Origin of the sequence: Leptolyngbya sp. FACHB-261 (assembly GCF_014696065.1) — a bacterium.
Classification (GTDB): Bacteria; Cyanobacteriota; Cyanobacteriia; order FACHB-261; family FACHB-261; genus FACHB-261.
On record NZ_JACJPL010000026.1, the window covers coordinates 288,358 to 403,700 of the forward strand.

Here is a 115,343-nt window from a genome sequence, read left to right on the forward strand (position 1 = left end):
TCCTGAGCAGGCCAAACCCGATCTCTCCAAAATCACAGAGGTGGAGGTGAGTGAACTCGCTCAACGCCTGGAGCGCGACGACTACAAAAACGCATTTGAATGTCTCAACGACTGGCACTTGCTCAGGAGTTTGGCATTCCAGCGCCCAGAGCTAGTTGAGTCCTACATGTACTTGTTAGATTTAGAAGCCTTTGACGAGTGCTAATCCAGCTCTGTGCTGTCTTTGCCTCAGCAAGTGATGCCCAAGCGAGTGATGCCTAAGCGAGTTTTAGTAGCCCTGTGTGGAGGCATCGCCGCCTATAAGGTCTGCGAAGTGGTGTCCACACTTGCTAAGGCTGGCTTTGAGGTGCGCGCCCTCCTGACCAAAGCCGCCCAGCAATTTGTAACCCCTCTGACTTTGGCAACGCTGTCGCGCCATCCGGCTTACACGGACCAGGAGTTTTGGAGTGAGCGGCAGGGGCGTCCTTTGCACATTGAGTTGGGTGAGTGGGCCAATCTGATTGTGATTGCGCCCCTGAGTGCCAATACGCTAGCCAAACTTAGCTGGGGAGCTGCCGACAACCTGCTCACCAACACAGTTCTAGCCTCGTCAGCTCCCTTACTGCTGGCGCCAGCGATGAACACAACCATGTGGGAGCAGCCCCAGGTCCAGCGCAACTGGGCGTTGCTTCAGGGTGACGCCAGGATCCATAGCGTTGGTCCTGGCTCTGGGCGTCTTGCCTGTGACGCCGTCGGGGCTGGCCGGATGGCTGAGCCCGCCGCGATTCTGGCGGCAGTGGAGTCGCTGCTGTGGACCGGTGGACGACGCGATCTGGCGGGCCGTCGCGTGTTGATCAGTGCTGGTAGTACCCGTGAGCATCTGGATCCGGTCCGCTTCATTGGTAATCCTGCCTCAGGCCGCATGGGCTTTGCGCTGGCTCAGGCGGCCCGAGCCCGAGGGGCTCAAGTCAGTATTGTGCATGGACCTGCCAACCCAGACTTAATAGAAGTGGCCGAGCAAGCTGGGATCGAGTGCTGTGCGATTACCAGTGCAATTCAGATGCAGGCAGCCCTAAAGACTCGCTTTATCGATGCCGATCTCACGCTAATGGCAGCGGCGGTTGCCGACGTGCGCCCTGCCCACTGCGCCACCACAAAATTGCCCAAGCAAGAGTTACCCGACAGCCTTGGTCTAGAGCCTGTGGCAGACATCGTGGCTGACTTAGGCGCACACAAACGCCCAGACCAACTGCTGGTGGGCTTTGCGGCTCAGACAGGCGAAATCCTAGAGCCCGCCCGCGATAAGTTGCAGCGCAAAGGCCTAGATGCAATTGTCGCCAATGCTGTTGATCAGCCCGAGCGCGGTTTTGGCACCAGTACCAACGAAGCCATATTCCTAAACCGTCAGGGGCAACAGCAAACTACAGGGCTAGTCAGCAAGCTTGAACTGGCTCATCAGCTGTTCGATTTCCTGTTAAGGTCATGACGGTTTTCCGGATGCAGCAAATTGACGCTTCAGGTTGGAACTGGCATGTGATTGTGCAGTCGGTGCCATAGCTCAGCACTCAGAACCAAACTCTGCAATGACATTGGTACTAATGTCCTCGAATCCTGAGTTCAGTAGACTTCACAAAAATTTACGCCAACGGATTTCCCTGGCAGAGAGGCATCTCAGCTTGAAATAACCGATTTATTTAAGATGATTCCAATCTCAAAAGGTTATACTGAGTACAGATTCAGTTCGGTTTGCAGATTTGCCCAATTTTACAATTGCTCAATCTTTCTCCGAATCTAGTCCTGTAATTTAGATTGGAGAAATCCTGAATGAGTCTCTACGTTGGTAACCTTTCCTACGATGTTACGGAAGCAGATTTGACTGAAGTTTTTACTGAGTACGGGAAAGTCAAGCGAGTTCAGCTTCCGACTGACCGGGAGACCGGTCGCCTACGGGGCTTTGGTTTTGTAGAAATGGAAGACGAGGCTAATGAGGAGGCTGCCATTTCTGCTCTAGACGGAGCAGAGTGGATGGGGCGTAGCCTGAAAGTTAACAAAGCGAAGCCTCGCGAGTCTCGGGGTGGCGGCGGTGGCGGTGGCTACGGCGGAAACTTCTCCGGTGGTCGCCGTTACTAGGAATTAGCGGCATTTTTCAGCCGGTTTATCCTGATCAAAGGTAGGGTCTAGCTTAGAATTCCCTGCCTCCCTTAAGCGTTGGCAACCGAAGATAAGCTCGCTTCGGTTGCCATCACTGTTCACCCGAATTCAGGAGCAGACAGAATGACTCAAATCTCTGTAGGCGAAAATGAAGGAATTGAGTCGGCCCTGCGTCGATTTAAGCGAAAAGTCCTCAATGCAGGCATTTTTTCAGACATAAAGCGTCAGCGTCAATTTGAGACTCCTCTTGAAAAGCGCAAACGCAAAGCTATTGCCAGAAGACGTAAGCGGCGGATGCGCTAAGCGGAGCTCTTGGGTCAGCGATTAACTTAGCAATAGTAAGGATGTCAATGTCGAACGAAAAGCGGAAAGGCAGCAAAGAGGCCAAGAAAAGCAAAAAGGATCCAGAGATTAAGAAAGAAAAGAAGGATCCTAAAAGGCACGATTCTTTGTAACCCTAATAACCGCTTGGCAGGCTTAAGCAAATCTAATTGCTTGGCCTGCCAGTCGCCTTAGGCTCGATGCATCCCCTAGAGAGAAGACTGTACGCCGATCGCTCCTGATGTCGATTTAGTCTCTTATAGCACCTGGTAGAAATAAGCCTGATGAATAATAGCCATAGCAGATCCTTCGCGCCCACTTGGGGTGAAGAGCAAAAGTCGAAGGGAGCTACCTGGACAGCGACCGGAGGGCAGGGCAGTTATGCCTTCACTAGCTTAGATATAGGCACTCAATACATTATAAAGTCTAAAGGCCAGAAGAATGGTCGCAAGGTTGTGCTTTTAGACAGATGGACTTATGACGAAGAAAAGCATGGTGATACTCGATATGATCCCCAAGGTTTTTTTTATAACGGTGCTAGAGTTCGCTATCTAGATACTGGCAAAGTAGACAGAATTGAGTGGGCAAAACTTGCTCCATTACCAACAGAAGCTTAACCTTATTGGACCAAATCTCCAAGCAAAGTATACAAGGAGATTTGGCATTCTTAAGGTTTAGAGTTTTTAGCTATATCAATTAGGCAAGTTTTTCTGGCATTCCGCTGTTTAGCTTAACGAAGCTAAACAGGCGGATTTTAACTGTGAAGCTTTGCGTGTCCAAGCTTCGCTTAATAAAAGAGTATCTGCTACTCGTTGAAAGTCGAAGGGATGGGGTGGCTCTTGAGCCCAAGTAGTTGCATTGTCACTACTGTGAGTTTTAACAAAGCTGACTATCCAAGGGAGAAAATCAAGAATTTCTTCTGGAAGAACCGTCAATTCAAGATGCCAATCTCGATTCAAACCTTGACACTCTTTGCCCCAAGTTGCACGTGGCGCAATGCCAATGCCCCTGTTCACGCTGACCCGCAGTAGAAACGGACGTTCAGGGATTAATTCATCAGGCGCAGAATGGGCCTGAATACGCACATAATTCAATTGCTGCTTATCATCTAACCAGGTTGCAATATAAGAATCCCCCGTTTGAGAGTTGCCAGTCAAAGTCACCGGCGTCTTCATGGCGGTTGTAAAGAGATTGTAGAACTCGCGCCTGAGACCGACAACAGTCCGGATTGCTTCTGGGGTCACAGTCAATTTGCCTCTTAGATAAGACTCGCCAGAACTCGCGCAGCTCAGCGAACACCTCTAGAATAGCTTGTTTTTCGGGGTTTTCGGGTTCTTATCTCAGCGTTCATTAACCTAGCCCTTCTGTTTTAGGGCTTTACCAGCTGACAAAAATAACCTAATCGAGTAGGGTAACAACTCTCAACAAAAGCTCGGAATCATACATGCCAAGGACTTTGGAGCTTGCGAAAGAATTCGTATACTTACTAAATGCAACGGCCTCTCATAAACCAGCTATACTCAGATCAAGGCTCAAGTCTGTCAAAGACTTTCTCGATCTAAAACTGCTCCATTCCTTTCCGCTCTAGCTCCTGGCTCTTTAAATGGGATGCCAATTCTATCGGTATTATGATGGGGTCAGCAGTTACTTTTAGAAGCCCGATTTACTAAATTCAGTTGTTTGAGTTAGAGCGATAACTCAGGCGAACCTCTAAATCACTTAGTTTTCAGATAGGAGCAAAATCAATGATTTCTGATAACGTTCGCGTTAAGCCTGAGACCCGCAACCATCAAGGGTATTTCATCCTTGAAGCATCCTACATGCTGATGGATATTGACCAGAACGGTTGGGCTTTGATTTGTATCGATGAGTCTAGTTGCCAGTATGTTGATCCCGATGCTCTCCGCATGCCCAAAGGCTGGAAGGCAACGGCTGAGGCTGAAGTAGCTCAGGCGGCTGTCCAAGCCTAAGCAGGCTGCGGTCGTAGATTTAGGATTGAGTGCGCACTATGGGCAGATGCTTAGAGCCTGTAGACTGGCTAAAAAGCTTTGCTCATAGTGTCACACTTTATTCGGTTATTCTCTGCTAAGCAAATTATCTGTCTTGGCAGAGTTATCCTTTTAGATTGAGTGCTTAAGCTTGAGCATCTTGCTCTTTTTAAGTCTGGAATCTTAAAATACAATTACTAACTCGAAACATCCACTGAGGTTCATTGGGATTAGCTACCAGTGGAATTTGTGTACTGGGCTGACTGCTGCTGCCGTCGTAGTTGCCTGGCTTGAATATGATCTAAATGCACTTCTGGCGTCGCTTGAATGAGCTTGCGCGTGTAATCCTGGGCAGGTGCTTTAAAGATCGTTTCAGCAGGGCCGATTTCTTCAATTTTGCCCCGGTTCATCACCATAATGCGGTCGCTCATAAATTTCACTACGCTGAGATCGTGGGAAATGAACAGGTAAGTGAGCTGAAACTCGCTCTGCAATTCCTTGAGCAGATTTAAAACCTGAGCCTGGACAGAGACATCTAGGGCTGAGACAGATTCATCACAGATGATGAATTTGGGACTAACAGCCAAGGCTCGGGCAATACAGACGCGCTGGCGCTGACCACCCGATAGCTCATGGGGATAACGACGCATTAAGTCTGGGTTTAAACCCACACGCTCTAGCAAATAGGCGGCTCGTCCTCGGCGCTGGCGCTCCCCAGCTTCAATGGCATGGATGCGCATAGGCTCGATCACAGCATCGCCAATCGCCATGCGTGAATCTAGGGAACCAAATGGATCCTGAAAGATCATTTGTAGATGCCGTCGTAAAGCTCGAAGTGGCTGAGCCTTGAGTGTTGTTAGATTTTGATTATCGAAAATAACTTGGCCCCCGCTGGGTTCGATCAGCCGCAACAAAGCTCGCCCCAATGTAGTTTTGCCACACCCTGATTCCCCCACCAAACCCAAGGTTTCGCCTGGATGAATTTCGAAAGAAACACCATTGACGGCTGCGGTGTAACGAGCAGTTCGTCCCAGCCAAGCTCGGATTGGAAAGAAGACTTGCAGATTCTGCACGGACAAGAGAGGGGCTTGCTGCTGCAATCTGGTCAAGCGTTGATCCAGCTCAGTTTGGCTGACTACCGGTGGCGCTGCGACGCCAACCCTGGCTTGGAGCATGGGCTCGCCACTGGTTGAAGTAACCACTTCCATGAAATCGGCAACAGTGGGCAAGTAATCCAGACGTGGCTGCAGTTGGGGCCGGCAATTGAGAAGTCCAGTGGTGTAGGGATGCTGCGGCTTGGTAAAAATTTGCTCGGCAGAATCGTACTCGACCTGTTTGCCTTGATACATAACGGCAACCGAATCGGCAATCTGAGCAACTACTCCCAAGTCGTGAGTGATAAACAGAATAGACATACCGCGTCGCTCCTGCACCTCTTGGAGCAACTGCAAGATCGTGGCCTGCACGGTGACATCTAACGCTGTTGTCGGTTCATCCGCGATGAGCAAGGCTGGATTGCCACTCAGAGCCATTGCAATCATCACACGCTGAATTTGTCCCCCTGATAATTCATGGGGGTAACGGTTCATAATTGCCCTGGGATTGGGCAGCTTGACTTCTTCGAATAGAGCAACCGTTCGAGCCTGAGCTTCTCGGTACGATATAGTTTCGTGTAACTGAATCGCCTCAATCACTTGAGAACCACAGGTGTAAACCGGGTTCAAGGAAGTAAGTGGTTCCTGAAACACCATTGAGATCTGGCCGCCTCGATAAAGGCGCATTGCCTGATTGGAGAAGGCCAAAAGATTGACCGGCTCAGGTGAACTTGAACGGGCCGATCGAAATAGAATCTCGCCGGTAACACGAGCCGATTTAGGCAGCAGTCCTAGAAGAGCAAGAGCGGCAGTTGATTTGCCAGAGCCAGATTCACCGACAATGCCCAAGGTTTCGCCAAGTGCCAGACTAAATGACAAATCTTGAACGGCACGAACTGTCTCGGTTTCCGTTAAAAACTCAACGGACAAATGACGAACATCCAGAACAGAACCGCTCATGCTGCTGAGATATCTCGTTCAAAACTAATGGCTAGTTTAGCGGGGCTTGTCATTTTCGGGCGCTGCTTTAGTAACTTTTGAATTGCCACTCAAAAGGCTTCAGCTTGATTTTGCAAGACCTGCTTCAGCCTGCTCAGCAAACAGTTTTGTGAAAGGAAAAACTGTAGTCTTTAATACCATTTGCTGCTTCTACTCTGGCAAGATAGTGCCTACTGTGTTCGAAGTATCTATTGTGAAACGCGTGAACGTGAGGATAGGGCAGGGTCTTATCCCAACTCTTGCACTGGCTTTGGTTCTTGCTCTGCAAAGCTGTAATTCTTCCGCCTCCAACCCTCAACCGGCTACCCCTGCAAACGCGGAAAGTGCGAGTAACCAATGCACAAATGTGGGCGGCAGCATGGTCATGACCTGGAAGGACGATGTCTCTACCCTCGACCCAGCGATTGGCTACGACTGGCAAAACTGGTCAATGATCAAAAGCCTGTTTGGCCGTCTACTCGATTATGAGCCGGGAACGACCAAGCTCAGACCAGATTTGGCAGAGAGTTACACTATTTCTGAAGACGGGAAGATTTACACGTTCAAACTACGCTCTGATATCAAGTTTCACAATGGGCGTGCGATGACCGCTGAGGATGTGAAGTATTCCATCGAGCGGATGTTGGACCCCAAAACGAAAAGCCCAGGTCAGGGGTTCTATACAGATATCAAAGGTTTTAAAGAATTTGTCGATGGCAAAGCCAAGGAAGTCAGCGGCGTCAAAGTTGTTGACCCAAGCACAGTCAGCGTTGAACTGAGTCAGCCCAATGCTGCTTTTCTTCACTTGATGGCGATTAACTTCTCGGCAGTCGTCCCCAAAGAAGAAGTTGAGAAATACGGCGAAGATTTCGGTAAACATCCGGTTGGTACCGGCCCCTACAAACTGGCGAAGTGGGATTTAGGCAAACAACTTGTTTTCGAACGTAATGCCACTTACCATCTAGCCTGTGTACCCAAGCTCGATCAAATTACCTTTGAAATCGGCCAGGAACCCACCGTGGCGCTCTTGCGTTTAGAGCGAGGCGAAGTTGATGCTCTTGGTGATGGCCTACCGCCTTCACGCTTTGTCGATTTCACCAGTAATCCCAAGAACAAAGACCTGTTTGCCAATGATGTTCAGATGCAAACAGGTTATGTGGCGATTAACACTCAAATCAAACCGTTTGACAATGTGAAGGTGCGTCAAGCACTGAACATGGCGATCAACAAAGAGCGCGTCATTCAAATTATCAATGGTCGGGCTAAAGTAGCGACCCAAGTTCTACCACCGATCATGCCTGGTTACGACCCGGCTTACAAAGGCTACGAGTACAATCCTCAGAAAGCCAAAGCCCTACTAGCCGAAGCAGGCTTTGCCAATGGCTTCAGTACCCAGTTGTTCGCTAACAATACTGATCCCAATCCCCGGATTGCTCAGGCCATCCAACAGGATCTAGCCGCCGTTGGCATCAAAGCCGAGCTTAAAACCCAGGCGCAATCGACGGTCATTGCAGCCGGAGGAGAGAAGCAGGGTGCACCCCTAATTTGGTCGGGTGGCATGGCCTGGATCGCCGATTTTCCGGATCCATCCAATTTCTACTGGCCAATTTTATCCTGTACCTCTGTTGGTCCAGGCAGCTGGAATTGGGCCTGGTATTGCAACGAATCTTTGGATGCAATGGCCAAACAGGCAGATGCCATGGTCAAACCGGAACAGGCAGAAGCTCGCGCTGAAATGTATAAGCAGATTTTCACGAAAGTGATGGATGACGCTCCCTGGGTGCCTATTTTCAACGAACAGCGGTTTAACGTTCACTCGGCTAAATTAGCGGGTCCTGGCAACGTGTGGATCGACCCAGTGCGCACCCCATTTAATTACGACTACATCTATGCAGAAAACTAACCACACGATCCACGCAGGCCACCATCACTACGGTTGGGATCGCTCCTTGCCGCCGATCCTAACTGTGGCTCCTGGTGAGACCGTTGAGCTAGACATTCAAGATGCCTCCAGTGGCCAGCTCACCCCTGATTCAACTGTGGCGGATGTCCTAGCCTTCGACTTTAGCCGGACGAATCCAGTCACCGGACCCATATACATTGAAGGTGCGGAACCCGGCGATGCGGTCAAGTTGACGGTACAGCACTTTCAGCCCTCCGGCTGGGGCTGGACGGCGATTATTCCAGGCTTTGGTTTGCTCGCAGACCAGTTTCCTGAAGCCGCCCTTCATATTTGGCGCTATGACTCTCAAGCTTTGACCCCTGCGGCCTATGGACCGGGTGGACGAGTTCCACTTAAGCCTTTTGCAGGCACCATTGGTCTCGCCCTAGCGGAGCCTGGATTGCACAGTGTTGTGCCACCGCGCCGAGTCGGTGGTAACCTGGACATCCGCGATCTCGCTGTGGGGTCAATCCTGTATTTGCCAGTAGAAGTGGCAGGGGGGCTGCTCTCAATCGGTGACACTCACGCGGCTCAGGGCGATGGGGAAGTCTGTGGAACTGCGATCGAGAGTCCTATGGGTGCCGCATTCACCATTGATTTAGTGAAGGGGGCCAATCTCAAGTTCCCCCATTTTGAAACCAGCACACCCGTAACGAATCACTTAGATCGCAAGGGCTACTACGTCACCACCGGTATCAGTCCCGACTTGATGATCGGAGCCCGCGAGGCGGTCAGTGGCATGATCGATTGGTTAGGCAAAGCCCATCAAATGGATGCCGCTGAAGCTTACATGCTCTGTAGCGTTTGTGCGGATCTGCGCATCAGTGAAGTTGTGGATATGCCCAATTGGGTTGTGTCCTGTTATTTTCCAAAGGTTGTGTTTGAGTAGACTGCCAACATGACCTTTTGGCAACGATTCCAACGGGACAAATTAGCAGTGGCAGCGGCTCTGTTGGTTCTACTTTTCAGTCTGGTTGCCATTGCGGCTCCCCTGCTGGCACCTTACGATCCAACCGAGCAATTTTTTGATGGGTTGAGTTTACAGGGAGCGCCACTATCACCCAGCCCGAAGTATTGGCTGGGGACTGATCTCCTAGGGCGGGACTTGTTATCTCGCTTGATTTTCGGTTCACGCGCCTCCTTATTGATTGGCCTAATTGCGAACTCTATAGCCGTGCTACTAGGTACGCTACTAGGCACGCTGGCAGGTTTTTGGCGCGGGCCGATCGGCGGAGCCATTATGCGCTTCACTGACTTGATGATGGCCTTTCCGGCTCTGTTGTTAGCCATTGCTCTGGCAGCAATTTTGCGGCCTAGCCTGTGGATTGTGGCACTGGTGATTGCTTTGGTGAACTGGGTCCAAATCGCCCGTGTGATCTATACCCAGGTCACCTCGTTGGTTGAACAAGAGTACATCCAAGCGGCTCGTGGCTTAGGCACCAATTCATGGCAATTGCTGGCCTGGCACCTAGTGCCCCATCTAATCCCAACCATGCTGATTTGGGGCACATTGGGCATTTCTACAACGGTCTTACAAGAGGCAACACTCTCGTTTTTAGGGGTGGGGGTGCAGCCGCCTCTAGCGTCTTGGGGCGGCATCATCAACGAAAGCCAATCTTTTTTGCAAACCGCACCCTGGTTGGTGTTCTTTCCAGGATTTTCCATTGTGCTTTTGGCACTGGCTTTTAATGTTCTGGGTGATGGGGTTCGTGATGCGTTGGATCCGACTGAGCGAGGCCGTTAGATGAAGCAGTATTGGGAGTATTTGGCACAGCGATTATTGCAGGCAGTCTTTGTGCTGGTTGGCATTAGTTTGATCACATTTCTGCTCACCTTCCTCATTCCTGCCGACCCTGTTCGCATGATTGCTGGACGTAGTGCCACGGCAGAAACAGTAGAGTCAATCCGTCGACAATTGGGTCTAGATCAACCTCTACTGCTCCAGTACTGGCACTATTTGCTGCGCTTATTGCAGGGAGATCTAGGCCGTTCCTACATTCAACGCACCGAAGTGACTGAACTAGTGATGAGCCGTCTGCCAGCCACGTTGTTATTAATGGCTGGTGCGATTGTCTTCGAGTTGCTGATCGGTTTAAGCGCGGGCATTTATGCGGCCCTACGGCGAGACAGCGGCGTCGACCGCCTAGTCATGGTTGCCTCGTTTGTAGGTGTTTCTGCGCCTCAATTTGTAGTTGGTCTCATTTTGCTCTACCTGTTTGCCTATCAGTTAGGTTGGTTTCCTCTGGGTGGCTATGGTACTTGGAGACATCTAGTGCTGCCTGCCTTGACTCTGGGCCTAACCGGAGGCGGCTGGTACTCACGCATGATGCGCTCTTCATTGGTCAATGTCCTACGCCAGGGCTATATCCGTACAGCCTGGGCTAAAGGTGCATCGGAGCGGCGTGTGATCTTCAAACATGCCTTGCGCAATGCGATTCCCCCAATTGTTGCCATGATTGGCTTGGATGTCGGCGTATTTGCAGCCGGTGCGGTGGTAGTTGAGAGTGTGTTCGGCTGGCCAGGTCTGGGTCAACTGGCCTGGCAAGCGATTCAAGTGGTTGATATTCCGATTATTACAGGCGTGGTGGTTGTGGCGGCAGTAGGCATTCTGTTGGGGAATCTCATTGCCGATCTGGTAATGCCCTGGATTGATCCTCGCATTCAGTTGCGCTGAGGCTGCCTCTGTAGCAGCTCAATTGAACCGTATTACAATAAGATCCCGGCCTTGGGAGATCGCCATGTCTGATCCAACTTCTGCCCCCAGCACCTCAACCATCAAACCCCTGCAAACCCTGGTTGGAGTGAGCGTGACAGCTGGTATCTCCGTGGGACTTGGCTTCTTAGCTGCTTCAATTGCGCAGAAATTGGGCACCACTCCCCTGCCTCAAGGTAACGCCACTGCGGCCAATGTTGCTTCAGCCGTCCGCACCTTCCTGTTGGGCTTCTGCATCATGGGGTCAGTGATCTTCGGCGTAGTGGCCCTGGGCGTTCTGGCCTGGACGATACAGCAACTTCTATTACCCAAGACCAATTCCTGAACCTGATTATTTGGGGTCAGTTCGCAACCCGAGTGGTTTGTAAGCCTTTTGGCTCATAGACCCTGAGACTCAATCCTAACGATCAAGTTATTGAAGAGTTTAACGCCGGTAACGATACCGTTCGCTCTTATGTTAACTGGACTTTAGGGGCTAATGTCGAGAACTTAACCCTATTGGGAACTGGCTCGACCCAAGGCATTGGCAATAGATTGAACAACGTGATCGCTGGAAATGCTGGCGATAACATCCTCAATGGCGGCGGCGGCAACGACAAGATATTTGGGGGTGCTGGCAACGATGTTCTCAATGGCGGTTCTGGCATCGACACACTGTTGGGCGGGGCCGGTGACGATACCTACATTGTCGATAACTTTCGGGATCAAACCAACGAGAATATTAATGCTGGCATTGACACTGTTCGCGCTCCTATTCATTGGACATTAAGGTCTAATTCAGAAAATTTAACCCTGCTCGGCACCAATGCCATCGATGGCACAGGCAACGAACTGAATAATGTAATCATTGGCAACGCCGCCAATAACATTCTGTCTGGCGTTTGGGGTGATGATACTCTCATCGGTGGCGGCGGAATAGACAAACTGTATGGTGGCAGCGGCAATGACACCTACATTGTCGAGAATCCTAATGACCAAGCTATTGAGGTGATCGATTCTGGTATCGACACGGTTCAAGCTTTTGTCGGTTGGGTTTTGGGCGCCAGTCTAGAGAATTTAACCCTGCTGGGAACAGCCTCAATTAATGGCATTGGCAATGCCCTAAATAACACAATCATTGGCAATGCTGGCGACAACTTCTTAGATGGAGGTGGCAGTAGCGATAGCCTCAGTGGTGGGGTTGGCAACGATACCTACATTGTTGATGCCGATGATACAGTTACCGAGTTACCTGGAGCCGGTATTGACATCGTTCGCTCGACCGCCAGCTTGAGTCTAGGTGCCAATCTCGAAAACCTAATTTTGATTGGGCCTGGTAACTTAAGCGGCATCGGTAATGAGTTAAATAACGAGATTACCGGCAACGCTGGCGACAACTTCTTGGATGGCAGTGGCGGGAGTGACAGCCTCAATGGTGGTGCGGGTAATGACACTTACCTAGTAGATGGCAGCGACACCGTTACCGAATTGCCAGCCAGGCGAGGGGATTGATACGGTTCGCTCGACTGCTAGCTCTAGCCTGGGAGCCAATCTAGAAAATTTGATCCTGATTGGCCTTGGCAACCTCAATGGCAGCGGCAACAATCTGAATAATACGCTGGTGGGTACCTCTAGTAACAACCTGCTATTGGGGGGCGCTGGCGATGACTTCTTAAATGGTAAAGGTGGTAGGGATAGCTTTGATGGTGGGGCAGGCAATGACACTGTTACTTATGCAGAAGCAACCAGTGGCGTCATTGCCAATTTAGAGACAGGTATTACTCGTCAAAGGCTGCAAAACTCGCCTAGCAACCCGCTCAAAATTATGCCTTTGGGCGATTCCAACACCCGTGGCAAAGATGCCGATATTGCTGGCTATCGGGATGATTTATGGAACCTGCTCTTGGGCGATGGCTTCAGCCTTGATTTTGTCGGCTCCCAGTCCCGAGGTCCCGTTAACACTGACCCAGACCATGAGGGCCACGGGGGTTGGACGATTGGGGAAATTACAGGCTCTGTCAACGGTTGGTTGAATACCTATCAACCCAATGTTGCCCTGTTAATGATCGGCACCAATGACGTTTTGCAGGACCTCAATTTAGGTAATGCACCCAATCGTCTGAGCAATCTGATTGACCAAATTACCAACAGATTGCCAGGTGTTCAGCTCCTAGTCAGCTCGATTCCACCGATTGCACGCTCAGCCCAAGATCAACAACAGGTACAGGCTTTCAATGCCACAATTCCTGGCATTGTGCAGACCAAAGTTGACCAAAACAAAAAGGTAACTTTCGTTGACATCTTCCCATCGCTGAGTTCCAGTGATTTCTTGGAGGACGCAATTCACTTTAATGAAAATGGCTACAACAAGATCGCCAATACCTGGCACAATGTCATTCTCAATCTCGGTGAAGATCAAAATACGTTAACCAGCATTGAAAACGTGGTGGGCTCAGCCTTCAACGATATTCTGGTTGGCAATACAGGCGCGAATGTTCTAGAAGGGGGGCAAGGCCATGACATTCTCACAGGGAGCGGTGGCGCAGATAGCTACGTTCTTCGCGGACCCAATAGCGGCATTGACACAATCACAGACTTTAGTGCTAGTGACCAGTTGCGCATTTCTGCCTCTGGCTTTGGGGGCGGTCTGGTAGCAGGCATAGCGCTCAGTACCAGTGCCTCGGCAACCGGCGTCTTCGTCAGTGGCCCTTCTTTAAATCCCTTGGGGACTAGCGCCAATTTTCTGTACAACACCAGCACTGGCACCCTGAGCTTCGACCGTGATGGAGTTGGCTCGGAATCAGCCCTGGTGCTGGCCCTACTGAGTGGATCGCCTGCTCTGAGTGCTAGCTCGTTCTCGATCATCGCTTGAGAACATTGCTTGAACCACACTCTGTTGGTTAGCATCCCTGCCCTTAGCTCGCGCCAAATTTGCCCGTACTAAAATAAAAACTCGGTTGTACAGATCATCTGGTCTGAGCAGGGCAGCGCTTTTGTTCTCAACTAAGACCAGATGCAGAATATAAGCGCAAAGGTGTTATGGTTCAGTCTCCCAGTGCCCCCATCCTCGAGAACCTCAACCCAGAATGGGATCTTTCCAATCTGTACCGGGATCTAGAAGACCCCAAGCTCAATAGCGATCTAGAACAGTTGAAGGCGGAGGCTCTAGCCTTCCGCGAGCAATTTCGGGGTAAAGTAACCAATCTAGATGCCGCCCAGGTTGCTACCTGCTTAGCGCAATTAGAAGATCTCTCGACTCGTTCTGGGCTGCTCTATGCTTTTCCCAGCCTGATTTTCGCTGCTGACACCCGCAACACACTGGCGAAACAAGTGCAGGATCGGGTATTGGAAGCGCTCACAGAAGTTGAGAACCAACTCCTGTTTTTTGAACTCGAACTGCAAGACTTGCCCGAAGCGCAGTTTGCCCGTTTGCAAGCTGACCCAAGCCTCAAGAACTACCAGCACTATCTCAACCGCAGCGCGGTGTTTCGTCCGCACAAGCTCAGCGAAGAAGTCGAGCAGTCGCGCAATCAAGCGAATCTAACCGGGCGTCAAGCCTTCATTAAGCTGCGCGAAGTTCATCTCGGCCAGCAAGAATACGAGCCGGTAGAAACGCCCGAAGGCAAGTGCTCCACCGAAGCTGAGTTGGGAGCCCTGTCGTTCCAGCCCAATCGTGAGTTGCGCTATCAGGCATATCAATCGATCCGCAAGGTAATCAAAACTCACAACCCGCTCTACGGCTATATTCTCAACACGGTGAGCCAAGATCACCGCATCGAATCTCAACAGCGTGCCTACCCGTCTACACTGCACAAGCAATTGTTGGCTGACGAAGCACCAGAGGCTGTTTTCCGAGCTGTCATGGAAGGGACCCACGCTCGGCAAGATCTGTTCCGTCGTTATTACCAACTCAAGGGCAAAACTCTAGGTCAGCCAATCCGAACTTGCGACCTTTATGCGCCCTGGGCAACTGAGTCTGTAAAACCGATTGAATACGATTCAGGCGTCAACACGCTATTGGCGGCGTTGACTCAATTCAGTCCTGATTACGCTCGCCGCGCCGAAGAGTTTTTCATCCAAAACTGGGTGGATGCTAAGGTGCGTCCGGGCAAGCGAGGGGGAGCATTTTGCTGGCCAGTTTACGGCAAAAATAGCTTTTTGCTGTTGTCTTACACCAGTGATTACAACTCGCTGTTTACGCTGGCACATGAGATGGGACACGGTCTGCACTTCACTGAGATCGGCCAGCAACAAAGCTATTTCAACAGCAATCCGCCGATGGTTCTGGCAGAAATTGCTTCGACTTTCAACGAGCTGCTGCTGCTCGACTATTTGTTGAAAAAAGCCGAAGCCGAAGGGGATACAGCGCTCACTCGGACATTGCTCACCCGACAGCTCGAAGACCAGCTCAATTTGCTGTTCCGTCAGAGCACGATTAGCCGTTTGGAATTAGCGGTGCACGAACAAGCTCAGCAGGGCAGTTTTGACCACAGCTTTGTCAATGAGCAATGGCAATCTTTGTACACTGAGCTGTGTGGCGAAGCGGTCGAAGTGTTGCCCGAGCATCAATATGATTGGGCCAGAATTGGACACATCTACTTCAAACCCTTCTATTGTTGGCAATACACGGCCTCGAATATTGTCAGCCTCGCCTGCTATCAGCAGTATTTGCGCACTGGTCAAGACTTTATTTCAGGTTACCTGGGTCTGCTTGGTGCTGGTAGCGCAATGGATCAGGTGGAAGCACTCAAGCATTACGTTGATGTCGATATCACTGATGCTGCAACTGTCACCGATGCCATTGGCTATGTTGAGGGGCTGATCAATAAGTTAGAGACAGCGTTCAACATTTGAGGGCTGAGATTTAAGGGTTGAGGGACGGCAACTAATCTCCAGAAGTAGGGTTGAAGGGCTTAAATGCTATTTGAGGAGCCGGGTCAAACCGGCTCCACTTCGCCCTGTTGCAATCCAAAACAAGGCACGAACAGAATCGCGACCAATTGACAGCCAGGGACCCGGTGCTTGGTTGGAAGGAATGGTAACAGGCGTAAAGGTAATGCCTCGGCTACCCAAGATGAGGGTTGCAATCACTTTTGCTCGAGGCATGTGCTCTTCGGAGGTAATCAGGTACAAGTGCTGAATACGGCGACGTTCAAAATCATCCACTGAAAGCGTAAAGTTGCTGATGGTATCTACGGCGTACCAGTCGAAATGTACCCGCTTTTTGTCAATACCCGCCTGCCGAAAAATTTTGGGGCCTTCTGGATAGCGCCCGCCTGAAACCCAAATGTCTAGAGAGGGATGGTTTAAGCCAAATTGAGCGGCAAATTCCTCTCGCCCAGTGCCACCCCCCAGAACTAACACAGCTTCAGGTTTGGGAGCTTGATGGGCAGCAATGGCTAAGCGAATAGGAATAACACTAGCCAGAGCTAGTACAGCGCAACTAGTCACACCTAGCCAATGCCAACGTTTGCGGAAGCCTATAAGCTTAGGTACTAGCTTTAAGGCCTGAGGTTGGTGATGTTCGTTCATCCACTAGTCTCTGGCACTATAACTCTTCTGGAACGTAATGGCAGATCAACGGCATGGTAGAAGAGCATACCCACTAACAAGGCCAGAAATAGTAAAGTAAGCGAGTGATTGACTCCTAGTAAAATATGAGAGAGCAAGAAAGTTGGCAGGTGAAATAAGTAAACAGGGTAGGAGATATTGCCCAGATAGCCGAGAAAGTTCAGCAAAAAGCTTGGCAGTCGGATGGAAGAGGAAAAAATTAGAACTAGACAAGTTAGCCCATAAACGGCGACAACCACTATACCAGTTCGCTGTTGATTTAGAATCAACATGAGACAGCCGAACAACAATAGAACTCTAGCCGATAATGTGTGCCGTTCTCGAGAATAAAGGAAGCCCAGTAGCCAAACCCATAGGAATAAGCCGAACGGCAAGCCAAAGCGCAGATACGAGTAGTACGGCAATTCTGCGTGATACAGCCAGTGGTAGAAATAGGGAACTGCAACATATAGAGCTGCGGAGCAGCCAATCAGGCTAAGCAGAATTTTGCTTGGCAATTTAGAGAAGAGAGGGGTCAGGGCATAAGTTACTGGCAGAACCCCTAGAGGCCATAGAGGGGCATTGGAGGAAAAGGGACCAACAACAAACCCTTGCAAGAAGAAGAGATAGCCTAAGGTTGAGCCTAGATCAGCCTGAACTTTCAATTCACCATTGAGCAGGTGAATGGGCGAACCAAAAAGCGCAAAGGGTAACCCTGAAATGATGATTGCACAGAAATACAGAGGGTAGAGTCTAAGGAGGCGGCGTTTGTAGAACCCCTCAGGATTTTTTTTGATGGAATAGGCAGTCAAGTAGCCAGAGATCAAAATTACCCCGATAACATTGCCAAGAGGCGTGAGCTTCCGGGCCATGTAGAAAAAATCATGCCCCGGATCTACAATGAAAGGCTTTAGATGCTCACAGATAATGAAAAAAGCTAATAGGAAGCGCAGGCCAGTGATAACTTGCCAATTCATGGTTTCGCTCTAAAAGGCACTAGGCTGGCAGCACAACTCGTCTTGACCGCAAAGGGATATCAACAGCATGGTAGAACAGCATCGCGACCAAAATAGCGATGAATGCAAGTGTTTCTGGCGTCTTGATACCTAATCCTGCGTAGCAAAAAATTAAAGTTGGGACGTGAAATAGGTACAGTGGATATGAAATATTTCCCAGATAGTTCAAGCTGTTCAGCAAAAAACTAGGGAGCTTAATTTGGGAAGCAAAGATTAGAACTCCACTACTCAAGCCATAGGTAAAGATGCCCGCTTTACCAGTATGATTCTGATTCAGTAATAATAACAGGCAGCCCAGGCCAATCAGTGCGATTTTTAAAGCTGTGGCTTCGTTTTGACGAGCATACAAAAAGCCCAAAAGCCAAGCCCAAAGCAGCAAGCAAAAGGCTATGCCGTATTGCAAACTAGTGTAGAAGGGGAGGCGAGTGGTAGGAAACAGTGCATTATAGATAAAAGGAAAAGCAAGATAGAACGAAGCCGACAATCCAATCAAAAGAATGAGAACCTTACTGCTCAGTTTAATAAAGACTGGTGCCAGTAAGTAACATAAAACCTCAATGCTCAACGTCCATAGGACAGGATTGATTTGGATTGTACGTACCGCAAAACCCTGCAACAACAAGAAATTTCCAAAAGCAGTCCAAATCGTAGGTTGAACAAACTCCTGGCGAGGAACCTGAATTGTATCTCCCAAGATCCAAAAAGGGATGAGCGAAACAAGAACAGCGAAGAAATATAGAGGATAAATCCTTAAAACTCGGCGCTGGTAAAACTCTTTCGGCTGCTTGATCAGTGAATGAGCAATTGAATATCCAGAAATCAACAGAAAACCCAGAACAGCGGCCATCGCATTCAGTTTGCTAAATATAAACAGAGGATTGCCATCAGCACCAGGAATAAAGAATCTAGTGTGATCAGAAACGACAATCCAGGCCAAGAAGAAGCGCAGGCCTGCTAAAACTTTCCATTTCACAGTTTGGCCTCCTCGCAAAGCACTAGCCTGTTCTTCGGCAGTTGTAATAGGTTTTGATATTCACACAGCAGCGTCTCAACAACTTTTTCCCAGGAAAATTCTCTGAGTGCCCGTTGTTGGCTTGCTTGCGCCATACTGGCCCTTAAAGGCTCATCTGAGAGCAGGCGCAAAATTGCCACTGCCAACATTTCAGCATTGCTGCGCTCTACGAGAAGGCCTGTTTTCCCATCCTCAACGCTTTCGACAATACCGCCAGTCCGGGTGGCAATCACTGGTAATCCCGCGGCCATAGCCTCAAGCACAGCATTGGGAAAAGGGTCGTCAAAAATCGAAGGATGGATAAAAATGTCTGCATTTTGCAAATAATGATTTAGTTTCGAGTGAGGTACACCACCAGTGAAGGTAATCTTGTTAGCTACCTCGAGAGAGATCCGGCCTTTCAGATTGGCGAGATAGCTGCCAGGGTAGAAGTCTGCTAACTCTTTGACTTGAGGATTATCACTCAAATGAATTAATTCGCTGAGAGGTAAGATGGCCTCTTTGCCCACAATTTCAAGTTGGACTTCAGGGTATTGCTCGACAACCTTTTCAAAGGCGTCGAGTAGAACATGGACCCCCTTCTCTGGCGAAACTCGACCAGTAAATAGAAGCCGTTTGACATTGCCTGGGGCAGAACGCTGTCCATGATTAATACCCAGATAATCCTCAGCTGCAATACCGTTGTGTACCGTTTGGCAACGATCAGCAAGTTGAGGAAAACGGTTGCGGATACCTTCAGTTAGGTATTCACTGCAGCCAATAATTAAGTCCACCTGTTGAAGGCGGCGTTCGACCATGGCTCGGTCTAGCAAGGTTAACCAATCCATGCCCATGCGCAAAACAATTTTGATATTAGGATTGAGGGCTCGAATGACAGGAATAGCCTGAGAGAGATTGAGAATATGAACAACATCACATTGTTGCGCCTTAAGATCCTTGGCAACCTGCCAAATGTAGTTGGGATAGTAAAAGTCAGAGCCAAAGGGAGGCTTGGTTGGGTCATTGAAACCAGAGAGCTTTCGCCAGCCTTTGAGCGCTTTAAGTAGCCACTTATCAATGCCAACGGGCATTCCCTGATAATGCACACCCTCTTCGTTTACAACTCGCTTTTCAAAATCGCGACCAGCTGCGTAAACCAGAACCTCATGGGATTTGGCCAACCGTCGCGCAATCTCATGGGTGAGCATAGGCACTGAGATTGACCGAGTGATGGGAACATAAAAGATCGGTTGATGGACGAAGGCTATTTTCATGTTCCTTGAAGGGGCTCTAATACGTCAGTCCTAGTATTTCCAATGAAGCTGTCTATGTTCTTGTCAAAGTCTGGGTACTGCTGGTCGCGCTCAGAGATGACCTGGACCTCTAAAGGCCAATTAATGTTGAAGGCCGGATCATTCCAGCGGATGCCTCTAGCAGACTCAGCATGATAGAACTCCGAGATTTGGTAGAAAACTTCTGTGTCATCTTCTAGAGTTTGAAACCCGTGGGCGAAGCCTTCTGGAATGTAGAGCATTTTGTAGTTCTCAGCAGAAAGAACCACACTGTAGTGCTGCTTAAACGTGGGGGAACCTGGGCGCAAATCGATGATGACATCACAGATAGCGCCCTTGAGACAACGCACTAATTTAGTCTCCTCATAGGGAGAAATCTGATAGTGCATTCCTCGCAAAGTAGCCTGTCTTTGGTTGTGAGAGATGCTGCATTGGGCTAGCTGGATGTTGAGACCATGCACTGCAAATTCACGTTGACACCAGGTACGGGCAAAGAAACCTCGTTGATCCTGCAATTTCTCCAACTCAATCAGGAAGGCCCGCTTGAGGGAAGTTTCAGTAAAGATCACGGATAAACTTGTACTTCAGGAATTGGAACGACAAACTGCCCACCCCATTCTCGGATGTAAGACATCTGCGTCATAATCTCGTCCTTTAAATTCCAGGGCAGAATCAGGACATAGTCCGGCTTAGTTCGTTGGATCTCGTCAGGATGGCAAATGGGAATGTGGGTTCCTGGCAAGAATCGTCCCTGTTTATGAGGACTGCGATCTACGGTGTAGTCTACGAAATCAGTCCAAATGCCACAGTAATTCAGTAACGTGTTGCCTTTGCCAGGGGCTCCATAGCCTACCACTGATTTTCCAGCCTGTTTAGCTGTGATCAGGAAATCGAGTAATTTGCGTTTGGTTGCTCTAACTTGTTCACCAAAGACGAAATAGTGCTGAAGTTGGGTCAGATTGGCGGCTGCTTCTCTGGCTTTCAACTCGCTCACTCGTGGGCTAATGGGATAAGTGTCATTCTCCACATGACGAGCGTAAATCCGTAAAGAGCCACCGTGAGTTGGCAATTCCTCTACATCAAAAAGAGTCAGGCCATGATGCGCGAAAACTTTTTCGACCGTCGTGAACGAGAAATAGGAGAAATGCTCGTGGTAAATAGTGTCAAATTGGTTCTCCGCCATCAAGCGCATCAGATGGGGAAACTCCATGGTAATGACCCCTTGGGCCTTGAGGATAACCTTCATCCCCGCCACAAAGTCATTTAAGTTTGGCACATGAGCCAGCACATTATTGCCTAGCAATAGATCGGCTTGTTTGCCTTCAGCAACTAAGGCCTGCGCAGTTTCTTGACCAAAGAACTTGATAACAGTTGGAATGCCCTTACCAATCGCAACCTCAGCCACATTGGCGGCTGGCTCAACTCCAAGAACTGGGATTCCTTGCTCGACAAAATATTGAAGCAGGTAACCATCGTTACTTGCAAGTTCAATGACCTGACTCTGCGCATCTAAATGGAAGCGCTCAGTCATGGCTTGAGTGTAATTTTTGGCGTGGCGTAGCCAGGAATCAGAGTAGGAAGAGAAGTAGGAGTAGTCGCTAAAAATCTCTCCAGGGCTCACATACTCCAACAGTTGAACTAGCAAGCATTGATCGCACACAAAGACCTGCAAGGGATAGAACGGCTCCATCCCATTCAGTTGCTCAAACTTCAAAATGCTATTACAGGGCGGCGACATCCCCAGATCAACCATCGTGTGCTTTAGCGGCGTCTCACAGAAGCGGCAGCAACCCCGGGTAGTTACAGCTTGCGCTTCTTGCAGTTTTTCGGTTAGTGCGGTCATAGCTGACGTAGCTCCTCCAACGCAGGGTATTATCAATCCGGTTCGTGCTGATCAGCTGTTTGATGTGATCAATGCGCTTGTAGTACGGTCCCTCGAAGTCCTCAACCCGGAGGCTAACCTGCTGGTAGGCCTCGTATAACTGTTTTGCTCCCAAACGCGCATTCCATTGCGGTTGAAAGCTGGGCAAAACCCGTGAGATTTTGCTGAAATCTACTCGATAGCAGCGCTTGTCAGGTCCACCATCTTCGGCATATTCGATTTGGCAACCTGGCACTGTTTCACGCGCAATTTCAGCTAGATCTCGAATTTGGTAGTTTTCCTCACTGCTGCCGACGTTAAAAGCCTGATTGTGTACCAGTTCCTGCGAGGCCTGCAGCACTGCAACAAAGGCTCTGGTGATGTCCTCAATATGAACAATGGGTCGCCAGGGAGAGCCATCACTCTTGATATAGACACGTCCTGTAGTCGCAGCCCAAGCTACTAGATTGTTGAGTACCAGATCAAAGCGCAGGCGTGGCGATACTCCATAGGCAGTTGCATTGCGTAGGAAGGTGGGGCTGAAGCTATCGTCAGCCAGCTTCGCGACATCCTGCTCCACCAGCACTTTGGAATAACCGTAGGGAGTGACTGGATTGAACTCAGCCTCCTCTGTTACTTTATCTTCGCCTGCTGCTCCATAGGTGCTACAGGAAGACGAGAACAGAAAGCGTGGAACCCCCGCTGCTTTTGCCAGTTCAGCAAGACGAACTGAGGCTAGATGGTTAATCTCGTAAGTGAGTTTTGCATCCAAATTACCCAGAGGATCATTAGATAAACCGGCCAGGTGCAGAACTGCATCAAAACCTTCTAGATCTTCAACTTCAACATCTCGAAGATCTTTAGTGATTTGAGGGATCTCAGGAGCGGAGTTACCAAAGGTGCAAAGTTCAAACAGGTTACTATCTAGCCCAACAACCTCATATCCTGCTGCCAACAGCATAGGTACCATTGCTGTGCCGATGTAGCCCTGGTGTCCTGTTACCAATAGTCGCATTCTGTTCATCCTCCCAAATTTTCCATGGTGCTTTGTTGCTTTGCCACAGTGCTTCTAGGGCACGCTTGTCCCGTAGAGTATCCATGCACTGCCAGAAAGAAGTGTGTTGATAGGCCATTAGTTGACCATCTTCTGCAAGTCGCTCTAGGGGCTCTTTCTCCCAGGTTGTTTCATCGCCATCGATGTAGTTGAATACTTCTGGCTCTAGTACAAAGAAGCCGCCATTGATCCAACCCTCACGGGTTTGGGGTTTCTCAGAGAACTCCATCACCTGACCACTGCCCCGCACTTCTAAATAGCCAAAACGAGTGGGAGGATGAACGACGGTGAGAGTCGCTAATTTGCCATGGGAGCGATGGAAAGCTAATAACTCCTGCAAATTAACATCTGAAACCCCATCGCCGTAGGTCAGCATAAAGGTTTCGTTGCCTAGGTGAGGGGCGAGCCGTCTAATGCGTCCCCCAGTCATACTTTGAATGCCGGTGTCCACCAGCTCAATTTGCCAATCAGGGCGATAGCCACCGTGGGTTTTAATTTCCCCTGTTTGCAACTTAATGGTGAGATTACTATTCAGCGAACAATAATCGGCCATGTATTTCTTGATGACTTCGCCTTTGTAGCCCAAAGCCACAGCAAAGTCTTTGAGACCATAGTGGGCGTAGTGCCTCATGATATGCCAGAGAATTGGCTGGCCCCCGACTTCCACCATTGGCTTGGGCTTGACTTCAGTTTCCTCAGACAGGCGAGTGCCTAGCCCTCCGGCAAGTATGGCTACTTTCATACAGTGACTTTCCCAAAATAAGTGAATAATTGTCGCTACTGCCGCCCGAATGAAAGCCTTGGCAGCAGACTAATCGCACGGGATAAATCCCCAACCATACCGCCTAAACGGGTGAGAACTCCTGGCGAAATCAATAGGCGCTGCAAAACCTGCTTGTAGCAACGCATTTGCTCCAGAAAGTTAAGCTCAGTGCGCTGAATAGCTCGGCAATATTCGAAATAACGTCGCCATCTCGGCAGTACAATTTTGCCTTTGTTTTTAGGGTCAAACCAATTGGCTAGCGCTGTATCAGTCACATTTGCCCTCTGAGAGTTTTGCTTGTGAACTCGGCGCAAAAATAGATATTCAGGAACTTCAAAAAACTCGCCCCGTAGTGCTAGTTCCGCCAGTAGAACTCGATCTGCGTGAGGATAATTGCCCAGCAGCAGGGTTTCCTTGAGAGCGCTGGTACGAATTAAACCGAAGGCTTGAGTTGCATGATACCAACCGTAGGTTTCTAGGAGTTGATAGAACCGCTCATGGGGTTTGTCAGAGCGAATATTTAGGTTCTCGGTGTAAACCCCTTGATACTTGCCGTTCTCGTCAATCGTATGCGCTCTGGGATAACAAAGAACGACTGATGGCTCGCGCCTCAAAACCTCAACGCAGAGATCAAGATACTCTGGCGCACAAATGTCATCGTAAGCAACCCACTTGAAATATTCACCGCTTGACAACTCGAATGAGCGGTTAAAATTCCAGGCTGCGCCTAAATTTTGTTCACTACGATAATACTTAATTCGTTGATCTTTTTCGGTATATTCCCGACAGATCGCCTCAGTTGAATCCGTTGATGCATTGTCTGAAATAACTAGCTCAAAATCCTGAAATGTTTGAGCCAAGATCGCGTCTAAAGCTTCCCTGAGATAGCGCTCACCATTGTACACAGGCATGCCAAGGCTAACACAAGGTCTACCGCAACTCATTTGAATTCCTACCTCTTCTACTAAGGATGTAAATGCTGGAGATGGCCCAAATTCTTCTTAAAGCTGGCTGAAACTTGGTGCTGTTTTCAGTAGCTTAAAATCTCACCGAGGGCTGCTAGAGAATGCCAGAGAACTGATAGAAAGTTACTATCTATCGGCCTATTCCTATACCTAATGGTGCAAATAGGAGGCAAATCAAACTTCCCCAGCACAGCTTGTTGCAGGCTAAGAACTAAGGAGCCGAGAATGATGGCTCGTTTAGTATTGCGGGGATGAACACAGCTAGTCTGTGCAAATGACGAATTTCAACGTCAAAGCACCCTAGCGAGTAGTTGCAGGCTAGCCACAGAAATTTAGAAGAACTGAGGTATTGAGACTGAATGTTGAGCAGTCTCAGCATCGCTCGAAGGCGAAGATTTTAACCTAGAGAATAGCTTGACAAAAGGTGTTGAGATCCTGAACTTGCCTATCTCAGGCTGCTCAAACACAGCTGTTGATCTGGGGGGGCTGGGAGGTGTTGAGATCCATGAAACTACCGATCTCACGACCGCTGAACGCGGTTATCAATCTGAGTGTAACTGCTGTCGTAACTACTGGGGAAAACACTGAGGAAACCCTTAGAAGAATAGTGCCATACCTCTTTGGGCAGATGCCAGCACTTCATAGGAACTTGACGGAATTCAAATTCTTGCTCTTAACAATGTGAAGAACTAGCTAATGCAGCCGTAAGGTTGCACAGAAAACGCTGGATAGGGTATTCTGAGTGACCTTTACAATCCTTTACAAGAATCAGAGGTTGGCTACCAGGGATTGCTGCAACTCTAAACTGAGCAAACCAGGCGAGCGCTGTTCCGCGGCCAGCATGGCTTGAGCTGCCTTACGAGCCTCTCGGTGTAGGCCAGGGTGAGACAGTGCAAGCACCAGGTGACCGTCGTACTCCGGCAACCGATGCTTGCGTCGGTACATAATCTCTCGATGCCAGCGGCTCACAATGGCTTGGCAATACTCAAACACAAGCGCAGGTTCATCCCAGAGAGCGTTCAGGGCAGCAGTGACCAGAGGTCGATACTGCCGGTGCCAGTCGTTAAGGATCCGAAGCGCACGCTGACGCCGGAGGGGTGTATCAGTCGGAATCGCTAAAGCTGGAGCCCTGAGCACAAGCGGTAAATTCTTGTCCCAAACACTCAGCATTGCTATGGCTAACTCTTGCGCCTCCGCAGTTGTTCCAGCGATTTCTAGACAAACTACCAGCACTTGAGGGTCAGTTCGAGTCCAATCGCGGATTCGCTCTAGGGCAAACTCTTGTGCCGACTCACCCAATAACTTCAGACAACGACAGAGCACAGCTCGATCTTGCCGACTGCTAAGTAACTGTTTAGCCTCATCCTGAGCAGCTTCCCCCAGGAGATCTAAACAACGGCAGAGGACGACACTGTCCTGGCTGGAGCGCAGTAATTGTCTAGCTTCATCTCGGGCGTCGCCTAACAAATCCAGGCAGCAGCAGAGGACAAAGGGATGGGTGGCAGGATCTGCCAATAACTGTCTGGCACTATCCAGGGCGGTTTCACCCAGTAAATCCAGGCAACGACACAGGACAAAGGGATGGGTGGCAGGATCTGTTAATAGTTGCTTGGCCTCCAGTAAAGCTGTTTTCCCTAACAGATCTAGACAGCGGCAAAGGACATCGGGTCGCATTGCTGGGTCTGCTAGTAATTGTCTGGCTCGGTCTTGGGCAGTTTCACCCAGTAAATCTAGGCAACGACACAGGACAGTTGGATGGGTCGTCACATCTGCTAGCAATTGTCTGGCTCGGTCTTGGGCTGCTTCTCCCAGCAAATCTAGGCAACGGCAGAGCACGGCAGGGTGAATTGTTGTGTCTGCCAACCAAGTTTGGGCCAAGGCTTGAGCTTGCTGGTTGCCTAACCCTTGCAGTAAGGGCAGCAGAATATTGCGATCGCGGCAACCGGCTTGATAAAGCTGTGTTAGCAGCTCGACTTTCTGTTCAAGCTCTTCGTAGTTGTGTTGGACCCAGCTCCAGACTGCGCTCCAAAGCTGTGCATTGACAGGCGCAAGCGGTGCTGCTGCCCGTAACAGCTCTAGTCTCTGGGCTGGTGTCAGAGCCAGTCTTTCATTCACAATCAGCCTCAGATAAGCGCCATGACCATTGCTTGAGGCCAAAAGCTGCTGAATGTAAGCAATGGCTTGCGATTGGCTAATTAAATCGGGATGAGTGCGCACAAAGCCGCTCAGGGCGTGAGAACTCGAAAAACTGCTGCCACGCTTGATCATCAAGTCAAGCGTGGCTCTCCTCCAGGTATCGGTGCCAATCGGGCGTGGCCCTAAAAGACCTTGCTGCCCGGCTAAGATCAACCCTTCTGCTAGAGACTGATGCTGAAATCGGACGGCATCGTATTCCGGCTCAAAGCAAAGAAGTGGTGCCAAAAGTGACCAGGCTAGAGCACTCAGAGGTTCCTGCAGGGATCTTGAGGGACCGCTTAGGGCTGCGTGGTAGTCCGCCAATAACCGAAATGAGTGGTAGGAGATGTGCCGTCCCACCTCTCGAATGGCTGCTGCATCGCTGATTGCCTCAGCCAAGTCCGGCAGAATGGTCCGTATGCGCCTGACTCGGTCAGCCAAAATCTCTAAGAATGCTCTTTCTAGGTCTTGGGCTGTGAAGTCTTGGGCTGCTGGGTCTTGGGCTGCATTAGCTACGGGTCGTCCTGCGGCCAGCACCCACAGGAGGTGAACCAAGTTGGGGGCGACTAGAGGAGCTGTCGTTAAGGTTCGGGCCGCTCTTGCCCAAGTGGGAACCAGCTCAGCAGCTTTTTGCACAATAGCAACCCAGTCTGCTGAGGATTCTGCAGTAAACAGGCCTGAACTTGCGCTGACCTTCGCTTGCAAAGCAGGCGGTAACTGACGGCCAGCCACAACCAAGCCTAAGTCTGTTCGTCGGCGCAACCCTTGCTGCAAGCGACGAACGTCCTCGTTTTCAAGTTTTTGGATGTTATCCACCAGCAAGAATTGGGGGGCTTCGCCTTTGGTCAATTCAGCCAGCCCAAACCGTAGCAGTCGCTCTGGATCTTGCACCCACCACACCTTGTACCCCTGCTCGTAGAGGTCTAGGGCTAAGCGGCGCAGAGCTACAGTTTTACCGCTACCCGTTGGGCCGAGAATTGCTGCGGCTGGGCAGTTGTGATGACCGGCGTTGAGAACTTGGTGTAACAGCTCTGAACTGAAACTACGACGGATATCCCAGCCTCGAAAACACCCTAGCCAGCCAGCTTGATGTTGGGCGGCATAAAACTTTTCTGGCGTGATGCGTTGAGCTTCTGGATCTTCACCCCGCTTGGTGGCGGCTTCAAGGGCTTGGCGTTGGTAAGCTTCTTCACGCTGCCACAGGCTCTGTCCAACTGGATAGGCTCCTTCCGGCAAAAACTCCCGAAAAAACAAGAGCCCATCCAAGATCTCGCGTAAATGCCCAAAACCCTGTTCTTCGTGCTCAAGGTAGCTAATGATGTCAATGGCTCTTTGTTCCTGACTAACCGCCTGCCTACGGCGATACCAGACCTCAATGTTCAGCCGAAATAGAATTTCTTCAAATTGCCCTGGTGGGAGCTGGATCAGCTGAGCGTAGAGTTCTTCTCGAAAAGCCATTCCAACCTCGATATGAAGGATTTAATCTCTGCGAGCCAAACCATCGCCTGGCTAATAAGAACCGGGCACTTAACCAGCTAGATCCAGACGATCTGAAGTGATTCAGGAAAAGCAACCGACGAACTGACCAAAGTTTTGTCCCTTGCCTAAACCTTGGTCTCGTACACTTGCACCCAGCCCACCTGCCTCTGAGTGCTTCCCCCACGCGCACATATTATGGCTCACTGACATAGCGGTGTAAAGAAATCAATCTGTTCTGTAGGTGATACGAGTTTGGTTAGGCCGTGAGCATGGAGAACTGTTTGCGCTGCTGGCTTTGTCTCGTCTGAGAACAATTTCCTGATGCGTCAATAGTCAGCCCAGCCTGCTTGAGTGGTTAACGTCTACAGCTTGCGTCAATTCAATAGAGCAGAACCAATATTGAAAAGCTTCTCTTAAAATTTTTAAAGCTGTCATGCCTTGCTCTGCTTCTGGATTTGAGCAACCTTTAACTTTTGATAGAGCGGATTCTTCTGAGAGGCTGTTGCAAGTTCTCAAACTCTGCTTCTCCTCCTTCTAATTACTTGTCAATCAATTCATGATTAGCAAGGTAAAAAGCAATGTCGACGTAGACCCGTTCTAGTAAAATTAATGGAAAGTTTTGGGCGATGCTTTCAGGAGATTCACCGTTTAAAAAGCCATAGACAATTGAGTCAAGAGATACGCGAGTTCTTCCTATCCAACGTCCTTTATCTCGTTGCTCAACATATTGCTTTGTCAGGATTGGTGCTGTCATCAAACCAATAGCTGCTCTTTAATCAAATGCTCTTTAATCAACAGAGTAATACCAGCTCACTTTTGAGCTATCCATTCGACCCCTTCCAACCTCCCCTTGCCAAGGGGCGGAGCCGTAGGCGGTGGGGTTTTGGTGGGCTCTCAGTGAGAGAATTGGGATTACACAGACTTCCCTCTAGTCCGCCAAGTAGGGGCTTTGCTCAGAAAACTTGAGGGCTAGAGCATTTATTGGAGTTCTGCACGGCTCGTAACAGGTTAGGCGAGAGGCTATAAAGTGCGATAGTTGGCCCGCCACCTTCAGAGTGGACAGTGACTTTGCGAACCAAATCACGAGCTTCGAGGCTGAGTAATAAGGGGCGGAGTTCTGAGGTTTCCAGATGGCTGTCACGGTTGAGCAGGTTGAGGGGAACGCGGGACAAGGCACCATTGGGTTCGATGTAGTTAGCGATCACGAGCAGAATCAGCTTGAGCGGTGCAGCCAAATTGAGACTGCGGACAATGTGGTCCCAGAGAGCGAGTCGAAGCGTGGGGCTCATGAGTTTGAGAGTAGAAGGATCGTGTAAACTGCGGCATTCTGACTCTGGGACTGGTAAATCGGGCCGAGGCGGAGCGTTGATGGGGTCAACTAGTCCATTGATGGAGTGAATGGGTCCGTTGACGGAGTCTAGAGGTCGATTAACGGGGTCAGCGAGTCCGTTAACGGGGTGAATAAGTCGGTCGATGGAGTGAATGGGTCCGTTATCGGAGTGAAACGGTTGGTTAATGGAGTGAATGGGTCCATCAATGGACTGAATGGGTCCGTTAACGGGGTCATTTAGTCCGTTAATGGAGTCTTCGGGTCCATCAATGCGGTTTGGAAGGTGGATTTACGGATGGCATCTAGCAATGGGGCCCTGCATGCAGTCGATGGGCAAGGCATCAACGGGTGCCTTGGGTAACAGCGTTCTTAGCGTTGCGCAGTTGGGTATGTCGCTGTCGCCAAAGCTGCCGCCAATAGCTCAGCACGTCTTCGGGGTAGGCATAGCGCTGGATTTCGGTTTTGATCACCTCGCCAATCCAGTCGAGCAGATGCAGGTCGTTGCAGGCTTGAATGGTCAGGGCACAGGCGGCAAGCCACTGGTTGAATTTGCGATAGCTGAGGAACTGCCCGCCTCGGTCGGCACGATGGACAAACAGCACATGCAGCCAGTGTTCGATGCGGCAAATCAGCGATTCGGAAATGCCTAAGAAACGGGCAACTTGAGACAAGGGAATGCAAAGCTGCGGCTGCAACACCTGGGTGAGGTGCATGGGAAGGACTCCAAAAATTTGAGGGCAATAGAGCCTTTGACCCTATTCAGGGTCGAGAAAGGCAGGTGTTAAACTGCCCCCTAGCCGCCGGGTTGTTGCTTGCAACCCGACGGTTAGTTCCCCAGAGTTTGTATAAGACCCTGGGGGACGCCTAGGGGGCCAGTTACCTGTGTGGAAAGGCACCAGGGACTCCCTATTGGAGTCAAGTAGGCAGCGCAAAAAAGTTTCTTGTATCGCAACTAACCCAGTGAAGTAAGCACCAAGACTCAGCTTCAACCTAATTCCAACTCCACTGAATCTCTTTCTACCCAGTTAAAAAACGGCAGCCATGCTGGGACGAATATCTCAGCTCAGGATGAAACCTGAAACGAGATTTGTTTATCCGGTGATTAAGAGCCTCGCTTCCCGAAGCCTTTCACCTAAGCAAACAGTAGGGAATTTCTGGGCCTGCTCTCATCACACCCCATCTATTCGCTAGAGTTTAGTTTGACCTCAGCCAGGCTTGTGAAATTACACGGCCAGACGAGGGAGGAATGCCTCAACCTCGAAACTTATCAACACAAATGTACTGAATCTGAAAGTATGCGGAACGAGTCTACCTATTTAGCTGAATTGGTACATTATGCGGCAAGATTCTGCCTATCTATCTGATTTAGGGTGTTATACAGAAATCATCTGCCTAATCACCACTATAGGGGCGTTATATGGAAACTTTCAGTCCAATAATAGTTATGTGGCGAGGGCACGTTGCCGATCAGCGTCCATGACAACTGGGTCTACGCCCAAGCGGTCGATCACGATCGCCGTCGCATCGTGCTGTACACGGTCTACCCGCATGCGACGCCGTCGGAGTACACCGACGTGGTATTCGAGGGTGTCGTCACCCACCATTTCGAGCAGCAGAACGTCGGAGGCGGCGACCCCTATCCCTCGAACGTCCTATTCGACGTGGAGGAGTCGGACCCGACGTTCATCCTCGGGTCGTACTCGGACCTTCTCGCGCGGACGAAGAATTACGGCTGGCCGGTCCAGGCGTATGACGACTTGCAGGACCTCGTGAATCGCCTGACGGCGGGTGGCGCCAAATGCTTCGAAGTGCATGGCACCGTTGGGATTCATGGCTTTGTGTTCGCAATGTCTATGACGTTCCGCGAGCGGCCCGGCCGAGCGGAGGTCGCCGCATAACCAGCCGTTGCAGCAGACCGGGCGGGCGTCACGGTCCTCATCATTCGAAAGTACGTCGGTGCCCGCTCGGCCGCTGAACGTCGGTCCGTTGGGCTACTCAGACTACGGGTGGGAACATAATCTAGAGCTTGTCCGCTGTAATTTGAGAAGGTATTGCTGGTTTAACCGTGTAGGTTTCGTTGAGTTGCTCGTTCACGCCCCAAGCAATCAATTGCAACGAATCCATAAGTAGAACCACAGACAAATCCCAATTACTCAGTCCACCGTTGATTCAATCCACAAAATCACTTAATCAGGCAAAAGGGCACGCCACCATCTTGAGAACAAATCAGTCAAGGAGAATATAACGTCTCTTAAACCCTTGCTGACCAATGTGTCCAGAAGCGGGTGTATTGAATCTAAAAATATGCAGAAAGATCCTGCCTATTTGACTGAATCGGCATATTATGTGGAAAGTTTCTGCCTATCTACCTGATTTGGGGCGTTAGACAGAAAGTTTCTGCATAATCACCTGCACGGGGGTGTTATACACAAACGTTCCCTCTAATAATAGTTAGACCTCACTATCCGTACAAGGGAGAGCTCGTCTGTGATTTTTGCCGAGTTGGACTATTCGGGCCACTACGCAGATTTCCACCGCGAACTGGAGGTATTCTTGCCCCAGCACTTCTTGCAAGTGGAGTCTGGAATTCAGGCGGACTTCTGGTTTTGAATTCATGACGGCGCAGACAAGGTGGCAATCGATACGTTCACATCCATGAAGCACCAGGTGAAGTCGGCATCACCAGGGCAGCATGTGCAGAGTGTGATTGAAGCCTTGCGTGCCAAGTACAAAGTAAGGGTGTACAACTCACCGGAACTCGAGGGGCATGAAGATTAGTAGCCTGTTCAGCTCAACGTCGCCGGCCGACTTGGACGCCGGCGTCCTGAGGTGCCGGTCAACTCCGACGTTAGACAGACAAAACAACTCTATTTGAGGTGCTGCTTTCATTCATTTTTTCCTACCTCATAAAGCAGTTGAGTTAAGATTGTGGAAAAATTCTTGGCATCGTAATGACCAAGTTACCTAAACGTACTAAGTCTCAGAGGATTGGTGTAAGTGCTGCTGATCTCCTGAGTTCTGTTTTTGCCGAATTTTGCAACATTATCCCCATTCCTCAAGATAGAGATTTCGGCATTGACTTCATTTGTGAAATCATGCAGGGAGAACACCCAACTGGAAGGTTGTTTAACATTCAATGTAAAGGGAAAGAAGAAGCCAACGTAGAAGGGAACTCAATCACACTTCCCATCAAAGTAACAACTCTCAATCATTGGCTGCTTCAGCCAAATCCAACATTCTTGATTATTGTTGATTGTCAAAACAGCGTGTTTTATTGGTCTTTTCCTCAAGATTTCCTCAGTTCACTTAATAAGAACTGGCAAAAACAACAAACAGTTTCAATTCCAGTTCCTCTTGAAAACCATTTTGAGCAAGATGTAAACGCCTTACCTATCCAGTTAGTTTCAATAGTTAATTCACAGGCATCTGCTGCTCCTCAGAATGGTGATTACCTTGGAACATTGTCACTTGCTGATGCTGTAAATAGGGCTATCGATTATGGATTATATGTACTGAGGGCACCTTTCCAGCGTCCTTTTCAGTATATTGGAATGCCTATCGCAGATGCAGCAAGAGCAGTCAGCAGTAAACCCAATGAAGTGGGCAATATTATCATCGACTCTGAGCAAGCTCATATGCTTTTGGAAGCAGAAGGAATTTTATTAGTTATGTAGATGTTGAACTAAAAAAGACTGCTCCTTGGAGCCAGAGCCGCCCGTTTGATTCCGTGGCAATCTTGGGAGTATTTAGTATTAACCCATCCGAGTTAGAACTAGCCCGCAAACAGACACACTTTCATACCTACTACGACCACAAGAGAAAGTTAAAGATTGGTGTATCTTGTCAGTATGAGGGCGCACCGCTATCTGTAGGATTTAGCAGTAAGTATTACAGAGCGTGAAGTGAGTTTCAAGGTTGGGGGTTGGTGCTGTCTAACAATTGCGGTGCAACGGATTGAAGGAAGCCGCTTGTGCTGAGTTAAAGGGGATCGGCAACCGCTGACCGCAACCGTTGGGCAGGAACAGTTCGGGGTTAAACAGCGTCTCTGAAGAAGAGAGTGTCCTTACCGATCAATACACTCTAAGGAATGCTGTGATTATGCGACGACCAACTCAACGCCTTTCTATTATTAGTTTTGGGTTTCTTCTAATTTTTTCTGCTGCGAGTGCAGTATTTGTTCATTACGTTTCTCCTCTTAGAGATGCTAATTTTCAACCTAATAGCGCCAATGCTGGTTCATTGATACCTTGGTTACGGGAAGTACATGAAGACACTTGGTTGCATGGTGCTTCGGTGTTGGCAGGATTGCTTGCTATGAATCTGGTGCTTATTTTTCGGCAGTGGAGCCAAGCAGAAACTCCCCATTCTGCTTCCCGATCACAGAATGTACTGAGCAAGATTGCAGGCTTCTTATTTTTTGCGAGATGGATTGCTATCGGAAGCACCCTATTTAGCGCACTGTGGCTAGTGGTTGTTCAGCACTATGGCTCTCGCTCCTACGCTCCGAGCAGTTTAGAAACGCTTACAATAGCGGCTCTACTAGCAATCAATTTCACATTTATTTTCTGGCTGCGGAGCCAATTGGAAAGCCCCGGCAGACAAACCTCCTGGTATCAGGGAGTATCAAGAAAAATTGCACAAGTTCTCCTGTTAGCTTATTGGATTGGAATTGGAGCCACCTTATTTAGGGGGGTTCAGTTGTTATTTATTGGTCATTTGCTTGTGGAGTGGTTAGTAGATTAAAAACTCTCACCTACAATTGTCTAACAATTCGCTTGGAGCGGACTGACGAAAGATCTTGGTACATGGCGACGGTCGTTTGCAGCCGCTCAAGCAAACCGTTAGACTATAGATTGCGAGATTTGAGGATGAATGTTTTCGCTTGAGTTGCATATACATTAAGCGACTAACACTTAAAGAGTAATCAGAGATAATAGCCTATGATTTTTATGGCACAAATTGCTGTTTAAGGAGACAGAACTTGTGGAAGTAACGACAGCAAAAATTTTAGTTGATCTCTAATTTTATTTGCCTTTGTTGTGAAAGTATGAAAGTAGGTCAGGCTACTGCTGCAATGCCCCAAGAGAATCTACGGAACTTTGATACGAGTTCTCATTTTGCTCCCGAGTAGGGCTTGCCAAACGTCGAGCTTTGCCCTATTGTTTCTGTTCAGTCCAGTCTTGAAGCGCCGCCGAGGGCTGTTAGCACCAACCCCTGGCGACTGACCTCTAGGTTGGTTTACGCCAGCCCAAAGGCTACGACGGAGTTTAGCACTCCGTTGCGGTTAACCCCATGCAAAGCGGGTCAGGTGGGGGCCTAAGAGAGGGAGCGAAGGGGCAATCTTCACAGGTTGCCCCTCAAAACCTATTGAGGATTTTCCGCCATGACTCAATCGTCTACCCCCGTATTTAGCGACAGCGATCTGAACATTTTAAAGGTACTAATGCAACGCTATAGCCTCTCAGTCGTTGTCGCAGCCCTGAATCGAATCTGCTTCGGGCAAGCAGAACAAGCAGTGGCTCAACAACGGAACCGAGAGACCATTCGCGCGTGGCGCGAGGATGTCAGCATCTTGAACAAAACCGTAGTTCAACTTAATCATTAGGCCAGTTAAACCTATCCAGCTTGAGGGGAGCAAGAGCCTGGCTCCCCCTGATTTATTGAGTTTGACTGAGAGAGATTGAGGCATTGAGGGCTAGAGCTTCTGCGCCTTGACCAACTGGCTCGAAGTTTAGTAAAGAAAAATAAAAATATCTGATTAGCAACTTGCATTGGCTTGGCTGCAAACGGCCTTGCTTCGAATGTGCAAGGCAAAGTATCACGATAATTTAATACTTCCAGCAGCTTTTGGGGCACGACCAGAGGGTACTGAAAAAACAGTGGAATTCCTTGGAGGCTCCCCTGGAGCTTGTTAGCTAGTTGACTGGCAATTCTACCTTCGGGGGGTTGGTTATGAGGCTTACAACAGCTTGCCTAGTGACAGTAGCCATGTGGTTCTTGCTACTTCGCAGCCGGTAGCCCTACCGGGTTTTGCAACAGTTCCCTTTTCGACGCTGGAATGACCTACAAAGATATACCCCAACGACTGCTAGCTTACGGTGTTGCAGTCTTGGCTGTGGCAGTTGCCCTGCTGTTCATGCTGCTGCTAGATCCTTGGTTCAGCATGACCAGAACGCCGTTTCTGCTCTTCTTCGGCGCAGTCATGGTCAGTGCTTGGCATGGAGGGGTAGGGCCAGGTTTATTAGCCACTGCTTTGTCTGCGTTAGCCAGCAATTACTTTCTGCTGGCTTCAGGCTGGATGCCAGATGCCCACAACAGCGTGCATCTCATGCTATTTGGGGCACAAGGGGGACTGATCAGCTTTCTGTGTGAAGCGCTGCTCGCCTCAAACCGGCGGTCAAAGCAGAGCTTGCGCCGGTTGCGAGAGAGCGAGGGAAGATTCAATCGCTTGGTGGAGGCAAATATCGTTGGTGTGATTACAGCTGACACCTTGGGTGCCATCACCGAAGCCAACGACGCCTTCTTGCAGATGTTGGGCTACAGCCGCGAGGATCTATTAGCAGGACGCTTGCGTTGGGATAACATCACCCCACCCGAGCAACACCAGCAGGATCAGCAACTCAAAGCAGAGCTTTTGGCTTCTGGCTCTTCGCAGGTGGTTGAGAAAGAATACATCCACAAAGCAGGACATCGCGTTCCTGTGCTCCTAGGGGGTGCCCTGTTAGAAGATGGCCATCAACAAAACGCCATTTGCTTTGTTCTCGACCTAACCGAACGCAAGCGGCTGCAAGCAGAGCATGAGCAATTGCTACTGCGAGAGCAGAGCGCTCGGACCGAAGTAGAGGTGGCCCAACAGCAAGTCAGCAAGATCTTGGAAAGCATGACTGACGCCTTCATTGCCCTAGATCTCGACTGGCGAGTCACCTATGCCAACCGGGAGGCGGCTCGAATCAACAACAAACCGGCAGCGGACTTAATTGGACTAAACCAGTGGGAAGAGTGGCCCGCAACCCAGGCGTCACGCTTTGAAGAGGAGTATCGCCGAGCCTTAACCGAAGGCGTCAGTGTCCACTTCGAGGCGTTCTACGAACCCATGAACCTCTGGCTAGAGGTTCATGCCTATCCCTTTGAGAGCGGCCTCGGTATTTTCTTCCGCGATGTTAGTGAGCGCAAGCGCACCGAAGAGTTTTTGCGCGAAAGCGAGGAACGGAAGCGTCTGGCTCTTGCTGCTTCGCACATGGGGGAATGGGAATGGGATGCGGCGACCGACCAGCTCTGGTTCTCGGAGCGGGTGAATGCCATTTTCGATCTGTCACCGAATGAACCACTGACCTTTACCCGCTTTCTGGAGGTGGTGCACGAAGACGACCGCGAACGGGTACGTAGCGAAGTGGAGCGGGTGATCGCTGAAGACTTAGACTACGACGTTCAATACCGAACTGTTTGGCGTGATGGCAGCATTCACTGGGTAGCAGTGAAGGGACGGGCTTTCTACAATCAGCATCAGCAACCTATCTGCATGCTGGGCATCGCGCAGGACATCACCGAGCGCAAGTGGGTAGAAGCCAGCTACGCTCAGCTATTGGAGCGCGAGCAGGCGGCTCGGACGGAGGCTGAAGAAGCGAGAGAGCAAGTCTCCAATATTTTAGAAAGCATCACGGATGGCTTCATAGCCTTCGACCGCGACTGGCGCTTTACTTATCTGAACCATGAAGGTGCTAGAACCCTGAACCATTCGCCCGAAGAGTTGCTAGGCAAGAATCTCTGGCACGAGTTGCCAGAGCTAGCCAATACCAGCTTTGGCCAGCTGTACCAACGGGCTGTGGCCGAAGGCATACCGCTTGAACTGGAGGACTATTACCCACCCTTTGACGCCTGGTTTTCGGTTCGGGCTTACCCTTCGCAGTCTGGCCTAGCCCTCTACTTCCGCAACATCAACGAGCGCAAGCAAGTCCAGGAAGCGCTGCGCATCAGCTGGGAACGCCTCGACCTAGTGTTGCAGTCTTCTGCGCTGGGGCTGTGGTACTGCGATTTACCCTTCGACAAGCTGGTGTGGAATGACAAATGCAAGGCACACTTTGGCCTGAGTCCAGACGCCGAAGTCGATATCGATCTGTTCTATGAGCTCTTGCATCCCGAGGATCGCGAACCCACCAGGCAGGCAATTGAGCAATCGATTGAGCAGCACCAGGGTTATGACATCGACTATCGCACCGTTGCCCCCGATGGGCAGATGCGTTGGATTCGTGCTATTGGACGTACTTTCTACAATGCAGCAGGCAAGCCGATTCGCTTCGATGGCATCACCATCGACACGACCGAGCGCAAACAGAGCGAGGAGGCACTGCGCGAGAGCGAACAACATCTGAGACTGGCTCTCCAGACCGGCAGACTGGGATCGTGGCAGGTCGATTTTCCCTCAGGGAAGCTGACTGTCTCGGAGCAGTGCAAGGCAAATTTTGGCTTGCCTGCGGATGCTGAGATCTTGAACAACAGCCTGTTTTACGCGCTTCATCCAGAGGATCGGCCCCGCCTCCAAGCGGCGGTTCAGCAAGCGGTGAGACAGCAGACCGATTATGAGGGCGAGTATCGCAACCTCTGGCCCGATGGCAGTACCCACTGGATTCTGGTGCGAGGGCGGAGTTTGTACAACGCCAACGGGGTGCCTATGCGCATGCTAGGCGTGACCATGGACATCACCGCCCGTAAGCAGGCCGAACAAGAACGGGCACAACTGCTGGAGCGCGAGCAAGCAGCCCGAGCCGAAGCCGAGAAAGCCAACCGCGTCAAGGACGAGTTTCTGGCTACGCTTTCCCACGAACTGCGCACCCCGCTCAACGGCATTTTGGGCTGGTCACAGATGTTACGTCGAGGCACGTTGAATACCGCCACAACCGAGCGGGCATTGGAAACTATCGAGCGCAACGCCAGAGCCCAGGTGCAGCTGATTGATGACCTCTTGGATATCTCGCGCATCATTCGAGGCCAATTGCGCTTGGAGATGCAGCCTTGTGAACTGGTGCCTTTGATCAGCACCTCAATTGATGCCCTGCGTCCTGGTGCAGAGGCTAAAGGCATCCAGGTAGAGAGTCTGCTAGACCCGACCGTGGGTACTGTTGCCGGTGATGCCAACCGTCTGCAACAGGTGCTCTGGAATCTGCTGTCTAACGCGCTCAAGTTCACACCGGGCGGAGGACGGGTGCAAGTGACCCTAGTCCGTGTCGGCAGTCAAGCTGAGATCAGGGTCAGCGACACCGGCAAAGGGATCAATCCTGAGTTTCTGCCCTACGTTTTTGAGCGATTCCGGCAAGCTGACAGCTCCATTACCAGGGCACATGGCGGTCTAGGCTTGGGGCTCGCCATTGTGCGTCACCTCGTAGAGCTACATGGTGGCTCGGTGGCCGTTGAGAGTCCAGGCGAGGGACAGGGAGCGACCTTCAGTGTCAGGCTGCCTCTGCTGCTGGCGAAAGCTGCTATTGAGGTGCCAAGAGACGAAACCCCGCTCAGTTCTCGGCCCGTCAATAACAATTCCCCAGATCTAGAAGACCTAAAAATTCTGGTCGTGGACGACGAAGCCGACGCACGGGAACTGCTGATCGCGGTTTTACAGGCAGCCGGGGCTCAAGTCAAAGCGGTTAGCTCTGCCAGTGAAGCCCTAAGCGTTCTACCCAAGTTTCAACCCCATGTCTTGGTCAGCGATATTGGTATGCCAGATGAGGACGGCTACAGGCTCATCCAGCGCCTGAGAAGCCTGAGCGCAGAGCAAGGGGGCAAAATACCTGCGGTAGCCCTCACTGCCTATGCCAGAGAGCAAGACCGTAGACAGGCTCTGTCAGCCGGTTTTCAAACCCACTTGTCCAAGCCTATTGATCCAGCAGATCTAGTGGTGGTGGTTGCCAGTCTGGCTGGACGCAGGCGAATCGGTGAGCCTAGCAATTAGAGCCTAGCAACTAGTTCAACAACTCCAATTTGGCCTTCGATTTCTGCGCTACCAGCCCCATTTCTAGGCCACCAGACCGCTAGCTGAACTTCTTACGAGCCTGGTCATAGACTTCAATTGTGATCTGGGTTTGGCCTTGCTCGCGTGCCAGTTGCTCAATCTTGCGGCGAGCCGCTGGTCGTACAAAAAAAGGAATCTCCTTGAGTTTGGCTTCGGCTTCAGGAGTCCAAACTACGGCGTCTTGGGAATCACTCATTAGGGCTGCATAGTTCACGATCCGACTGCTGATCATAGCGGTTCCCAAGCGTTGCAAAAGTCGCAAAAGCAGGCTCTGCTTGCGCCCATCTGCTTCCTTGCTGGCCCTGATCTGGCCTCTAGCAGGTCAGTAGGAGCAGTAGAAGTAGATATCACACAAGCCCCACCCCCTGAAGGAGGCACGGTGGGCTCCCGTTAATTGACCCATTGATTAACCCGTTAATTAGATTGCTCGGTGCTGGCTGAACGCAGGTGCTGGATGCCATTGAGCGCGAATTTAACTAAAAAGCGTCGCTCCACCTGGTCAGCATTCTGCCAGCCTCGATACATCTCCTGCATACGGTCGTTGCTGCAGCGAAGCGTGATCTGCTCGGCCCAAGCTAAGAGATTATTCTCAGCATTAATCAAGAGATCTTCCTGCACTGGATCGCCCCAGCGCTGCTGCCATTCGCGCAGAGCTTGCAGATATGCTTGCTGTTCGAGCGAATAGTTCATGTCCTTGGCTCCAGGCTCAGCCGATAGATGCTGCACTCTAGGGTTGGCTGGTTAGATCCTAGTGCCCATTCGCTGGTTGGGAACGCTACCAAACGGCTTTAATGCAGGCTTAAAGCAACATGACAGCGATGACACAGCGGCGACACTGAGATAATACTGCGGGGCAATCGGGACCAAGAGGCCTTATACCATGCCGCTTGCAGAACCAAGTCGAGACTTATTCTGAGCAGGAGAATTGCTCCCGTAAGCGCTCTAAACCCGCCCGCAGTTGCTCCAGCTCTTCTAAACTGAGACGACCAAAGCGCTCTTTGAGATAGGCAACGTGCAGAGGAAAGACTTCTGCAAATACTCGTTCTCCCTCTGCGGTGAGCACAATCCGGAAGCAGCGACGGTTATCAGCAGGAACTTCGCGGCGGACCAGCCCCTTCTCTTCTAAGCGGTCGACAATGCCGGTCAGCGTCCCCTTAGTCACCAAGGTTCTCTCAGCCAGCTTGTTCATGGTCATACCCTCTGTATTGCCTAGGGTAGCAACCACGTCGAACTGGGGTGAGGTCAGCCCTAACTGACGGACGTGAGCAACAGTGCAATTAGCGAAAGCCTGATAGGTTCGGACCAACTCCCGCATAGTCGGGATGAACGGTTCTTCAGCTGCGGCTTGAGCTGCACTTTGGTCAATAATCTCTGAATCTTGTATGGTGTCTTCTACAGTTTTCATGACGGGTTCTCTAGGATTAGGACTCATACTTCATCATATTGATGCTTGGTAGAACTGATTCTGGAGATACAGTCTTAGTTCAAACCGAGCCTAAGTACGACCTCACACTATCTCAGCGGCTTGAAGGATACAGCTAGCTATAACCCACGAACCCCTGGCCTAAGCGGTGAATATCGAACTTCCCTTATGTTAGCATAAATACTGTTCGCGTCAAAACTGTCTGACTTTCTGATACCTAAGATGCTGCTGCCCCTCAGTAAAGCAGCCTAGACTTTGGGCAGGGCAGCCAGATGTGTCCTAACAGGCTATTAGTACGTTCCCCAGTACGTGATTGACTGGCTCATGCAATTCAGTCCCCTCATTCAAAGATACGAGGCAGACCTAGCTCGGCGCCAATTGCGCGGTGATCGCATCGGTCAGGCAATGGTCCTGTATCTGCTTGGGCAAGCCTATGCTGAGCAGCAGGCTTGGGACGAGGCAATCGAGTGCTACCGAACTAGCCAGCTCCTCTGTCAGAATTTGGGCGATCGTCAGGGAGAAGGGCTGGCCTTGCATAGCCTGGGAGTGGCTTATGCCAAGCAGGGTTGTTGGTCAGAGGCCGGTCAGAGCTTTGAAGATAGCCTAGCGATTCAGCGAGAATTAAAGGACCCTGACAGTGAATGGCTGAATCTGGTGAATCTGGGCAAAGTCTACCTACAGCAGGGTCTGCCCGCCAAGGCCATAAGCTGCTGGCAAGCGGCTCTCCTGCTTCTACCCCCGGATACCCTGGAGCATCAACAGGTCAGTCATTGGATTGCAGCGGTAGATAGCGGCAACAAATCCTAAATTTAGAGCCACGGGACAGATGGCTTTGGCCCAAGGCTGTGGCACTGGTAGAGATAGCGCGATAATTCCTGCCGCGGCCTGCCCCTATGCAAAACTCAGTCAGCCTCAAATTCAAAATACTGTCAACCCTAACCGTTGCCATCGGTGCCGGCATCACGGGCTGGAGCCTAACCAAAACTCTACGTCCTTCTGATCTTCAAGCGGCGCTCCAGGGCGAGCGGCCTGCCTTGGAAGCGGTGCTGGCCAATGGTGTGATTGGCACCACTTCGTTACTAGGGGGAACTGTTTTGACAGCGCTGGCCTTGGGCAGTCTACACGGTCTTACTCATCCACCAGAGTTGTATAAGCCTGAAGCCACCGTGCAGCCATTCGATTTGGGCATTACTGATCTCGAATGGGCTCAACTAGCGGGGACTAGTCAGGAAGCCTCTGATTTCTTCCTTTGCTTGCGCAGAAGAGGAATCCGTCCCGATCTAGCCTTGAGCTGGGCTTTGTCAGTCGCGACTGGAGAGGCTAGTCAAGACTAATTCAGAGGCTCATGCTCAGACCCATTCCCAGACTAATTGCGATCTCCAACCTTCACTGCTTCTGAATTAGCCACAAGTCTGGTTCCATAGATTAGCTGGACGTGCAGAATTTGAGGGGCCTACCATGAACCGAAGGTTGGGGTTGGTAATTGCGATTGCGCTGATGAGTGGCGGTTGCAGTACGGTCTGGGCCTCCCGCGCTCGGCCAACAGCAATCGAGGCGAGGATTTCTGCGCCAGCTGCTCCAGCCGCAAATCAGGTGCCACCTGAGGTCAGGCGGTTGCGAGCCAAGATTATTATTCCTGCTACTGACCCGCAAGCCCGTCTAAAAGCGATGGTCCCAGGTGTTCGCTCCGGTCGGGTTGATCCCTTCGCACCGATTCCCGGTCAGCCAATCCCTAGGCAGCAACCGGTCCAAGCCGTGGAAGCCACCCAAGTAGCAGCCGGTACAATCAGTAGCCTGCCACCGATTCCACCGCCCCCGCCACTGCTACCTGCGGCTCCATCGTCCCCAGCGCCGCTAGGTGCCCCAAGGGTGGGCGCGGTGGCAATTCCCAGAACAGCTGTGCCTGTTCCTCCCCCTATCCAGTCGCCGCTTCAGCCGCCGGTTCAAGCGCCAAGCCGTCTGTCTTCAGGCATCCTAGTGACGGGGATTATGCAATTGGCCTCCAATGAACTGTCCGCCCTGATCAAGGCCCCTCAGGAGGCAATGACTCAGGTGAAGCTAGGCGACCGGCTGTACGGTGGCAAAGTAACAGTCAAAGGCTTTGATCTCAGTGGTCCCGTGCCTATTGTGACCTTTGAGGAGGCGGGGGTTGTCGTGCGTCGTGGCGTCGGGCAACAAGCAGAGGGAGCTGCGCCAGCAACCGTGGCAGATCGCTAAGTAGATCTCCTTAAAATTGACTCTCAGTAATTGACTCTCAATAGGGTCGAAGCGTTCGGACGGTAGCTCTCAGCCTGTTGAGTTCTTGCCCAAAGGCTTCGACCCTGCTTCTGTTTTTTACGGCAATAATTAAGCAGATCGCCTGCTTTTCTTGCGCTCTTCTTACCAAACTCAAAGTCTAAAGAACGTTTCAAAATTGGCAGAACCATTGGTCGCTAAAGCTGTGAACCAATAGGGTCTCATTCAGTATTTAGAGACAAACGGGTGCATTCAAAATAGCAGCAACTTGCGCCGCACCCCTTCCATACAGACAGCAACACGGGAGTTGGTGCTGTTCTCGTCGATTAGGTCTACGTCCAGTTTTTCTTTGAGACGTTGTACATAATTCTGGGCCGTTTTTTTGCTGACATGCAGCCGGTCAGCAATGGCCTGATCAGTCAAGCAATCTTTGCACAGCAACACTAGCACTTCTAGTTCCCGCTCAGTGAGGCGAGTCATGCGCCGCAGTTCTTTGGGCACACGCAGCTCGCCGTTGAGCGCGCTACGAGCTCCTTCTAGAAAGAGCGTACGGCGCTCCATTTTGTTGACCGCAGCAAAACCGCCTGCATGGTTGCTAATACGTTCTACTAAGGGGGCAAGCAACAGGGGTTCGCTGGAGTACACCATCACGTTCAGGCTAGGGTACTGCTCGAAAATGCGCCTGAGCAGGTCAAGGCCAGGTTCGGCTGACTGCTCGCCACTCGTTTGGCCAAAGAGCAGATCGACCACGACTAGGTCAGCGGTTTCCAGCGTTAGCCAATCCAGGGCCTGTTCCGGTGTTTCGAGCTTGATGCAACGGGCCTGCGCTTCCAACCGTTGCAACCAATCACAGTTGTTTTGGGCAACCTCTGGGTGGTCTTCAACGACTAAAAAACGGGGTTGAGCAACGGTCATGGATGGAGTGAAACAGTAATTTTAGTTGAGTGGTGGCGAGTCTTGAGCCAGAGGCGACAGAGACGAATGCCCAACGGTCGTGCCATCAAGTTGGGGCTGACCAGTAGTAGTCGGGGGGGTTACCCGGTAATAAGTGAGCTTGGCATCTGGACCCAAAACCACCACATCCCCTGCTTGCAAGTCGCAGGAGCTAACCCTTTGGTTCCGCACCATCAAGCCATTGGCGCTGGGACGGCCCTCCAAGTCACCATCGATCAGCCGATAGCGATATTGGCCCCGCTCGGCTTCCGGCAGCCTCAACAGCAGAGCATGTTGGCGCGAGACAAACTGCGACCGCACTTGGATATCACTTGAGGGGTCGCGGCCCAAAGTGTACTTAGCCCTTTGGAGCAAAAATTCGCGGCTGCCTGCCGAATCTTCCACGATCAGGAGGTGCTTCTGCGGTGCAGCGTTGGCCATAGGAACCTTTAGGTCGAGGCGTCCAGCCGCAGGGTCCAGATCAGCTCCGTACGCATACCGCCTCCAGCTAGGGGTAAGCGGCGCCAGAAGCCATCCGGCAACTCAGCAGCTATGGTGTTCATCACCTTAGTACCATAGCCGCTTCGCGACGGTTTGCCGACCGCAACACTGCCGTCATTATCAATAGTCAGAGTGCAGCGGCTGCCTTTTTGCTGCAAACTCACGAGAACCTGGGTAGCGCTGCCATGCGGCGCCTGGGCATGGCGGATTACATTGGTGATGCTCTCACGGAAAAACCGGAAGATGTCTTCGCGGGCGTCGATCCAGGCGCTATCTGAGGGCGGCTCCCGGAGGGGCTGTAGTTCTTGAATGACCTGCAGGCTTAGCTCGCCTGAATCTACAAGCTTTTGCAGCTCTGCCTGAATGCCTCGATGTAGGCCCTCGCGCAGCTCCGGTGTAACGCCCAATTTGGTTGCCAAATTACGGGCGTTGTTCAGTTCGTTGCGGATGCCCCGACCGATGCGCTCCAACTTGTCCAGGATTGGATTCACCTCTAGGTTGGGGTGATCTAATTGCAAGGTTTCGACCAGATCCATCACCAGTTTGAGATCCTGGAGCTGCCGGTCATGGATATCAGTGGCAACTCGGTAGAGCAGTTTACGGGCTTGGTAGCGCACGGCTTCCCGCTCTGCTAATTGCAACCGTTCGAGTTCACGTTGCTGCGCCTGCATTTGCTGCCGTTGCTGCCAGAGCAGTAGACACAGCGCCACACTCAGGCCGGTGCCAATCCAGGCCAAGACGGGTAGCGCCATCGGCACGAACAGGCCTTGCCTAAAGGCGACTAGACCAAGGCCAAAGTAGCCGAGACCTAGGGCAGCGCTGAGCCAACTGCCGCGCCAGGGCTGCCAGCCGCCTTTGTCCCGGCTAGACATAACCAGCCCAGCCACTAGCAAGGCTCCTACCAGGGTGATCAAAGCTTGTAGGCTAGCGGGAACGGTTTGATAGGCTGAGTCAGTGAGCAGGGTCGCCAGCAGGTTTGCCTCCACCTCTAGCGCAGGCATCGCTGTTCCAAAGGGAGTCTGTAGAGGGAAGGCCTCTGGGTAGCCACCGCTAAAGCCAACCAGTACGATCTTGCCCTGCACTCGCTGCGTCAGCTCGGGCTGAGCGGGTCCCACACACTGATCACCCGGCACCGGCGGACAGATCGCTTCAATGGCAATGCTGGCAAAGCTGCCGGTTGGCCCCCAAAAGTTCAGGCGCACCCCAAGCGGCTCAGCTTTAAACGGCGTCTGTCCGAACTTGGCCTGCCCGAACTTAGCCTGTTTAAACTTAGTGAGAGCTAGAGCCGCCGCCGAGGCAAACGATTGTCGTTGGAGGTTGTCGTTGCGAATGAAGGTGCCAGTGACCTGGGTGGAGCGAACTGTGTTATCCCCATCCGGCGTCAGGGCGACAAATCCCTGCACTGCTTCCGGCGGCACTTGATACTGGGCTGCGGCGGTAAAAGGCAGAAAGTGGTTGTAAATGGGCAGTTCTGAGTCGGGCAAACTGTAGGTTCGACTCGCATAAGCGGCCAAAACCAGTTGGTCGCCATGAGTGCTAACCACCTGTCGCAGCGGCGTATCGAGGTCTTCGTTACCGACTGATTGCGGAAATACGAAGCCACTGGGCAGGTTTAGGACAACAACTTGAGCCCCAGCCCCCAGGAGGCGCTGTGTCAGGCGGGCGTAGCTAGCTCGGTCTGGAAAGAAATCAGGACCGGCCTGAGTCGCAGTGGCAACTTGAGCGGGGGAGGCTTGAACTGGGGCTTGAGACTGAACAGTCTTCTGGCCGTCAATACTAACCAGGACTAACTCGGTGGGGGGCGTTTGGGGACCGCGCAGGCGCATTAGGGCATCCTGGAGACCCAACTCCCAAAAGCGAACTGGGGTCAATGGCAGAAGCAGGCCAAACACCAGTCCCCAACCGAGGCCCAAGCCAAGCGCGACAGTCTGTTGCGGGGGACGGCGAACGAAGGCCAGGTAATCCATCCTGTCGGGCCTATTGGGGACGAAGACGATAGTAAATAATTTGGTTCCCCTGGTACAAAGTCACCCGCAATTCGTTGCCAGATTGCTCGAAGCGCCAAGTGCCAGAGCCAGTACGGACTGAGCCATTGAGGCCAGTGGCGCTGGCGGTCGCTGACTCGGGTTGAACTTGCCCCTCTAAGGGGGGGCCTGAGCGCGAACGAACCCGCTTGCCGTCAACTTCTAACCGCAACTCCACCGAACCACCCTGGCCAGAGCCACTGGTGATTTGGCCAGAACCGGCCCAGGTCTGTCCAGCTAGGGCAGGCAAACTCAGAACACAACTGATCAGAGCTGCCTGACTCATGATCGCGGCCCACTTTAAAGAAAATGCCATAGACGCTTCAACACACTCACCACACGGGGAACTGAAAGAAAGCCAAACCAATAGGACAAGCTAACAAGTCCAAATTTCAGCCTAGCCGAGAGGCTCTTCAGCAGGGGTACGCTAAAGCGCAAACTTTGGTGGGCAAACCAGAACGTGAGCTTGAGTCAAAGGGAGCCCCAACGGCATAGGCTCAGTGCCTATTCTGAGAACATGCAATCGAAACCGAGGCAATCACAAAGCTCAAACAAGCAGGAACAGCAGTTCACCTCAGCAATTTGCTTAAACCAATTCGCTCAGGTAATTCGCTTAAATCGCTTGCCCAAGCTGAGTAACCAGATTGCAGTTCGATTGAGACCCAAACTTCAACGGAGACTCTTCACGATGTCTATTCGCTCTTACGCTCGTCTTCTGACCCTAGCTGTAGCAACAACCGTGATCGGTCTATCTGCTGGCATTGCTCAGGCCGGTGACGTTGACGGCTCCAGCCAGAGCGCAACAGCCGTTCAGTCCTCGAATCAGTCCCAGTACACCGAGGGCTATGGCAATACCCAAACCGGTGTGAATGTTCAGAATGTTCTGCAACAACAACAGGGCGTGAACGTTGGCCGCAACCGGGGTCCTCGCGTGAACACCCAAAATTCCACCGCTGTTCAGCTCAATCAGCAAGCACAAGAAGCAATCGGCGAGGGTAATGTACAAACCAGCGTGAACCAGGCCACGGTCGTTCAGAATCAGCAGCAAATTCGCGCTAACCGTCGCGGTCACCGTCGCATCAACCACTAAGTTTGGTTGATTAAAAAGCCTGCTCGGAGGAAGGGCATTCGTCTCCCCTAGTCCCTTCCTCCCTTCCTAATGTTTGCTTCTTTCAGGTGAGGAAATCCTATGCAGCATGCTAGGTGGAAAACCGTTCTAAACAGCCTTTTGGGGGTGGGAGCCCTCAGTTTACTGGCGAATCCCAGTTGGGCTGGACAGATCAATGTTGCCCCGACCATTCAAACTCAAGTTGGTATTCAAAACGCCAACCAAGTTCAAGTCGGTGGCACCGCACCGCGGGGGGGCATTGACCAGCAGATGAACCAGGGACAATCGGCTCAGCCTGCTAGAGGCAGCGGCAACCGCGTTCAGACCCAGATCGATCTGCAGAATGCGCAACAGGTTCAGGTGGGCAATCGGCGCACGCAGCAGGGCAATATTCAGCAGCGTGTGAATCAACGCCAGCAAGCAAATTCGCCCCGCTCTGGTTCTGCTACTGCCTCTGGGGAATATATCCCTGACATCACGGTGGATCCAACCATTCAAACTCAGGTCAGGTCGCAAACTGCAACCCAAACCCATGTTCCGGGTCCTGACCTAGCTCGCTAATTGTTGGCTCATTCTTTCCTTCCTTTGGAGTTGATCAAGATGAAATTTGCTCACGCATTTGGTGCCACTCTACTGAGTGTGACCTCTCTGATGATGGGCCTGTCTCCTGCTCAAGCGGGTGACAAGATTCAGATCTACGCTAACCCTCAGCAAACTGCAGTGCAAAATAGCACTCAGGGCCAAACTGCCGCGGGCAGTGGCGGGGCCAATACCCAAACAGCTGTCAATCAGCAGGGTATTCAGCAGAACCAGAGCGTCAATATCTATATCCCCGAAAACTACGACGGCAAGGTTCAAGTTCGGGATGCCAATCGGGGCCGCCAAGGTCATCAAAATCAGCCTAACCGGGGTAACCGTCGTGGCAACCGTCACTAAGTTTTAAGGCTTACCCTCCTGCAATCAGGGTCAGTGACATCAGGAGGGTTTTCTTGCAATCGTTCATGAGGAGGGAGGCCAATGCGCTCCATCATCGTTATTGGCTTATGTGTGGGGTCCGTCTATCTGTTGCAGCCGTTTGCCGCTCAGGCACAAACGATTGCTCAAACTTCAGTGCAGACTGACGGTCGGGGCGGAGTGTGGGTAAATAACGGAAGTACGAACGTCCGCGTTCAGAATGGCAGAACGAACGTTCAAATCAACCAGAATCAAAACAGTGGCTCGAATACTTACAGCAACTCGTCGAGCAACTCATCCAGCTATCAACGCTCTCGCAATCTTTCCAGCGCATCGAGTTCCAGCGCTTCTAGCTACCAAGAGTCCAGCCTGTCCCTGGATCGCTATGACTTGCGCCAACCTATTCGTTTAGAAGTGCAAAGTTCAGGCCGTCGTCCTCAAGGACGCATCGTGGTGAATGGCCGGACGGTTGCCTATTTGAGCCAACCAACGACTGCGATTTACCTCAATCGTTGGCTGGGCAGTGGTACGCAGCGAATTGATATCTTGGGCACAGATAGCCGCTCGGCTCGCAACTCGCTGAATGTCAGAGTAAAAGTTGGCCCAGATACGGTGATTAGCCAGCAGACTCAGGGCAATTATTCTTTTAGACAGACCCTATGGGTTGATGTGGACAACTAACGCAAGCCGCCAGCTTGCGCGTAGGACAAGGGCGCTTTGATCAAGTCATTTTCCTTAAAGCGGCCAAATCGGAATAGCCGCAATTGTGCCACTTGACCATCCCGCTCTCCCAAAATAAAGCGGCTCATCAGATCCCCAACCACAGGGCTGAGTTTGTAACCATGACCGCTAAAACCTACGGCGCAATATAGACCAGGTACATGGTCTAAGTGATCCAGGATCGGTTGATAATCGGGTGTGACTCCCCAGATTCCTGAGTAAGTTTCGACAATCGGAGCCTGTTGGAAGCTAGGACAACGTTGTCCTAGCTTTTTGTATAGGTTTTCGCAAATCTCTGGAAAGATTTGCCCCTGAAATTCATCCGCATCTTCAAGTGCAAACTGTTGATGATATTTAGGGTTTGAGTTGCCAATGCGAGTGTAGGGCTGGTCTGGATCGGAACGGGAATAGGCAAGGTTTACCAAGTCAGAAATCACTGGATGATGCTGTGCAAATGCGGTCGGACGCTCAACCACCACCACATGCTCAACCACGGGCTTGACTGGAAACTCCAAACCCAGGTGCTCCGTGAATTTCTTGGCCCAAGGACCGACACAATCAACTACCGTCCGCGTGACAATGTCACCGGCTGGCGTGCTGACTCCTTGTACCCGACCTTCTAGATCCAATTTGATTTCTAGAACTGGTGTTTGCGTGCACAGCTCGACGCCTAGTTCTGCCGCTCGTCGGGCCAAAGCCAGAGTCGTTTGCGGGGGGCTACCGTAACCAGAATCTGGCTCATGGGCAACAGCGGCAACATCATCAACTGCTAGTTGGGGGACTAGGGCTTGAACTGCTTTTGGGTCAACCAAACTGACATTGATGCCCATACGCTGGTGCATGGTGACAATGCGTTCTAGGGTTTCGGTCTCTGATTCTGGTACCAGCACAAAATAGCCACAGGGATTGAAGCCGCTTTCGTGGCCACCAAATCTTTCCTTAAATTCATGAAAGGTGCGTAAGGATTGTTGGGCCAATTCTGCTAGCACTGGGTGGGTGTAGTGCGTGCGAATAATACCAATCCCTTTACCGGATGCGCCACTCGCCAGCTCTCGCCGTTCGAGCAGGATGATTTTGCCTGCTTTGCGCTCCGCCAAATGCAACGCGACAGAAGCTCCAATAGAGCCTCCGCCAACGACCACAATGTCTGCCGTTTCGGTCATAGATGTCACCTCTGAATTGAAATGGAGCTAGGCTGTTGCGCCAGAAACGTTGAGCAGTGGCGAGGCAGCTAAAGCGTCCTTGCAATAATTTGCCAGGAAGGGTGTGCGATGGCCATCTTGAGTCCACAGGATTGGGAAAAAGTCTTCGTCCATGTGGGTGCTGCCAGAGCGCTGATAGCGCCCGTAAATATAGCCAGCTCCAGTGGGTTGAAACTGGGTTTCGGCGCTGAGCAGATGCACGCTTAAGCTGCGCCGTACCCGATCAGGGCTGGTATTTTTACCGGAGCCATGCCAGACTCTGCCGTGATGAAAAACGCAGCCGCCTGCTGGAATTTCAACCAGTATGATGTCTGGAGTGCTAATGCCAAATTCGGTAGCAGCTACGCGCATTGACGCTCGATAGTCTTGGTTGGGCGCGTGAAATTCAACCATCTGCTGGGAGAGCGGCCAACGGTGTGAGCCTGGAACGTACTCGATCGTGCCAGCCTCAGCACTGGTGTTGTCTAGAGCAATCCAACAGGTCAGCATTTCCGGTGGATTGAGATAGCCAATGTAAGTCGCATCCTGGTGCAAAGACACTTCTTTGGCACCTGATGGCTTCACCCAGAGGCTATCCTGGCCAATTCGGGCACCCCGCCAGCCTGCCAAGGTTGCACTGAGCCGGGCAATTTCAGCAGAGAGGGCCACACTAGCAATGGTCAGATCACTCTTCCAGGCATTGCATATTTGCCGAGTCGCATTTGGCAGGCTAAGACCGGGACGCCAGTGCCATTCATCAGGATAAATTCCGGTTTCGAACTGGCCTGAAAATAAAGGATCAAGTCTATCGACTAATTGAGTAACTTGATCGGCATCAATTAGTTTCTCAAGAACTAGAAACCCATCTTCTTCGAAACGGTGGATCTGCTCCTGAGTGAGCTGTATTGGCTCGTAAACCATCCCACTGCCCCCTGATTAATACCACTTCAAGAACAGCTTCTAAAGCAGGTTATTAACCGCTCTAAAAATCGCTGACCGGAGTAAATGTTCGGTTATTATAACAAGTCGATCTTGACAAAATGTATCTTTGCCTACCGTTTGCTTCCACCTGAGCCAAGGGTTTCTAAATATTTCTTAAGGATGCTGGAAAAGTTACCGGGGGAGTTATCAAGATTTACCCGTGGCTTGCCAAAGACCTAACTTGAGAATTCAAGTTGAGAGCCTAGCCAAAAACCTGACTGAGAACTTTGAGAGCAAAAGCTCGTGTTGCCAAGCCGGTGTTGGTGAGGCGGTGTTGCCAAAAGCGCATGAATGGGTTAACTATTGCTTCAAATAGATTGCTTCAAATAGAAGACTGTAGCTATGAATTTAAACACCGTCACTCCTGGTTGCCTAACCTTTGCAACCTGTAGTTTTGATACGCGTCCGATGGCCTACCTGGACGGTGATGCTCGGCTGGGCTACGAGCCAGATATTGCCCGTGCCGTCTGTGCGAGATTGGGTCTGAAGCCAGTTTGGATCGATATGCCCTGGGCCGATTTTTATCCGACTCTGGCAGCCAAACAGTGTGATGCGATTTGGTTTAATCAGGCCATCACCGAAGATCGACTGGCTCGGGCTGATTTCACTAGGCCCTACGGCTTGTTTGACGAGTCGGTAATTGTCAAGCAAGATAGCCCAGTTCATACACCTCAAGATTTAGCCGGTCTACGCGTTGGAGCCCTGGTTGCCAGTACTAACCAACGCTTGGCAGAGAGCTATGGCGATGTACAAATTGTCACTTTTCCAGGGAGCGACAACGTTTTAGCAGAGATGTTGGATGCGCTACGGGCCGGTACGATCGACGCCTTGGTTGATGATGAACTGGTGCTGGTTACTGCTGAACAAGAAGACCCCAGTTTGCGCATTGCCTTTACAGAACCGACGCGAATTCCCTACGGCATCGCCGTGCGTAAGGGCGATGCCGAACTGCTGGAAGCCCTAAACTATACTTTAGAATCCTTGATTGCAGAAGGCACTCTGCCGCAACTCTGGGCACATTGGATTCCGTATAAAGCCTTTCCCTTCTAGTCTCCGACACACATCTTTGACACATAAGGTTTTGGCGACTCAAGCTACGACGCAGCTAGCATCAAGTAGCTGTTGATACAAAGTCGTCATAACAAGTTTGATTTACTCGTGCAAAAGCCTTTGGGGGCAGTGGCAATGACTGGAACCTTAGCTCGAAGTGCGGTTCTCAGCGATTTAGAAGTGTATGTTACTGCTGAGGGACGAGCCGAACTGGTTAAGCAGGTCCGTGCAAAAATCGATGAACTAGGTATTAAATACATTTACTACCAATTTGTCTCGGTCACGGGCCGAATTGTTGGTAAAGGAATTCCATCTGACCATTGGGAAGTTACGGCAGAACGTGGCTTCCAATTGGTTTATGGCTCAACAGCTAACCTATTTATTGATCGCCATCGCAACTACATTGGCTATGGTCCAGAAGCCTCGGAGTTAGTGGGTATTCCGGACCCAGAAACATTTTGCCAGTTGCCTTGGGATAAGCGAGTTGCTCGTGTCTTTTGCGTCTGTTTTCGAAATCGCGAGGAAAAGGTCAATCCAGGCGGCCATTTAACTTCTGATTGCCGGGGTAACTTAAAAATTATCCACGACCAATTTAAGACTGAGCACAACGGTTTGCATCTGCGTCACGGTTGTGAACCGGAAATGATGTGGCTGAAGAAAGGGCCAGATGGCAAACCTGCCGGTGGCGCAACCCATCCCTATTGCTATCACATCGATCAATTTGAAGAACTGCGTCCAGTCTTCATGCGGGTGATCGAATATTCCCAGGCGATGGGGCTTGACATGATCCAGGGCGATCATGAAGATGCACCGGGGCAGCTAGAGCTGAATTTCATGTTTGATGATGCCTTACGCACTTGCGACCGGCTCACAACCTATCGCCAAATTTGTGCTCAAGTTGCGCGTGAATTTAATTTGATTGCCTGTTTTATGACCAAGCCCTTTATGGGCGTTTCTGCTTCGGGTTGTCACCATAATCTGTCATTGTGGCGGGGCGGTAGTGAGGTTCTCAATGAGCTACACAATGACCCTTTACCAGGCATGGCGGGTACGTTCAGCTATCTCAAAGGAGGCGAGAATACTTTCTTGCCGGATGGAGAAGTCAAACGCAAACCTGGTCCCATTGGCTTAAATTGCATCGGTGGCGTGATTGAGCATTTGGGAGCGCTGACTGCAATTGGTTGCTCAACGGTCAATTCTTACCGTCGCCTCTGGGACACTGGCTACTGGGCTCCCGTTTATGCGGATTGGGGCTACCAGAATCGTACCTGCGGGCTACGAGTTTCGGCACCGGGTCGCTTTGAATATCGGGCAGTTGATTCGATGGTTAATCCCTACTTGATGGCATCAGCGCTGTTGAAAGCGTTTGATGATGGCATCAAGCGAAACCTCGATCCAGGAGAACCAGAGGAGCGCAATATCTACGAGGCGATGGAGGCGGGCAAGCAAGTTAAAAAGCTGCCAATGTCTTTGGGTGAGTCTTTGGAGCGCCTAGCTGCCGATGAGGTGATTAAATCGGCATTGCCAGAGGAAATGTATCAGGTTTACAACTGGTACAAGCGAGATGAGTGGGAGAAATTTCTGGCTACGGTCACAGATTGGGATACCGAAACTTATCTGGATTGTCTGCCTTAATTAGTCCTGCCTTGATCAATCTAGAAAGGGCAGTTTGAAGATTTGAACCTGCCCTCAACACTCAACTAGGTTGTTGATTAAACCTCTCTAGAGACACACCTATGAAGAGGACAAGCGGTCTCCTCACAGGTGTACCTCTAGAGAGGCGTTGGGCTGTCTCTGTTTCCTTACGGTTGGAGTATCGCTGGTGAGTAAGCTAGCGAATCACTCAAGCACCTGGCTGAACGGAACGGAGCAAGGCAGATGAATGCGGAAGAACTTAGACAACGCTACGCGGCGGGCGAGCGAGACTTTAGCGTAGCTGACCTCAGGCAAGCAACGATGGAAGGCATCGATCTCAGTGGGGCTGTCCTGCATGGCGCGATGTTAGACGGGGCAAATTTGCGGCGGGCAAAGCTCAGGGAGGCTAATTTGAGCGGAGCTGCCCTTAAAGATGCAGATTTGACCCAGGCTGATTTGAGTGGGGCTGATTTGAGCGATGCCATTCTGGATGGAGCAGTTTTAGAAGGGGCGAACCTTGAGGGTGCGATTTTAGATCAGGCAGATTTGAAGGCGGCTAATCTCGCAAGGGCTGCTCTGACCCACGCCGATCTGACGGATGCAGATTTGGAGGCGGCAGATTTGAGTGGGGCTGATTTAGAAACTGCCGATTTGCAAGAGGCAAACCTGAGCCAAGCTGAGTTGGAACGGGCCAATTTGGAAGGAGCCAACTTGAAAGGTGCAAAGCTAGAGGAGGCCAATTTGGATGGCACAGTTTTAGAGGGAGAAGACAGCACCCTGATAAGTTAAGTAGAGGCGCACAGATGTTGCCGAATTAACGGTGAGCTAGCTTTCTGATTAAGAGGATAAGTGTTTGCAGAAGCTGAGAGTAAAGCTGATCTTACTAAATAGAGAAACAGCTTTACTCTCGACTCCAGAGTATTAATTTAATTAATAACTCGTTAGCACAAAATTTCGCATCGCCTTTGAGGCTTTGTGAAATTTTGTGTAGTTGCTGATCGCAATATATTAGACGTGATACAGTTCTAGCGGCTAAGGTCTAGCGGCTAAGGTGTTGAGTAATAAGCCACTCCATTCCAGTCATTATCTGTGAACTGGTTTGAGTGAGGATAACCATGGCAGGCTCTTACAAAATGTTGGCCATTAGTTTGTAGTTCCTTTTCTTTTCTCTTAATGGTGTGTCCCCCATCCCTTTAGCAAGGGTTGAGGGAGTGATGTGTTCCTTGATGCGACTTCGTTTCATCTGCTGTATTTAGATCTCTCAAGGAGCAAAACCATGTGGAATCCCATCAAAGCTGCAAGAACTTTAGTAATCGGCACAGTGCTATCTGCTGCGATTGCGGTAGATGCTTCCACCGCTGAAGCTTTTTCCTTAATTCAGAAGGACTTGTTCTTCGGACGTAACATCTCCGGAGGCGGACAGGTCTCTGAAGATGAATTCCAAACCTTCGTAGACAGCGTTATCACGCCTCGCTTCCCCGCGGGACTGACCATTTTTGATGCTGATGGACAGTTCCTTGACAACACAGGCACCATCATTCAGGAGCCATCAAAAGTGGTCACTCTTTTTGTTGAGGATACGCCTTATAGCGAGGCTGAGATCAGCGAAATTGTCGCAGCGTATCTTCAGCAGTTCAACCAGGAAAGCGTCCTCCAAGTAACTAACGAAGACGAATTTAAAGTTGGTTTTGGTGCGGGTGAAAATCTGATTGAAAATGATCCTATACCAGAATTTATTAGGACAGATTTGTTCTTTGGACAGAATATACCGGGTGATGGCGTGGTTTCTGAGGCGCAGTTTCAAGCTTTTGTGGATAGCATCATCACTCCCCGTTTCCCAGCCGGATTAACCATCTTCGATGCGGATGGACAGTTTAGAGATAGCACTGGCAATATCATTGAAGAATCCTCCAAGGTGGTCAGTCTTTTCCTAGAAGACACTGTAGAAAACGAGACTAGTATTGATCAGATCGTTGAAGCGTACATCCAGCAGTTCAACCAGGAAAGCGTTTTATTAGCGATCAATGAAGAAATAGCCGTTGGATTTGGCGCCGGTGAAAATTTAATTGACAATGACCCTACTCCAGAGTTTATACAGACAGACTTGTTTTTTGGACGGAATATACCGGGTGATGGTGTGGTTTCTGAGGCGCAGTTTCAAGCTTTTGTGGACAGCAGCATCACTCCCCGTTTTCCAGCTGGATTAACTATCTTTGATGCGGACGGACAGTTCAGAGATAGCACTGGCAATATCATTGAAGAATCCTCCAAGGTGGTCAGGCTCCTTCTAGAAGACACGGTGGCTAATGAAACTGCCATTGATGAAATTATTGGAGCGTATATTCAACAATTCAATCAGGAGAGTGTATTACTGTCTGTTGATGAGGATGTAGAGGTTGCCTTCGATGCTGGATCGCCAGCCGAAGCTGTCCCCGAGCCTGCGGCTATCTGGGGATTGCTAGCGTCTGGTGCTATAGGCGTACTGGTACGTAAGAGGAAATTGAAGACTTCCTGAAGCGATTAAAAAGTGGGTCGGGCTCGCCTGTGGCGAAAAGGTTATACCAAAAGCGAGATTACTGCTTAAGGACTTGCCATACCACGTCGGAATGCGGAGATTACCGCTTGAGTCCGATCGCTCACCCCTAACTTGCTCAAAATTCGATTGATGTGGAACTTCACGGTTCCTTCTGTCACTTGCAAGGAGCGGCTAATGTCTTGATTGGATTGCCCTTTCGCCATCAAGCCAAGCACTTCCCGTTCGCGTTCGGTCAGGCTGGGCGTATCCATTCGCTCCATCAGCTTTACGCCCACAACTGAAGGTATCCACTTTTTTCCAGCATGTACGGCGTGGATCGCCTCAACTAGTTCGCGACAGGGAACACCTTTGAGCAGGTAGCCTCTGGCTCCAGCATGGAGTCCTCGATAGATATCTTCGTCGCCATCGTAGGTAGTCAAGACAATGATTCGGGCCTCTGGAAATTCTTCCCGAATCGTGGTGATCGCGGTTACCCCATCCATCTCCGGCATTCGCAGATCCATGAGGGTTACATCTGGCTGATGCGTGCGGAAGCAATCAACTGCTTCTTGTCCGGTGCCAGCCTCCGCAACCGATTCCAAACCGGTCTGATGGTTGAGTAATGCAAACAAGCCGGCGCGGACAATCGGATGATCATCCGCAACTAACACACGGATGGGTTGGGATGAGGTCATGCGTTGCCCCCAGTAAGAGCGATTGGGACTTGCACAAAGATTTCCGTGCCGTCTCCGGGATGACTGCAAATGGAGCATTGAGCGTTGAGCCGTTTTGCTCGCTGCTGCATACTCAGCAAACCAAAGCCACCAGAATCGCTTTGTTGAGAGGGAGCAAAGCCTTTGCCATCATCCTGAATCCGCAGCATCAGTTGGTGAGGTTGATAGTGCAGTTCTACTAAGATCATACCCGCCTCAGCATGACGCAGCGTGTTGTTGACGGCCTCTTGGGTAATGCGAAGCAGGTTCATTCCTACCTCTGGTGATACGGAGTAAGGGATGCCCTGAATGTCCATTTCGGCTTGCAGAGCAGTACCTTTGGTGAATTGAGCCAGCGATCGCCGCAGCACTGCCACCAAGTCTTGATATTGGGCAGCATCGGGTTGCAATGCCCAAACCGATCGCCGCGCTTCAGCTAAACCTGTTTTGGCCAATTGGCTAGCATAGCTAATTGCTTGACAGGCTGCGGTTGAGGTATTGGGGTCAAGCACTTTGGCTAGATCAAGTTGAATTGAAATCGCAGTAAACGATTGGGCAAGGGTGTCATGAATATCGCGGGCAATACGGTTACGTTCTTCGACAATTGCCGCTTGTTTGGCTTCTTCTGCCAGGTGAGTCAGTTGAATTGCGAGAGCGGCTTGTTGAGCTAACGCATACAACAACTCGCTTCCTTGTTCTTTAATCGGTTCAGTGTGAGTAAATGCCAGTCCTAAATGACCTAAGAAACTGCCTCCTGCATATAAAGGAACGCCGATGACCGCTTGATGATCGTGTTGGTGATGATACTCAATTGAGCCTTGCCAAAATAGGTGTGCTTCCTGCTCCAGATTGAAGTAGCGAGGTTTGCGGGTTTCCTGAAGAACCTTGACAAATCCAGCGGCATCGACTGGCATCTCCATTGCCAGGGTTGAAACAGGAATATGGTCTTGCTCAACATGGGCAACCGCCCGTAGAACTTGGCGCTGCTCATCCAATACTGTCAGCATCCCGGCATCAGCACCGAGTTGAGCAATCGCTTCGAGCGTGATGTGGCTCAAAAAGGCGGAGAGATCAGGCTGGTCTGCCAAACGTTCTGAGGCACGGGCCAGCGCTTCATTCGCTTTTGCCAATTCAGTTGCGCGTTCTTGGGCCGCTTTTTCTTGTTCGCGAGCGATCGCAGTTTGTTTGGCTTCTTCGGCCAGTCGAGTGAGTTGAATTGCTAGAGCCGCTTGATTGGCTAGTGCCTGCAATAATTCAGTGCCTTGCTCATTCAGTATTTTTTTGTCGGTGAAGGCAAGCCCAAAATGTCCTAAAAACTCATCTCCGATAAAAAGTGGAATAGCAACCCCAACTAAGTGATTGTGTCGTTTGTGGTGTTCTCCGACCTCCTGCCAAAGTAGGTGAGCATCTTGTTCAAAGTGTGACTCTAAATCAAAGTATCTGAGCTTACGAGTTTCACGAATCAACTGGATAAAACCAACCTCGGAAATTGGCATATCAGGCGGAAAATCTGGACTTGCAACCACCTTTCCCTGCTCAACCAGCACGGCTGTAGAAATTATCTGCCGCTGTTGGTCGTAGATTGTGAGATGTCCACCGTCAGCTTCTAATTGGGCAACGGCTTCTAGCATAATGTGACCCAGAAAGGCAGCTAGGTCGGGTTGCTCAGCAAGCCGCGATGAGGTGCGAGAGAGAGCTTCATTCGCTTTTGCCAGTTCCGCTGCCCGTTCTTGTTCAGCTTGCAGCAAGGCATCCTGCACTCGCCGTAGCTCTGTAACATCACAATCAGCTCCTCGATAGCCTGAAAAGTTGCCTTCCAGGTCAAACATAGGAGTGCCGCTAGTCTCAAAAATCACTTCGTTGCCATCTTTGGCCAGATTGTGATTTTTCAATCTGCTAAAGGATTGGCGTTTAGCTGCAATGTTAGAAAATGTCGTCAATACCTGCGCTGCTTCGTCACGGGGCATGAAGTCAAACGGGGTTTTACCCAACATTTCGTTAGGGCTGTAGCCTAAAATTTTGGACACCTTTTCATCAACAAAGGTGTAAATGCCATTAGCATCGACTTCCCAAGCCCAGTCGCTCATTGTATTGAGCAGGTCTTGAAGTCGCTGCTTGCTTTGTTGCAATTCAGTGTTAATTCGTTCAAGTTCTGCGGCACGTTTTTGAGCAGCTTGCTCTTGCTCACAGGCGATTGCTGCTTGTTTAGATTCGTCAGCCAAACGGGTTAACTCAAGTGCGAGGGTTAATTGCTGGGCGAGGGCAGCCACAGTCTCGCCCACGGCGTTACTAGGGAGGCGATCTTCACGCAAGGCGATCCCTGCGAAGCCGATAACCTCGCCTCGCAGACGCAATGGAGCATGCCAGATAATGCAATGTCTGTGTCGTTGATGATAGGCATAAGCTTCTGGAAAGACCTCGTGCAGATTCTCAACTCGGATGCTGGGTGTCTCGCCACGGGCAAGCGTAGAAAAGATGCCATCAACATCGCTTGAGGAAAATTCAACGTAACGAGACAAGTAGGGATCACTGGCCAGTTCTTCTGGCGAGAGTAAATGACCGTCCTCGACAACGGCAGCAGGAGCAAATTTCAGACTACCCGGTATCCGCAGCATGACCGCAGCAGCGTCGGCACCAACCGTTTCGGTCGCCTCAATGAGAAAAGCACTGACTAGTGTTTCCAGCCGCGTATCAGATGCCATCCGTTCAACACTTCGTCGCAGGGTCTCATTGGCTTTTGCCAATTCTGCTGCCCGCTCGTGAGCGGCTTTTTCTTGCTCACGAGCGATGGCCGCTTCCACCGCCCGGTTGCGAGCTTGGGTAGATAATCGGCTTGCTTGCATGGCTAAGGCAAGCTGTTTGGCAAGTGCCTCAGACAGTCTGAGCTCTGATTCTGAAAATGGCTGGCTCGCCTCACGATAGATTACCAGCGCACCGTCAGCTTTTCCATCTACTACAAGGGGTTGGTTCATTTCTAGAGGCCAGCCCTGTGAAACCGCAAAGGTATGAAAATCCGGCACAGTGTCAGCACAACGGTGATCAATGATCACTGGACGGGTACGGTTGCGGACGGTTGTGCCCTTCAGATGCTCCAACGGTACAGTGAAGCCGTTGGCAAGCCGACGCAGTACCTGATACTGCTGTGGGTCGAGCAGTTGTAGCTCTAGTGGATTTAATACTCTGCCTTTGCTAAACCAGTAGCGCAAATAGACTACTTCGTCCTGGTTGTGCTCGTAGTAACCGCAACTCGTTGTCTTAAAGGTTCGCGCTACGATCGTGAGCACCGCAGGAATAAAGTCTTCAAAGTTATTTAGGGAGCCGAGGGTATCGATCGTCTGCTGCAATGCTTTGCTAGATATGGCTAGTTCGGCGGCGCGTTCTTGAGCAACTTTTTCTTGTTGGCGAGCGCTTGCTTCTCTACGAGCAGTTTCGCAAACGGCAATTTTTGCATCTGCTGCCTCCTGTGTTGCTGTCGCTAGCTGCCTGTGCAGTTGCGCTTGTTCCTGCTGCAACTGGATCAATTGCGCTCGCAGGTGTTCATTCTCTTGCTGGAGAGCAGAGACCTGCTGAGCCAAATCGATGGGAGGTGCCATAGTGCCGAAGGAGAGCAGGACCGGTTGCTATTATCGCAATCTTCTCAACCCATTTAACTGAAAACGATGGTTAAACGATCACTGGCAGGCATTTGTTCAGCAAAACCTATCGCAACTTCAGCCGCGTCCCAAATTTTAGTTGAGGTCTTGCCTTTATCTCTAGGTCAAGACGAAAGCAAGCCTCGGTATAGAGACAAATCGGCATAAATCTAAAAGACTAAATAGCAGCGTATGGAGATGCCGATGTCCAAACTACTCACACTCCATTGAAAACTAGAAATTAGTAGTGACGAGTAGGGATATTAACCTCTGCCCTATTTTTCTGACCTATTCTAGGGCCATTCTTTTAGTTCCTGTTCGACAATGCGACCACATTCAAGGGTCTGCATCAGGTTAACTAAGATCTGTAGGTGCAAAATGCTTGTTTAGACATTCGTAGGCGGTATTGGTTGGTTGCGATGATAATCGGTGCAGTGGGTGGAATCAGCGTCCTCTAAATGCTCACAAGCAAGATTCCGGCGGAGGCTCATTTGTTTGCAGGATTGAGATTGCTGGCTCAGTCTTGTAGTTTTCAGGAGTGACTAGCGAGAGTTTGTTGCAGGCGAACTAGAAAAGGCTAGGCCAACAGTCTGTGATTATTCTGTCTGTCCTTTAGGGCTCTGAATGGTGCGAAGCAGGCTAGGAGAAAGGCTGTAGAGCGGAATGATGGAGCCACGGCCTTCTGGATAGACTAGAACTTTGCTCACTAGATTCTGGGCTTCAAGACTCAGGAGTAAAGACCGCAGCGCTTCGGGTTCTAGGCTGCTGTCGCGGCTGAGCAGGCCAAGTGTGACTCGCGATTGAGCACCGTTGGCTTCGATATAGTTGGCAATCACGAGCAAAATCAGTTTGAGCTGAGCGGGGAGTTGGAGGCGACGGACGATGTAGTCCCACAGAGCAAGACGAGTTTGGGAGGACATGAAGTTTGCAGGTTAAGGACTGGGCTGAGGCAGGAGCTATAAGATTTCCAAATCAGAAGAATGAAACTTTGCTTAGAATTAGCAAAATTTGCTTAAAATTAGCGAACTTTCGGTCTCGATTAACGAACTTTCGGTCCCGATTAGACAAACTTTGCTCCGAACGATTCATTTTTCTAATCTGAGTAGCAAATTTTGCTTAAAATTAGCGAAGTTTGCTTGGAATTAGCGAAATTTTGGTCTTGAGTAGGGAAGTTTCGGTTGCGAATAGCGAAATTTCGCTACCAGGAGGCAAATTTCAATCAAGACGATTGACTCTTCCAGCGCGAACAACGAAATTTGGCAAGAGCGGATGAGTTTTTCCCAACCAGGAGCGGAATTTTGGTTCTGTGTTCAGGCGGTTGATTGCTGCGGTTGAAGCTCTCGATAGCGCCGATGCCAGAGATGCCGCCAGTAGACTAGGACGTCTTGGGGATAAGCAAAGCGCTGAACTTCGCTTTTAATCACGTGTCCCAGCCATTCAAGCAAGCGTAAATCGGTGCAACTGAGGATGGTGCGGGCGCAAGCTTCGCTCCAAGCAGCGAATTTGCGGTAGCTGATGAACTGGCCACCCTGGTCGGCACGATGGACAAACAAGACGTGGGTCCAGTGTTCGATGCGGCAGATGCGCGATTTGGGAATGCCCAAGAAACGGGCGACCTGAAGTAGGGAAATGCAAAGCTGCGGCTGCAACACCTGGGTGAGGTGCATGGAAAGGACTCCAAAATTTTGAGGGCAATGGGATCCTGTGACCCTCTTCAGGGCCAAGGAAGGCAAGTGTTAAACTGCCCCCTAGCCGCCAGGTTGTCAGATGCAACCTGGCGGTTAGTTCCCCAGAGTTTGAGTAAGACCCTGGGGGACGCCTAGGGGTCCAGTTGCCTGTCATGGAAAGTAACAGGGACTGGATTCCAGAGTCAAGGGGGTAACCGAAAAAAGATCTGTGTGTTGCAGCGAACCGAGCAAAGTAAGCACCAAAACCTAGCTTCAGTCTCATTTCACTTAACTCAATCTCTTCCTAGCCAGTCAGAAAAACGACGGCTATGCTGGGATGAGTGTCTCAGCTCAGTTTTGAAAGCTGAAACGAGATTCATTTATCAGGTGATTAATGGTCAAAAGAAGAGCCAGTCAAAGCTGTACTGGCACCTTTCTTTTGCCCGTCTGTCGGCTCAACCTCCATCAAACGCGGTGTTTTTGATGCGAAGATCCAACAGCAGCCGTAGTGTTCCGCTCAAAGAGGTTTACCCATGGCTGAGTTCGATGGCAGTGCTGGCAGTCAGTTCGTCAATCAAATCTTGCACGAGCGCTATCAAATTCAAGCGCTGCTGGGTCGCAAACTCGGACGGCAAACGTTTTTGGCGCTCGATTTACAAAACCAGTTGCCGGTGGTCATTAAACTCTTACTGTTTAGCCCCGATTTTACCTGGGAGGAGTTGAAATTATTTGAGCGCGAGGCCGAAACCCTCAAAGCGCTGGACCATCCAGCGATACCCCAATACCTTGATTTTTTCGAGGTAAAAATCGAGTTTGGTAAGGGTTTTGCGCTGGTACAAAGTTACATTGAGGCCCGTTCGCTCCAACAATGGCTACAGGACGGCTGCCGGTTTAGCGAAGCCGAATTAATGGGCATTGCCAAAGCCTTACTCGACATTTTGGCGTACCTGCATGGCCTGCAACCGTCTGTGATTCATCGCGACCTTAAACCAAGCAATGTGTTGCTCAAGAACCGCAGTGGCAATAGTCCTGGTGAAGTTTATCTGATTGATTTTGGCTCGGTCCAAACAGCTGCTCATGGTGGTACGGTCACCGTGGTTGGCACCTATGGTTATATGCCACCCGAACAATTTGGTGGACGCTCGTTACCTGCCTCCGATTTGTATGGGGTCGGTATGACCTTGATTTATTTAGCGACCGGTCAACATCCAGCCGACCTGCCTCAGAACGATTTACACGTCGAATTTAAGCACTTGACCACCCTCAGTGGGTCTTTCAGTCGTTGGCTCGAATGGCTCACAAACCCCAGCCTCACCCAAAGACCGGCCTCAGCACAAGACGCAAGGCTACACTTGCTCCAGCCTCGCCCAGAGCCCAAAATGGCCTCAACCGTCCAAAAAATCCACTTAGGGACAACCACACGTCCTGCCTCCTCTGCGATTTCCCTGGAGGCCACGCAAACCACGCTGCAACTCAAAGTACCCGCAAAGCAAATTCACTATTTCTCTCCAGTTATGGTGTATACTCCCTCGAATATACTGGGTTGTATGATCATAGCCTCAATCTTTGGCTGGGCAATGTCAATGCTTTACATCTATTTTTGGTTTGCCCTTCTTCCCTTGTTTATTCTAGTTTTGATTTTTCTGGAGCTACAAACTAGACGTCCACCCAAAAATACTAGTGCTAATGTGATATTTCAAAAAAAAGCTCGGGCAGTTATTGTTACGCTCAACCGACTAAAAGAGACTGTGACTTTTCAAGGAAGACTAATAGGCCTTTCTGTTAGCGCATACAAAATCCTGAACCACTATCTACTCCACTTGAAGTTCTCAGCTTCTAATCAAATGATGATCGTCAAAGGCGACCGTCGGGAAATTGAATGGCTCTGCAATGAGTTAAGCGAGTGGGCAGGCATTCAGGTAAAGCCTTGGAAGTAGCCTTCTGAAAGGTATCATACCTGACCGTTATTTACCCGTAGGGGCGTAGATAGGGTTTGAGCCAGGGGATGTCAGATACATTCGTTGAGCAGTATCAAAAGTTTAGTAAATCTGTTGATCCAGTCTTGCAGTATGTTGTGCAATATCATGCACCAGCTCATGAAGAGTTAGTTTTGCCTAAAGGAACTTGGAAACAGAGTGAATTGCACCAAAGATGCTGTTCTACGCATGATAATGAGCATATTATGGCTGGTCCAATTGTGGGTCAAGGCCAGCTAATTGGTACAGTCAACTTCGTTCATATTGGTCACTTACCTGCATTTAGTCAACTAGACCTGGCTAATCTAGGCGCGGTTTGTACTCAGGATTAATTTCAGCAACATTCCACCGCAGTTTAAATAGACCGAATGTTCAATTATGGTCAATGGGAGAGTAAAGAGGCATTTGAGGCAATTCTCAAACAACCAGGTTTCAATCCAGATAAGCCGTATTGGGATGGTTTAGCCCGCAATGAGTTCCATCTGTACAATGTTGTTCATGTAGAGACAGCAGGCTAACAGCTCCCGTGAACCAGACCGTTTAAAGGTTATTGACTGAGTCCGAAGGCTTTTGTGGCAGGTTACGGGCAACGTTATGCTGCTTGAGTTATCTGTGAAGACGATGCTTGAAGTTTGTCTGTTAGCGTTCAAAGTTAAGCTATCTTGTGGTAATCGATGAGGCCGTACTTTTCAGAATGCCGGTAGGGCGATTGCAGCTTCTAGCAGTAAAGTTAAGCTATCTACTTCCAAATGGGCGATAAGCTTGTATGACTGCGAGTTCTCACACCATTGACTTCACCCAAGAAGACCATCTCTCCTTGCCCTGCTTACCCCTTGTTTCTAGTTGCCGAGCTGGGTGGAATAAAATTCAATTGGCTCTCTATCGCCAGCCGTCTTACTGCATTCCTGAACACTACTCTCCCCATCATGTAATTTGCATCAACGCTGGTACTCCCGTTACGCTTCAACAGACCATAGATGGGCAATCCCAGACTATTGATTCAGTTCCAGGAGATGTTGGCATCTATCCAGCCAATCGTTGGCAAACATTCTATTGGCATCAAGAGGCTGAATTTTTACAACTCTATTTGGAGCCGATGCTGCTCAACCAGTTAGGAGCAGAGCTATATGAGAAAGACAGTATTGAATTGATTCCACAACTGACATCGTGTTTTGACCCATTAATTTATCAGATTGCAATCGCGCTCAAAACCACCTTAGAAACTGGCGGAATCGGTAGTAAACTTTATTCTGATTCGATGGCAAATGCTTTAGCCGTCCATCTTCTGTATCGATATTCAACACACAAATCCAGTATTCAGCACTACTCAGGAAGATTGTCTCATCAACAGCTAAGACAGGTCATTAATTACATTGATGAGCATTTGGATCAGGATTTGAGCTTGGCTGAATTAGCAACCTTAACCCAACTGAGTTCCTATCACTTTGCCCGACTATTTAAGCAATCTACAGGTATTGCACCCCACCAGTATCACATTAAATGTCGTGTTGAACGTGCTAAGCAATTACTTTTAGCAAGGCAGTTGAGTATTGCAGAAGTTGCTCAAGTTGTCGGATTCGCCAGCCAAGGACATCTCAACTATCATTTTAAGCGTGTCACCGGGGTAACTCCTAAAGCCTTTTTGCGCCAGTAGCAAGAACTTAGAAAAACAGCGCAAGAACTTTGAATACAGCCATTCGCTTCATTTTCGATACTGAGTGCAGCATGATAAATCATCTAAATTGAGGTTAATGGCTATGCTTAGCGAGCAAAATCAAGCGATTGCCCTTCGCTTTGCCCAAGAGGGATGGGGAACAAATCTGGGTTGGGAGAAAACCTGGGATGAGTTGATGTCCGCTGATGTCATTCATCACTTCAACAGCCAAGCAGAGCCGATTGTGGGTTTGGAAGCGAACAAAGCATTCAACGCAAGTTTATTTAGAGGCTTCCCCGATATTAAGCACAGGATAGAAGATATCCTTGCTGAAGGTGAGAAAGTAGTGTATCGCACAACACTAGAAGGAACTCATACAGGGGAATTTTTGGGAATTCCCCCTACAGAGAAATCAGTCAAGATTAATGATTTTACGTTGCTTTGGATTGCCAACAGCAAAATTGTGGAATGGTGGTATGAGTGTAATTTATTAGAAGTCATGAAACAGCTTGGCTTAATGCCTGAATAGAAGCATTTGCGGCTCGCGTTTTTGATGGCAGCTGTACTCAAAGGGTATCTGTGGGACGATAGAGCAATCGGTGCGTTAAATTAACGAAGTGGTTGCTGAGGTTGAAAGCAATGCTTTACAGAGTCATCAAATATTTCAATGCAGGAGCGGCTATTGAGATTTATCGTCGTGCCCGCGACTGTGGTCGTCAATTGCCGCCAGGTCTTGAGTACGTAGACAGTTGGTTAGATTTAAACTATTTCCGGTGCTTCCAACTCATGTGAGCGGATGACCGAGCTTTGTTTGAGGTTTGGATCGAAGCTTGGAGTGATCTCGGTCATTTTGAAATTATCCTAGTGAGGACTTCAGTAGAAGCTGCTCAGTAGATGGCAGATAAGCTCTAAAAGTCTTTATCTGTCTACGGGCAGCAAAAGTTCTCGATACAATGCTAAGTAGACCTTTTTCCCTCATGCCAGCTTATGAACTACCGAGACATCATTACAATTGAGCCTGAGAAACGCGGTGGTAAGCCTTGTGTCCGTGGGCTGCGGATTACAGTCTATGAAGTGCTTGAGTACCTAGCTTCCGAGATGACCGAAGCAGAAATTCTTGACGATTTTCCTGATTTAACGCGAGAAGATTTAAAAGCCTGTATTGCTTACGCTGCCGACCGTGAGCGTCGCTTTATGACCGCTCCATTATCCGCATGAAGTTACTCTTTGACGAAAACTTATCGCCCAAGTTGCCAAACCGTTTGAGTGACCTTTTTCCAAATTCGCTTCACGTCCGAGATGTGGGCATGAAGGCAATGACCGATCCAATCGTTTGGGATTATGCAAAGGACAATAGTTTGATGATTGTCTCGAAAGATGCAGATATGCACGACCTAAGCTTAGTATTTGGAAATCCACCGAAAGTTATTTGGCTTCGCCTTGGGAACTGTTCGACATCACAGGCTGAGAATTCGCTGCGTCAGAATTTTGACGCGATCAAACTATTTTACGAAGATGAGAGCTTATCACTGCTTGCTCTATCATAATGCGCCGATGATTTTAGATCTCCTCCAGGTTTTTTGGAATGGAGAAAACATAATGGTTATTTATCGCTACATAACAACGCTCATGCACGCCGACCGCCGAGAGTTAATCGGTGATGATCCAAAGATTATCTGCGGCGGTCGATGGGCACCGTTGGCTTGCTGCTCTACTGGTAGTGACGAAATCTTGAGATTAAGGCTGAGCCACCACCAGAAATCAGTTGTCTACTTTGATTTGAGCTATTGTATCTTTAGTTTGAGCCAAGAAGGCATCAACAAGAGGCCTGCCTAACTGCAACAGTGGCTCCACGATTTCTTTGCTCGCTGTTTCTGGTCCACCTGCGTTGAAAGGTGGTTCAGGTCTGTACTCCATCATCAGTTGAGTCATCTTTGCCACCTGTTCACCACAAAGTAGGCCCAGCAACGTTAAGCCAAAATCGATTCCTGATGTGACACCAGCACCTGTCACTCGATTGCGATCGATGACAACCCGTTGCGGAACGACTTCAACCCCCATCATTGCTAGTTGATCTCGAAATGCCCAATGACAAGTCGCTTTATAGCCTTGTAATAACCCAGCCGCTGCTAAAATCATCGAACCTGTACACACACTAGTGACATACTGAGCAGAGGTAGCCTGTTGTTGCAGGAAGTGCAAGACTTCAGCATCTTTCATGACCTCGACTTGCCCCAGGCCACCACCCGGAACACAAATCACATCTAAAGGTGGACAGTCTGCAAGAGTTACAGTTGGAGTCAGAGTCAGTCCTTCGTTGCTGACAACTGGAGTCAGAGTCTTCCAGACCAAATGCGCTTGCACATTGGGTGGAAACGCCAGAACTTGATAGGCTCCCATGACATCAAGCTGAATCACACCTGGATAAATGAGAAAGCCAATCTTTAGTTGAGTCATGGTTGACAGTTGCTTGAAACTTTTGACTGTGGAACGATTGTAGGAGAAGCCTTCTACCGCCAATAGTCCTCAAGTGGGTACACTTTTAACCTATGGCTAATTCCCTTTATCCTCTGTTTCAAACGATTGCTACTGCACCGACTGAACAAGCCTTGCGGATCAGATTTATGGATGGCATTAGTGAGTATTTTGGAGTGCAACGCTGGGGGATTTATCTTCTAAACTCAGATAATGGCCTGACTAGCGTTGATGCACAAGGAGTTTCAGATACATTCGTTGAGCAGTATCAAAAGTTTGGCAAATCTGTTGATCCAGTCTTGCAGTATGTTGTGCAATATCATGCACCAGCTCACGAAGAGCTGGTTTTGCCTAAGGGAACTTGGAAACAGAGTGAATTGTATCAAAGATGCTGTTCTACCTACGATCACGAGCATATTATGACTGGTCCAATTGTGGGTCAAGGCCAGCTAATTGGTACAGTCAACTTTGCTCGTATTGGTCACTTACCTGCCTTTAGTCAACTAGACCTGGCTAGTTTAGGCGCAGTTTGCACTCACTTTTCTGCACGTCTTGCTGAATTGCGAAAACAATCTCTAGTGGTTCCCAACCCATTTTTTAAGCGTCTCACGCCTAGAGAAGTTCAAATTGCCAACCTTGTTGCCAAAGGGCTGACTAATGCAGAGGTTGGTGCAGAATTGTGGATTACTCAGAATTCTGTTAAACAAGCACTGAAGCGTATGTTTCAGAAATTAGAAGTTTCAGCTCGCACAGAAATGGTGGCAAAATTGCGTGATATGCTCCAACCATGAAAAAATAGTTGAACGGTACTAGTTAATAATCTCGTGCAGAAGTTATTTGTTAGAAGTTCGAGTTTATTTGCGGGTGACTGGGATCATTAGGCTACTGCGCGCGGCTTCCATATCATCGCAACATTCAATCGGGTAAAATACGAATTGCTCTCTTATTCGCTTTCATAATGAAAAATCAAACGCCAGCAATTATTTTCGACCAGAAAACCGCTGCCTCTTATGACCAGAAAACTGACCTTTGGGCTGCAGGACGCGAAGCTCTCTTTTCGTTTATCCGCCTGATACTCGCTGAACTTCCGGCTGACGCACGCATTCTATGCGTCGGTGTCGGAACCGGAACGGAATTGATTGCTCTCGCTCAAGCCTTTCCTCAGTGGCAATTCACTGCGGTCGAACCTGCATCCGCAATGCTGGACGTCTGTCGTCAAAAAGCGGAAGCAAGTGGCGTTACATCACGCTGTACATTCCACGAAGGCTATTTGGATTCACTACCCGCATCCGACCCATTCGATGCGGCGACTTGCCTTTTAGTCTCTCATTTCTTTACACAACCGGAAGAGCGGAGCCACTTCTTCCATCAGATCGCTTCTCGTCTTCGCCGCAGTGGATATTTGATCAATTCCGATCTGGTTTTGGGGATGTCTCCTTCGGTTTATGAACGCCTTTTTGAAGTTTGGCTGCGGATGCTCCAAGGTTCTGGCTGGACTGAAGAAGACATTGAGAAGATGCGCGCCGCTTACGGTCGTGATGTTGCTGCTTTGTCAGCACCTGAGATTGAATCAATCATCGCAGCGGGGGGCTTCGACACGCCGGTGTTGTTCTTCCAAACTCTGTTTATTCGTGCTTGGTTTTCAAGACGCACATCGCCTGATTAGAAGCCAGTGCGCTTAAATCATAAGCCTAACAATCCGCTTGTGAACCCACTGTATAAAGATGGTTGAGTTCGAAAAATCGCTAGCGGCAGATGAAGCTGGCTGCTATGCGCTTCAGTTGTAAGTTAGGGGTTGTTTAGAAGTATCCGCATGACTTCAGAAATTATTCTTATTGGTCCGATTGGTGCTGGCAAATCTACTATCGGAGGACTTCTATCCCATAGGTTGGGGCTTCCGCAATGCTCGATGGATAAGCTGAGGTGGAGCTACTACAAAGAGATTGGATACGACGAAGATTTAGCAGAGCATATACGGAAAACTGAGGGATTCTGGGAGATCAATCAGTATTGGCAGCCCTTTGAAGCCTATGCAGTTGAAAGGTTGTTGCAGGAACACAATCAATGTGTCATCGATTTTGGGGCTGGACATTCTGTGTACGAAGACGTTGACCTATTTCAAAGAGTTCAACGAGCCTTGGCTCCATATCCCAACGTTATTCTCTTACTTCCATCTCCAGATTTGGATGAGTCGATACGGATTCTCAATGAACGCAATGAGTATGTATTTGATGGCAAGCCAAATGTCAATGAACACTTGGTAAGACATTCCTCAAATTATGAGCTTGCAAAGTTCACGGTATATACCAAGAACAAGAGACCTGAGGAAAGTTGCGATGAAATTCTAAATCTAATGGGAAATAGTGTATGAATGGTTCAATAAGCCTCTCACTAGAGCTTTCCGGTTACTCAGTACAGCATTTAGTGAGAGAAAATGCATCAATACTTCCATGCCGCTTTATAGCTGTGACGAAATAAATGAATAATCACTGAGTGCCAACCTAAACGAGCAAGAATTATTACAGTCGAACAGGCTCAAACTCATTGATAGAGATGACTTTTGCATAAACCGCTGCTAGTGCCGCCATAAAAGCCGCATGAACTTCAGCAGCTTCAACTATTTTACCCTGATGTTCCAGGTCTCGTGTTGCACAAGCATCTTCAATGACTGTGCACTGCAACCCAAAATCGAATGCAGCGCGGCTTGTAGCATCAATGCACATATGACTCATTGCACCACAAATCACCACTTCTTCAACCTTAGAGTCTTTGAGGTACTCCAGTAAATCGGTTTCTCTAAAACTGTTAGGAAAATGTTTCACAATAACGGTTTCCTCTTGTTGAGGAGCTACACTTTCGTGGATTCTAGCTCCTTCTGTGTCCGGCAAGAAAAATGTTGCTCCCGGCTGCTTCGAGATGTGTTGGATATGAAAGATCGGAGATTGTTTATCTCGAAACTTCTGTAAAAGCTTCTGGGCGTTTTCTGCAGCCTGTTCTACGCCAACTAGTTCTAAATTTCCCCTGGGGAAATAATCATTTTGAATGTCAACGACAACTAAGCCCTGTTTTAGGTCAGATCCGTTCATAAATTCGTCCCTTGTTACCTTTTTGTGTTCGCACTTCCAGCAAAGCTTGCTGACTGCTCTATCTGGCTGCTTCGATAGCATGAGTATGAGCGAAGCAAGCCAGTATTTCAAGTACGTACAATATAGTTGGGAACTATCAAAAAGTATCGTTGGAACCAGACTCAATGCCACACAAGCAATACATGTGTCCGGTAGAAGCCCTTGTCGATGTCATTGGGGGAAAGTGGAAGATGCCAATTCTCACTCTCTTGTTTCAAGGCACCAAACGCTATGGAGAACTTAGACAGCATCTGACTGGAGTGACTGAGCGGATGCTAACCATGCAGTTACGAGAACTGGAACAGTCTGGAATCGTTCAGAGAAAAGTGTATGCCGAGGTTCCTATAAAAGTAGAATGTTCCCTAACTGACCTGGGCCTAAGCTTAAAACCTGTTTTACAGGTCATGCTGGGGTGGAGCGAGCAGTACTTGTGTGTGATTGAGCAGAAAGCGGTTTGGTGGGAGGAAGTCAGTAACTCTTCAATCAACCCAACCGACTAAACCACTAGGCTAGCGTTGCGGTAGAGCGGACAGCTTGGAGATCTTAATGCTTAGTTTAAAGTTGTTGGCTGTCGCTCAACTTTGCTGTTAGAACACCTCAATCGGTGCCGTGTCAAACTAACGCCTTTCTATATTCTACTTATATTCGCGTGGTTTCTCATGAGCGGTTGAACAGAAGAAGATGGATAAAAACCCTATAGAACTTAGAAGGAAGAGATACTTTAAGCTCAACTCACAAATTGCTCAGCTGAATAATGCACGACTGCGTTCTTTGCTTGACGATAATCAGTACGCAAAACTACAGCTACTACTCAAAGGGACGGGGTTTCTTTCTGGTGCTGAATCTCAGGACGGATAGTGACATCATTTGCTGCTGTGGTGTGTTCGAGCAATCCGCTGGCACCCGACCGCTAAGAAGTTATTTATTGAGAGGGAAAAGTTATCCTTGGTGAGTGAAGCGGAACGTTGTGCCTTTGCGTGCAGCGTTTCGGCGTGCGAAACTGTGGAACTATGGATAAGGCGACACTTAACCTGCTCAATGCAGCGGATGACCCACAAGAATCCGAAGCACCCAAAGGTTTTGATTATGTGAAAGAGATAGAGGCCGTAGAACGCATCAAACCAGAACTGGAAAGAATTGTTGGCCGCCTATTTGTCTTGGACGAAAACGTTCAAGACGCGTCTTTCTTTACAGAGTTATCTATTCGCCAGTCAGAACTTGAGTATATGGCAGGCATCGGTAATGTCATTCTCACGGTGCTGGCAATTCGATTTTCAGCATTTGGCAAACTATTTACTGTTTGGTCAAACTCGACAAAGGAGAAAGTAAATAGAAATTTGATAGACGAAGTGGTTGCCACCCTTCAAGATCATGGTTATGTTTACGTAGATGCCGATGCCTTGCAAGAGTCATACACTGGTTCTCACACCGATTTTAAAGATACAACATGGTGGCTTAGGTTCTTCGATTACATCTGAGCTACAGCTAATTAACAAAGGCACGACAAGACGCTGCATCTGACTGCCTACGGCCCTGCGTTTCACTCGTTTCTCACTTCACTTCGGGCTTCCAGTGGGTGAGCCTAGTCGTTAGTTAGTGTAAGTGTGCAAGGCTGCGGTTGCCCTCCTCAACTTTCGAGCGGCAGCCTACTTGTGTGAAAATATACTGAAGAATTCTACCTGTCTACTTAAACTCGCATACTCTGTGGAAAGGTTCTGCCTGTCTGTTCAACCAGAGAGATGTGCAGAAAATGCCTATCTATTCATCGGATTTGGGATGATGGACGGAAAGTTTCCGTCCAATAAGTTTTAGCCTAGTCTTCGCGAAAAAAGTCTCACGTACAAGAGGTGATGAAATGCTACAGATTGCTTTGGCTCAGAATCTTCTTGCCTGCATTCGATTTTCTCAATGCTTAGGCTTAGCTACTAAACTCACATTTGGTAAATCTAGCTTGGGCCTCTCAGCAACTCTCGTATTGTTAGAGTTATGCAGTTGCCCTGTGGCTATGGGACAGCAGGTGGATACGAGTAAATTCGACAGCTTTGCAGACTGGTGTTTGCATCAAGAACGTCTTGCTGATTCAGCTAAGAAAACGGTTATGAGGGTATTACAGGAAGTAGCTACATCTGACTGCAATAAAGCCAACGAAATCCTCTCAAGTCGTACAGATTTAGATCTCTCTGGCAACAATATTCCTAATGCAGCCGGACCAATCTCAAATCTTGAGCCGTTACAGGTGCTGACTAACCTCACCACTCTTGACCTCTCACACAATCCAGTTCTTGATCTTAGACCATTGCAGACCTTGGTTAATTTAAAATCACTTAGGCTTTGGTATACCCCGATCAGCAACCTCACTCCTTTGCAGTCACTAACGAACCTTGTTTTTCTTGAAATTATCAGCAGTGAAGTAAGCGATGTTCGTCCTCTGAGTTCACTAACTCAGCTATCTCATTTAATAATAGGCGAGAGTAAAATTGTGGATATTAGTTCGCTAAACTCCCTCACTCGTCTTAGGATATTATACCTTCCCGACAATCAAATTAGTGACCTAACTGCTCTACAATCACTGACAAATCTTGAAGGACTCAGCCTTGGGGTCAATAAAATTACTGATGTGAGGCCACTACAATCTCTGACTCGTCTCACGTATCTAACGCTTGGTGACAATCAGATTACTGATGTTAGCTCCCTACGGTCTCTAATTAATTTAGATGAACTGCATCTTTGTCGAAATCCAATTACTAACATCGGCTCTTTGCAACCCTCAGCAAGTAGAACAAAAATCTTCTTTGGAAGAGACTGTCCACCAGCTGGTGTCTAAACATCAAAATTACGACGAGTGTAGTTGATTTTACGCTATTTGAGGAGACAACGAAGGGGCCATTACTTAGCTACCTGACACCAAGGCCTCGAATGGCGTGAATTCACACATAATTTGTGATCCTTCTCTTACGAACGTTAGTTCCGCGACCGCGGTACACTTTTATAGACTTGTCTGGGGAATTCGCCATCTTGGTCTCTTCCTCCAGTTAGCTCAATCGTTGGGCAGCTTGATACTCAACTTGATCTCAATCAATAGAGCCAATATGATTCACCTAAGTTCTTCCGACAGCCCTATGGTCAGCGACCGCTGGCCAAGCTTGCATTTTCAAGACTGGAAAGAAACCTACGCGACGCTCCATATGTGGACGCAGATCGTCGGTAAAATCAGGCTTGTCCAGATGCCCTGGATCAACCACTCCTGGCACACGACCCTATACGTTACCTCCCGCGGTCTTACCACATCGCCCATTCCGGATGGCACTCGAACTTTTCAAATTTACTTCGATTTCATCGACCACAAGCTTTTCATCCAGACTAGTGATGGTGAGCTTAGAACAATGGCGCTTGAGCCACGCTCGGTTGCAGACTTCTACGAAGAGTTGTTTGCTAAATTGGCCGAACTAAATCTCAAGGTGAAGATTCACACAACGCCCAATGAAGTTGCAAACCCTATCCCATTTGAGAAAGACTTCGAGCACAAAGCCTATGACGCTGATTATGCCAATCGGTTGTGGCGCGCCCTAGTGCAGGCTGACCGAGTGTTTAATCAGTTCCGGGCTCGTTTCACTGGCAAATGCAGCCCAGTGCATTTCTTTTGGGGAAGCTTCGATCTAGCTGTCACCCGCTTTTCTGGGAGACGAGCACCCGAACACCCTGGCGGCGTCCCTCATCTTCCAGATTGGGTCGCACGCGAAGCCTACTCTCACGAAGTGAGTAGCTGCGGATTTTGGCCGGGAAGTGAGCAGATGCCCCTGCCAGTGTTTTATTCCTATGCGTATCCTGCACCAGAAGGATTCAGTACGTCGCGGGTGGGTCCGAGTGCAGCAAGCTACAATTCGGAGCTAGGAGAATTTATCCTTCCTTACGATGAGGTTCGGCAATCAGCTTCCCCAGATGAGGCATTGCTTGAGTTCCTACAAACCACCTATGAAGCTGCTGCTGACTCTGGTAAGTGGGATCGTTCAGAACTGGAACGGGCGGAGTAGCCATAGGCCAGCCATCTGACACAGCCACCTGACCAACCTCTTTATTGGAGCCGTTTAAAAGCTTATGCAATGGCTGAATGAACCTGCTCATTGGTCAAGTTCCAGCAATCAAATTATTGTCAATACCTCGCCAAAGACTGACTTTTGGCGTGTCACCCACTATGGTTTCATTCGTGATAACGGGCATTTCTACTTCGAGCAGGTAGACACAGATTTTGTGGTGGAAGTAGAGATACTGGGTAGATACAAAGATCTGTACGATCAAGCAGGGATTATGATCCGTTCTGATCAGAATCACTGGATTAAAACAGGCATAGAGTATGTTGAGGGGATACAGCATCTGAGCGCTGTTGTCACTCATGACTACTCAGACTGGTCTGTAACTCCACTTCTGACACCACCTCCCTCTCTCCGTCTACGAGTTGAGCGCCGAAAAGAAGCCATCCACATTTCATATGTAGATGCAAACTCAAAATACGCTCTGTTCCGATTGGCTTATTTCCCGACCGAACAGGAAGTTCAAGTTGGGATTATGTGTGCCTCACCAGAGGGAGATGGCTATGAAGCCATTTTTGATAATTATCAGTTGACCAAGCAACCTGCGGTCTAACCATTGCACTGGAGTATGTAAAAAAATCTAGTGGTAAACGCTGCTGCCCTACGATTTGAGGTCAGCGCCCGCCATACGCTTGTCGGTACGGTCTACCAAAATTTTCAATTAGGCGATCAACCACGCCTAGGTTCATTACCTGTCCATTGTCGAGGCTAGGACCCTTTGCAACTTCGGCACGATAGGCTATAAGCGCTGCTCGGTTCTGCTTTAGAAACGCAATTGTTGCATTGACATAAGCATCCCAAGCATCTGAGTAAGGTTTAAATTCTGGCGGCACCCCTTCTGGGCTGGAGAAGGACTGTTCAAAGAAGGAAATAGCTGATTCGTAGTTGTTGTCATAGGCAAACATTTGGCCTGCATGAAATGCCAAAATTTCACGCTCGTTGCCACGCAGGTTGGTGTTGGTGTTCAGGTAACTTACAATCAACCCAGCCGCCTGACAATAACATTCCATCTTAGATAAGCGGCGCCATCCCTGATTGGGTGTTTGGTCAAAAGCATCGTAACCCAGTGAAAGACTGCTTTGCTCCTCATCCAAAGCTGTTCTGCAAGCAGCTTTGGATGGAGGTAAGACTTCAGCAACGCTTTTTTGAGGAATCGAACTACTGCTAACTAGCAGGCAGCAGCATGTCCAGATGATTTGCTTTTTCATAATTACTTCGACCGTAAGCTGCGAGCGATTGCCACTAATTCCTCTTCACTCATGCCTTTAGGGGTGACGACTTGAAACAATATGTCCCCTTCTCGCCACTGAACCTGACGAAAATTGGTGTCTTGAATCCATTGCATTCCTTGTATTACTCCATTCGGTGAAGTAATGTCTTTCCAAGTTCCTTCTACATATTCCCCTGTAATCTCGCCAATTTGAATCGGTTTAGTTTTTGCACTGGCTCCAATCGGGCTTCCACTAGCCAGAGCAGGATCATCATCAAAAAGTGGTTTTTTTGCCCACATGATAGAAAACTGGGTCTCATCGTTCTCTGTAGCAGGGGAAGTCAACACAATGGGCCCAACAACGGGGGAGCCACCATTAAGTCGTTGTTGTGTAACTATAAACTGACTATCTGTTTGAGGGTTTTTATAATTTGACGATACAACTTCGGGAAAAGGTGAAACAATCTCCTTAAGCTCAAAGCCATCTGGAACAAACGTAGGTTCTCTCAACGCAAAACCCCGCTCAGCCTCCATTTCACTGATAGTATTCGTCGTCCGCATTTGCTTTTCAGTCGCCTGCAGCTCATCTTCAGCCAGGGGGGAAGGTTGGTTCTCCTCTGACATGTCTTGTTGACCGACTTGATCGCTCCTTGTATGTTGAAAGACTTGGATAAACTCTAATGCCAATGTTCGCAAAGAAGGAGTAGAAATTGTGACAACCGACGTAATGACCAGTAGTGCCAAACTAACTAGAGAGACCTGCCGAACAGAACGAAATGGTTGAGTAAGCTTCATAGGCTTGCGCCTATTTTTAGATGGGTTTAAAAATTGTGGGTTTGAAGATGATTGGCTTGTCGGTAAAACTTCGGTGTGGGTCTGTTTTACTTCAGGTTGAGTGAGATGTTCATGGTTAACAGCAGAGCTTGTTTGGGAAGTGAGTAAGGTCTGCCGTTGCAATAATTCTGCCTCCAAGTTGGCAGCAAAGTTGGGGTCAGGTTGTATCGCGTTGATTTGGGTAACTAGCTTGCTCACCAACTCTGTCTTAAAGGGAGATAAATCGTCTGATACGGGTATCGATTGCCCGTTCTGTTGGGCTGTGAGAAATAGATCCAACTCCTCAGCCTGCTGGTTTTCGTCATTGGCTTGATAGTGATTAGATTTCATGATCTCTCTCCTACGGTGGGAGATAAATAAGTTCGCAAGTCGTCTAGAGCGCGACTGACTAACATTCTGAAGGCAGCTTCACTTTTACCCATCATCTGAGCTGCTTCAGCTACACTGAACCCACCAAACATTCGTAGTGCGATTGCTTCAGCCCGGTCGGGTGTTAGCCGATTCAGAGCTTGGGCAATCTGCTGTAGAAACAACTGGCGATCGAGCACGTCCTCGGCACTCGGAGTCGAGTGAGCAATGTCTTCCGCCATCTCAAGGGGCAGAGTAGGCCGCTTACGACGGAAGTGATCGGCTAACTTCCGCCTAGCAATCGACGTCAACCAAGCGGCAAACTTGCCCTGGTTCTGATACCTATTTAGAGATTCTTGCGCAGCCAGGAAAGTTTGAGCGGTAAGGTCTTGAGCATCATGGGTATTTCCAACTCTTGCCATTTGATAGCGATAGATAGGGTTGAGGTAGCGTCGGTAAAGTTCTGCAAACGCGGCAGGATCGCGCTGTGCGTCCTGTACCAACACTTCGTCTGGTTTCATTGTTGCGACTTCTAGATGCGACCGATTAGCCTCACTGTTTGAGGCTCTCTCTCTAGAAGAACTCGATTGCGGCTCTTTCATCCAGTTTTTTCGGCCTAGGTGCGAGGTGTCTAACGCACCCCTCTGTTGATCTATCGCTTCAGGGGACCATTTTGTAACAGGGAATCCCCAAAGATTTAGCAAGGCTTCCAGATCCCTGGATCAAGCAGCTAAATTTTTCAGTTGAAATTTGAGCGTGACGACAATAGTTGTAGTATTTTCACTGTTCGTCAAGTTGTCCGCGATTCGGCGGGCAATCTTTTCATAGAGACAGTAATTCAACACATCTTCACGGTTAAGGATGGCTTGGTAAGTCTTTTCGAAATCGAGAATTCTGACACGTTGCAGACATAAGAATACAATGGGCTGTAATATCTCGGCAGAGACTTTAGGGCAGCTCTTAGAGGCGCGATTTACAGCAATCCTCGTGATAGAAGCTAGAGGCAACTTAGCCCAGCATTTAAATGCTTTGCTGAAGGCCAGAGACAGCCGCTCCTGGAACGGGGGGGACAGAACAAGTTTTTTGGAGGCGCTGAGACCCATAAGCACGGTGGTTAGAGGATTCCGCAACTCGTGGACAATAGCCGCGACAAATTCGCCAATCGCAGCTAGCCGTTCCTGCTCAACGAGTTTGTCTTGGGCCGCGTGAAGTTCTGCGGTGCGTAAAGCCACCTCGGCTTTTATAGCCTAATAGGTCCAGTGGAGCTGTCAGCTTGACCCTGACCATCATTGCCAATGCGCTACGGGTGGGAGAGCCTCTGTTGATTGCCTGAAGCGATTTTGATAATGTGGCAACTCACCCTTGTTTTTTGAGAATTGTATTATGACCTCAAATTCTCACCCCGATTCCACAATCAAGCTCTATGACCTTCATCCTCCCCTAGACGACTTTCGGACAGAGGTTTTGCAGGGGCTACAGAAACCACAAAAAGCAATCCCAGCTAAATTCCTCTATGACAAACGAGGAGCCGAGCTATTCGATGCCATCTGCACTTTAGAAGAGTATTATCTGACTCGCACAGAGATAGCAATTCTCGAAGATAGGGCGACAGAAATTGCTGAGCTTGTAGGAAACGGAATTCTAATCGAATTTGGCAGTGGCAGTAGCCAGAAGGTGCGAATTCTTTTAGACGCAATGCCCTATGCGACAACCTATGTCGCTCTGGACATCTCTAGGCAACATCTCTTGGAATCCTGTGCTAGCCTGGCCGAAGCGCACCCAGGGTTAGAGGTAATTGCCATCTGTGCTGATTACACCCAACCTTTGGATTTGCCAGAGATTTTGTCGATCAAAGACAAACATAGAGTTGCTTTCTTCCCAGGTTCCTCTATTGGCAACCTGGAACCCAAGGAGGTCGTTCAATTTCTCAAAAATACAGCAGCGCTTCTTCAATCTAACGGCAGTCTATTGATTGGCGTGGATTTGAAGAAGAGCAAGGATATTCTGGAGCCAGCTTACGACGATTCTCAGGGAATTTCGGCTGCTTTTGCCTTGAATTTGCTGACTCGAATCAACCGAGAATTGGGAGCTGATTTCGATCTGGAGCAGTTTGGCTACCGAGCTTTCTACAACCCAGTAGGCCGGATCGAGATGTACATCGTGAGTCTTAAGAATCAAGTGGTACACCTAGATGGAGTTGAGATCCCCTTCCGTCAGGATGAAACGCTACGAACTGAACATTCTTACAAATACACGGTTCCTGAATTCCAAGCTCTCGCTACTTTGGCAGGCTTCCAGCCTAAATGTGTGTGGACTGACCCACAACAACTGTTCAGCCTACATTACCTGCGCCTGCTCTAATTCTGAGAAAAACACAATAGAGCCCTGCACCGATCTTCAGAAGTTGGCGGAAAGCAAACCTTAATCGCTTGGCCAATTGCATTTGCACTATTCTGACCTGTTTTGGGTCCGTTTATGAGCATACTTAGGGCTTCCTACAAGCGGTTGACTAGATTAGCCACCACTGTGACAAACTCGGCTGGCTCGACTGGCTTCGGAACGTGGGACTGAAACCCTGAAGATAAGGCTCTAATCCGGTCTTCAGTCCGAGCGTAGGCTGTCAAGGCGATTGCAGGAATTCTTCCCCCCTGATCCGGAGCCAAGGCTCGGACTTGGTGAATGAGCAGGTAGCCATCTTCGTTCGGCATGCCAATATCGCTAACCAAAACATCAGGTCTTTGCTCAGAGGGGAATTGAGTGATCATAGCCAGGGCCTCTCTGGCTGATGCTGCCGTCATGACCTCGGCTCCGCTCTGCTTGAGAAGAGTGGTTAGCATCTCGCGGGCGTCTGCTTCATCATCGACAATCAAAACTTTTAAGCCATCCAATCTAGGCGGCTCAGGTAGAAGGGGTGCTTCATTGACAGTGGGGTGTACCCGCTCGACGTCTGTTGATTTTGGACGAAAGATTGTGATCGGCAGATTGACCATAAAGGTAGCCCCTTTGCCCTCGCCCGCACTAGCTGCCTGAACACTGCCGCCGTGCAGCTCTACTAGGTGACGAACAATTGCCAGACCCAGCCCTAAGCCACTGTGCACTCTGGTCGTCGTACTATCGGCTTGCTGCAAGCGCTCAAAAACATAAGGCAAAAACTCTGGCGTAATTCCTTGTCCCGTATCACTGACCGTTACTTCGACGTGGGAATTGATGCGTTCTAACCGGACTTGAACTCGTCCCCCTTTCGGGGTGAACTTAACTGCATTGGAGAGCAAATTCCAAAATACTTGCTGGAGGCGATCGGGGTCTCCAGAAATGGGTCCGGCTGCGGGATCTAGAAGACTTTGAATGCGAATGTTTTTGGCTTTGGCAGCGGGACGAATAGAGTCAATCGCTGTCTCAAGAACTGTGACTAAGACAACGGGCCGCACATCTAACCGGAGCTTACCAGTAATGATGCGGGAGACATCTAGTAGATCATTGATTAGCTGATTCTGCGCTCTGGCATTGCGTTCAATCGTCTCTAAGGCACGATTCATTGTGTCTTGATCAAGCTGTTTGGAACGTAGCATGGTTGCCCATCCCAACATGGCATTGAGGGGAGTTCGCAATTCGTGGGAGACAGTGGCTAAAAACTCGTCTTTTAGCCGATTGGCTCTAGATAACTCCTCGGCTTGTTGGCGCAGCAATACCTCAACTTTCTTACTTTCGGTCAAGTCGAGAACAAAGCAGACCCAAGCTAGTTGATCACTTTCGAGCTGAGCAGCTCCTAGCAGGATGGGAACCCGAGTGCCGTCTTTGCGAATGTATTCTTTCTCAAAGGGGGCACAGCTTCCAGAGACAGCGAGTTCTTGTAAAACTTGCTCATCTTGCTGTTGATACTCCGGTGGAGTCATCTCAGCCCAGTTCAGGGTTCCATTTTGCAAGTCCTCACGGGTGTAACCCACCAACTTGAGAAATGCATCATTGGCTTCCCTAATGGAACCACTGGGATCAGCCAGAATTACACCAATAATGTTAGATTCAACCAATCGACTAAACCGGGCTTCGCTTTTCTTCAAGGCAATCTGTTGGACTCTCAAATCTGCTGCGAGGGCTTCGGCCTGCCGTCGTGCAGTCACCTGCTCAGTGACTTCAAAGCCAAAGGTAATTACCCCCTCTACAACCCCGTTGATGTCGTACATGGGTTGATAGACAAAGTTGAAAAAACCTTCCTCAACAGTTCCATTGCCATGTCGATCCAATTGAGCAGCTACTTCGTTGCCCCTGAAAGGCTGCCCGGTTGTAAATACATCGTTGAGGATTTCAAAAAAGCCTTGTCCTGCCAGTTCAGGAAAGGCTTGCCGAGCCGTGCGTCCAATTAGTTGGCGATTGCCCACCAGCTGAGAATAGAGAGGATTGGCGAACTCGAAGATGTGCTCAGGTCCGTGACCGATACAAATAAAGGCTGGAGCTTGTAGCAAGAGTGAATAGAGACGATTTTGCTGAACTTCCGCTTCTGCTCGGGCGGCTTGTTCGCGGACGAGTAACTGGTTACGTTCGGTTTCTGCTTGCTGGCGACGGGTTATATCCATCACCATAGCCAGCACACCTAGAAATTGCCCTGACTCACTAAAAATGGAACTGATTGAGACAACAGCCCATAGCTCTGTCCCATCTTTTCTACGAAATTGCCAATCATATTGAGCCCGGATACCCTGCGTCCCCTGCTCTAGGCTTTGTTGTGCTTCCAACCGGGCAGTTTGATCAATAAAGTCAAAGATCGAGCGATTTTGTACTTCTTCAAGGCTGTAACCGAGCATCTGAACCATCTGTAGATTGACGTAATCTGTCCGTCCATCCGCATAAATCACCCAGATGCCCTCGTTAGCAGTATCAACTAGGCGACGATAGCGCTCCTCACTGCTCTGCAGTTTTGCTAAGGCTCGCTCAACGCGCTGTTTAGCAACATGCAAAGCATTTGACAGGACACTAATTAGGGCTCCCTCCAGCAGAAATAAACTTAACCGAGAGCCATTGACTAAGCTCAGGGACAACGAGTAAATAGGAGGTAAGAAGAAATAAGTGCTAATCAAACCTGACAAAGCCGTCGCAAGTAGCCCAGGCCCTAAACCGCCATACCAGGCACTGACCATAACAGCGCCAAAGAACAACAGAAAAGGACTCTGCGTCATGGCAAGTAGCGGGTCCAGCAGTAGCATCAGTATTGTCGCGAGAACAACACTGAGGACAGCCGTGCCATAGCGCAGCAGTTGAGAACGTCTTACATTCAGCATTCAATTGTCTTAAATAGGGTCATTAGAAATGGCTGCACTAGGAGACCCTCCAAAACTGTATCACGAGGCTGAACTGAGGCTGAAGGGACGGGTGCCCTGATGGCTGCATGTGTTTGTTCTGGGGGGAGGGCTATGTCTGGGTATCGGCCTCATCCTCGATGGCTACAAAATGACGACTAGAACTTGTAAGTCAGATCAATGGATTGCAAGGTAGTTGGTGAATTGGCTGCGGGATTGTAATTAGAACTGGCCCCAATGGTAGCTTGAAGAGGAACGCAGCTTTTAGCCCTTCACCTAAACTTTCTACCCAGATAGCTTAATTCTCGATGGGCTAGGCTGGTTTAGGAGTGCCAGTCCAGCCAGTCATAAGGGGGTTGAACCTCCTCTTTGGGGAGGTTCCTAAGCTTCACCAATCATCTCAGCTATTGATCTAGATACTTTTCTAGATGCTCTTCTAAAGAATTTACTAAGCTCATCTGAGCAAAATAACCATAGATTAACTATTTATTTGATTCGCGTATTTAGGCAGTCAGATTTGTTCTGAGGGTGTGCTCTCGAGGAGATAGCCTGAAGTCCCTGCCTACAATGACTGCCAAGTGTACTCATCGTCCTACAGCGGGCGGTCAATAATATTTAGTAGCCTGAGTTGAATAGAGCCAAATGACACTAGACGAAGTATGTCTGGCGAACTGAAACTAGACAATAGCTCACACGGCTAGCTCAACAATCTGGGCACGCACCTCTGTGCCGTCTATGTGCAAATGAGCGACTGAAATAGGCAACTTGAATCTTCTGGGACCTGCACTGCCTGGATTGAGAAACAGGATGCCTCCCTGCTCTTCTAGACGTGGTTTGTGAGAATGCCCAGTAATGACAACTCGAACGTTAGCCGTTTGAGATCCTAGCTTCAGCTCCTGACCAATATGCAGAATGTGGACTGCAACTTTTTCGACTTCGACCGTCTCCCGCTCAGGAATTAACTCCGCCCATGCCTCTCGATCGTTATTGCCGCGCACTGCAATTACAGGGGCAATTGCTCTCAAGCCTTCGAGCACCTCTGGCTTACCAATGTCACCAGCATGGAGAATGAGATCCGAGGCTTTCAATGCCTCGATCGCTTCAGGACGTAAAAGACCATGCGTGTCAGAGATGACGCCAACCTGCGTTCCCACCTTGCTTTTCCTATTTTCTAGCCTGCATCTTCTAGTTTGCAAGATTTTTAGAAACCTGGCAGAAATCTGGAACCCGATGCATCCAAATCGACAACTGCTCCGTACTGTTGCCTGAAATCTCACTGATTGCGGCTGGACAGCGATGAACAAAGCAAAACAGACTCTACTCAATCTCTTTCTCGGTGTTATTACCTGTTTGTTGGTGGTTGGTGTTTCAACTCCATCCCTAAGCACAATCACCTCCAACCTCTCTAACTCATCAATCCAGAACGGAGATGCAAAAACTTTCAGTGCGTCCCAATCGGCTCAACCTGCACTAGTTCAGAACCCAATCAATCAGTATTTGATGTCTGATTTGCAGGAAGCAGAATCGGTTCTCATGGCTCAAAGCATGCCCACCAGAAACCTGCAACGCTATGCCGTAATTCTGACCAAAAACAATGTTGTACCGGCTGCTCCATCTACTTCTGCAACTGGTGTAGTTGGGGCTGTATTGGTGGGAGAACGGCTGGTAGTTCGGGGAGACTTCGGCGGCCTATCCAGTGCATTGCGTGATTACACCACGGATCCAGTCAATCCGCCCAACCCCAAAATCACCTCTGCGGTTCACATTCACCAAGGCGAACCCAACCAAAATGGGCCGTTTCAGTACGCTCTAACCGTCACTCCCAACGAGGCTGGTATGGGTGGCAGACTTGCTGGAGAGTACACGCTAACGAGTGAACAGCTCCAGGCACTAGCCGATGGCAAGCTTTATGTGGATCTGCATAGCCAGCGGAATCGCGCAGGAGAATTGCGTGGTACTTTCAGGCCAGTCTAATTGAGTCTGGTCTAATCCAAGTTTTGCAACCATAATCTGAGAATGATTGGTGTTTTGGAAGGACCGTTTAGCACTCCCTTTCAAAACACCAAGCTAAATACCTTTAAAACATCAGAAGCCTTTGGTAACCCCAGCAAGTTTTGCCCCAGTAAGTTTTGATAGAGCATCAATGCTACGATTGGGACTGAAACAGCTTTCTGCCTTTAAGTTAGCTTTTACAGATTCTTTTTGAGCATTCGCCTTCGGGAACAAGCCTTCGCAGTCTATGAAGTCTGAGCACTCTGGCAACCCAGCAATCCCTTTAGCGAGCCAGACAGATGCGGAATTGTTTTTGGCATTGAAGAATGGTCAGACCGCTGCTCTGGGAATCATTTATGACCGCCACGCTGGCTTAGTATACGGGATCGCTCTGAATGCTCTGGGCAATTCTCAGGAAGCAGAGGACTTAACCCAAGACATTTTTCTGACCTTCACCAGAGGAGCTTCTTACGATCCGAAGCGGGGGTCTCTCAGAACGTTTCTAGCCATCCTGACCCGATCACGCGCTATTGACCGACTGCGGTCTCGTAACAGTGCTCGAGAGGTTCTGAAACGCTGGAGACGCAGTGAAGAATATGATGCTACCCCCAATGCTCCACTTGAGCACGCCTTTCAAAATGAGCAGTCTCAAGAAGTTAGCACTGCCCTGGCTCAGTTGTCGGATAGCCAGCAGCAAATTCTGAAGATGGCTTATTACGAAGGTCTCAGCCAGTCAGAAATTGCTGAACGCTTGGCAATTCCTCTAGGTACAGTTAAGGCTAGAGCTAGAAGAGGTCTGCTCAAATTGCGCCAAACGCTCGCACGTTTTACTGGGTAGTTATTTCACTGGCTAGTTACGGTTATGGCTATCTCGATGCCCTTAGAAGAGTTACAGCTATTGATTGCGGGCTATGTCTTAGGTGACCTCAGCCCTGAGGAAGCAGTGCAATTTGAGCAACTGTTGGCACAAAACCCAGCGCTCATGGAGGAAGTTGCTCACATGCAAGCGGCATTGGAGACACCCTACGCGCCAGCCGAAGTGACACCTCCTGCTCATCTGCGTTCGGCGATCCTAGATAAGGTTCACGTTTCTGGCTCCGAAACCAGCTCTTCCGAAATTGGTTCTGAAGTTGGTTCTGAAGTTGGCTCTGGAATTGGCGCAGGGGTTGCTGCAAGATCTCGGAGACAAGTCCAATTGCGCAAGCGGTTGCGCGGCCTCATGGAAGTTGCAGCAGCAGCCCTGATTATCGCCTTAGGAGTCAACAATTACCGCTTATCGCAAGCTTTGCAAACCGCCCAAGCTGAAACCCAACAGTACGCTGCTCTTACTTACGTTCTTGCTGCAACAGAGGCAAACAGTCAGGCTTCGGCTACTGTTGTTGCCGATCCAAACGACCTAGAAGCGACGATAGCGGTCAAGAACTTACCACCTCTACCTACAGGCAAAGTTTATGCTCTATGGACTGTTTTAAAATCAGATGCCCCCTTTACAATGGATGCCAAAAAGGCGATCTTAACGGAGGTGTTTCAGGTTGATGGCAGCGGTAATTTTTCGCAAACAGTTGCGATACCCAAAGCCTATCGCTCTCAAGATCTGGTTACGAAAGTTGCGGTAACTATAGAGGATGCCAACGCACCTCAAAGACACATAGGTTCACCAATCTTAATTACAGGATCTAAGTCATAGGAGTAAGCCTTTTGGTAATCCGACAAAATAAGGCTGCGCTTAGGAGTGAGGTTGTATGAAAGATCCGGCTGGCACTCCTGAATTCCCTTTTTACGGTAGCTACAATTCGTTCATCCTTTGAGGGGAATACTTCTAAAGACTACGCATAGGCTAATCGCAAAGCTGATGATCGTATTGTCAGATGAGTGATCGTAACCAACCGGAGCCATTTCAATACGAAGCTGACCTTTGTGATAGTAACATTTTGCTTTTTCGTAAACAGGATTGCTGATAATTCAAAAATACTGATCTCAAGTAGCAGCAATCTAAGCATCGGTGGGCACTGATGTTGTTAAGTTTTGCATCACTAACCTACCTCTTGGGCATAGCTAGCTTGATTGTAGCTCCCCGATTCCAACCCGGTTGGTCAGTCCTGAAGGACATTTCTGTGACCAAGCCTCTCTAGCCTCCGGTCCATCTCAAAGCTTCATAAGTTCTACTCAATGATGGCAGTCATAGGCAACCATTCATAAGTTTTACTTAAGTGGTAACAGACACAGCATAAGCGACATCTGTCACCACGAGTTCGGTGACGGTCACGGAGTTCAGATCATCTGCTGCCGCAGTTAGATCATCTGCCACCCTGAACTCAGTGACTATCACTAGGTTCGGATCATCTGCTGTCGCAACTGGATCATCTGTCACCCTGAACTTGGGGAGAGCCTCAACTGAATCTATCTGAGCCTATCCCCCAGCCTATAAACTCCCCTTCCCAAACCACTACAGAAATTTTTAGAAGAAATAAGTGAAGGGAAGCAAGAGAAGATCTTGTACGTCAGGGACAAGATACTTAGTTTCAATAAGCTCTTTCTAGTTTGCTGTTGCCGGAAACACTGAGGTAATTCGTGCCAAACTCAGGGTCGCGAAGTCGCTTCAATTTAAAGACCGGATTGAAGATATTTTGATAACATTAACCACCCAATATCATTTGATTCGCTTAACTCAAGGGATCGACGGCCTATTCTTCTACGTAGCTCTGGACCGAGAAAAGGGGAACCTCGCCTTAGCCCGATTCAAGTTGATTGAGTTAGAGAAAAATCTGATTATTTAAGTTATTTAAGCTGGGTGTTTGAGCCACAAAATTTCATCGAGAATCATCCCCAAAGTAGTCTAGAGTAGCCAAGCGATTTTTACGACCTAATTAGAAAAATCCTAAGTCAATCATAGAAATATATAGAAATATAAAGTGAAATTGCTATAAACGGGTGTTAGTTGATCGACAGAAATGCTCCATAAGTTATGAGGTAGGGATTATTTGAAGGCTATTGATGTAGCCTGAAGCAGAGCTCTACTGAGGGTTATAATCTATTCTCCTTACTTACTCACAGGCAAAAAGCATTGGTAACCGGAGCAAGCTCTGGTATGGGTGAAGCCTCTGCCCGTTATCCGGCAAAGGTAGGCGCGTCTGTTGTGGCTAACTACCATTCTGAGAAGAAAGTAGCGGAAAAGATTGTTCACGACATCATCTTCAGCCCTGACTGAAGTGAACTCAAAACACCCTTGAAGCGTTCCGTGCGTTGGCGTAGACCGCACATGGTTTGTATCAAATATTAAGACATTGGTTTAACTCAGAGCTTAACTGGCACATCTTGAGTGGTGGAATTTGGATGGATTTTGCAGACTACAGCAGAGGTACCATAAGAATGATGCATTGTCTTTTTTCTAGCTTTCGTTCTTTTATCTTTCCTACGCTATGCCAACGAAAGTATCGGTAAATTCGGGTCAGATCGTGATTAATGATGGCTCTACATTTTTAGTCACTGATTCCTATGGTTGGATTGATGATAATGTAGCGCAAGGTTTTTTCGTCGCAGATACACGGTTGCTTTCCTATTACGAAGTATCAATCAACCGCGACCGCCTAGTCCTGCTTGCATCTAGCCCAATCAACCATCACAGTGCCCTCTATCAGTTCACCAATCCTGAGCTTCGTACCGTCAATGGCAACGTCCCTAATGGTCGGTTAATGATCAGCATTCGCCGCGATATCGTTGGGGGAATGCATGAAGATATTGATATTACGAATCATCATGCAGAACGAGTTGAATTTCAACTAATGCTGGCGATTCGCTCCGATTTTGCCGATATCTTTGAAGTGAAATCGCAGCAGATTCTTACCCGAGGTGAAACTGAGACAATTTGGCGAGATGGAAAACTGACCACAACGTATCGTAATGCTTCCTTGCATCGTGGACTAGTTACCCAGCCGCAATGCTCCAGTTCTCAACCTCGTTATGCCAATGGTCGCCTATTCTTTGATGTAGTACTTGAGCCAGGGCAGAGCTGGCACACCTGCATTGATTTTGCTGCGATCGTGGATGACACTGTGTTTAACCCACAAAGAACTTGTGCCGTCGAACACGATACAGAAGCCAAGCAAGTCAGCAATGATTTCCTGACTCAAGCGACTAAACTGCGATCATCCAATGCAGAGATTGCAGCTTATTACCAGCAAGCCTTAGTGGACATGGCCGCCCTGCGGATTAAAGTTGAAGCGAACGGGCAGGACTTCTGGATGCCTGCGGCAGGAATTCCCTGGTTTGTTGCGGTGTTTGGACGGGATTCTGTTGTGGTCAGTATGCAGACAATGGCGGTGTATCACGAATTCGCCTATGGGACATTGCTGCGACTGGCGCAACTGCAAGCGACGGAAGTGGATGACTGGCGCGATGCCCAGCCGGGAAAGATGTTGCACGAACTGCGGCGCGATGAACTGACGCAACTCAAGCAGTTACCCTACACACCCTACTACGGCACGATTGACACCACCATTCTCTGGATTGTCACTCTGATGGAAGCGTATCAGTGGAGTCATAACGAGACTCTGCTACACGAATGCAGTGCTCCGCTAGAGAAAGCCCTTGCCTGGATTGAGCAGTACGGCGACTTTGATCACGATGGGTTTGTGGAATATCAGACTCGATCTTCAATGGGCTTACGGAATCAGGGTTGGAAAGATTCAGGCGATTCGATTGTCTATCCCGATGGCACACAGGTTGAACCCCCGATTGCCCTCTGCGAAGTGCAGGGTTATGTCTACAATGCTTGGAAGGACGCTGCCGAGATTTATGACATTCTAGGAGAAGCGGAACGAGCTAAAACACTACAACAAAAAGCAAACGACCTCTATCAGCGATTCAACGATCGCTTTTGGATGGAAGAAGAAGGCTGTTACTGCCTTGGTTTAGATAGTAAAAAACAACAGATTCGTTCGATCGCCTCGAATCCCGGACATTTGCTGTGGTCGGGAATTGTGCCCAAAGAACGGGCTGCTCGTCTAGTGAAACGGTTACTTCAACCAGATCTCTGGTGTGGCTGGGGCATTCGTACTCTGTCCAGCCAGAATCCTGCCTACAATCCCATCAGCTATCAATTGGGGAGTATATGGCCCCACGATAATGCAGCGATCGCAATGGGATTAAAACAATACGGTTATCACAACGAAGCCAACCAGATTGCGGAAGGCATTTTTGCTGCGGCTAGTTACTTTGAAGCAGGACGAATGCCAGAGTTATTCGGTGGAATTGAACGTCAGCCTGGACGGTTTCCTGTCCCTTATCCTGATGCCAACATTCCTCAAGCCTGGGCAGCCGGATCGATTTTTCTACTGATTCGCGCCATGTTAGGACTGGAAGCCAATGCAGCGCAGCGTTCTTTAGCTATTCAACCTGTTTTACCAGACTGGCTACCCGATTTGGAATTAGTCAATCTCCGAGTGGGTGATGCAACTGTAACGCTGCGCTTCTGGCGCGAGGGAGGCCAAACCCAATGGAAGATCACGCATTTGGACGGTGAATTGGCCGTGTACGCAAAGGTCAATAACAATATAGGTGCGAGCGTATGACAATCGCAAATCACTTCGATCTGTTGGATTAAAGGTTGTGCTCAGGCTATTGAGCAGGCCATGACCACAGCAGTAATTGTGCCCTCAACTGGCGAAACTGACCCAGTGACAGGTGCCGTCCCTACTTCTTTCCTAAATTGAGCTAATGTATTTCTAGTGCCACTAGGAAAAAGGCAAATAGCTCTTTAAATCTGGCCGAGGAATAAACAGGAGTTAAAAAAGCCTGAAATGTCTGGGGTTGGAACATTTCAGGCTTTAACCTTAACCTTGCTTAAGGAAGGATTACGAATACTTACCGCAGATGAGTGAGCAGATGAGCGAAGCGATGGTTCATGCAGCGAGTGTTCAGCTCATGCTGCCTCGTCTCGCTCCTACCAATACTTTATAAATCAGCTTTTAGGGATTACAGTAAAGGCATTGGGCAGGATCGGCCGTCTCTTGCTGATTAGGAAATAAAACCCTTTGCTCAAAGCCGCATTTCTTGCAGAAATAGCGAGCTGCTAATACTAAACTGGTTGGCGCTTGGCACCAAGCACAAGGCAATCCGGCTTGCTGTTCAACCACATCAAACCCTGGACAGCTACAGTGAGGACAACAACAGCGAAGCTTTTGAATTAGGTTTTCTGTGGCTTGAGCAATAACTTTCATACGAGTTGGGTTATACATCGCTCGCATGTCAGTTTCTAAATGAGCTTGGCCCAATCGGCTTAACATCCAGGTCACGGTTTCGGTCAAGTCAGCGGTTGTGGTGATGCCTTTGACGATTTCAGGTGTGGATGCCGATTGCCCTGCCGCTACCACCAATCCATGCATAGGGAAGCCCACCTTCTCAGCAAAAGCATGGGCCTCTGGCAAACAAGTTACTTGAGTATGGCTAAAATTGGTCTCCGTTGAGAGAACTTCCCCTACAATTTCCAAATCATTGGCACGGTCAATCAAGACTACAATTTCCCGATTGCAGACAAGAAAGGGCACAGCCGGATGCGCTCCAAAGCTCCCCTCACTAGCCAGTGCTAGATCATTGCCTGTGAGCTGGAGCGCAGCTTCAGCTTTGAGTCGGGCTGCACTTAATTGATCACCCGAACGTTTGATGTCACGGGTAAAGGTCCCGAACTGATCGGTGTCCAATGAGGGCACAACAATTTGCATCCCAAATTCTGGTTGCAGAAGTGGGGCAATGACCTGCTCTTTGCAGTGCATGGTTGCCAGTACCGCCACCCTGCCCTGAAATAAAGAATGGCATTGCTGCTCACTCATCATCATGGGCAAAACGGTTGTAGAGATAGTCCAGAATGTAGTTCCGCAATTTATAGAATTCAGGATCTTCCATGATGCGGTCGCGATCGCGGGGACGGGGGAAGGGAATGGGTATCACTTCACCAATAGTGGCTGCAGGGCCATTGGTCATCATCACTAAGCGATCGGCCAGAAACAGTGCCTCATCAATGTCATGGGTAATCATCAGTACCGTGCAACGGTGATCGCCCCAGATCTTTAGCAGCTCAACCTGCAATTCTTCTTTGGTAATTGCATCCAATGCCCCAAATGGCTCATCGAGAATTAATACCTCTGGACGAATGGCTAGGGCACGGGCAATCGAAACTCGTTGCCGCATCCCACCCGAAAGTTGTGCGGGTTGTTTATGCGCAGCATCTGCTAATCCCACCATTGCCAGGTGTTCGCGGACAATCTGCTTTTTCTCGGCTTCAGACTTGCTGGGATATACAGAATCCACTGCTAAGTAAATGTTTTCGTAGGCCGTAAGCCAGGGCAACAGGGCATAGCCCTGAAATACCATCATGCGGTCGGGTCCCGGTCCTGTGATGCTTCGACCGTGTAAAGTTACCGTTCCATCGGTTGGCTCAGAGAAGCCTCCCACCATATTGAGCAGCGTCGTTTTACCACAGCCAGAGTGCCCAATGACGCAGATGAATTCACCTTCCCGTACATCAAGGTTGACATTTTTTAAAACAACATATTCGCCTTTAGGCGTTGGATAAATTTTGGAAACCTGACTGATGGCAAGAAATGATTCTTGCTGCGATTGGGCATTCTGTTGTGCAGGCTGTGTTCTTAGCGTCTTCATAGTTGGCGAGGATGAATGATGATTGCAAGTTCGCGGACTTAAAGCACTCAGGTAGAAGCGAGATGGCAGAAGCAAGATGGCAGGAATGAGATAATAGCGCTCTTCTTCACGCAGATTTAACCAGGGGATTGGCTAATGCCACGTCTGCCATATAAATGTCGTGCTTAATGTCCAGGCTGTTTAAGTAGGCGATCGGGTCATCCGCATTAAACGTTGTGCCATCAAACAATTGAATGGCACCTCGACTGTAGGTGATATCCGACAAACCTAATTCTCGTGCCGCTGTACTAAACACACTGACCCGGCAAACCCGCTCCAAAATCTCGACCCAATTGCGAGGGAAGGGAACATCGCCCCAGCGTGCCATTTGGGCCATCATCCACAGGTGTTCTGTCCGGCTGGGTCGGTTCACACCTTGCCCGTAGAACTGGTGATGGGCATATTCGCGGGGTGAAGGGTGAAGGCTACAGACCTGCGGATTGGGGTCACCCAAATAGATGTATTGCAAATCAGTTCCCAGGTATTCCCGCCGAGACAAGATCTCACGAGTTTCCTCGTAATTGGCTTCATCCATGCAGTAGGCGCAGGCTTCCAGCAAGGCTTTAACCAAGGCAACGTGAGTATTGGGATAGGTCAATGCCCAATCTTCCCGCACCCCCAATACCTTGCCAGGATGTCCATTCCATACCTCTAGGTCAGTCGCAATCGTGTAGCCAATGCCCTCAACAGCCGCTCGTACATTCCAGGGCTCGCCCACACAGAAGCCGTCGATATTTCCGGCTTGCAAGTTAGCAATCATTTGAGCGGGCGGAATCGTATCGAGACGGACATCGCGATCGGGATCAATGCCGCCTGCTGCTAGCCAGTAACGGAGGAGAAGATTGTGCATTGATGCTGGATGAACCATGCCAAACGTGTGGCGAGTATTCGGCGTTGCCAGCAGTAGATGCTTTAACTCTTTTAGGGTGAAAACGCCCTGCTCATAGAAGCGTTTGTCCAGCGTAATGGCGTTGCCATTACGAGTCAGCGTGAGAGCACTGACAACCGGAAGCGAGCGGCCATCCATTCCCCCCAAGGTTAACCAGATGGGCATGCCAGATGGCATTTGAGCGGCATCTAGATAGCCCCCAACCATACCATCTTGGATTCCGCGCCAGCTAGTCTCGCGTACCAGGCTCACTTCATCCAAACCATGATGAGTGAAAAAGCCTTTTTCCTTGGCAATCGCAAGTGGCGCACAAGCGGTGAGCGGTAAAAAACCAATTTCCAGGTTGACTTTCTCTAAACCGTGACGGGCAACTGCTCCTTGCTTGCGCGCTCGCAGTTGTTTGATGCGCTTTTGCTGATTCAGGAAGTAGATAATTTCACTGCGCATCGAGTAGTAGCTGGGATGATTGACGACTTCCAAGCGTTTACGCGGACGAGGAATATCTACCTCCATAATCTGCCCAATCTTGGACTCAGGGCCATTGGTGAGCATGACCACACGATCGCTCAATAGTAATGCCTCATCGACATCATGGGTCACCATCACCGCTGTAACCTGGCTCTCTTCGCAGATTTTCATTAGCTGCTCTTGGAGGTTGCCGCGAGTCAGGGCATCCAAGGCGCCAAATGGTTCATCTAACAGCAACAGTTTGGGACGAATGGCTAATGCCCGGGCGATTGCCACCCGTTGTTTCATGCCGCCAGAAAGTTGGCCGGGTGGTTTGTCCGCCGCATGCCGTAATCCCACCAGATCAATGTGGTGTTCAATGATGTTGCGTCGTTCTTCAGGGGGCAGGTGAGCCAGCACTTCATCCACTGCCAGTGCAATATTCTCCCGCACTGTTAACCAGGGCAACAGAGAATAGTTTTGGAACACTACCATCTTGTCAGGTCCCGGTTGTTGTACCGTTTCACCATCCAGAACGACGATGCCCTCTGTTGGTAAATCCAGCCCGGCAATCATATTGAGCAGTGTGGATTTACCGCAACCGGAGTGACCAATGAGAGAGATAAACTCACCTTTGCGAATCTCTAGATCAATCCCTTTCAAGGCAATGTAGCGGTTGCCATTGGCTAGGGGAAAGACTTTTTCAATGTTCTCTACAGCAACAAAGGTAGTCATGGTGGTGGTAGGGAGATTGGGGACTAGGAGAGATGGATAAGAGGGAGAGAGGAGAAGGAGGAGGATAATCTATGACTCAGCTTCCACTCGTTTACTAACCCACTCACTCTTAAATTCAGCGGTACTTAGCACTGGCACTTAACACTGGCACTTAGCACTCAGGACTAACGCTGTCCTTCCGGCAGAATCACAGTCTGTAGCCATGCCATGAACTTATCCAGCAGAAGTCCCACGACGCCGATATAAACCAGTGCCAGGATAATTTCGCTTACTTGGCTGTTTTGATAGGCATTCCAGATGAAGAAACCGATGCCAACAATACCGGACATGACAATCTCTGCTGCGATGATAGCCAGCCACGCTAGACCGATCGCAATCCGCAACCCCGTAAAGATGTAAGGCAGAGCAGCGGGAAATAGCACTTTGAAGAAGTACTTTTTGCGAGACAACTGTAGGACGCGAGCAACGTTGTTGTAATCCTGCGGAATTTGCTGCACACCTACCGCTGTGTTAATTAGAATGGGCCATACAGCTGTAATGAAAATCACGAACAAAGCGGCGGGTTGGTTCTGTTGCAAGGCAGCTAGTGCAATGGGAACCCAGGCTAGTGGCGGAACGGTGCGTAACAGTTGAAAGAGTGGATCCAGCGCTTTGGATAGCGTTCTGTTGGATCCAACCAAAATGCCCAAACCAATACCCACGATTGCGGCAAAGGTGTAACCGATCGCTACTCGCTGCAAGCTAGCCAATATCTGCCAGAACAAGCCTTTATCCGTGTCTCCCCTGTCATAAAAAGGGTAGAGGATTAAAATCCACGTTTCTTGCACTACCCTGATCGGACCCGGTAATGTAGCACCTGGCAACCATGAAAAGAGTTGCCAAACTGCTAAAAAAATAACGATCGCAACCAGGGGAGGCAGCAAGTCATCAAAGCGTTCTTTTAGCTTGAAACGTGCTACTGAAGGATGGTCGAACACGGTTTCTGTAGGGCGCTTGCGGGCGATCGTCATGGCTAGTTTCTCCTAAGAATGTAATGGTGCAACACTCGCCTTCAGATGTATTGCAATACATCTGGCACAGTCTTTGTAGTCAGAAAATCTCTAAGATCGTTTGATCTTCAAGCTATCTAAATAAGCTTGAGGATTTTTGGGATCGAAGGTCGTACCATCAAAAAACTCTTCAACCCCACGAGAGGTGCTGGTTGGAATATCTGCCGTTGCAACTCCCAACTCCTTCGCTGCCTCCCGCCAGATGTCCTCTCGGTTAACTTGCTTAATTAAAGCTGGCGCTTTACTGAGAGTATCCTTCGGCAAAAAGCCCCAACGCACGCTTTCTGTCAGGAACCATAAATCATGGCTCTGATAGGGGTAAGACACACTGCCCTTCTCATCTTTCCAGTACAAGGGAGCCAGTGTTTTGTCATCAACAGTTCGTTCGCCCAGGTTGTATTTGCCCATCAAGGGATCGATCAAGACCGCTTCCGGTATACCGAAGTATTCTCGCTGCGCTAAAATCGCGGCCAATTCCTGGCGGTTATCGAAGTTATCGCACCATTGTTGCGCTTCCATTACCGCTTTCAAGATTGCTTTGGTGGCTTTGGGATTCTGATCAACCCAGTCTTTTCGAATTGCCAAATATTCTTCAGGATGGTTCTTCCAAATCTCACCCGTCAATGCGGCAACGAAGCCAGTCCGATCGGCCACAATTCTCTGGGGCCAGGGGTCACCGGTGCTAAAAGCATCCATTGCCCCTCGTTTCATATCGGCAACGGTTTGAGCCGTTGGCACCGTCAGCAATTCCACTTCTGCATCTGGATCAATGCCATTTCCGGCCAACCAATAGCGAATCCAGAAGTCTTGATTGACTTTGGGAAAGGTGTATGCCGCTTTGAATTTTGATCCTTCTGCCTTTAATTGACTAAAGACTTTAGCTTGATCAGCAATCTTCAAGGACAACCCTTTGCCCAGATGCTTGTTGCCGATGGCAATTCCGTTTCCTTGAGTATTTAATTGCGCCAGTACATACATTGGCACTTTGACATTATCTGTAATAATGCCTTCTGAAATCAGATAGGGCATCGGCATCTGCCACTGTCCGCCATCAACGCCACCGCCACCAGATCCAATCTTCACGTTGTCCCGTGCCGAGCCCCAGTTTGCCTGCTTCGAGATCTGCACCTCAGGCATCCCATACTTGGCAAAGAAGCCTTTTTCCTTAGCCACAATTAGTGGTGCCGCTTCAACAATGGGAAGATAACCCAGTTTTGCCGTTGTTACCTCTGGCACTTCTTCCGGTTGCAAATTCGCCACTGGAACAGCAACGGCAGAACTTGTTCTGCCAGTGAGCGTGTCTGGAGGGTTTCCTAAGCACCCTTTAAGAAATACCGCTCCAGCAGATGCTCCTGCAAGGGTTATGAACCGTCGGCGAGAAACATTGGAAAAATTGGACATAGAATCTCCTAACAGCCTTAATGAAAGGTTGCATCTCAGGCCCACAAACGCGCGGTAGCTTGTGTTTTTGGTGTGGGAATCCGTCACCTAACAGGTCACGTAAATCCTGTAGGCAAGGTCATTATGGATCCAAAAAATTTAAGATGTGGGCTGTGTCAGCGTCGCCTATAGGTAACTTGCGCCAGAATCCCTAGGTTTGCTCCTGAAACCCTTGCTACGAGGGCGTTTGTTGTGTGTTAGATGAAAATCAAATAATAGGTATAAGAATAGATATGAGTAGGCGCCAATCTAGCCAGCATTGGTTGACGCTTGAGTCTGTCAACCCGGCTCCCTGACCTGAAGGCCCATGAGAACCCTCACCAGAACGCTTATTGCTAGGCCCTAGTAACTCAAGGCCCCAGTTTCAAGGACAGTAGCTCAAGCGCTCTGATGACTTCTCCGGTTGCAACCTCTTGCACCTCCAGGCAGCTCTCCCGAGCGGATCTGGTGTTAGCAGGATTACCATCACTGGTTGGGCTGGCGTAAGGCATGAACCCTCGCCGCAAGTACACTCAGTCCTGCAAGATTCAATCCTGCAGCATCAGGCCATATTCAATGCCCTCAACCACAGCCTGATAGGACGCCTCCAAAATGTTGCTTGAAACACCCACCGTTGTCCAACGGTGTCGCCCATCGCTCGATTCCACGAGAACTCGGGTGTGCGCTGCAGTTCCAGCGTGGCTGTCGAGAATACGCACCTTATAATCAGTCAGCTGAAAATCGGCTAGGGCTGGGTAAAAGCTAGTCAGCGCCTTGCGTAGAGCAGTATCTAGGGCCGCTACTGGACCGTTACCTTCAGCGGCTGTCAGGTGTTCTTCGCCTTTGACCCGCACTTTAACCGTAGCCATAGACAGAACTTGAGCATCTGGTTGGGCATAGCTCATCACCTGAAAGCCAGCCACTTCAAAGAAAGGTGGACGCTGGCCCAAAGCCTCCCGCATTAGCAGTTCAAAGCTGGCCTCAGCAGCCTCAAACTGAAAGCCTTCGTGCTCCAGCGCTTTCAGTCGGTTGAGAATGGTGCGACAAGCTGGATCATCTTTGGTCAGTTCAATGCCAAAGGTGCGGGCTTTCGCCAGGACATTGCTCAAACCGGCCTGGTCAGAAATAACAATCCGCCGCGAATTGCCAACTTGTTCAGGCGCGATGTGTTCGTAGGTCAATGGATTGCGTTCGACGGCACTGACATGAATGCCTCCCTTGTGTGCAAAAGCTGAGGTGCCCACAAAAGGAGCGTGATCATCGGGAGCCAAGTTGGCAATCTCACTGATCACGCGGCTGGATTCTGTCAGGCGAGCCAATTGTTCCGTTGTCAGGCAGCGATAGCCCAGTTTGAGCTGCAAATTTGGAATCAGTGTGCAGAGATTAGCATTGCCGCAACGTTCGCCGTAGCCATTGATCGTACCTTGAACCATCGTGGCTCCCTCAGCAACAGCACTGAGGGCATTGGCAACGGCCGTACCGGAATCGTTGTGCGTGTGGATGCCCAGACGAGGGGGCGAAGCCAGATTCGAAGCTCGGTTCAGATTGGCTAACCAGTCGCGGACCTCTTGCACCACGGTTTGAATAGTCTGGGGCAAAGTGCCGCCGTTGGTATCACACAGAACTAACCATTCTGCGCCCGCATACACCGCTGTCTGAAGCGTCTCTAAGGCATAGGCACGGTTGTAGTGGTAAGCATCGAACCAGTGCTCTGCGTCGTATATCAGGCGGCGACCCTGACTGCGCAGATAGAGCAGCGTATCGCGGATCATTGCCAGGTTCTCGCCCAGAGTGGTACGCAAGCCCTCAGTTACGTGCAAGTCCCAAGATTTGCCAAAAATCGTGACCCAACGCGTACCAGCCTCCAGAATCGGAGCAAAAAGTTTGTCATCAGCTGCTGAAATGCCAGGGCGACGGGTTGAGCAGAAAGCCACAATTTCTGCCTGAGTTAAGGGGACTTCTTTCAGACGCAAAAAAAACTCAACATCTTTCGGATTTGCGCCTGGCCAGCCCCCTTCAATAAAGGGAATTCCCAAATGGTCAAGTTGTTGTGCAATTCGGAGCTTGTCTTCAATCGAGAGCGAAAGCCCTTCACGCTGGGCACCATCCCTCAAGGTGGTGTCGTAGATCAAAACCGCAGCTTGTGACAAGTCATCAGACGAATTGAGAGCAACCATTACACTGGCTTCACGCGCTAGACAGATCTAAAGTTTATTAGATGGACCCTAAACTACAGAGGCACCCCACAATTGCTGGAGCAGCTTGTCCATAAGTCGTCACCTTGTGTTGGGAGCAGACAGTCTATGCCGAAGGTAACAGCTCAAAGGAAAACCTTTGCCTGTGCAGTTGGGGCTGATTTAGACCCTTGGGTCTGGACTGTTGATGTAAGCCTCCAGAGTTGCTAGTTATGGTGCAAAGTTTTGATGAATCAGAACGCGCAACCGGGCAGCCGCACACGGGTCTGGAGTATTTAACTGAACCCGACTCAAGTGCCGAGCTGGAAGATTTAGCGCTTAACCCGGCCTTTGACTCGCCTCCGGTCGAACCAGTTGGTACTTCTACGGCTGAAAGCCCTGAAAGCTCAGGCGAAATCACCGGTTTAGAAGGCATTACCGAAATTAACTTAGACAATTTAGATCCCGCGGCTGACCCCTCAGCAGGAAATATGATTCCTGCCGAACCTCCAGCCACTAGTCCCTCTGTGATTGCGGCAGCTTCACAAGCTGAGGTTTCATCAGCTGAAGTTTCACCAGATGCGGCTTCACCAGGTGTAGTTCCACTAGGTTCTAATTTTTCTGAATCGATAGCTCCGGCCCCAGATCCGCTACCAATCGACTCAGAAAAAGAGGTCAGTCCCAGTCAACCTGCGCCAACGCTTAGCCCGGATGCAGCATCAGCAGCTCAACCCATTGGGTTGCAGCCCGAAGCTCAGTCCCTGCCCACTCCGGAGCCTACGATTCAATCGGTAGACACTGCAACGCCAGCAGCTGTCCCTGTAGAACCCATTCAAGAGCAGGCAGCCATCCCTGTAGAACCTGTTCAGGAGCAAGAGCAAGCAGTCACACCATCAGCACCACTACCAGATCCAGAGGTCACGCCTGTAGAACCAGCTCAGGTGCAAAGCGGTGGCAATACCGTGATCCAGTCGGGTCAGCCCACCCTGTTGCAACCTGAATTGCAATCTGAAGCCCAGGCATCAGTACCCGCTCCAGCCCCAGAAGCGCCAGAAGCGCCAGAAACCTCACCAGAATTAGAAGCTGTCGATTCAGTCCGACCCGCTCCCTCAGACTCAGACACGCCCCCTGCTCGGATCGTCCCCATTCCCGCTGAAAGGGTGGAGGACCAAGGACCAGACCTGCCGCCTGCTTCTGCTAATGGAACTGGAGTTGTCTGGAGCAACGAGAATCCTAATTTCCATCGGATGGAAGTAGAAGGGCAGCCCTCCGGCCCATTGAACGGACAAATAAGCAATGGACTAGGACCTGCGCCGTTGCAACCTCCTGCTCCGCCTCCAACTGTACAGACCATGCAGGTGAAGCAGCCTCCACCAGTGATACCAGGGAGACCAGCCGCTACAGTCTTACCCGACTCAGAGCAACGGGATCCGCGCTACGAAGCTGCAAGCGCCCGACAAAGCCAGCAAATCTTTATTACCTTCATAGTGCTGGCGGTTGGTTTACTGCTGGGCTTTCTGGCGAACCCCTTTCAGAATCGGAATAACCGTTCTATTCCACCAGAGACTGTGAATCAGGGCCCTTAATCGGGTTTCCTTAAGAAATTACCAGAGATCGTTCTGTAGAAATTGCCGTGAGGAGTTGACTTTGTATGGGCTGGCTGTTGAGAATTCTGCTGTTTCCGCTGCTATTTCTTCTGAGCTTTGCTGCGGGTGGTGCGTTGCGCTTGACCGCTCAGAATCCCAATGGGCAAACCCCAAGGGCTAGCCAAGCACCGCGCTCAGTTCCAAACGCTCAGACACCGGGAGTTGCCGTCTCAGCGCCCAATACGGCTTCAGGCCGCAATACAGCCTCAGGTTCTAATACAGCTTCAGGCCGCAACACGACTTCAGGTCCCAATACAGCTTCAGGCCGAAGCCTAGAGTCGGGAAGCGGTACCTCAGCGGCTGGCACCTCTGCTGCCCCTCCTGCTGGTTGGTAACTGGTCGCAAAAAGCATCGAACCGGATGAAGTGAAGATGTCCCGTCAGATGTCGAGTAGCTCTGATTCGCTAACCCGTTGCTGGACTGTCTTGTCTAGTGGAGCCCTGCTGCTGATTGCCTTGGTCAACCTTCAGCCAAGGATCAAGGTTGACCAGAGGGCTCCATTGCAGAATGTTAAAACTCAGACTCAGTTGATCACCACAACCGAGCCGGCCTCTAGTTTCCAATGGCCTTTCTCAAGTCTTTGGCCTGCGCCGAAACGTCGTTTGGAGGTAAATCTGAGCCAGCGCCAAGTTCAACTGCTCGAGGGAGACCGGGTTGTTGCAACCTATGCAGTAGCAGTGGGTATGGAGGGATGGGAGACCCCGGCTGGGGAGTTCAAAATTACCCAAATGACGCAGAATCCCGGCTGGCGACATCCTTTTACCCAAACGATTGTGCCTCCCGGTAGCCCAGAAAATCCGTTAGGGCTTTACTGGATTGGCTTCAAAACGGATGGGCCTTTGTGGATTGGTTTTCATGGTACTAATCAACCTGATTCAATTGGTCATGCTGTTTCCCACGGCTGCCTCAGAATGCGCAATGAGGACATCTCAGCAATGTATCGTGAGGTCCGAATTGGTACCCCTGTGATTGTGCGGCTGTAGCTGTGTAGCTGCAATCGCAAGCTTGGGATTAGAGATCTGTATTCGCATGCTTATTTGCATACTTAGAGGTTATGCATAGGGGTCGTTCACATTCGATCAGACCCGCCGCCAACTTGTATCTATAGAGGTAGCGGGGGGTCAACAAAGTACATATACTAGTGGACGGCTGCCGATTGTTACATCGGTTCAACTAAGTTGGGTGAAGTCTCAAACTTCAGGGCTACTGAGTGGTTTCTTGTCTGGCAAGCCCCCTATGTTTAACCCAGACTCGATCAGGTCTGTCTTCCTTGCCCAGAGCCAGCAACCTCTGATGGGGCGTGCAGTGTTTCTTGGTGCCGAGCTAGCAGCTCGTTGGGTTGCGGCTGTGCGAATTCCCGGTGGCCTGACTCCACCGTAGACTTTAACTTTATTGCTGCAAGGCCTCTGCATTTCAGCGCCCATTGCTCCCTATAAGAAGAGTGGACTTGGCAGGCTGAATTTGAAAGGGGTCTGAGCTGAGCGTTGGGCCGGTAACCAGGAAGGTTTAACCCCGACGCTAGGGCCTAGCAGAGCTTTTGTATTTGCCAACTTACAGGCCTAGGCAGGTTTTCGATACAGACATCGAAAATCACACCTTGGTCATCCAACCACAGCTATCTAGAGTTAGCGCCAGTAGGCGAACACTTGACATATGGGTATTAAGAGGTCAGATCGCTATCGTCACTATCTTCGCTGTGAGCCTGTTTCACACTGGGCTTATCTCAAGGAAGCCCTCCTCCTGGGACTACTGAGCCGCTTTCCTGGCTTGCCTGGTATCGTCCTGCGCAACTGGTTCTACCGACCCATCTTTGCGCGTATCGGCTCCTTCGCCTTTATTCACGCCAATGTCGAGTTTCGCTGTGCGACTTCCATTCAAATTGGCAATCGTGCCGTGCTCGAACAGAATGTGTTTGTCAACGGCTGGGGACCGAGTAGCCACATCTACATTGGGGACAGCGTCACTCTAGATCAGGGTGTCAATATCAGGGCCCACAAAAATGGTCATATTCAAGTAGGCCGAGGCTCTTATATCGGTCCCTACACTTGCCTATCCGGTCCCAATATTGATATCGGCAAAGATTGTCTAATTGCTTCGCACTCAGGCATTTACGCCAATAACCACTCGTTTGATGATCCCACTTTGCCCATCAAAAAACAGGACAGCACCTACAAAGGCATCGTGATTGAAGACGATTGCTGGCTGGGTACGGGTGTCAAAGTCCTGGATGGGGTAACGATTGGACGGGGCAGTGTGATCGGTGCAGGCGCTGTTGTGACCCGAGATATTCCGCCTGGTTCTGTTGCGGTCGGCGTACCTGCCAAGGTGGTCTCTCGGCGCTCTGCTTCTCAAATGGCTAAGAGAACAACTGAGCCTGGTGTTGTTGCCTGATTGATCTGATCTAGCCTCTAGCCTCAATCGCCTGCCTGTGTCCTTTTGATCAGGCAGGCTTTTTTGTGTTTTTTTTAGTAAAAGTTATCCCCAGCCAAGCGGCAGATTAATGATGCTTGGCCTTGATTGAGATCAGTCCCGCTTGAGGTTGGCTCGAACTGAGCTGGGAAAGCCGCTGGTTGTTTTTTGGAATGAGAACCATTATCATTTTGGTCTGGACCTCTAAAGCTGATGCTAGAGCAACAGACCCTCAGCTGTTCCCACTGCTACAGCATGAGCAGTGGGAACAGCTGAGGGTAGTCATCCAGACCCAATTGAGCAGGAGTGTGCCGTGGGCAGGTCAAAGCAATCTGGGCGATTTTGCAGTCGGGCTCGTCGAGGATCCTGGGCTTTGGTTCTGTCGCTTGCAGTTGCCAACCTGAGCGCTTGTACGCCAGCCACTCCTGAATTAAGAGGTTCGGCCTCTCCTCAAGCTCAAGCCACTGGTTCTGCAACACCAGCAATAAAGACCTTAAAGATCGTCACTACCATCCTGCCAGTAACTGGTTTTACGAAAGCGGTCGCCGGGGAGCGGGCAGAGGTTCGCTACCTTATTCCCACCAATGTTGGTCCCCACGATTATCAGGCCAGGCCTGAAGACGCCCGCACCCTAGCAGAGGCGGATGTGTTGGTGAAGAACGGTCTAGGTATAGAAGAATACCTGGATAACATGATCGCCAACGCCAATCATCCAGGGCTCAAGATCGTTGATGCTAGTCAAGGTGTGTCAACGCTCGGTGCTGATGCAGAAGCACCGGCTCACGTCGGTGGTACGGGTGAGGCTACTGCAACTGACGAGCACGAGCATGAAGGGGAATTTAACCCTCATGTCTGGCTAGACCCTGCTCGGGCAATCCAACAAGTTGAAAATATCCGCGATGGGCTCATTGCCGCTGATCCCCAAGGTCGCGCAATCTATACCGCTAATGCTGCAGCATACATCGAGCGACTAAAAGCTCTGGATGCCGAATTTGCTGCTGCCCTCAAGCCTTACACTGGCAAAGAATTTGTCACCTATCACGATTTTGCGCCCTACTTTGCCCAGCGCTACAAGCTCAAAACCGAGTTTTTGGTGGGCGTTCCTGAGGAGAATCCGGCTCCTGGCGATGTTAGACGGGTGCTCAATGCCGTTCAACAATCGGAACTCAAAACGCTACTGAGCGAACCGCAGGCAACAGGCAGTCCATTTTCAGCTTTGGCAAACGACCTCAAGGTTCAAGTTAGTTATTTTGACCCCATGGAGACCAGTGGACCCGAGGGCGTGCAGCCAGATTACTACTTCACAGTGATGCGGCAGAACCTCAAGAATCTGCGGGCTGCCTTTGGCAGTGGCTCAGCCCAACTGCCGGTCTGGTCGCCCAGTCGAGCCTATGCAGTTTTGCTGCCCAGTCCATAGACCTGAGCGATTAGGGGCTGAGCGATTAGGTTAGGAGTCCAAACTGCATGGAAACTATTTTAGAAGTTGAGCAATTGACCGTCCTTCGCGGTCGTTATGCCGCAGTTCAGGATGTCTCTTTTCGCCTAGAGGCGGGCACGGATACAGCGATCATTGGTCCCAATGGTGCCGGTAAGAGCACCTTGGTTCAGGCCATTCTGGGCATTTTGCCCTGGCAGAGCGGTGAAGTTTCGCTGCTGGGCCAGTTAATGAACCGCTCTGGGCATTTCCCCACGCGTGTCCGCAAGCATTTAGCCTACTTACCTCAAAGCTTTCTGTTCGATCGGGGCATTCCGATGACTGTGTCAGAGCTGGTGGGGTTGGGCTGGGGCCAGTTGGGTCCCAGCTTGCCCGGGCTGGGACATCGCCAGCGTCAGCAAGCGGTCCAACAGGCTCTGACGCAAGTGAATGCTAGCCACCTGCTGCACCAGTCGATTAGCGGTTTGTCTGGGGGCGAAACCAAACGAGTGCTGTTGGCCTGCTGCCTGGTTTGCCCGCGTCGCTTGCTGGTTCTGGATGAAGCTCCCGCTGGCTTGGACTCGCGTGGGGAGTCAGAGTTCTACCAATTACTAAACCAGCTCAAGACCGAGCATCACTGGACTATTTTGCAGGTCTCCCACGATCTGGAGATGGTGAGCCGCCACTGCGATCGGGTTATTTGCCTGAACCGAACTCTCGTTTGCCAGGGACCACCAGAGGTGGCCCTATCCCCCGAAAATTTGATGGTTGCCTACGGTCCAGAGTTCACCCGCTACCGACACAGCCATTGAAGCCCGATCATTGAGGCCCAATCATTAAGGCACAGCTAGTAGGGCAGGCCTGTGGCGCCTGTCTCTGGAGCTAGTTTGTGCGTCTGTCTCTAGGTTTCTACGTTTAGTCAACGACTCGCAGTTTGCCAGCTTGCAGGTGTTCGAAGACTCGGTTGATCTGCAACCGTTGAGCTTCGCTGATCCCGCTACCTGAGGATAGGAGAGTGGTGACAAACCGTCGCTGGTCGGCGCGCGTGATTTTGCCAGATTTAATAATCTGATCCGCCAGTTGCTCGACGGTCTTCTCTGATGGATTGGGGATATACCCCGCATTGGAAGAGAGTCTCATACTGAGCATGTTGTCGGAAGCAAAGACTAGGAATTAAGCAGGGTTAAGGACACTAGACTGGGCGCTGAGGCACTGATTGCTCAAGTGAGAAAGGCTCAAACTGCCACTGGTCTAGGGAATGAGCGCTCAGACGCTGATTGTCTAGATGCAAAGGAGCCTTATGAGGGTCTATTCGCGTCTGGGCAGAAGCTGTCTTGCCGGAGTCTAGGTCTAAGTGATCCGTAGGCTCTAGAGTGAGGCGTTTGCGGTTGAGGGACGGCTGAGTTCCGTTAACTGTTAAGCCGTTGACGCCCAAGTCGCTGCCGAATGGATGGGTTGGCGACGGATGTGTTTGCAGAGATGACTGCACAACCTTTACAAATTGGTCTGGGGCGTCGTAGATCTCAATCAGCTTGTTGATGTCCATCAGTTTCATCACGGGTTGGACGTCCCGTTGTAAGGAGGCTAGGGCTAACCTCACGCGGTGGGCTTTGGCGATTCTTTGGCTAGCGACTAGGGCTCCCACACCGCAGCTATCGATTGAAGTCACCCTAGACATATCAACCAAGAGATGCGGATAGCGACCTTTGCCGGCTTCCTGAAGCTCTCGCCCGAAGTAGACCGCTTCTAATGAGCACATTTTGCCCCGTGGGCTGAGAACAATGATCTCGTAGTGCTGGCGCGCTACTTCGCCCCTCAGGCAACTTACCTCACACAGCATGCCGTTCTCCAGGAAACATTAGAGCGAACATCACGGAGGACTAACATCCGAACTGACTCAGGCTATTCCCTGCTTTCGAATGATTGAGCTGTCAACTAGCTTCGAAAGCCCGATCAGCACCAAGAAAAGTGTCAAGAAAGTCAGGACTGTTAATTCGGTAGATGCGCTTAAGCCGAGTTCGAGTCGCTTCAGTTTAAGTTTCAGTGAAGGCAGCTGCGCCAGGATGACTAGAATGATCGCTTCCTAAGACTTGACCCTAGGACCTGAAACTGAAGATGCTTAAACCGGCAATAGGTCTAGAAACCAGCGTGTTAAGAACCTTATCCCTGACTCTAAGTTTAGGTGGCTGGCTCTGCTCTCAGGGATGGCTTGTATACTTGACTTTATGCGTACGGGGAACGGTGGATTTACGGGTTAGTACTCAAAACCTTTCCAAAACCCCAGAAAAACTGGTATATTCACTGTTGCAAAGGTTGACTTTGTCTCAGTGGTGCGCGGGGATCGTTCTTGACAGCTCGACATTCTGGCTATACAGGGAAGCTACTGGCCTTCGTGCAAATCTGCTGCTCTCCTCGATGATTGACTGAGGGTGCCTCAGCAGCGTTTGGACCCAAGGCAACAGCTGTTGTCGTGAGCTCTATGAAAATTGAAGTGGATGGTGGAGCTTGACAGACCGCTTTCTAGCGTTGAAGGTAGGAACTCCTGCTGTCCTCGCTAGCACAGCAGGCAGCACTATGAAGCAAATCCTTGTTGTTGACGATGACCCTCCTTTTGTTGCAGCTTTGGCAGCCTTACTTCAAGCTAGAGGCTACCGAGTGCAAACAGCTCGCAATGGGCTAGAGGCTCTAGATATCCTGACTGCTCCACAAGCTCAAATCCCAGATGTTGTGGTAGCAGATGTTGCTATGCCCTGGTGCGACGGCTTAGAGCTTTGCCGTCGGGTACGCTACCACCCCGAATTCGAGTTTCTCCCCTTTATTTTCCTCTCAGCTCGCACCCAGCCCCAAGATCGAGTCGCAGGTCTGCGGATTGGTGCCGATGATTACCTGATCAAGCCGTTTGACCCAGAAGAGTTAATTGTTCGAGTCGAAAACTTGCTGGAGCGGGTGCGACGCATGCACTCAGAGATTGTTCGAGCGGTTAGTCGGCAACCCTCAGAACCGGAAGCAAGCACTGCGAGTGCAGAACCACTTCTGACTACCCTGCCGAAGGATTCACCGATTGCCAGTCTGACTGCAACTGAGCGAGAGGTGTTTCAGTGGGTTGCTCGGGGTTTGACCAACCGCGAGGTCGCTGATCAAATGCATCTATCAGTGCGCACGGTGCAGGGGCATGTGGCAAATATCCGCGCCAAACTGCATCTACCGCGTCGTGAAGCGATTGTGCAATTTGCCTATCAGCACCGTCTGATGTGAGATCCGTCCATGAGCCTGAAGACCTGCCTAGGCCGCCTTAGCACAGCTCTCAACCGTACTAAACAACCCGCGACCCTTTTTCAGGTTGTTGTTGAAGAGTTGAGGCAAGTTCTACAGGTCGATCGATGTTTGCTCTGGACCTTGCAAGCCGAAGGCTTAGTTTTGCACTGGGAAGCCCGCTCAGCTGAGGGTTTAGAGTCCTGGCTTGGCCAAACAATTGCCAGGGGCGATTGGCCTGATGCTTGGCAACGGCTCCAGCAAAATCAGGTGTTGAATGGGCGCAACGGGCGCAGCGCTCAAAGCAGGGCGTGGGTACTGCCTGATGTACTTGCTGGACAAAATTTTTTTGGACTTCCTGTTTTCGCTCAAGGGGAGCTAGTCGGGCTATTAGGGTTTTGCCACAGCGAGCCGCTGCAATACGCCCCTAGCCAGCTCACTTTGTTACAGCAGTTGGCTGAACTGACTGGAGTTGTTTTCACCCAGGTTCGGTTAAGCCGTCAAGCAACTGAGGTAACCCTGAAGCTGCAGGAAGACCAGTACCGGCTGCTATTCGAAAACAACCCCTGCCCGACCTGGGTTTACGACACGGAAACCCTCGCTTTTCTGGCCATCAATACTGCTGCAGTTCGCCACTACGGTTACTCTGAGGCAGAATTTCTGTCCATGACCGTTCTGGATATTCGTCCGCCTGAGGAAGTCCCAGCTTTGCTGTCTTTATTGAAAGACGGTAGAGACGGGGACCGATCCACCTGTGATTTCCGACACCGGAAAAAAGACGGCACCCTGATCAATGTCGAAGTATCCTCTCATGCCATTGTCTTTGCAGACAGACCAGCAAGGGTGACTTCAGTTAAGGACGTCACCAAACGCAAGCAAGCAGAGAAAGCATTACAGGCCAGTGAGGCCAGACAATGGGCGCTTCTCAATGCCATTCCAGACCTGATGATCCGGATGACCCGAGATGGTACTTATCTGGACTTCATCCCTGCCAAAGATTTCAAAACGATTATGCCAAGCGGTGGCCTAATAGGCAAAAACATCTGGGAGATTATGCCACCGCTGATCGCCCAGCAACGGATGCAGTATGTAGAGCAGGCGCTGGCAACCGGCAGTAATCAGGTCTATGAATATGAATTGGATATAGATGGCTGTATCACCTGTGAAGAAGCCCGCATTGTCGTCAGCGGTGAAGATGAAGTGCTCGTGATCGTTCGTGACATCACTGAACGCAAACAGACTGAGGCAGCATTGCTGCGGGCTAGGGGAGCAGAAGCGGCTAATCGAGAGCTAGAGCAAGAGATTGCCGAGCGCAGCCGCATTGAGCAGGCACTTCGCGAGAGTGAGGCTCATTATCGCGCCATCGTTGAAGACCAGACCGAACTCATTTGTCGGTCCTTGCAGGATGGTACTCTCACGTTCGTCAATAATGCCTTTTGCCGTTACTTCAACAAGCAGCCTCAGGAACTGATTGGACAAAGCTTTTTCTCGCTGATTGCCGAAGAAGATCAAAAAACGCCCAAACGTCATTTGACTGCCTTCTCACCAACCAATCCAACTGCAATTTATGAGCATTGTGTCGTTTTAGGCGACGGCAGCAGGCGCTGGCAGCAGTGGACCGAGCGAGCCATTTTTGATCATCAAGACCAGGTCGTTGAGATTCAATCAGTCGGGCGCGATATTACTGAATATAAACAAGCAGAAGAGGAGCGCAGGCGCAGCGAAGAACGCTTCCGCATTTCTGTGGAGAGTCTACTCGACTGTTTTGGCATCTACTCGGCTATTCGGGATGAAACAGGTCGCATCGTTGATTTTTGCGTTGAATATGTCAATGCGGCGGCTTGCGAGAACAACCAGATGGCCAAGGAGCAACAACTCGGCAAAGGACTGCTCGAGTTGTTTCCGATTCACCAAGAAATCGGCCTCTTCGATGCCTACTGCCAGGTGGTAGATACAGGACAGCCACTGGTGAAAGATGTGCTGATTTATCGAGATTCCTCGGGCAGCCGTCGCCTTGCCAAAGCTTTTGATACGAACGCTACCAAATTGGGCGATGGGCTCGCCCTGGCTTGGCGTGACACAACCGAACGTAGACAAATCGAAGAAAGGATGCGTCTGCTGCAAAGTGCGGTTGAGCAAAGCTGTGATGCGGTCCTGATTATTGAAGCAGAGCCAATGCAGGAGCCAGGGCCTCGCATTCTGTTCGCCAACCCAGCCTTCACGACTATGACGGGTTACACCCTGGAGGAAACCCTAGGTAGAAGCCCCCGCTTTCTGCAAGGCCCTAATACCGACCCCCAGGAGGTCGCTCGCATCCGCAAGGCTCTGCGCACTTGGCAGCCGATCACTTCCGAGTTGATTAACTACCGCAAGGATGGCAGCGAGTTCTGGGTCGAGCTGAACATTGTGCCGATGGCCGACGAGCGGGGTTGGTACACCCACTGGTTAGCGACCCAGCGTGACATTACCGAGCGCAAACGATCAGAAGCATTGGCACGGGCCAATCGCTCTTTGCAGCAAGCCAACGCTAATCTCAAGCGCTTGGAAAAGCTCAAGTCCGAGATGGTTGCTGCAGTCAGCCACGAAATTCGCATGCCAATTGCGACGGTCTGTACCGCAGTTGCAGCACTGGCAGCGCTGGCACCAGAACTGCCACCCAATGCCCGTGACATGCTGGACCTCTCTAATAGCGAGTCCCGCCGTTTGGTTCGTCTGGTCAATGATCTGCTGGACTTCTCGAAGCTTGACTCTGGCACTTACCGCTGGCGCGAAGAACCGGTTCGCTTGAGCGCTGTCCTGGCTCAAGCCATGCAGTCCACCTGTGCTCTCTATGAGAGCCGAGAGCTGCAACTGTTCAGTTCTATTCCAGAGCTCGATTTGGAGGTTTGGGGCGATGCTGACCGGCTGGTTCAGGTCGTGATCAATCTGCTCGATAACGCAGCCAAGTTTAGTGCAGCCCACAGCTCGGTCTGTCTAGAACTCAGACAGGAGGGCAAGCAAGCTCTAATCTCGGTGCGTGACCAGGGACCTGGCATTGCCTCAGAGCATCGGGAAGCAATCTTCGAGCTGTTCAGCCAGGTCCGACAACCCAATAGCGAACGGCCTCAGGGCATTGGCTTGGGTTTGTATCTCTGCCGTCAGATCGTGCATCACCACGGAGGTCGGATCATTGTTGAGACTCAAATGGGCCAGGGCAGCACTTTTCACATCCAGCTCCCTCTGCTGAAGGCCACGTCTCTGCGACGGACAGGTAAACTGAGAGCAGAAGCCCTTGATGTAGCCCTATGAGTCAAACACTAGAACTGAGTCCTGTTAACGTCGAGCAGGTTTTGGACACCCTGCGCCCATACCTGATGGCCGATGGTGGCAATGTTGAACTGGTCGAAATTGAAGGTCCCATCGTCAAGTTACGCCTTCAGGGAGCTTGCGGCTCTTGCCCCAGCTCTACCTACACCCTCAAGATGGGCATTGAGCGCAAGTTGCGCGAGTCAATTCCTGAAATTGCTGAAGTCGAACAGGTAATGTGAGTTGGCGCCAGAAGCCATTCGACCTCTCAAGCTGAGAGAAACTTTACGAGCCCCCTCCATTTGGAGAGGGCTTTGCCTTTAAAGCCACTCAATGACCTAACTGAAATAACTCTTAAATAAAATCCCCGCCTCTGCCAATAGGAGGTCTCGGAAGCCTAGAGGGACAAAGTTGACAGAGCCTAAACTGCCCCAATGGCCTGCTACTCAAGGCTTCAGAAACTCCGAATGTCCAGCCAGCTTGGATTTGACCTTTTTGTCTTTTGATCCCTTTAAAGCCAATAAGAAACGTAAAAGTTTATGGGTAGCTTTATAAGAGTTAAAAGTCGGAGCAGAGAGCTAGAGCTATATTCAATAGGCTCAAGCTAAGCCTGAAAGCTTCTAGCACCTGTATCTATTGTGAAAAGTTCTTTTCCAGAGCAGGGACCTAGTTGATAATGGCTGCATTGACAAAGCGGGGTACTGGGTGGGCTTTAGCCCCAGGTCTTTGACCCCAACAGCGATCCTCGATCAGCACCTAAGGGAGAACAAACGTGAAATTAGCGGTTTACGGCAAAGGCGGCATTGGCAAGTCCACCACGAGCTGTAACATCTCGGTGGCGCTGGCCCGTCGGGGTAAAAAGGTCCTTCAGATTGGCTGCGACCCCAAGCACGACAGCACGTTTACGCTAACGGGTTATTTGATCCCAACGATTATCGATACCCTGGCTGAAAAGGATTATCACTACGAAAACGTTTGGCCTGAGGATGTCATCCACCCAGGCTATGGCGGCGTGGACTGCGTGGAAGCCGGCGGACCCCCTGCCGGCGCTGGCTGCGGCGGCTACGTCGTGGGTGAAACGGTCAAGTTGCTCAAAGAACTCAACGCTTTTGACGAATACGACGTCATTCTGTTCGATGTGTTGGGTGACGTAGTTTGCGGTGGTTTCGCGGCTCCCCTCAACTACGCTGACTACTGCATGATCGTCACGGACAATGGCTTTGACGCTCTGTTTGCTGCCAACCGCATTGCTGCCTCAGTGCGAGAAAAGGCGCGGACCCACCCCCTACGGCTGGCGGGTCTGATTGGCAACCGCACTTCTAAGCGCGACTTGATCGACAAGTACATCGAAACCGTGCCCATGCCGGTGCTGGAAATCCTGCCCCTGATCGAGGACATCCGCGTTTCTCGCGTTAAGGGCAAGACTCTGTTTGAGATGGCAGAAACCGATCCGTCTCTCAGCTATGTCTGCGATTACTATCTGAATATTGCCGACCAAATCCTAGCGTTGCCAGAAGGCGTCGTTCCTAACGACACCCCAGATCGCGAGCTATTTTCACTGCTGTCAGACTTCTATCTAAATCCTGTCGTTCCTGCCAAGAGGTCAGAAGACGAAGAACTCGACCTGATGATGGTCTAGCCTGTTACCACCGAGACATGGTAGGACACTGATCTTGCGCAAGCATAAAGCGCATTGGCAATCGTTGTTCTTACCGAGGTCTTAGGGTGAACGCAGAGAAGCTCTGTCAGGATGTAAAAGCCAAATGGTTGGCTTACTACCAAGACAACCGTAGCTGGATCACCAAGCTACAAATCTGGTCAACTTATGACGGCCAACGGCGCCCCTCCTCAGGGTTCATTCTTGCAGTCGTTGGATCACTAGAGCCCCACTTAGCACAATCGCTGCCAATTGTGGTCCAGTTCAGCAACAACCCTGACCGAATTGTGTCGGCCCTTGGCCTCAACTTTAATCCTGACGTTGAGCTTCAACGATTAGCGAAGGTTCGGCAGAACGGAACGAGAACAGGAGAAGCAAGGCTATTGCCCAGCCTTGGAGCAGAAGGTAGCCGAGTTGAAGGCCAAACTCTTAAGGAGTTACCCGCCGGTGACCGAGACGCGGTTCCCCACAGTGCCAGTCCTCGAGCAGATGAAGCCTGCCGAGGGGTAACTCGAGGCTCTGCTTAGTTCTTCTTCCATCTGCTGGCTTCGACTCCACTCAGTTCATTCATTGCGTTCGCTGCATTTTTCTGTGCATTTTTCTGTTGGGAGTTTTTTATGACCCTTGCTCAAGAGCCGCAGGCACTGAACTTTGAGTGCGAAACCGGTAACTACCACACCTTCTGTCCGATTAGCTGCGTCGCCTGGCTCTACCAAAAAATTGAAGATAGCTTTTTCCTAGTCATTGGCACCAAGACCTGTGGCTACTTCCTACAAAATGCGATGGGCGTGATGATCTTCGCCGAGCCTCGCTACGCGATGGCGGAACTGGAAGAAGGCGATATTTCAGCACAGCTCAATGACTACGAAGAACTCAAGCGCCTGTGCTTGCAAATTAAACGGGACCGTAATCCCAGCGTGATCGTCTGGATCGGCACCTGCACAACTGAAATCATCAAGATGGACTTGGAGGGCTTAGCCCCCAAACTAGAAGCTGAGCTCAGTATCCCCATCGTTGTCGCGCGGGCTAATGGCCTAGACTATGCCTTCACTCAGGGTGAAGACACGGTTCTGGCAGCGATGGCTATGCGCTGTCCCAGCCAGTCGCCAATGGTAGACGCCGAGAAAAAAGAACGTAACCCGATTGGTGCGCTTCTCAACTTTGGCCGCAAAAAAGAAGACGTGGCTGCCGATGAAGCCGACTACGTTAAGCACCCACCCCTAGTGCTGTTTGGTTCCTTACCCGATCCTGTTGTCACTCAGCTCACGCTGGAGCTCAAGAAGCAGGGCATTAAAGTGTCTGGCTGGTTGCCTGCTAAGCGGTTCACGGAATTGCCTGTGGTTGAAGAGGGCTATTACGTAGCTGGGGTGAACCCCTTCCTCAGCC

108 protein-coding genes and 1 pseudogene (2 of these 109 only partly in view) are annotated in these 115,343 nt (G+C 50.0%); 64 read left to right on the forward strand and 45 right to left on the reverse strand.

Features of this window, described 5'->3' with window-relative positions; genetic code table 11:
• The 5 genes from isiD to H6F94_RS17360 form a co-directional block, all read left to right on the forward strand.
• A protein-coding gene (gene isiD, locus H6F94_RS17340) for a protein IsiD (protein WP_190803490.1) crosses the window boundary here: on the forward strand, positions 1–205 show its 3' portion. The gene continues 11 nt to the left of window position 1, outside the view; the window shows 205 of its 216 coding nt (coding positions 12–216); its start codon lies off the left edge, out of view; the stop codon is at positions 203–205.
• Between the two features lie 9 nt (positions 206–214).
• Positions 215–1,465, forward strand: coding sequence for a bifunctional phosphopantothenoylcysteine decarboxylase/phosphopantothenate--cysteine ligase CoaBC (gene coaBC / locus H6F94_RS17345; protein ID WP_313949319.1), 1,251 nt, complete (start codon positions 215–217; stop codon positions 1,463–1,465).
• Positions 1,466–1,803: 338 nt separating this feature from the next.
• A complete protein-coding gene (rbp, locus tag H6F94_RS17350; RefSeq protein ID WP_190803491.1) occupies positions 1,804–2,109 on the forward strand; it encodes an RNA-binding regulator in 306 nt (101 codons plus the stop codon).
• A 144-nt stretch (positions 2,110–2,253) separates the two neighbouring features.
• Positions 2,254–2,433 (forward strand): 30S ribosomal protein S21, encoded by a 180-nt coding sequence (gene rpsU / locus H6F94_RS17355; RefSeq protein WP_190803492.1) that lies wholly within the window; start codon positions 2,254–2,256, stop codon positions 2,431–2,433.
• Positions 2,434–2,735: 302 nt separating this feature from the next.
• Entirely contained in the window at positions 2,736–3,068 is a 333-nt protein-coding gene (locus H6F94_RS17360; protein WP_190803493.1) for a hypothetical protein, read from the forward strand.
• Between the two features lie 108 nt (positions 3,069–3,176).
• Here the strand turns inward: H6F94_RS17360 and H6F94_RS17365 are convergent, their stop codons facing one another.
• Complete coding sequence (locus H6F94_RS17365; protein WP_242041247.1) at positions 3,177–3,614, reverse strand: hypothetical protein; 438 nt, start codon at positions 3,612–3,614, stop codon at positions 3,177–3,179.
• 582 nt (positions 3,615–4,196) lie between these two features.
• Between H6F94_RS17365 and H6F94_RS17370 the strand changes: the two genes are divergently transcribed.
• Complete coding sequence (locus H6F94_RS17370) at positions 4,197–4,421, forward strand: hypothetical protein (RefSeq protein ID WP_190803495.1); 225 nt, start codon at positions 4,197–4,199, stop codon at positions 4,419–4,421.
• Positions 4,422–4,669: 248 nt separating this feature from the next.
• Here H6F94_RS17370 and H6F94_RS17375 read toward each other — a convergent pair whose 3' ends face one another.
• Positions 4,670–6,493: an ABC transporter ATP-binding protein gene (locus tag H6F94_RS17375; protein WP_190803496.1), complete on the reverse strand. Its 1,824-nt coding sequence runs from the start codon at positions 6,491–6,493 to the stop codon at positions 4,670–4,672.
• A 403-nt stretch (positions 6,494–6,896) separates the two neighbouring features.
• Here H6F94_RS17375 and H6F94_RS17380 point away from each other — a divergent pair, with 403 nt between their 5' ends.
• The 8 genes from H6F94_RS17380 to H6F94_RS17415 all read left to right on the forward strand — a co-directional run bounded on the left by H6F94_RS17380 (position 6,897) and on the right by H6F94_RS17415 (position 15,999).
• Positions 6,897–8,414 (forward strand): ABC transporter substrate-binding protein, encoded by a 1,518-nt coding sequence (locus H6F94_RS17380; protein WP_242041248.1) that lies wholly within the window; start codon positions 6,897–6,899, stop codon positions 8,412–8,414.
• Positions 8,401–9,342 (forward strand): acetamidase/formamidase family protein, encoded by a 942-nt coding sequence (locus H6F94_RS17385; protein WP_190803498.1) that lies wholly within the window; start codon positions 8,401–8,403, stop codon positions 9,340–9,342. The genes H6F94_RS17380 and H6F94_RS17385 overlap by 14 nt, the downstream gene beginning before the upstream one ends.
• Before the next feature lie 9 nt (positions 9,343–9,351).
• Positions 9,352–10,197 (forward strand): ABC transporter permease, encoded by an 846-nt coding sequence (locus H6F94_RS17390; RefSeq protein WP_190803499.1) that lies wholly within the window; start codon positions 9,352–9,354, stop codon positions 10,195–10,197.
• Entirely contained in the window at positions 10,198–11,127 is a 930-nt protein-coding gene (locus H6F94_RS17395; RefSeq protein WP_190803500.1) for an ABC transporter permease, read from the forward strand.
• 64 nt (positions 11,128–11,191) lie between these two features.
• Entirely contained in the window at positions 11,192–11,491 is a 300-nt protein-coding gene (locus H6F94_RS17400) for a DUF3082 domain-containing protein (RefSeq protein WP_190803501.1), read from the forward strand.
• A 173-nt stretch (positions 11,492–11,664) separates the two neighbouring features.
• Positions 11,665–12,657, forward strand: coding sequence for a calcium-binding protein (locus H6F94_RS17405; protein ID WP_190803502.1), 993 nt, complete (start codon positions 11,665–11,667; stop codon positions 12,655–12,657).
• Complete coding sequence (locus H6F94_RS33005) at positions 12,611–14,017, forward strand: GDSL-type esterase/lipase family protein (protein WP_190803503.1); 1,407 nt, start codon at positions 12,611–12,613, stop codon at positions 14,015–14,017. Before H6F94_RS17405 ends, H6F94_RS33005 begins: the two co-directional genes overlap by 47 nt.
• Before the next feature lie 167 nt (positions 14,018–14,184).
• Positions 14,185–15,999, forward strand: a complete 1,815-nt coding sequence (locus H6F94_RS17415; RefSeq protein WP_190803504.1) for a M3 family oligoendopeptidase — start codon at positions 14,185–14,187, stop codon at positions 15,997–15,999.
• A 66-nt stretch (positions 16,000–16,065) separates the two neighbouring features.
• Here H6F94_RS17415 and H6F94_RS17420 read toward each other — a convergent pair whose 3' ends face one another.
• The 13 genes from H6F94_RS17420 to H6F94_RS17480 all read right to left on the reverse strand — a co-directional run bounded on the left by H6F94_RS17420 (position 16,066) and on the right by H6F94_RS17480 (position 30,334).
• A complete protein-coding gene (locus tag H6F94_RS17420) occupies positions 16,066–16,677 on the reverse strand; it encodes a YdcF family protein (RefSeq protein ID WP_190803505.1) in 612 nt (203 codons plus the stop codon).
• Entirely contained in the window at positions 16,674–17,672 is a 999-nt protein-coding gene (locus H6F94_RS17425) for an acyltransferase family protein (protein WP_190803506.1), read from the reverse strand. Before H6F94_RS17425 ends, H6F94_RS17420 begins: the two co-directional genes overlap by 4 nt.
• A gap of 19 nt (positions 17,673–17,691) precedes the next feature.
• Positions 17,692–18,684 (reverse strand): acyltransferase family protein, encoded by a 993-nt coding sequence (locus tag H6F94_RS17430; protein ID WP_190803507.1) that lies wholly within the window; start codon positions 18,682–18,684, stop codon positions 17,692–17,694.
• Positions 18,681–19,976, reverse strand: coding sequence for a glycosyltransferase family 4 protein (locus tag H6F94_RS17435; RefSeq protein WP_190803508.1), 1,296 nt, complete (start codon positions 19,974–19,976; stop codon positions 18,681–18,683). Before H6F94_RS17435 ends, H6F94_RS17430 begins: the two co-directional genes overlap by 4 nt.
• On the reverse strand, positions 19,973–20,563 hold the full coding sequence (gene rfbC / locus H6F94_RS17440; protein ID WP_190803509.1) for a dTDP-4-dehydrorhamnose 3,5-epimerase: 591 nt from the start codon (positions 20,561–20,563) through the stop codon (positions 19,973–19,975). Before rfbC ends, H6F94_RS17435 begins: the two co-directional genes overlap by 4 nt.
• Positions 20,560–21,837, reverse strand: coding sequence for a class I SAM-dependent methyltransferase (locus H6F94_RS17445; protein ID WP_190803510.1), 1,278 nt, complete (start codon positions 21,835–21,837; stop codon positions 20,560–20,562). Before H6F94_RS17445 ends, rfbC begins: the two co-directional genes overlap by 4 nt.
• Positions 21,767–22,870, reverse strand: coding sequence for an NAD-dependent epimerase/dehydratase family protein (locus tag H6F94_RS17450; RefSeq protein ID WP_190803511.1), 1,104 nt, complete (start codon positions 22,868–22,870; stop codon positions 21,767–21,769). Before H6F94_RS17450 ends, H6F94_RS17445 begins: the two co-directional genes overlap by 71 nt.
• Entirely contained in the window at positions 22,794–23,651 is an 858-nt protein-coding gene (gene rfbF, locus H6F94_RS17455) for a glucose-1-phosphate cytidylyltransferase (RefSeq protein ID WP_190803512.1), read from the reverse strand. Before rfbF ends, H6F94_RS17450 begins: the two co-directional genes overlap by 77 nt.
• Positions 23,652–23,686: 35 nt before the next feature.
• Positions 23,687–24,583 (reverse strand): glycosyltransferase family 2 protein, encoded by an 897-nt coding sequence (locus tag H6F94_RS17460; RefSeq protein ID WP_199320493.1) that lies wholly within the window; start codon positions 24,581–24,583, stop codon positions 23,687–23,689.
• 822 nt (positions 24,584–25,405) lie between these two features.
• Positions 25,406–28,270, reverse strand: a complete 2,865-nt coding sequence (locus H6F94_RS17465) for a P-loop NTPase (RefSeq protein ID WP_190803514.1) — start codon at positions 28,268–28,270, stop codon at positions 25,406–25,408.
• Positions 28,271–28,829: 559 nt separating this feature from the next.
• Positions 28,830–29,045 (reverse strand): DUF433 domain-containing protein, encoded by a 216-nt coding sequence (locus tag H6F94_RS17470; RefSeq protein ID WP_242041249.1) that lies wholly within the window; start codon positions 29,043–29,045, stop codon positions 28,830–28,832.
• Between the two features lie 199 nt (positions 29,046–29,244).
• Complete coding sequence (locus H6F94_RS17475; RefSeq protein WP_190803515.1) at positions 29,245–29,580, reverse strand: hypothetical protein; 336 nt, start codon at positions 29,578–29,580, stop codon at positions 29,245–29,247.
• Positions 29,581–29,962: 382 nt separating this feature from the next.
• On the reverse strand, positions 29,963–30,334 hold the full coding sequence (locus H6F94_RS17480) for a hypothetical protein (RefSeq protein ID WP_190803516.1): 372 nt from the start codon (positions 30,332–30,334) through the stop codon (positions 29,963–29,965).
• Positions 30,335–31,081: 747 nt separating this feature from the next.
• Here H6F94_RS17480 and H6F94_RS17485 point away from each other — a divergent pair.
• The 6 genes from H6F94_RS17485 to H6F94_RS17505 all read left to right on the forward strand — a co-directional run bounded on the left by H6F94_RS17485 (position 31,082) and on the right by H6F94_RS17505 (position 39,561).
• Positions 31,082–31,519 carry a hypothetical protein gene (locus H6F94_RS17485; protein ID WP_190803517.1) on the forward strand — a complete coding sequence of 146 codons (438 nt, stop codon included), beginning with the start codon at positions 31,082–31,084 and terminating at the stop codon, positions 31,517–31,519.
• Between the two features lie 589 nt (positions 31,520–32,108).
• Positions 32,109–32,231: a hypothetical protein gene (locus tag H6F94_RS33010; RefSeq protein ID WP_277878116.1), complete on the forward strand. Its 123-nt coding sequence runs from the start codon at positions 32,109–32,111 to the stop codon at positions 32,229–32,231.
• A 341-nt stretch (positions 32,232–32,572) separates the two neighbouring features.
• On the forward strand, positions 32,573–33,295 hold the full coding sequence (locus tag H6F94_RS17490; protein WP_199320494.1) for a DUF4365 domain-containing protein: 723 nt from the start codon (positions 32,573–32,575) through the stop codon (positions 33,293–33,295).
• Between the two features lie 424 nt (positions 33,296–33,719).
• Positions 33,720–34,364, forward strand: a complete 645-nt coding sequence (locus H6F94_RS17495) for a hypothetical protein (RefSeq protein ID WP_190803518.1) — start codon at positions 33,720–33,722, stop codon at positions 34,362–34,364.
• A gap of 640 nt (positions 34,365–35,004) precedes the next feature.
• Entirely contained in the window at positions 35,005–35,226 is a 222-nt protein-coding gene (locus H6F94_RS17500) for a hypothetical protein (RefSeq protein WP_190803519.1), read from the forward strand.
• A gap of 453 nt (positions 35,227–35,679) precedes the next feature.
• Positions 35,680–39,561 (forward strand): PAS domain S-box protein, encoded by a 3,882-nt coding sequence (locus tag H6F94_RS17505; RefSeq protein WP_190803520.1) that lies wholly within the window; start codon positions 35,680–35,682, stop codon positions 39,559–39,561.
• Between the two features lie 79 nt (positions 39,562–39,640).
• Here H6F94_RS17505 and H6F94_RS17510 read toward each other — a convergent pair whose 3' ends face one another.
• The 3 genes from H6F94_RS17510 to H6F94_RS17520 form a co-directional block, all read right to left on the reverse strand.
• Positions 39,641–39,817 (reverse strand): PCP reductase family protein, encoded by a 177-nt coding sequence (locus H6F94_RS17510; RefSeq protein ID WP_190803521.1) that lies wholly within the window; start codon positions 39,815–39,817, stop codon positions 39,641–39,643.
• A gap of 218 nt (positions 39,818–40,035) precedes the next feature.
• On the reverse strand, positions 40,036–40,311 hold the full coding sequence (locus H6F94_RS17515) for a hypothetical protein (RefSeq protein ID WP_190803522.1): 276 nt from the start codon (positions 40,309–40,311) through the stop codon (positions 40,036–40,038).
• Positions 40,312–40,528: 217 nt separating this feature from the next.
• Positions 40,529–41,026, reverse strand: a complete 498-nt coding sequence (locus tag H6F94_RS17520) for a MarR family winged helix-turn-helix transcriptional regulator (protein WP_190803523.1) — start codon at positions 41,024–41,026, stop codon at positions 40,529–40,531.
• Positions 41,027–41,368: 342 nt separating this feature from the next.
• On the opposite strand from H6F94_RS17520, the gene H6F94_RS17525 reads away from it, so the two are divergent.
• The 3 genes from H6F94_RS17525 (at position 41,369) to H6F94_RS17535 (ending at position 43,261) form a co-directional block, all read left to right on the forward strand.
• Complete coding sequence (locus tag H6F94_RS17525) at positions 41,369–41,851, forward strand: tetratricopeptide repeat protein (protein WP_190803524.1); 483 nt, start codon at positions 41,369–41,371, stop codon at positions 41,849–41,851.
• Between the two features lie 86 nt (positions 41,852–41,937).
• Complete coding sequence (locus tag H6F94_RS17530) at positions 41,938–42,378, forward strand: hypothetical protein (RefSeq protein WP_190803525.1); 441 nt, start codon at positions 41,938–41,940, stop codon at positions 42,376–42,378.
• A gap of 124 nt (positions 42,379–42,502) precedes the next feature.
• The gene (locus H6F94_RS17535; protein WP_190803526.1) at positions 42,503–43,261 is read left to right on the forward strand and encodes a hypothetical protein; all 759 of its coding nucleotides are present in this window, start codon (positions 42,503–42,505) and stop codon (positions 43,259–43,261) included.
• Positions 43,262–43,531: 270 nt separating this feature from the next.
• On the opposite strand, the gene H6F94_RS17540 is transcribed toward H6F94_RS17535, so the two are convergent.
• Genes H6F94_RS17540 through H6F94_RS17555 form a run of 4 tightly spaced genes read right to left on the reverse strand, consistent with a single transcriptional unit; the run spans position 43,532 to position 47,053 of the window.
• Positions 43,532–44,194, reverse strand: coding sequence for a response regulator transcription factor (locus H6F94_RS17540; RefSeq protein WP_190803527.1), 663 nt, complete (start codon positions 44,192–44,194; stop codon positions 43,532–43,534).
• Between the two features lie 21 nt (positions 44,195–44,215).
• The gene (locus tag H6F94_RS17545; protein ID WP_190803528.1) at positions 44,216–44,653 is read right to left on the reverse strand and encodes an FHA domain-containing protein; all 438 of its coding nucleotides are present in this window, start codon (positions 44,651–44,653) and stop codon (positions 44,216–44,218) included.
• Positions 44,654–44,661: 8 nt separating this feature from the next.
• A complete protein-coding gene (locus H6F94_RS17550) occupies positions 44,662–46,680 on the reverse strand; it encodes a sensor histidine kinase (protein WP_190803529.1) in 2,019 nt (672 codons plus the stop codon).
• Positions 46,681–46,690: 10 nt separating this feature from the next.
• Positions 46,691–47,053, reverse strand: a complete 363-nt coding sequence (locus tag H6F94_RS17555; protein ID WP_190803530.1) for a hypothetical protein — start codon at positions 47,051–47,053, stop codon at positions 46,691–46,693.
• 372 nt (positions 47,054–47,425) lie between these two features.
• Here H6F94_RS17555 and H6F94_RS17560 point away from each other — a divergent pair, with 372 nt between their 5' ends.
• From H6F94_RS17560 to H6F94_RS17575, 4 genes are all read left to right on the forward strand, one after another.
• A complete protein-coding gene (locus H6F94_RS17560; protein WP_190803531.1) occupies positions 47,426–47,827 on the forward strand; it encodes a hypothetical protein in 402 nt (133 codons plus the stop codon).
• Between the two features lie 99 nt (positions 47,828–47,926).
• Entirely contained in the window at positions 47,927–48,406 is a 480-nt protein-coding gene (locus H6F94_RS17565; protein ID WP_190803532.1) for a hypothetical protein, read from the forward strand.
• A gap of 39 nt (positions 48,407–48,445) precedes the next feature.
• Complete coding sequence (locus H6F94_RS17570) at positions 48,446–48,781, forward strand: hypothetical protein (RefSeq protein ID WP_190803533.1); 336 nt, start codon at positions 48,446–48,448, stop codon at positions 48,779–48,781.
• An 81-nt stretch (positions 48,782–48,862) separates the two neighbouring features.
• A complete protein-coding gene (locus tag H6F94_RS17575) occupies positions 48,863–49,480 on the forward strand; it encodes a hypothetical protein (protein ID WP_190803534.1) in 618 nt (205 codons plus the stop codon).
• Here H6F94_RS17575 and H6F94_RS17580 read toward each other — a convergent pair.
• Positions 49,477–50,682, reverse strand: a complete 1,206-nt coding sequence (locus tag H6F94_RS17580; RefSeq protein ID WP_190803535.1) for an NAD(P)/FAD-dependent oxidoreductase — start codon at positions 50,680–50,682, stop codon at positions 49,477–49,479. The two genes, H6F94_RS17575 and H6F94_RS17580, sit on opposite strands and share 4 nt — an antisense overlap.
• Before the next feature lie 27 nt (positions 50,683–50,709).
• Positions 50,710–51,621: a phytanoyl-CoA dioxygenase family protein gene (locus tag H6F94_RS17585; RefSeq protein WP_190803536.1), complete on the reverse strand. Its 912-nt coding sequence runs from the start codon at positions 51,619–51,621 to the stop codon at positions 50,710–50,712.
• Between the two features lie 402 nt (positions 51,622–52,023).
• Here H6F94_RS17585 and H6F94_RS17590 point away from each other — a divergent pair, with 402 nt between their 5' ends.
• The 4 genes from H6F94_RS17590 to H6F94_RS17605 all read left to right on the forward strand — a co-directional run bounded on the left by H6F94_RS17590 (position 52,024) and on the right by H6F94_RS17605 (position 56,881).
• Positions 52,024–52,731, forward strand: a complete 708-nt coding sequence (locus H6F94_RS17590) for a substrate-binding periplasmic protein (RefSeq protein ID WP_190803537.1) — start codon at positions 52,024–52,026, stop codon at positions 52,729–52,731.
• A gap of 135 nt (positions 52,732–52,866) precedes the next feature.
• On the forward strand, positions 52,867–54,366 hold the full coding sequence (locus tag H6F94_RS17595) for a glutamine synthetase family protein (RefSeq protein ID WP_190803538.1): 1,500 nt from the start codon (positions 52,867–52,869) through the stop codon (positions 54,364–54,366).
• Positions 54,367–54,609: 243 nt separating this feature from the next.
• The gene (locus H6F94_RS17600) at positions 54,610–55,155 is read left to right on the forward strand and encodes a pentapeptide repeat-containing protein (RefSeq protein ID WP_190803539.1); all 546 of its coding nucleotides are present in this window, start codon (positions 54,610–54,612) and stop codon (positions 55,153–55,155) included.
• 487 nt (positions 55,156–55,642) lie between these two features.
• Positions 55,643–56,881: a DUF3574 domain-containing protein gene (locus H6F94_RS17605; RefSeq protein ID WP_190803540.1), complete on the forward strand. Its 1,239-nt coding sequence runs from the start codon at positions 55,643–55,645 to the stop codon at positions 56,879–56,881.
• A 65-nt stretch (positions 56,882–56,946) separates the two neighbouring features.
• Here H6F94_RS17605 and H6F94_RS17610 read toward each other — a convergent pair whose 3' ends face one another.
• From H6F94_RS17610 to H6F94_RS17625, 4 genes are all read right to left on the reverse strand, one after another.
• Positions 56,947–57,576 (reverse strand): response regulator, encoded by a 630-nt coding sequence (locus tag H6F94_RS17610; protein ID WP_190803541.1) that lies wholly within the window; start codon positions 57,574–57,576, stop codon positions 56,947–56,949.
• Positions 57,573–61,187 (reverse strand): GAF domain-containing protein, encoded by a 3,615-nt coding sequence (locus tag H6F94_RS17615; protein ID WP_190803542.1) that lies wholly within the window; start codon positions 61,185–61,187, stop codon positions 57,573–57,575. Before H6F94_RS17615 ends, H6F94_RS17610 begins: the two co-directional genes overlap by 4 nt.
• A 635-nt stretch (positions 61,188–61,822) precedes the next feature.
• Positions 61,823–62,146: a hypothetical protein gene (locus H6F94_RS17620; protein WP_190803543.1), complete on the reverse strand. Its 324-nt coding sequence runs from the start codon at positions 62,144–62,146 to the stop codon at positions 61,823–61,825.
• A gap of 390 nt (positions 62,147–62,536) precedes the next feature.
• Positions 62,537–62,893: a hypothetical protein gene (locus H6F94_RS17625; protein ID WP_190803544.1), complete on the reverse strand. Its 357-nt coding sequence runs from the start codon at positions 62,891–62,893 to the stop codon at positions 62,537–62,539.
• 533 nt (positions 62,894–63,426) lie between these two features.
• Here H6F94_RS17625 and H6F94_RS17630 point away from each other — a divergent pair.
• The 7 genes and pseudogenes from H6F94_RS17630 to H6F94_RS17660 all read left to right on the forward strand — a co-directional run bounded on the left by H6F94_RS17630 (position 63,427) and on the right by H6F94_RS17660 (position 68,070).
• Positions 63,427–64,830, forward strand: coding sequence for a serine/threonine protein kinase (locus tag H6F94_RS17630; protein ID WP_190803545.1), 1,404 nt, complete (start codon positions 63,427–63,429; stop codon positions 64,828–64,830).
• A gap of 68 nt (positions 64,831–64,898) precedes the next feature.
• Entirely contained in the window at positions 64,899–65,201 is a 303-nt protein-coding gene (locus H6F94_RS17635) for a GAF domain-containing protein (RefSeq protein ID WP_190803546.1), read from the forward strand.
• Positions 65,202–65,635: 434 nt separating this feature from the next.
• Entirely contained in the window at positions 65,636–66,523 is an 888-nt protein-coding gene (locus H6F94_RS17640) for a helix-turn-helix domain-containing protein (protein WP_190803547.1), read from the forward strand.
• A 103-nt stretch (positions 66,524–66,626) separates the two neighbouring features.
• Complete coding sequence (locus tag H6F94_RS17645; RefSeq protein WP_190803548.1) at positions 66,627–67,052, forward strand: ester cyclase; 426 nt, start codon at positions 66,627–66,629, stop codon at positions 67,050–67,052.
• A 110-nt stretch (positions 67,053–67,162) separates the two neighbouring features.
• Positions 67,163–67,417: pseudogene (locus H6F94_RS33600) on the forward strand (DUF3303 family protein).
• 93 nt (positions 67,418–67,510) lie between these two features.
• The gene (locus H6F94_RS17655) at positions 67,511–67,741 is read left to right on the forward strand and encodes a DUF433 domain-containing protein (RefSeq protein WP_190803549.1); all 231 of its coding nucleotides are present in this window, start codon (positions 67,511–67,513) and stop codon (positions 67,739–67,741) included.
• Positions 67,738–68,070 (forward strand): DUF5615 family PIN-like protein, encoded by a 333-nt coding sequence (locus H6F94_RS17660; RefSeq protein WP_190803550.1) that lies wholly within the window; start codon positions 67,738–67,740, stop codon positions 68,068–68,070. Before H6F94_RS17655 ends, H6F94_RS17660 begins: the two co-directional genes overlap by 4 nt.
• 214 nt (positions 68,071–68,284) lie before the next feature.
• Here the strand turns inward: H6F94_RS17660 and H6F94_RS17665 are convergent, their stop codons facing one another.
• Entirely contained in the window at positions 68,285–68,980 is a 696-nt protein-coding gene (locus tag H6F94_RS17665; RefSeq protein ID WP_190803551.1) for a DJ-1/PfpI family protein, read from the reverse strand.
• A gap of 92 nt (positions 68,981–69,072) precedes the next feature.
• On the opposite strand from H6F94_RS17665, the gene H6F94_RS17670 reads away from it, so the two are divergent.
• From H6F94_RS17670 to H6F94_RS17680, 3 genes are all read left to right on the forward strand, one after another.
• On the forward strand, positions 69,073–69,789 hold the full coding sequence (locus H6F94_RS17670) for a LuxR C-terminal-related transcriptional regulator (protein WP_190803552.1): 717 nt from the start codon (positions 69,073–69,075) through the stop codon (positions 69,787–69,789).
• 167 nt (positions 69,790–69,956) lie between these two features.
• Positions 69,957–70,664, forward strand: coding sequence for a class I SAM-dependent methyltransferase (locus H6F94_RS17675; protein ID WP_190803553.1), 708 nt, complete (start codon positions 69,957–69,959; stop codon positions 70,662–70,664).
• Positions 70,665–70,811: 147 nt separating this feature from the next.
• Positions 70,812–71,369, forward strand: coding sequence for a shikimate kinase (locus H6F94_RS17680; protein ID WP_190803554.1), 558 nt, complete (start codon positions 70,812–70,814; stop codon positions 71,367–71,369).
• A gap of 148 nt (positions 71,370–71,517) precedes the next feature.
• Here H6F94_RS17680 and H6F94_RS17685 read toward each other — a convergent pair whose 3' ends face one another.
• A complete protein-coding gene (locus tag H6F94_RS17685; RefSeq protein WP_190803555.1) occupies positions 71,518–72,084 on the reverse strand; it encodes a cysteine hydrolase family protein in 567 nt (188 codons plus the stop codon).
• A 164-nt stretch (positions 72,085–72,248) separates the two neighbouring features.
• On the opposite strand from H6F94_RS17685, the gene H6F94_RS17690 reads away from it, so the two are divergent.
• The 5 genes from H6F94_RS17690 to H6F94_RS17710 all read left to right on the forward strand — a co-directional run bounded on the left by H6F94_RS17690 (position 72,249) and on the right by H6F94_RS17710 (position 76,764).
• Positions 72,249–72,623, forward strand: coding sequence for a winged helix-turn-helix transcriptional regulator (locus H6F94_RS17690; protein ID WP_190803556.1), 375 nt, complete (start codon positions 72,249–72,251; stop codon positions 72,621–72,623).
• 510 nt (positions 72,624–73,133) lie between these two features.
• Positions 73,134–73,601, forward strand: coding sequence for a hypothetical protein (locus H6F94_RS17695; RefSeq protein ID WP_190803557.1), 468 nt, complete (start codon positions 73,134–73,136; stop codon positions 73,599–73,601).
• Positions 73,602–73,978: 377 nt separating this feature from the next.
• Positions 73,979–74,947, forward strand: coding sequence for a leucine-rich repeat domain-containing protein (locus tag H6F94_RS17700; protein WP_190803558.1), 969 nt, complete (start codon positions 73,979–73,981; stop codon positions 74,945–74,947).
• Positions 74,948–75,242: 295 nt separating this feature from the next.
• Entirely contained in the window at positions 75,243–76,154 is a 912-nt protein-coding gene (locus H6F94_RS17705; RefSeq protein WP_190803559.1) for a DUF5996 family protein, read from the forward strand.
• Between the two features lie 64 nt (positions 76,155–76,218).
• Positions 76,219–76,764 carry a DUF1349 domain-containing protein gene (locus tag H6F94_RS17710; RefSeq protein ID WP_190803560.1) on the forward strand — a complete coding sequence of 182 codons (546 nt, stop codon included), beginning with the start codon at positions 76,219–76,221 and terminating at the stop codon, positions 76,762–76,764.
• 61 nt (positions 76,765–76,825) lie between these two features.
• Here the strand turns inward: H6F94_RS17710 and H6F94_RS17715 are convergent, their stop codons facing one another.
• The 4 genes from H6F94_RS17715 to H6F94_RS17730 form a co-directional block, all read right to left on the reverse strand.
• On the reverse strand, positions 76,826–77,305 hold the full coding sequence (locus tag H6F94_RS17715; protein WP_190803561.1) for a hypothetical protein: 480 nt from the start codon (positions 77,303–77,305) through the stop codon (positions 76,826–76,828).
• Between the two features lie 116 nt (positions 77,306–77,421).
• The gene (locus tag H6F94_RS17720; RefSeq protein WP_190803562.1) at positions 77,422–78,585 is read right to left on the reverse strand and encodes a hypothetical protein; all 1,164 of its coding nucleotides are present in this window, start codon (positions 78,583–78,585) and stop codon (positions 77,422–77,424) included.
• A complete protein-coding gene (locus H6F94_RS17725; RefSeq protein WP_190803563.1) occupies positions 78,582–79,124 on the reverse strand; it encodes an RNA polymerase sigma factor in 543 nt (180 codons plus the stop codon). The genes H6F94_RS17720 and H6F94_RS17725 overlap by 4 nt, the downstream gene beginning before the upstream one ends.
• A 201-nt stretch (positions 79,125–79,325) precedes the next feature.
• Positions 79,326–79,835 carry a histidine kinase dimerization/phospho-acceptor domain-containing protein gene (locus H6F94_RS17730; protein WP_313949321.1) on the reverse strand — a complete coding sequence of 170 codons (510 nt, stop codon included), beginning with the start codon at positions 79,833–79,835 and terminating at the stop codon, positions 79,326–79,328.
• A gap of 151 nt (positions 79,836–79,986) precedes the next feature.
• Here H6F94_RS17730 and egtD point away from each other — a divergent pair, with 151 nt between their 5' ends.
• Complete coding sequence (egtD, locus tag H6F94_RS17735; protein ID WP_190803564.1) at positions 79,987–80,964, forward strand: L-histidine N(alpha)-methyltransferase; 978 nt, start codon at positions 79,987–79,989, stop codon at positions 80,962–80,964.
• A 134-nt stretch (positions 80,965–81,098) separates the two neighbouring features.
• Here egtD and H6F94_RS17740 read toward each other — a convergent pair whose 3' ends face one another.
• Together H6F94_RS17740 and H6F94_RS17745 are read right to left on the reverse strand one after the other, a co-directional pair.
• A complete protein-coding gene (locus tag H6F94_RS17740) occupies positions 81,099–83,876 on the reverse strand; it encodes a hybrid sensor histidine kinase/response regulator (RefSeq protein ID WP_190803565.1) in 2,778 nt (925 codons plus the stop codon).
• A 707-nt stretch (positions 83,877–84,583) separates the two neighbouring features.
• Positions 84,584–85,048 (reverse strand): metallophosphoesterase family protein, encoded by a 465-nt coding sequence (locus H6F94_RS17745; RefSeq protein ID WP_190803566.1) that lies wholly within the window; start codon positions 85,046–85,048, stop codon positions 84,584–84,586.
• A gap of 142 nt (positions 85,049–85,190) precedes the next feature.
• On the opposite strand from H6F94_RS17745, the gene H6F94_RS17750 reads away from it, so the two are divergent.
• From H6F94_RS17750 to H6F94_RS17760, 3 genes are all read left to right on the forward strand, one after another.
• Positions 85,191–85,868: a CHRD domain-containing protein gene (locus H6F94_RS17750; RefSeq protein ID WP_190803567.1), complete on the forward strand. Its 678-nt coding sequence runs from the start codon at positions 85,191–85,193 to the stop codon at positions 85,866–85,868.
• A 265-nt stretch (positions 85,869–86,133) separates the two neighbouring features.
• Positions 86,134–86,724 (forward strand): sigma-70 family RNA polymerase sigma factor, encoded by a 591-nt coding sequence (locus H6F94_RS17755; RefSeq protein ID WP_190803568.1) that lies wholly within the window; start codon positions 86,134–86,136, stop codon positions 86,722–86,724.
• 24 nt (positions 86,725–86,748) lie between these two features.
• A complete protein-coding gene (locus tag H6F94_RS17760) occupies positions 86,749–87,573 on the forward strand; it encodes an anti-sigma factor (protein ID WP_190803569.1) in 825 nt (274 codons plus the stop codon).
• Between the two features lie 519 nt (positions 87,574–88,092).
• Here the strand turns inward: H6F94_RS17760 and H6F94_RS17765 are convergent.
• Positions 88,093–88,257, reverse strand: coding sequence for a hypothetical protein (locus tag H6F94_RS17765; RefSeq protein WP_190803570.1), 165 nt, complete (start codon positions 88,255–88,257; stop codon positions 88,093–88,095).
• Positions 88,258–89,305: 1,048 nt separating this feature from the next.
• Here H6F94_RS17765 and H6F94_RS17770 point away from each other — a divergent pair.
• Positions 89,306–91,456: an amylo-alpha-1,6-glucosidase gene (locus tag H6F94_RS17770; RefSeq protein ID WP_190803571.1), complete on the forward strand. Its 2,151-nt coding sequence runs from the start codon at positions 89,306–89,308 to the stop codon at positions 91,454–91,456.
• 396 nt (positions 91,457–91,852) lie between these two features.
• Here H6F94_RS17770 and H6F94_RS17775 read toward each other — a convergent pair whose 3' ends face one another.
• The 6 genes from H6F94_RS17775 to cimA form a co-directional block, all read right to left on the reverse strand.
• Entirely contained in the window at positions 91,853–92,719 is an 867-nt protein-coding gene (locus tag H6F94_RS17775) for a DUF6671 family protein (RefSeq protein ID WP_242041251.1), read from the reverse strand.
• A complete protein-coding gene (locus tag H6F94_RS17780; RefSeq protein WP_190803572.1) occupies positions 92,706–93,542 on the reverse strand; it encodes an ABC transporter ATP-binding protein in 837 nt (278 codons plus the stop codon). Before H6F94_RS17780 ends, H6F94_RS17775 begins: the two co-directional genes overlap by 14 nt.
• Before the next feature lie 106 nt (positions 93,543–93,648).
• Positions 93,649–95,652 (reverse strand): nitrate ABC transporter ATP-binding protein, encoded by a 2,004-nt coding sequence (locus H6F94_RS17785; protein ID WP_190803573.1) that lies wholly within the window; start codon positions 95,650–95,652, stop codon positions 93,649–93,651.
• A 164-nt stretch (positions 95,653–95,816) separates the two neighbouring features.
• Complete coding sequence (ntrB, locus tag H6F94_RS17790; protein ID WP_190803574.1) at positions 95,817–96,662, reverse strand: nitrate ABC transporter permease; 846 nt, start codon at positions 96,660–96,662, stop codon at positions 95,817–95,819.
• A gap of 90 nt (positions 96,663–96,752) precedes the next feature.
• Positions 96,753–98,102, reverse strand: a complete 1,350-nt coding sequence (locus H6F94_RS17795; protein WP_190803575.1) for a CmpA/NrtA family ABC transporter substrate-binding protein — start codon at positions 98,100–98,102, stop codon at positions 96,753–96,755.
• Positions 98,103–98,668: 566 nt separating this feature from the next.
• Entirely contained in the window at positions 98,669–100,297 is a 1,629-nt protein-coding gene (gene cimA, locus H6F94_RS17800) for a citramalate synthase (RefSeq protein ID WP_190803576.1), read from the reverse strand.
• Between the two features lie 230 nt (positions 100,298–100,527).
• On the opposite strand from cimA, the gene H6F94_RS17805 reads away from it, so the two are divergent.
• The 7 genes from H6F94_RS17805 (at position 100,528) to H6F94_RS17835 (ending at position 106,575) form a co-directional block, all read left to right on the forward strand.
• Positions 100,528–101,880: a hypothetical protein gene (locus H6F94_RS17805; protein WP_190803577.1), complete on the forward strand. Its 1,353-nt coding sequence runs from the start codon at positions 100,528–100,530 to the stop codon at positions 101,878–101,880.
• Positions 101,881–101,945: 65 nt separating this feature from the next.
• On the forward strand, positions 101,946–102,275 hold the full coding sequence (locus H6F94_RS17810; RefSeq protein ID WP_190803578.1) for a hypothetical protein: 330 nt from the start codon (positions 101,946–101,948) through the stop codon (positions 102,273–102,275).
• Positions 102,276–102,311: 36 nt separating this feature from the next.
• The gene (locus tag H6F94_RS17815) at positions 102,312–102,923 is read left to right on the forward strand and encodes a L,D-transpeptidase (protein WP_190803579.1); all 612 of its coding nucleotides are present in this window, start codon (positions 102,312–102,314) and stop codon (positions 102,921–102,923) included.
• Positions 102,924–103,176: 253 nt separating this feature from the next.
• On the forward strand, positions 103,177–103,320 hold the full coding sequence (locus H6F94_RS17820; RefSeq protein WP_190803580.1) for a hypothetical protein: 144 nt from the start codon (positions 103,177–103,179) through the stop codon (positions 103,318–103,320).
• A 273-nt stretch (positions 103,321–103,593) separates the two neighbouring features.
• The gene (locus H6F94_RS33015) at positions 103,594–104,331 is read left to right on the forward strand and encodes an acyltransferase (RefSeq protein WP_190803581.1); all 738 of its coding nucleotides are present in this window, start codon (positions 103,594–103,596) and stop codon (positions 104,329–104,331) included.
• 280 nt (positions 104,332–104,611) lie between these two features.
• Positions 104,612–105,766, forward strand: coding sequence for a metal ABC transporter solute-binding protein, Zn/Mn family (locus tag H6F94_RS17830; RefSeq protein ID WP_313949322.1), 1,155 nt, complete (start codon positions 104,612–104,614; stop codon positions 105,764–105,766).
• A gap of 47 nt (positions 105,767–105,813) precedes the next feature.
• A complete protein-coding gene (locus tag H6F94_RS17835; protein WP_190803582.1) occupies positions 105,814–106,575 on the forward strand; it encodes a metal ABC transporter ATP-binding protein in 762 nt (253 codons plus the stop codon).
• A 103-nt stretch (positions 106,576–106,678) separates the two neighbouring features.
• Here H6F94_RS17835 and H6F94_RS17840 read toward each other — a convergent pair whose 3' ends face one another.
• Together H6F94_RS17840 and H6F94_RS17845 are read right to left on the reverse strand one after the other, a co-directional pair.
• Complete coding sequence (locus H6F94_RS17840) at positions 106,679–106,903, reverse strand: hypothetical protein (RefSeq protein WP_190803583.1); 225 nt, start codon at positions 106,901–106,903, stop codon at positions 106,679–106,681.
• Positions 106,904–106,955: 52 nt separating this feature from the next.
• Entirely contained in the window at positions 106,956–107,603 is a 648-nt protein-coding gene (locus H6F94_RS17845; RefSeq protein ID WP_190803584.1) for an STAS domain-containing protein, read from the reverse strand.
• A 734-nt stretch (positions 107,604–108,337) separates the two neighbouring features.
• On the opposite strand from H6F94_RS17845, the gene H6F94_RS17850 reads away from it, so the two are divergent.
• The 6 genes from H6F94_RS17850 to H6F94_RS17875 form a co-directional block, all read left to right on the forward strand.
• Entirely contained in the window at positions 108,338–109,018 is a 681-nt protein-coding gene (locus tag H6F94_RS17850) for a response regulator transcription factor (protein ID WP_190803585.1), read from the forward strand.
• A gap of 9 nt (positions 109,019–109,027) precedes the next feature.
• Positions 109,028–112,303 carry a PAS domain S-box protein gene (locus tag H6F94_RS17855; protein WP_190803586.1) on the forward strand — a complete coding sequence of 1,092 codons (3,276 nt, stop codon included), beginning with the start codon at positions 109,028–109,030 and terminating at the stop codon, positions 112,301–112,303.
• Positions 112,300–112,542, forward strand: coding sequence for a NifU family protein (locus tag H6F94_RS17860; protein WP_190803587.1), 243 nt, complete (start codon positions 112,300–112,302; stop codon positions 112,540–112,542). Before H6F94_RS17855 ends, H6F94_RS17860 begins: the two co-directional genes overlap by 4 nt.
• 530 nt (positions 112,543–113,072) lie before the next feature.
• Positions 113,073–113,939, forward strand: a complete 867-nt coding sequence (bchL, locus tag H6F94_RS17865; protein ID WP_190803588.1) for a ferredoxin:protochlorophyllide reductase (ATP-dependent) iron-sulfur ATP-binding protein — start codon at positions 113,073–113,075, stop codon at positions 113,937–113,939.
• 86 nt (positions 113,940–114,025) lie between these two features.
• Positions 114,026–114,484: a DUF5331 domain-containing protein gene (locus H6F94_RS17870; RefSeq protein WP_190803589.1), complete on the forward strand. Its 459-nt coding sequence runs from the start codon at positions 114,026–114,028 to the stop codon at positions 114,482–114,484.
• Positions 114,485–114,574: 90 nt separating this feature from the next.
• Positions 114,575–115,343, forward strand: the 5' portion of a protein-coding gene (locus H6F94_RS17875; RefSeq protein WP_190803590.1) for a ferredoxin:protochlorophyllide reductase (ATP-dependent) subunit N. The gene runs 638 nt beyond the window's last position; the window shows 769 of its 1,407 coding nt (coding positions 1–769); the start codon lies at positions 114,575–114,577; the stop codon falls past the right edge of the window.

Bases quoted from the DNA above. Each gene is read 5' to 3' on its own strand.
- rbp (WP_190803491.1), top strand. From the start codon at position 1,804: ATGAGTCTCTACGTTGGTAACCTTTCCTACGATGTTACGGAAGCAGAT.
- rpsU (WP_190803492.1), top strand. From the start codon at position 2,254: ATGACTCAAATCTCTGTAGGCGAAAATGAAGGAATTGAGTCGGCCCTG.
- H6F94_RS17360 (WP_190803493.1), top strand. From the start codon at position 2,736: ATGAATAATAGCCATAGCAGATCCTTCGCGCCCACTTGGGGTGAAGAG.
- H6F94_RS17370 (WP_190803495.1), top strand. From the start codon at position 4,197: ATGATTTCTGATAACGTTCGCGTTAAGCCTGAGACCCGCAACCATCAA.
- H6F94_RS17375 (WP_190803496.1), bottom strand. From the start codon at position 6,493: ATGAGCGGTTCTGTTCTGGATGTTCGTCATTTGTCCGTTGAGTTTTTA.
- H6F94_RS17380 (WP_242041248.1), top strand. From the start codon at position 6,897: ATGACCTGGAAGGACGATGTCTCTACCCTCGACCCAGCGATTGGCTAC.
- H6F94_RS17385 (WP_190803498.1), top strand. From the start codon at position 8,401: ATGCAGAAAACTAACCACACGATCCACGCAGGCCACCATCACTACGGT.
- H6F94_RS17390 (WP_190803499.1), top strand. From the start codon at position 9,352: ATGACCTTTTGGCAACGATTCCAACGGGACAAATTAGCAGTGGCAGCG.
- H6F94_RS17395 (WP_190803500.1), top strand. From the start codon at position 10,198: ATGAAGCAGTATTGGGAGTATTTGGCACAGCGATTATTGCAGGCAGTC.
- H6F94_RS17400 (WP_190803501.1), top strand. From the start codon at position 11,192: ATGTCTGATCCAACTTCTGCCCCCAGCACCTCAACCATCAAACCCCTG.
- H6F94_RS33005 (WP_190803503.1), top strand. From the start codon at position 12,611: ATGGCAGCGACACCGTTACCGAATTGCCAGCCAGGCGAGGGGATTGAT.
- H6F94_RS17415 (WP_190803504.1), top strand. From the start codon at position 14,185: ATGGTTCAGTCTCCCAGTGCCCCCATCCTCGAGAACCTCAACCCAGAA.
- H6F94_RS17420 (WP_190803505.1), bottom strand. From the start codon at position 16,677: ATGAACGAACATCACCAACCTCAGGCCTTAAAGCTAGTACCTAAGCTT.
- H6F94_RS17425 (WP_190803506.1), bottom strand. From the start codon at position 17,672: ATGAATTGGCAAGTTATCACTGGCCTGCGCTTCCTATTAGCTTTTTTC.
- H6F94_RS17435 (WP_190803508.1), bottom strand. From the start codon at position 19,976: ATGAAAATAGCCTTCGTCCATCAACCGATCTTTTATGTTCCCATCACT.
- H6F94_RS17445 (WP_190803510.1), bottom strand. From the start codon at position 21,837: ATGACCGCACTAACCGAAAAACTGCAAGAAGCGCAAGCTGTAACTACC.
- H6F94_RS17450 (WP_190803511.1), bottom strand. From the start codon at position 22,870: ATGCGACTATTGGTAACAGGACACCAGGGCTACATCGGCACAGCAATG.
- rfbF (WP_190803512.1), bottom strand. From the start codon at position 23,651: ATGAAAGTAGCCATACTTGCCGGAGGGCTAGGCACTCGCCTGTCTGAG.
- H6F94_RS17460 (WP_199320493.1), bottom strand. From the start codon at position 24,583: ATGCCTGTGTACAATGGTGAGCGCTATCTCAGGGAAGCTTTAGACGCG.
- H6F94_RS17465 (WP_190803514.1), bottom strand. From the start codon at position 28,270: ATGGCTTTTCGAGAAGAACTCTACGCTCAGCTGATCCAGCTCCCACCA.
- H6F94_RS17470 (WP_242041249.1), bottom strand. From the start codon at position 29,045: ATGACAGCACCAATCCTGACAAAGCAATATGTTGAGCAACGAGATAAA.
- H6F94_RS17475 (WP_190803515.1), bottom strand. From the start codon at position 29,580: ATGAGCCCCACGCTTCGACTCGCTCTCTGGGACCACATTGTCCGCAGT.
- H6F94_RS17480 (WP_190803516.1), bottom strand. From the start codon at position 30,334: ATGCACCTCACCCAGGTGTTGCAGCCGCAGCTTTGCATTCCCTTGTCT.
- H6F94_RS17490 (WP_199320494.1), top strand. From the start codon at position 32,573: ATGACCAAGTTACCTAAACGTACTAAGTCTCAGAGGATTGGTGTAAGT.
- H6F94_RS17495 (WP_190803518.1), top strand. From the start codon at position 33,720: ATGCGACGACCAACTCAACGCCTTTCTATTATTAGTTTTGGGTTTCTT.
- H6F94_RS17500 (WP_190803519.1), top strand. From the start codon at position 35,005: ATGACTCAATCGTCTACCCCCGTATTTAGCGACAGCGATCTGAACATT.
- H6F94_RS17505 (WP_190803520.1), top strand. From the start codon at position 35,680: ATGACCTACAAAGATATACCCCAACGACTGCTAGCTTACGGTGTTGCA.
- H6F94_RS17510 (WP_190803521.1), bottom strand. From the start codon at position 39,817: ATGAGTGATTCCCAAGACGCCGTAGTTTGGACTCCTGAAGCCGAAGCC.
- H6F94_RS17515 (WP_190803522.1), bottom strand. From the start codon at position 40,311: ATGAACTATTCGCTCGAACAGCAAGCATATCTGCAAGCTCTGCGCGAA.
- H6F94_RS17520 (WP_190803523.1), bottom strand. From the start codon at position 41,026: ATGAAAACTGTAGAAGACACCATACAAGATTCAGAGATTATTGACCAA.
- H6F94_RS17525 (WP_190803524.1), top strand. From the start codon at position 41,369: ATGCAATTCAGTCCCCTCATTCAAAGATACGAGGCAGACCTAGCTCGG.
- H6F94_RS17530 (WP_190803525.1), top strand. From the start codon at position 41,938: ATGCAAAACTCAGTCAGCCTCAAATTCAAAATACTGTCAACCCTAACC.
- H6F94_RS17535 (WP_190803526.1), top strand. From the start codon at position 42,503: ATGAACCGAAGGTTGGGGTTGGTAATTGCGATTGCGCTGATGAGTGGC.
- H6F94_RS17540 (WP_190803527.1), bottom strand. From the start codon at position 44,194: ATGACCGTTGCTCAACCCCGTTTTTTAGTCGTTGAAGACCACCCAGAG.
- H6F94_RS17545 (WP_190803528.1), bottom strand. From the start codon at position 44,653: ATGGCCAACGCTGCACCGCAGAAGCACCTCCTGATCGTGGAAGATTCG.
- H6F94_RS17550 (WP_190803529.1), bottom strand. From the start codon at position 46,680: ATGGATTACCTGGCCTTCGTTCGCCGTCCCCCGCAACAGACTGTCGCG.
- H6F94_RS17555 (WP_190803530.1), bottom strand. From the start codon at position 47,053: ATGGCATTTTCTTTAAAGTGGGCCGCGATCATGAGTCAGGCAGCTCTG.
- H6F94_RS17560 (WP_190803531.1), top strand. From the start codon at position 47,426: ATGTCTATTCGCTCTTACGCTCGTCTTCTGACCCTAGCTGTAGCAACA.
- H6F94_RS17565 (WP_190803532.1), top strand. From the start codon at position 47,927: ATGCAGCATGCTAGGTGGAAAACCGTTCTAAACAGCCTTTTGGGGGTG.
- H6F94_RS17570 (WP_190803533.1), top strand. From the start codon at position 48,446: ATGAAATTTGCTCACGCATTTGGTGCCACTCTACTGAGTGTGACCTCT.
- H6F94_RS17575 (WP_190803534.1), top strand. From the start codon at position 48,863: ATGCGCTCCATCATCGTTATTGGCTTATGTGTGGGGTCCGTCTATCTG.
- H6F94_RS17580 (WP_190803535.1), bottom strand. From the start codon at position 50,682: ATGACCGAAACGGCAGACATTGTGGTCGTTGGCGGAGGCTCTATTGGA.
- H6F94_RS17585 (WP_190803536.1), bottom strand. From the start codon at position 51,621: ATGGTTTACGAGCCAATACAGCTCACTCAGGAGCAGATCCACCGTTTC.
- H6F94_RS17590 (WP_190803537.1), top strand. From the start codon at position 52,024: ATGAATTTAAACACCGTCACTCCTGGTTGCCTAACCTTTGCAACCTGT.
- H6F94_RS17595 (WP_190803538.1), top strand. From the start codon at position 52,867: ATGACTGGAACCTTAGCTCGAAGTGCGGTTCTCAGCGATTTAGAAGTG.
- H6F94_RS17600 (WP_190803539.1), top strand. From the start codon at position 54,610: ATGAATGCGGAAGAACTTAGACAACGCTACGCGGCGGGCGAGCGAGAC.
- H6F94_RS17605 (WP_190803540.1), top strand. From the start codon at position 55,643: ATGTGGAATCCCATCAAAGCTGCAAGAACTTTAGTAATCGGCACAGTG.
- H6F94_RS17610 (WP_190803541.1), bottom strand. From the start codon at position 57,576: ATGACCTCATCCCAACCCATCCGTGTGTTAGTTGCGGATGATCATCCG.
- H6F94_RS17615 (WP_190803542.1), bottom strand. From the start codon at position 61,187: ATGGCACCTCCCATCGATTTGGCTCAGCAGGTCTCTGCTCTCCAGCAA.
- H6F94_RS17620 (WP_190803543.1), bottom strand. From the start codon at position 62,146: ATGTCCTCCCAAACTCGTCTTGCTCTGTGGGACTACATCGTCCGTCGC.
- H6F94_RS17625 (WP_190803544.1), bottom strand. From the start codon at position 62,893: ATGCACCTCACCCAGGTGTTGCAGCCGCAGCTTTGCATTTCCCTACTT.
- H6F94_RS17630 (WP_190803545.1), top strand. From the start codon at position 63,427: ATGGCTGAGTTCGATGGCAGTGCTGGCAGTCAGTTCGTCAATCAAATC.
- H6F94_RS17635 (WP_190803546.1), top strand. From the start codon at position 64,899: ATGTCAGATACATTCGTTGAGCAGTATCAAAAGTTTAGTAAATCTGTT.
- H6F94_RS17640 (WP_190803547.1), top strand. From the start codon at position 65,636: ATGACTGCGAGTTCTCACACCATTGACTTCACCCAAGAAGACCATCTC.
- H6F94_RS17645 (WP_190803548.1), top strand. From the start codon at position 66,627: ATGCTTAGCGAGCAAAATCAAGCGATTGCCCTTCGCTTTGCCCAAGAG.
- H6F94_RS17655 (WP_190803549.1), top strand. From the start codon at position 67,511: ATGAACTACCGAGACATCATTACAATTGAGCCTGAGAAACGCGGTGGT.
- H6F94_RS17660 (WP_190803550.1), top strand. From the start codon at position 67,738: ATGAAGTTACTCTTTGACGAAAACTTATCGCCCAAGTTGCCAAACCGT.
- H6F94_RS17665 (WP_190803551.1), bottom strand. From the start codon at position 68,980: ATGACTCAACTAAAGATTGGCTTTCTCATTTATCCAGGTGTGATTCAG.
- H6F94_RS17670 (WP_190803552.1), top strand. From the start codon at position 69,073: ATGGCTAATTCCCTTTATCCTCTGTTTCAAACGATTGCTACTGCACCG.
- H6F94_RS17675 (WP_190803553.1), top strand. From the start codon at position 69,957: ATGAAAAATCAAACGCCAGCAATTATTTTCGACCAGAAAACCGCTGCC.
- H6F94_RS17680 (WP_190803554.1), top strand. From the start codon at position 70,812: ATGACTTCAGAAATTATTCTTATTGGTCCGATTGGTGCTGGCAAATCT.
- H6F94_RS17685 (WP_190803555.1), bottom strand. From the start codon at position 72,084: ATGAACGGATCTGACCTAAAACAGGGCTTAGTTGTCGTTGACATTCAA.
- H6F94_RS17690 (WP_190803556.1), top strand. From the start codon at position 72,249: ATGCCACACAAGCAATACATGTGTCCGGTAGAAGCCCTTGTCGATGTC.
- H6F94_RS17695 (WP_190803557.1), top strand. From the start codon at position 73,134: ATGGATAAGGCGACACTTAACCTGCTCAATGCAGCGGATGACCCACAA.
- H6F94_RS17700 (WP_190803558.1), top strand. From the start codon at position 73,979: ATGCTACAGATTGCTTTGGCTCAGAATCTTCTTGCCTGCATTCGATTT.
- H6F94_RS17705 (WP_190803559.1), top strand. From the start codon at position 75,243: ATGGTCAGCGACCGCTGGCCAAGCTTGCATTTTCAAGACTGGAAAGAA.
- H6F94_RS17710 (WP_190803560.1), top strand. From the start codon at position 76,219: ATGCAATGGCTGAATGAACCTGCTCATTGGTCAAGTTCCAGCAATCAA.
- H6F94_RS17720 (WP_190803562.1), bottom strand. From the start codon at position 78,585: ATGAAATCTAATCACTATCAAGCCAATGACGAAAACCAGCAGGCTGAG.
- H6F94_RS17725 (WP_190803563.1), bottom strand. From the start codon at position 79,124: ATGAAACCAGACGAAGTGTTGGTACAGGACGCACAGCGCGATCCTGCC.
- egtD (WP_190803564.1), top strand. From the start codon at position 79,987: ATGACCTCAAATTCTCACCCCGATTCCACAATCAAGCTCTATGACCTT.
- H6F94_RS17740 (WP_190803565.1), bottom strand. From the start codon at position 83,876: ATGCTGAATGTAAGACGTTCTCAACTGCTGCGCTATGGCACGGCTGTC.
- H6F94_RS17750 (WP_190803567.1), top strand. From the start codon at position 85,191: ATGAACAAAGCAAAACAGACTCTACTCAATCTCTTTCTCGGTGTTATT.
- H6F94_RS17755 (WP_190803568.1), top strand. From the start codon at position 86,134: ATGAAGTCTGAGCACTCTGGCAACCCAGCAATCCCTTTAGCGAGCCAG.
- H6F94_RS17760 (WP_190803569.1), top strand. From the start codon at position 86,749: ATGGCTATCTCGATGCCCTTAGAAGAGTTACAGCTATTGATTGCGGGC.
- H6F94_RS17770 (WP_190803571.1), top strand. From the start codon at position 89,306: ATGCCAACGAAAGTATCGGTAAATTCGGGTCAGATCGTGATTAATGAT.
- H6F94_RS17775 (WP_242041251.1), bottom strand. From the start codon at position 92,719: ATGATGATGAGTGAGCAGCAATGCCATTCTTTATTTCAGGGCAGGGTG.
- H6F94_RS17780 (WP_190803572.1), bottom strand. From the start codon at position 93,542: ATGAAGACGCTAAGAACACAGCCTGCACAACAGAATGCCCAATCGCAG.
- H6F94_RS17785 (WP_190803573.1), bottom strand. From the start codon at position 95,652: ATGACTACCTTTGTTGCTGTAGAGAACATTGAAAAAGTCTTTCCCCTA.
- ntrB (WP_190803574.1), bottom strand. From the start codon at position 96,662: ATGACGATCGCCCGCAAGCGCCCTACAGAAACCGTGTTCGACCATCCT.
- H6F94_RS17795 (WP_190803575.1), bottom strand. From the start codon at position 98,102: ATGTCCAATTTTTCCAATGTTTCTCGCCGACGGTTCATAACCCTTGCA.
- cimA (WP_190803576.1), bottom strand. From the start codon at position 100,297: ATGGTTGCTCTCAATTCGTCTGATGACTTGTCACAAGCTGCGGTTTTG.
- H6F94_RS17805 (WP_190803577.1), top strand. From the start codon at position 100,528: ATGGTGCAAAGTTTTGATGAATCAGAACGCGCAACCGGGCAGCCGCAC.
- H6F94_RS17810 (WP_190803578.1), top strand. From the start codon at position 101,946: ATGGGCTGGCTGTTGAGAATTCTGCTGTTTCCGCTGCTATTTCTTCTG.
- H6F94_RS17815 (WP_190803579.1), top strand. From the start codon at position 102,312: ATGTCCCGTCAGATGTCGAGTAGCTCTGATTCGCTAACCCGTTGCTGG.
- H6F94_RS17820 (WP_190803580.1), top strand. From the start codon at position 103,177: ATGTTTAACCCAGACTCGATCAGGTCTGTCTTCCTTGCCCAGAGCCAG.
- H6F94_RS33015 (WP_190803581.1), top strand. From the start codon at position 103,594: ATGGGTATTAAGAGGTCAGATCGCTATCGTCACTATCTTCGCTGTGAG.
- H6F94_RS17835 (WP_190803582.1), top strand. From the start codon at position 105,814: ATGGAAACTATTTTAGAAGTTGAGCAATTGACCGTCCTTCGCGGTCGT.
- H6F94_RS17840 (WP_190803583.1), bottom strand. From the start codon at position 106,903: ATGAGACTCTCTTCCAATGCGGGGTATATCCCCAATCCATCAGAGAAG.
- H6F94_RS17845 (WP_190803584.1), bottom strand. From the start codon at position 107,603: ATGCTGTGTGAGGTAAGTTGCCTGAGGGGCGAAGTAGCGCGCCAGCAC.
- H6F94_RS17850 (WP_190803585.1), top strand. From the start codon at position 108,338: ATGAAGCAAATCCTTGTTGTTGACGATGACCCTCCTTTTGTTGCAGCT.
- H6F94_RS17855 (WP_190803586.1), top strand. From the start codon at position 109,028: ATGAGCCTGAAGACCTGCCTAGGCCGCCTTAGCACAGCTCTCAACCGT.
- H6F94_RS17860 (WP_190803587.1), top strand. From the start codon at position 112,300: ATGAGTCAAACACTAGAACTGAGTCCTGTTAACGTCGAGCAGGTTTTG.